At 68.3% G+C, this 85,224-nt stretch carries 82 protein-coding genes, 1 tRNA gene, 1 rRNA gene and 3 pseudogenes (1 of these 87 only partly in view); 45 read left to right on the top strand and 42 right to left on the bottom strand.

Features of this window, described 5'->3' with window-relative positions; all coding sequences use genetic code 11:
- From ABZX12_RS17785 to ABZX12_RS17775, 3 genes are all read right to left on the bottom strand, one after another.
- Positions 1-173: ribosomal RNA gene (locus tag ABZX12_RS17785) — 16S ribosomal RNA — on the bottom strand; the annotation flags it as partial.
- A gap of 1,140 nt (positions 174-1,313) precedes the next feature.
- Positions 1,314-4,166: a M36 family metallopeptidase gene (locus ABZX12_RS17780; RefSeq protein WP_355694279.1), complete on the bottom strand. Its 2,853-nt coding sequence runs from the start codon at positions 4,164-4,166 to the stop codon at positions 1,314-1,316.
- A 272-nt stretch (positions 4,167-4,438) separates the two neighbouring features.
- The gene (locus ABZX12_RS17775) at positions 4,439-5,617 is read right to left on the bottom strand and encodes a hypothetical protein (protein WP_355694277.1); all 1,179 of its coding nucleotides are present in this window, start codon (positions 5,615-5,617) and stop codon (positions 4,439-4,441) included.
- 339 nt (positions 5,618-5,956) lie between these two features.
- Between ABZX12_RS17775 and ABZX12_RS17770 the strand changes: the two genes are divergently transcribed.
- The 6 genes from ABZX12_RS17770 (at position 5,957) to ABZX12_RS17745 (ending at position 12,511) form a co-directional block, all read left to right on the top strand.
- A complete protein-coding gene (locus ABZX12_RS17770; protein ID WP_355694275.1) occupies positions 5,957-7,255 on the top strand; it encodes an extracellular solute-binding protein in 1,299 nt (432 codons plus the stop codon).
- A gap of 74 nt (positions 7,256-7,329) precedes the next feature.
- Positions 7,330-8,130 carry a sugar ABC transporter permease gene (locus tag ABZX12_RS17765; RefSeq protein ID WP_355694273.1) on the top strand — a complete coding sequence of 267 codons (801 nt, stop codon included), beginning with the start codon at positions 7,330-7,332 and terminating at the stop codon, positions 8,128-8,130.
- The gene (locus ABZX12_RS17760) at positions 8,127-8,939 is read left to right on the top strand and encodes a carbohydrate ABC transporter permease (protein WP_355694271.1); all 813 of its coding nucleotides are present in this window, start codon (positions 8,127-8,129) and stop codon (positions 8,937-8,939) included. Before ABZX12_RS17765 ends, ABZX12_RS17760 begins: the two co-directional genes overlap by 4 nt.
- On the top strand, positions 8,936-9,565 hold the full coding sequence (locus ABZX12_RS17755; protein WP_355694269.1) for a hypothetical protein: 630 nt from the start codon (positions 8,936-8,938) through the stop codon (positions 9,563-9,565). The genes ABZX12_RS17760 and ABZX12_RS17755 overlap by 4 nt, the downstream gene beginning before the upstream one ends.
- The gene (locus tag ABZX12_RS17750) at positions 9,549-12,008 is read left to right on the top strand and encodes a GH116 family glycosyl-hydrolase (protein WP_355694267.1); all 2,460 of its coding nucleotides are present in this window, start codon (positions 9,549-9,551) and stop codon (positions 12,006-12,008) included. Before ABZX12_RS17755 ends, ABZX12_RS17750 begins: the two co-directional genes overlap by 17 nt.
- Before the next feature lie 17 nt (positions 12,009-12,025).
- Positions 12,026-12,511 carry a hypothetical protein gene (locus ABZX12_RS17745; protein WP_355694265.1) on the top strand — a complete coding sequence of 162 codons (486 nt, stop codon included), beginning with the start codon at positions 12,026-12,028 and terminating at the stop codon, positions 12,509-12,511.
- A 46-nt stretch (positions 12,512-12,557) separates the two neighbouring features.
- On the opposite strand, the gene ABZX12_RS17740 is transcribed toward ABZX12_RS17745, so the two are convergent.
- Positions 12,558-12,935: a DUF779 domain-containing protein gene (locus ABZX12_RS17740; protein ID WP_355694263.1), complete on the bottom strand. Its 378-nt coding sequence runs from the start codon at positions 12,933-12,935 to the stop codon at positions 12,558-12,560.
- A 4-nt stretch (positions 12,936-12,939) separates the two neighbouring features.
- A complete protein-coding gene (gene adh / locus ABZX12_RS17735; protein ID WP_355694261.1) occupies positions 12,940-14,463 on the bottom strand; it encodes an aldehyde dehydrogenase in 1,524 nt (507 codons plus the stop codon).
- Positions 14,464-14,545: 82 nt separating this feature from the next.
- On the opposite strand from adh, the gene ABZX12_RS17730 reads away from it, so the two are divergent.
- On the top strand, positions 14,546-15,997 hold the full coding sequence (locus ABZX12_RS17730; RefSeq protein ID WP_355694259.1) for a GAF domain-containing protein: 1,452 nt from the start codon (positions 14,546-14,548) through the stop codon (positions 15,995-15,997).
- Between the two features lie 106 nt (positions 15,998-16,103).
- On the opposite strand, the gene ABZX12_RS17725 is transcribed toward ABZX12_RS17730, so the two are convergent.
- Entirely contained in the window at positions 16,104-16,619 is a 516-nt protein-coding gene (locus ABZX12_RS17725) for a hypothetical protein (protein ID WP_355694258.1), read from the bottom strand.
- 189 nt (positions 16,620-16,808) lie between these two features.
- On the opposite strand from ABZX12_RS17725, the gene ABZX12_RS17720 reads away from it, so the two are divergent.
- The 5 genes from ABZX12_RS17720 (at position 16,809) to ABZX12_RS17700 (ending at position 22,655) form a co-directional block, all read left to right on the top strand.
- Positions 16,809-18,962, top strand: coding sequence for a (Fe-S)-binding protein (locus ABZX12_RS17720; RefSeq protein ID WP_355694256.1), 2,154 nt, complete (start codon positions 16,809-16,811; stop codon positions 18,960-18,962).
- 87 nt (positions 18,963-19,049) lie between these two features.
- Complete coding sequence (locus ABZX12_RS17715; RefSeq protein WP_355694254.1) at positions 19,050-19,847, top strand: hypothetical protein; 798 nt, start codon at positions 19,050-19,052, stop codon at positions 19,845-19,847.
- A gap of 99 nt (positions 19,848-19,946) precedes the next feature.
- On the top strand, positions 19,947-21,518 hold the full coding sequence (locus tag ABZX12_RS17710) for an alkaline phosphatase D family protein (protein WP_355694252.1): 1,572 nt from the start codon (positions 19,947-19,949) through the stop codon (positions 21,516-21,518).
- A complete protein-coding gene (locus ABZX12_RS17705) occupies positions 21,515-22,366 on the top strand; it encodes a hypothetical protein (RefSeq protein WP_355694251.1) in 852 nt (283 codons plus the stop codon). Before ABZX12_RS17710 ends, ABZX12_RS17705 begins: the two co-directional genes overlap by 4 nt.
- Before the next feature lie 13 nt (positions 22,367-22,379).
- Positions 22,380-22,655 (top strand): hypothetical protein, encoded by a 276-nt coding sequence (locus tag ABZX12_RS17700; RefSeq protein ID WP_355694249.1) that lies wholly within the window; start codon positions 22,380-22,382, stop codon positions 22,653-22,655.
- A 12-nt stretch (positions 22,656-22,667) separates the two neighbouring features.
- Here ABZX12_RS17700 and ABZX12_RS17695 read toward each other — a convergent pair whose 3' ends face one another.
- The 3 genes and pseudogenes from ABZX12_RS17695 to ABZX12_RS17685 all read right to left on the bottom strand — a co-directional run.
- Positions 22,668-23,225 (bottom strand): hypothetical protein, encoded by a 558-nt coding sequence (locus tag ABZX12_RS17695; RefSeq protein ID WP_355694247.1) that lies wholly within the window; start codon positions 23,223-23,225, stop codon positions 22,668-22,670.
- Positions 23,226-23,412: 187 nt separating this feature from the next.
- Positions 23,413-23,967, bottom strand: a complete 555-nt coding sequence (locus ABZX12_RS17690; RefSeq protein ID WP_355694309.1) for a GNAT family N-acetyltransferase — start codon at positions 23,965-23,967, stop codon at positions 23,413-23,415.
- Positions 23,968-24,136: 169 nt separating this feature from the next.
- Positions 24,137-25,069, bottom strand: a pseudogene (locus ABZX12_RS17685) (IS110 family transposase); the annotation flags it as partial.
- Positions 25,070-25,527: 458 nt separating this feature from the next.
- Between ABZX12_RS17685 and ABZX12_RS17680 the strand changes: the two are divergent.
- The 8 genes and pseudogenes from ABZX12_RS17680 to ABZX12_RS17645 all read left to right on the top strand — a co-directional run bounded on the left by ABZX12_RS17680 (position 25,528) and on the right by ABZX12_RS17645 (position 31,490).
- On the top strand, positions 25,528-26,562 hold the full coding sequence (locus ABZX12_RS17680) for a hypothetical protein (protein ID WP_355694246.1): 1,035 nt from the start codon (positions 25,528-25,530) through the stop codon (positions 26,560-26,562).
- 341 nt (positions 26,563-26,903) lie between these two features.
- Entirely contained in the window at positions 26,904-27,209 is a 306-nt protein-coding gene (locus ABZX12_RS17675) for a hypothetical protein (protein ID WP_355694245.1), read from the top strand.
- Positions 27,206-27,850: a GGDEF domain-containing protein gene (locus ABZX12_RS17670; protein ID WP_355694243.1), complete on the top strand. Its 645-nt coding sequence runs from the start codon at positions 27,206-27,208 to the stop codon at positions 27,848-27,850. Before ABZX12_RS17675 ends, ABZX12_RS17670 begins: the two co-directional genes overlap by 4 nt.
- Positions 27,847-29,570: pseudogene (locus ABZX12_RS17665) on the top strand (replication initiator). Before ABZX12_RS17670 ends, ABZX12_RS17665 begins: the two are co-directional and overlap by 4 nt.
- Positions 29,567-29,791 carry an excisionase family DNA-binding protein gene (locus tag ABZX12_RS17660; protein ID WP_355694242.1) on the top strand — a complete coding sequence of 75 codons (225 nt, stop codon included), beginning with the start codon at positions 29,567-29,569 and terminating at the stop codon, positions 29,789-29,791. Before ABZX12_RS17665 ends, ABZX12_RS17660 begins: the two are co-directional and overlap by 4 nt.
- A complete protein-coding gene (locus ABZX12_RS17655) occupies positions 29,791-30,783 on the top strand; it encodes a site-specific integrase (RefSeq protein ID WP_355694240.1) in 993 nt (330 codons plus the stop codon). The genes ABZX12_RS17660 and ABZX12_RS17655 overlap by 1 nt, the downstream gene beginning before the upstream one ends.
- On the top strand, positions 30,669-31,124 hold the full coding sequence (locus ABZX12_RS17650; protein WP_355694307.1) for a tyrosine-type recombinase/integrase: 456 nt from the start codon (positions 30,669-30,671) through the stop codon (positions 31,122-31,124). Before ABZX12_RS17655 ends, ABZX12_RS17650 begins: the two co-directional genes overlap by 115 nt.
- 204 nt (positions 31,125-31,328) lie before the next feature.
- On the top strand, positions 31,329-31,490 hold the full coding sequence (locus tag ABZX12_RS17645; RefSeq protein WP_355694238.1) for a hypothetical protein: 162 nt from the start codon (positions 31,329-31,331) through the stop codon (positions 31,488-31,490).
- A gap of 43 nt (positions 31,491-31,533) precedes the next feature.
- Here ABZX12_RS17645 and ABZX12_RS17640 read toward each other — a convergent pair whose 3' ends face one another.
- From ABZX12_RS17640 to ABZX12_RS17630, 3 genes are all read right to left on the bottom strand, one after another.
- Complete coding sequence (locus tag ABZX12_RS17640; protein WP_355694237.1) at positions 31,534-32,433, bottom strand: hypothetical protein; 900 nt, start codon at positions 32,431-32,433, stop codon at positions 31,534-31,536.
- A gap of 443 nt (positions 32,434-32,876) precedes the next feature.
- Positions 32,877-33,914, bottom strand: coding sequence for a DUF4238 domain-containing protein (locus ABZX12_RS17635; RefSeq protein WP_355694235.1), 1,038 nt, complete (start codon positions 33,912-33,914; stop codon positions 32,877-32,879).
- Positions 33,915-34,151: 237 nt separating this feature from the next.
- On the bottom strand, positions 34,152-34,364 hold the full coding sequence (locus tag ABZX12_RS17630; RefSeq protein ID WP_355694233.1) for a hypothetical protein: 213 nt from the start codon (positions 34,362-34,364) through the stop codon (positions 34,152-34,154).
- A 303-nt stretch (positions 34,365-34,667) separates the two neighbouring features.
- Here ABZX12_RS17630 and ABZX12_RS17625 point away from each other — a divergent pair.
- Positions 34,668-34,865 (top strand): annotated as a pseudogene (locus ABZX12_RS17625) (helix-turn-helix transcriptional regulator); the annotation flags it as partial.
- Positions 34,866-35,060: 195 nt separating this feature from the next.
- Positions 35,061-35,849, top strand: coding sequence for a hypothetical protein (locus ABZX12_RS17620; protein ID WP_355694310.1), 789 nt, complete (start codon positions 35,061-35,063; stop codon positions 35,847-35,849).
- Here ABZX12_RS17620 and cutA read toward each other — a convergent pair.
- Entirely contained in the window at positions 35,846-36,166 is a 321-nt protein-coding gene (cutA, locus tag ABZX12_RS17615) for a divalent cation tolerance protein CutA (RefSeq protein ID WP_355694231.1), read from the bottom strand. The two genes, ABZX12_RS17620 and cutA, sit on opposite strands and share 4 nt — an antisense overlap.
- Positions 36,167-36,320: 154 nt before the next feature.
- Here cutA and ABZX12_RS17610 point away from each other — a divergent pair, with 154 nt between their 5' ends.
- Complete coding sequence (locus ABZX12_RS17610; RefSeq protein ID WP_355694229.1) at positions 36,321-37,037, top strand: hypothetical protein; 717 nt, start codon at positions 36,321-36,323, stop codon at positions 37,035-37,037.
- A complete protein-coding gene (locus ABZX12_RS17605; RefSeq protein ID WP_355694227.1) occupies positions 37,034-38,473 on the top strand; it encodes a hypothetical protein in 1,440 nt (479 codons plus the stop codon). The genes ABZX12_RS17610 and ABZX12_RS17605 overlap by 4 nt, the downstream gene beginning before the upstream one ends.
- Here ABZX12_RS17605 and ABZX12_RS17600 read toward each other — a convergent pair.
- Complete coding sequence (locus ABZX12_RS17600) at positions 38,416-39,009, bottom strand: GNAT family N-acetyltransferase (RefSeq protein ID WP_355694225.1); 594 nt, start codon at positions 39,007-39,009, stop codon at positions 38,416-38,418. The genes ABZX12_RS17605 and ABZX12_RS17600 overlap by 58 nt on opposite strands.
- The gene (locus ABZX12_RS17595; protein WP_355694224.1) at positions 39,006-39,794 is read right to left on the bottom strand and encodes a GntR family transcriptional regulator; all 789 of its coding nucleotides are present in this window, start codon (positions 39,792-39,794) and stop codon (positions 39,006-39,008) included. The genes ABZX12_RS17600 and ABZX12_RS17595 overlap by 4 nt, the downstream gene beginning before the upstream one ends.
- A 132-nt stretch (positions 39,795-39,926) precedes the next feature.
- Here ABZX12_RS17595 and ABZX12_RS17590 point away from each other — a divergent pair, with 132 nt between their 5' ends.
- From ABZX12_RS17590 to ABZX12_RS17550, 9 genes are all read left to right on the top strand, one after another.
- Positions 39,927-40,376 (top strand): plasmid replication, integration and excision activator, encoded by a 450-nt coding sequence (locus ABZX12_RS17590; protein WP_355694222.1) that lies wholly within the window; start codon positions 39,927-39,929, stop codon positions 40,374-40,376.
- Positions 40,377-40,379: 3 nt separating this feature from the next.
- On the top strand, positions 40,380-40,649 hold the full coding sequence (locus ABZX12_RS17585) for a hypothetical protein (RefSeq protein ID WP_355694220.1): 270 nt from the start codon (positions 40,380-40,382) through the stop codon (positions 40,647-40,649).
- Positions 40,649-40,885: a hypothetical protein gene (locus tag ABZX12_RS17580; RefSeq protein WP_355694218.1), complete on the top strand. Its 237-nt coding sequence runs from the start codon at positions 40,649-40,651 to the stop codon at positions 40,883-40,885. The genes ABZX12_RS17585 and ABZX12_RS17580 overlap by 1 nt, the downstream gene beginning before the upstream one ends.
- A 5-nt stretch (positions 40,886-40,890) precedes the next feature.
- Positions 40,891-41,100 (top strand): hypothetical protein, encoded by a 210-nt coding sequence (locus ABZX12_RS17575; RefSeq protein ID WP_355694216.1) that lies wholly within the window; start codon positions 40,891-40,893, stop codon positions 41,098-41,100.
- Positions 41,101-41,535: 435 nt separating this feature from the next.
- The gene (locus tag ABZX12_RS17570; protein WP_355694214.1) at positions 41,536-42,447 is read left to right on the top strand and encodes an FtsK/SpoIIIE domain-containing protein; all 912 of its coding nucleotides are present in this window, start codon (positions 41,536-41,538) and stop codon (positions 42,445-42,447) included.
- On the top strand, positions 42,444-42,842 hold the full coding sequence (locus ABZX12_RS17565) for a WhiB family transcriptional regulator (protein WP_355694212.1): 399 nt from the start codon (positions 42,444-42,446) through the stop codon (positions 42,840-42,842). The genes ABZX12_RS17570 and ABZX12_RS17565 overlap by 4 nt, the downstream gene beginning before the upstream one ends.
- On the top strand, positions 42,839-44,497 hold the full coding sequence (locus tag ABZX12_RS17560; protein WP_355694211.1) for a replication initiator: 1,659 nt from the start codon (positions 42,839-42,841) through the stop codon (positions 44,495-44,497). The genes ABZX12_RS17565 and ABZX12_RS17560 overlap by 4 nt, the downstream gene beginning before the upstream one ends.
- A gap of 18 nt (positions 44,498-44,515) precedes the next feature.
- Complete coding sequence (locus ABZX12_RS17555; RefSeq protein ID WP_355694209.1) at positions 44,516-44,737, top strand: helix-turn-helix domain-containing protein; 222 nt, start codon at positions 44,516-44,518, stop codon at positions 44,735-44,737.
- A 1-nt stretch (position 44,738) separates the two neighbouring features.
- Positions 44,739-46,049 carry a tyrosine-type recombinase/integrase gene (locus ABZX12_RS17550; RefSeq protein ID WP_355694207.1) on the top strand — a complete coding sequence of 437 codons (1,311 nt, stop codon included), beginning with the start codon at positions 44,739-44,741 and terminating at the stop codon, positions 46,047-46,049.
- Between the two features lie 104 nt (positions 46,050-46,153).
- Here the strand turns inward: ABZX12_RS17550 and ABZX12_RS17545 are convergent.
- Positions 46,154-46,224, bottom strand: a tRNA-Gly gene (locus ABZX12_RS17545).
- A gap of 393 nt (positions 46,225-46,617) precedes the next feature.
- Between ABZX12_RS17545 and ABZX12_RS17540 the strand changes: the two genes are divergently transcribed.
- The gene (locus tag ABZX12_RS17540) at positions 46,618-47,058 is read left to right on the top strand and encodes a MarR family transcriptional regulator (protein WP_355485401.1); all 441 of its coding nucleotides are present in this window, start codon (positions 46,618-46,620) and stop codon (positions 47,056-47,058) included.
- Positions 47,059-47,205: 147 nt separating this feature from the next.
- Positions 47,206-47,781, top strand: coding sequence for a dCTP deaminase (gene dcd / locus ABZX12_RS17535; RefSeq protein ID WP_355485399.1), 576 nt, complete (start codon positions 47,206-47,208; stop codon positions 47,779-47,781).
- A gap of 48 nt (positions 47,782-47,829) precedes the next feature.
- Here dcd and ABZX12_RS17530 read toward each other — a convergent pair whose 3' ends face one another.
- The 4 genes from ABZX12_RS17530 to ABZX12_RS17515 all read right to left on the bottom strand — a co-directional run bounded on the left by ABZX12_RS17530 (position 47,830) and on the right by ABZX12_RS17515 (position 51,506).
- Positions 47,830-49,323: a hypothetical protein gene (locus ABZX12_RS17530; protein ID WP_355694206.1), complete on the bottom strand. Its 1,494-nt coding sequence runs from the start codon at positions 49,321-49,323 to the stop codon at positions 47,830-47,832.
- Positions 49,324-49,531: 208 nt separating this feature from the next.
- Positions 49,532-49,753, bottom strand: a complete 222-nt coding sequence (locus ABZX12_RS17525; protein WP_355694204.1) for a hypothetical protein — start codon at positions 49,751-49,753, stop codon at positions 49,532-49,534.
- Between the two features lie 143 nt (positions 49,754-49,896).
- Complete coding sequence (locus ABZX12_RS17520) at positions 49,897-50,733, bottom strand: DUF4097 family beta strand repeat-containing protein (protein WP_355694202.1); 837 nt, start codon at positions 50,731-50,733, stop codon at positions 49,897-49,899.
- A complete protein-coding gene (locus tag ABZX12_RS17515; protein ID WP_355694200.1) occupies positions 50,730-51,506 on the bottom strand; it encodes a hypothetical protein in 777 nt (258 codons plus the stop codon). The genes ABZX12_RS17520 and ABZX12_RS17515 overlap by 4 nt, the downstream gene beginning before the upstream one ends.
- A gap of 100 nt (positions 51,507-51,606) precedes the next feature.
- Between ABZX12_RS17515 and ABZX12_RS17510 the strand changes: the two genes are divergently transcribed.
- Positions 51,607-52,401 carry an SDR family oxidoreductase gene (locus ABZX12_RS17510; RefSeq protein ID WP_355694198.1) on the top strand — a complete coding sequence of 265 codons (795 nt, stop codon included), beginning with the start codon at positions 51,607-51,609 and terminating at the stop codon, positions 52,399-52,401.
- On the opposite strand, the gene ABZX12_RS17505 is transcribed toward ABZX12_RS17510, so the two are convergent.
- Positions 52,336-52,716: a CPBP family intramembrane glutamic endopeptidase gene (locus ABZX12_RS17505; RefSeq protein WP_355694305.1), complete on the bottom strand. Its 381-nt coding sequence runs from the start codon at positions 52,714-52,716 to the stop codon at positions 52,336-52,338. The genes ABZX12_RS17510 and ABZX12_RS17505 overlap by 66 nt on opposite strands.
- 128 nt (positions 52,717-52,844) lie before the next feature.
- The gene (locus tag ABZX12_RS17500) at positions 52,845-53,555 is read right to left on the bottom strand and encodes a helix-turn-helix domain-containing protein (protein WP_355694196.1); all 711 of its coding nucleotides are present in this window, start codon (positions 53,553-53,555) and stop codon (positions 52,845-52,847) included.
- A 171-nt stretch (positions 53,556-53,726) separates the two neighbouring features.
- On the opposite strand from ABZX12_RS17500, the gene ABZX12_RS17495 reads away from it, so the two are divergent.
- On the top strand, positions 53,727-55,964 hold the full coding sequence (locus tag ABZX12_RS17495; RefSeq protein WP_355694194.1) for a hypothetical protein: 2,238 nt from the start codon (positions 53,727-53,729) through the stop codon (positions 55,962-55,964).
- Here the strand turns inward: ABZX12_RS17495 and ABZX12_RS17490 are convergent.
- Positions 55,937-56,338, bottom strand: coding sequence for a hypothetical protein (locus ABZX12_RS17490; RefSeq protein ID WP_355694192.1), 402 nt, complete (start codon positions 56,336-56,338; stop codon positions 55,937-55,939). The genes ABZX12_RS17495 and ABZX12_RS17490 overlap by 28 nt on opposite strands.
- 119 nt (positions 56,339-56,457) lie before the next feature.
- Here ABZX12_RS17490 and ABZX12_RS17485 point away from each other — a divergent pair, with 119 nt between their 5' ends.
- A complete protein-coding gene (locus ABZX12_RS17485) occupies positions 56,458-58,962 on the top strand; it encodes a polysaccharide lyase family 8 super-sandwich domain-containing protein (RefSeq protein WP_355694190.1) in 2,505 nt (834 codons plus the stop codon).
- Here ABZX12_RS17485 and ABZX12_RS17480 read toward each other — a convergent pair.
- Both ABZX12_RS17480 and ABZX12_RS17475 read right to left on the bottom strand, forming a co-directional pair.
- Entirely contained in the window at positions 58,934-59,416 is a 483-nt protein-coding gene (locus ABZX12_RS17480; protein ID WP_355694188.1) for a MarR family transcriptional regulator, read from the bottom strand. The two genes, ABZX12_RS17485 and ABZX12_RS17480, sit on opposite strands and share 29 nt — an antisense overlap.
- A complete protein-coding gene (locus ABZX12_RS17475; RefSeq protein WP_355694187.1) occupies positions 59,413-60,012 on the bottom strand; it encodes a DJ-1/PfpI family protein in 600 nt (199 codons plus the stop codon). The genes ABZX12_RS17480 and ABZX12_RS17475 overlap by 4 nt, the downstream gene beginning before the upstream one ends.
- 26 nt (positions 60,013-60,038) lie before the next feature.
- On the opposite strand from ABZX12_RS17475, the gene ABZX12_RS17470 reads away from it, so the two are divergent.
- Positions 60,039-60,563 carry a GNAT family N-acetyltransferase gene (locus tag ABZX12_RS17470; protein ID WP_355694185.1) on the top strand — a complete coding sequence of 175 codons (525 nt, stop codon included), beginning with the start codon at positions 60,039-60,041 and terminating at the stop codon, positions 60,561-60,563.
- Here ABZX12_RS17470 and ABZX12_RS17465 read toward each other — a convergent pair.
- Genes ABZX12_RS17465 through ABZX12_RS17445 form a run of 5 tightly spaced genes read right to left on the bottom strand, consistent with a single transcriptional unit; the run spans position 60,530 to position 65,714 of the window.
- The gene (locus tag ABZX12_RS17465) at positions 60,530-61,705 is read right to left on the bottom strand and encodes an MFS transporter (protein ID WP_355694183.1); all 1,176 of its coding nucleotides are present in this window, start codon (positions 61,703-61,705) and stop codon (positions 60,530-60,532) included. The genes ABZX12_RS17470 and ABZX12_RS17465 overlap by 34 nt on opposite strands.
- On the bottom strand, positions 61,702-62,715 hold the full coding sequence (locus tag ABZX12_RS17460) for a MerR family transcriptional regulator (protein ID WP_355694181.1): 1,014 nt from the start codon (positions 62,713-62,715) through the stop codon (positions 61,702-61,704). Before ABZX12_RS17460 ends, ABZX12_RS17465 begins: the two co-directional genes overlap by 4 nt.
- Before the next feature lie 34 nt (positions 62,716-62,749).
- Positions 62,750-63,268: an AAA family ATPase gene (locus tag ABZX12_RS17455; protein WP_355694179.1), complete on the bottom strand. Its 519-nt coding sequence runs from the start codon at positions 63,266-63,268 to the stop codon at positions 62,750-62,752.
- 15 nt (positions 63,269-63,283) lie between these two features.
- A complete protein-coding gene (locus ABZX12_RS17450; RefSeq protein WP_355694177.1) occupies positions 63,284-64,435 on the bottom strand; it encodes an anhydro-N-acetylmuramic acid kinase in 1,152 nt (383 codons plus the stop codon).
- Between the two features lies 1 nt (position 64,436).
- Positions 64,437-65,714, bottom strand: coding sequence for an MFS transporter (locus ABZX12_RS17445; RefSeq protein WP_355694175.1), 1,278 nt, complete (start codon positions 65,712-65,714; stop codon positions 64,437-64,439).
- Between the two features lie 188 nt (positions 65,715-65,902).
- On the opposite strand from ABZX12_RS17445, the gene ABZX12_RS17440 reads away from it, so the two are divergent.
- Entirely contained in the window at positions 65,903-66,811 is a 909-nt protein-coding gene (locus ABZX12_RS17440; RefSeq protein ID WP_355694173.1) for an endo-beta-N-acetylglucosaminidase H, read from the top strand.
- Positions 66,812-67,053: 242 nt separating this feature from the next.
- Here the strand turns inward: ABZX12_RS17440 and ABZX12_RS17435 are convergent, their stop codons facing one another.
- Positions 67,054-67,569: a histidine phosphatase family protein gene (locus ABZX12_RS17435; RefSeq protein WP_355694171.1), complete on the bottom strand. Its 516-nt coding sequence runs from the start codon at positions 67,567-67,569 to the stop codon at positions 67,054-67,056.
- A gap of 164 nt (positions 67,570-67,733) precedes the next feature.
- Between ABZX12_RS17435 and ABZX12_RS17430 the strand changes: the two genes are divergently transcribed.
- The 5 genes from ABZX12_RS17430 (at position 67,734) to ABZX12_RS17410 (ending at position 73,905) form a co-directional block, all read left to right on the top strand.
- Positions 67,734-69,602: an acyl-CoA dehydrogenase gene (locus ABZX12_RS17430; protein ID WP_355694170.1), complete on the top strand. Its 1,869-nt coding sequence runs from the start codon at positions 67,734-67,736 to the stop codon at positions 69,600-69,602.
- A gap of 318 nt (positions 69,603-69,920) precedes the next feature.
- The gene (locus ABZX12_RS17425; RefSeq protein WP_355694168.1) at positions 69,921-71,141 is read left to right on the top strand and encodes a hypothetical protein; all 1,221 of its coding nucleotides are present in this window, start codon (positions 69,921-69,923) and stop codon (positions 71,139-71,141) included.
- Positions 71,138-71,785, top strand: coding sequence for a hypothetical protein (locus ABZX12_RS17420; protein ID WP_355694166.1), 648 nt, complete (start codon positions 71,138-71,140; stop codon positions 71,783-71,785). The genes ABZX12_RS17425 and ABZX12_RS17420 overlap by 4 nt, the downstream gene beginning before the upstream one ends.
- Positions 71,782-73,017 carry a hypothetical protein gene (locus ABZX12_RS17415; RefSeq protein WP_355694164.1) on the top strand — a complete coding sequence of 412 codons (1,236 nt, stop codon included), beginning with the start codon at positions 71,782-71,784 and terminating at the stop codon, positions 73,015-73,017. The genes ABZX12_RS17420 and ABZX12_RS17415 overlap by 4 nt, the downstream gene beginning before the upstream one ends.
- A gap of 117 nt (positions 73,018-73,134) precedes the next feature.
- Complete coding sequence (locus ABZX12_RS17410) at positions 73,135-73,905, top strand: DUF4097 family beta strand repeat-containing protein (protein ID WP_355694163.1); 771 nt, start codon at positions 73,135-73,137, stop codon at positions 73,903-73,905.
- A 661-nt stretch (positions 73,906-74,566) separates the two neighbouring features.
- On the opposite strand, the gene ABZX12_RS17405 is transcribed toward ABZX12_RS17410, so the two are convergent.
- The 11 genes from ABZX12_RS17405 to ABZX12_RS17355 form a co-directional block, all read right to left on the bottom strand.
- Positions 74,567-74,815, bottom strand: coding sequence for a DUF6458 family protein (locus tag ABZX12_RS17405; protein WP_355694161.1), 249 nt, complete (start codon positions 74,813-74,815; stop codon positions 74,567-74,569).
- A 61-nt stretch (positions 74,816-74,876) separates the two neighbouring features.
- Positions 74,877-76,658, bottom strand: coding sequence for an NHL domain-containing thioredoxin family protein (locus tag ABZX12_RS17400; RefSeq protein ID WP_355694159.1), 1,782 nt, complete (start codon positions 76,656-76,658; stop codon positions 74,877-74,879).
- Positions 76,659-76,700: 42 nt separating this feature from the next.
- A complete protein-coding gene (locus tag ABZX12_RS17395; protein WP_355694157.1) occupies positions 76,701-78,335 on the bottom strand; it encodes a hypothetical protein in 1,635 nt (544 codons plus the stop codon).
- 130 nt (positions 78,336-78,465) lie between these two features.
- Complete coding sequence (locus ABZX12_RS17390) at positions 78,466-79,359, bottom strand: carbohydrate ABC transporter permease (RefSeq protein ID WP_355694156.1); 894 nt, start codon at positions 79,357-79,359, stop codon at positions 78,466-78,468.
- On the bottom strand, positions 79,356-80,258 hold the full coding sequence (locus ABZX12_RS17385) for a sugar ABC transporter permease (RefSeq protein WP_355694154.1): 903 nt from the start codon (positions 80,256-80,258) through the stop codon (positions 79,356-79,358). The genes ABZX12_RS17390 and ABZX12_RS17385 overlap by 4 nt, the downstream gene beginning before the upstream one ends.
- 43 nt (positions 80,259-80,301) lie before the next feature.
- Positions 80,302-81,582 carry an ABC transporter substrate-binding protein gene (locus tag ABZX12_RS17380; RefSeq protein ID WP_355694152.1) on the bottom strand — a complete coding sequence of 427 codons (1,281 nt, stop codon included), beginning with the start codon at positions 81,580-81,582 and terminating at the stop codon, positions 80,302-80,304.
- 202 nt (positions 81,583-81,784) lie between these two features.
- Positions 81,785-82,816, bottom strand: coding sequence for a zinc-dependent alcohol dehydrogenase family protein (locus ABZX12_RS17375; RefSeq protein ID WP_355694150.1), 1,032 nt, complete (start codon positions 82,814-82,816; stop codon positions 81,785-81,787).
- 15 nt (positions 82,817-82,831) lie between these two features.
- Entirely contained in the window at positions 82,832-83,386 is a 555-nt protein-coding gene (locus ABZX12_RS17370) for a hypothetical protein (protein ID WP_355694148.1), read from the bottom strand.
- On the bottom strand, positions 83,383-83,946 hold the full coding sequence (locus tag ABZX12_RS17365; protein ID WP_355694146.1) for a WHG domain-containing protein: 564 nt from the start codon (positions 83,944-83,946) through the stop codon (positions 83,383-83,385). The genes ABZX12_RS17370 and ABZX12_RS17365 overlap by 4 nt, the downstream gene beginning before the upstream one ends.
- 42 nt (positions 83,947-83,988) lie before the next feature.
- Entirely contained in the window at positions 83,989-84,507 is a 519-nt protein-coding gene (locus ABZX12_RS17360) for a flavin reductase family protein (RefSeq protein WP_355694145.1), read from the bottom strand.
- On the bottom strand, positions 84,504-85,224 hold the 3' portion of the coding sequence (locus ABZX12_RS17355) for a serine hydrolase domain-containing protein (RefSeq protein ID WP_355694143.1). Its footprint extends 650 nt past the window's final position; 721 of the gene's 1,371 nt are visible here — the last part of the coding sequence; its start codon lies off the right edge, out of view — the gene reads right to left on this strand; its stop codon occupies positions 84,504-84,506. The genes ABZX12_RS17360 and ABZX12_RS17355 overlap by 4 nt, the downstream gene beginning before the upstream one ends.

The following is an 85,224-nucleotide window of genomic DNA, read 5'->3' as shown; positions in this document are numbered from 1 at the left end:
ATCCGGTATTAGACCCCGTTTCCGAGGCTTATCCCAAAGTTGAGGGTAGGTTGCTCACGTGTTACTCACCCGTTCGCCGCTCGTGTACCCCCGAAAGGGCCTTACCGCTCGACTTGCATGTGTTAAGCACGCCGCCAGCGTTCGTCCTGAGCCAGGATCAAACTCTCCGTTGAAATCTATATGTCAACCACGACGAACCGCGGAAAACAGACTACTTTGAGTAGATCCTTCGAATCAGAAACAAATCAAACTGACTTTGAATCATTGTTTCAAAGGAATCCGACACAGAACAACAGACAAACCCAACACCCAAAATCTCAGAAAGACCAGGGGCAGGAGAGTCATCCAATGCCTGTGTACGGGGTTAATGCATCTTTCGGCATTGACTTTCGGCGCGCTGTTGAGTTCTCAAGAATCGGACGCACACCGCGCTTCTCACTTTCGTTCGAAGCCCCGGGGCAACCCGCCAAACTTTACTGTTCCGCTTCGAGCCGGTCAAATCGGCCCTCCTCGAACCAGCCTCCCTACACGACCCAGCACCCGAAACCCGCCCAGGCGTGTTTCGGCTTCCGAGACCTTCAGGGAGTTTGTCGGAGGGCCGGCCGCTTCCGCGTCCCGCGCCTCGCTCCAACAAGAAGAACACTACTGGCATTCGCGGTTCAAATGCCAATCGGGGTCCCCGTTGCTCTGGTCACGCCGCTCCGCACGGCCGGAGCGCCAGTCCGCCGCCGGCTTCACGACGAAGGGCATCCCGTGCCCCGCAAGTACGCCAGCGACTGCAACTCCCCATCGGTCGGCAGATCAGGGTGCTTGACCTCAGCCGGGTACTCGGGAGCATCGGTACGCCGAGGCTGCCGCGAACGCGCGACGGCGAGTGGCCCCGCACAGTTGGGCGCCACTGGAAGTGACGGGCCGGCGGCCGGGTTGGGTAGGTGCACGCAGGATGCTGGATTCGGCCACGCCACCCAACGGTTGCCCGCCGAAAGCCGCTCGCCCAGCAGTCACTCGCGAGCGCCGACTCGCAGATCGCCGACGGCACTCCGGCGAGAGCCCGAAACTCTCCGGCGCCGGCCGGGAACAGCTGCACCGCACTAAGCAGAGGTGGGTTGGAGTGCGCCGAGCATGTGCGCTGAGTGCGGCGACGAAGACGGCGGCTGCGAAGCAGGCGCGCTGACAAGCGCAGCGATGATGCACGCGGCTCGGAGCACGCGTGGGCTGATCACCTGCAGCGTTCACCCCTCGCAACAGCCGGAAGGCCGGTCGAGCGGTTGCTCGGCCGGCCTTCGCGGGGATGCTGCGCGGTTACTGCGGGGTTACTTGGTACCGAAGACCTGGAGTTCGGTCATGTCGGTGAACTGGCAGCCGCCGAAGGCGCCTGCGGGGCAGTTGTTCTGGAAGTCCGGGACCTGCGGGCTGAGCATCCAGAAGCGGACGTACTGGACGCCGGTGGTGTTGCCGGTCGGCGTGACCAGGTTGTACTTGCCGCGGTTGGTGGCGTCGAACGTGCCCTCCGCCGCGGTCGCCCAGGTGGTGCCGTCGGCCGAGGTCTCGATCCGGTACTGACCGGTCGAGGCGCTGCCCGGGTCGCCACAGGTGTTGGACGGGTCGACGTTGAACGCGCTGACCGTGACCGATGCCGGCAGCTTGATGTCGACGAACTTCGGGATCATCTGGTTGGTCGGGGTGCCGTTGTCGTCACCGGTGGTGCTGCCCCAGCCGGTGCCCTGGGCGTTGTCGATTGCACCGCCCGGGCCGCAGTTGTAGGCGCTGAAGTCCGGTCCGTTGAACTTGACGACCGAGCCGCCGCCGGATGCGGCCGCCCAGTTGCGGCGCGGCGCGAAGTTCGCCTTCACACCCGCCATGACCTTGACCGACTGGACGATCAGCTCATAGCCCGGAGCCGACACGACGATCTTCGGGTAGGTGCCCGGAGCGACGTTGCTGATCGAGTAGTTGCCGTTGGCGTCGGTCGTGCCGGCGTAGTCACCCGCATAGCCCGAGGAGTGACCGCCGACGTAGACCAGCGCGCCGACCACCGGTGCGCCGGTGTCCTTGTCGGTCACCTTGCCGCTGAGCGTGGTGGTGGCGCCTGTCGGCGGCTTGTGGAAGTCCTCGGCCGGGAAGGCGTCGCCGCCGTCCACGACACCGGCGTACCAGCCCATGCCGCGGTTGGCGAAGACGGTCCAGATGACGTCGGCGTTCTTGCCGCCGCTGGCGACCAGGTCGGCCTGGACGATCGCGTTGCGCATGTCGAGCATCGTCGGGTCGTTCGGCGACAGCTCCATCGCGCGGGTGATGATGCTCATCGCGTAGCTACGGCCGAAACGCTCGCGCAGGTCCCACAGGGTCTGTGCCCAGACCTCGCCGGAGGCGTGGACCTCGGGCGTGCCGCCGATGGTCGGGAAGTCGGCGTAGGTGTAGCCGCCCTTCGAACCGTCGGGCTGGACGCAGTTCGGGCTGACCGCCTTCACCCGGCAGTCGATCGCCTGGGTGCGGAACAGCTCGCCGTGCGAGACGTACTTGCCCTCGAGGACCTCGCCCGCAGCGGTGGTGTCCTTCTCCAGGCCGTGCGAGACCAGGTAGTCCATCGCGTAGAAGTCGCTCCACGCCTCGCCCATCGAGCCGGCCTGGATGCTGTTCAGCGTGGAGTTCCCGGTGGCGTCCACCACAAGGCGGTTCGACAGACCGTGGGTGTACTCGTGGTACAGGATGCTGGCGTCGTTGGCGCCGCTGGCCGGGACCCACGGGTCCTGCTCGTCGGTCGCGCCCGGCTGGTGCCACAGGTACATCTGCATGGTCGGCGGGGTGCCGTCCGGCGGGGTCGACATGTTCGCGTTGTCGATGTGGTTGGCGTCGGGGCCGCCGTTCGCGGCGGTGGCCGCGCCGTCCAGCGCGTTCAGCAGCACCGGGTCGCCGCCCGCGGCGTCGAACGAACCGGCCGCCGGGGTGAAGCTGATCGGCGCCTTCGCCAGCCAGTCGTGGAAGTTGCTGGCCAGGTAGAACGCGTTGGTGACGTCCTGGTTCATGTTCGTCTTCCAGGAGTCCGGCTTCGCCGGGTCCCAGGTGCAGATGTACGACGTGGAGCAGAACGAGGACGCGCTCTGGAACGGGGTCAGCTTGTACTCGGCGCCGGTCTTGGTGCCGGGCACCTTGACCGTCTCGCCGCCGTTCGGCTGGTTGTCGTCGTTGACGTCCGCCCAGGCCGCGACCGACGTACCGTCGAGGAGGGTCTTCGCGTTCTTGGGCAGCCACTTGTTGTAGATCAGGTTCTCGACCCGCTGGGTGCCGCCCTTGGGCGCGCCCGGGTAGTTGTCCTGGACCAGCGCGTCGCCGTTGCCCTCGCTGACCAGGTCCTTGCGGTACAGGGTGGCGCCGGTCTGGGCATCGACGACGTGGCTGTAGATCTTGGTGCCGCCGGAGTTGGTGTAGGTCAGCCAGCCCTTGCGCAGACCGTCGGCGGTGTGGAACCACACCTGCTTCGCGGTGTCGCCGTTGCTGAACTTCGTGCTGACACCGGACGTGCTCGCGGTCGCGGACTTCGCGCTGCCGCCGACGTCCTTGACCGCGGCGCTGCGCGCGCCCTCGGCCGAGACCTTCGGCGTGGCCGCGGCGGACCGGGACTGCGCGGCGGTGGTCAGGCCGGAGACCGGCGAGCCCATCACAGAGATCAACTGGCCGTTCTTGGTGACGTTGGCCTTGAGGCCGTTGCCGAACACCTCGACGCCGTCCACGACCTGGGTCCAGAAGATGTGGTGAGTGCCGAGGTCGTCGACGTAGTCCTTGCGCAGCTTCAGCGTGCCGAGGTCGGCGTCGGAGAGCTTGAAGACCTCCGGGTGGGCCTTCACGTAGCCGAGGGCAACGTCCGTGGCCTTCTTGGCGCTCTTACCGGTGAGGAACCCGTTCAGCTTGGTGACCTGGGCCGGGGTGCCGGTGTTCGGGTCGACCTCGACGACACCCTGGGCGCCGAGCGAGTCGCGGAACTTCTTCGCGGCCGCGGTCTCCTTGCCCTCGACCTTGGCGGAACGGGCATAGGTGGTGCGGGCGTTCGGCGTCCGGGCGTCGTAGTTGCCCTTCCGCTCCTTGCCGGCGTCCTGCTTCTCGGTCTGCGCGGGCTGCTTGCCCTCGGCACCGGCCGTCTGTGCGGCGTCCGCCCCAGCGGCGGTCATCGCCAGCACAGTGGCGGCGGCGGAGACGGCGGAGACTGCCAGGAGCCCCCGCCCTCTGCGTGATGTTGTCACAGCAAATCTCCATGGAGTTCGTGTCTGCGGGTCGCCCTCCACGACCCGTCCCGGGGGCTGACCTTAATTCCGAGGGAGGTTCCGGGGAAGGGAAATCTCCGGATTGACGTGGAGTCGAGGGTTGTCCTTCGTGCTCGGAACAGTACCGTTAGTGATCGGGCCATTGCACGTAGCCACGGCCCGATCACCGACAGTGCTTGTCAGAAGGCTCCGGCGCCGTTCGGCGTACCGAGGCCGGTCGGGCCGTCCCAGCCGGTGCGGGCGTTGCACCACTGGGTCGTCGGGCACGAGCCGTTGCTGCCGCTGGTCACGTCGAACAGCGAGCCCGGGTTGGCGTACGGCAACGCGTTCGCGTACCCGGCCGTGTTGCCGGACAGCGCGTAGACCGCCGCGATGATCGGCGCCGCCTCACTCGTCCCGCCGAACTGCGCCCAGGTCGACGTCGTCTTGCTGGTCGGGTAGTAGATCGCCATCCCGCCCTTGGACGGGTCGGAGGCGGCGGACACATCGGCCATCGCGCGCTTCGAGCACCCGGTGTCGAACGACGCCGCGGCGCTCAAAGCCGTGTTGTACGACGAGCAGCCCGACCCTGCGCCGCTCCACACGGACTCGCTCCAGCCGCGAGAGTTGCTGGCGGCAACCAACGACGTACCGCCGACGGCCGTGGTGTACGACGAGGACGCCGGGTAGCTGCCGCCCTGGTAGCCGTTGTCACCCGTCGACGCGGTGACCGCGATGCCCGGGTGGTTGTAGTAGCTGCCGTACGTCGCGTCGGAGGCGTCGCCGCCGCCGTAGCTGTTGGAGATGGCAACGACACCCGGCTGCTTGGACGCGGTCACGACCGCGGTGCCGAGGTCGGCGAAGCTCGCGGACTTGGCCTGGACGACGACGATCTTCGCGTCCGGCGCCGCCGCGGACACCGCGTCGACGTCGAGCGCCTGCTCACCGGCCCAGCCGACGTTGAACCGCGGCAACGACGTACCGCCGTTCTGGTCGATGATCCGCAGGCAGCCGTTGGCCGTCGTACACGCCGACAGGCCGAACTGCGACCGGTAGACACCGAGGTCGCGCTCCAGGTTCGGGTAGCCGTACGCGTCGACGATGGCGACCGTCCGGCCGCCCGCGCTCAGGCCGTTCAGCTTGTACGCGTCCCGCAGGCCGCTCGGCGTCAGACCGGTCGACGGCGGTGTGGTGGACGCGGGCGCGACACCCTTGTCGTTCACCAGCTTGATCGCGTCGCAGACCGCGGTGTGCGCGGCCGTGGTCGCCGAGCAGACCTTCGCGGCGTGCTTCCCGGCGGTGTAGGGGGTGGGGGCCGCTGCGGCTCCCGATGCGGTCAGTCCGACGACGGCGAGTGCACCGGCGCTCAGGGCGGACACGAGAATCCCTTGCCTCAACTGGACTCCTCGAGTTACGGCAGGCCTCCGCGTCGCGGTCCCGTGCGGCCGGTGGGCGGAGGCCGGCGTGATTGGGGTGATCGCATCGTGCGCCCGCCGGACCCGCGGATGCCAGCGATCGGACCGCTGACAAATGTCATGGGCGGATCCATGACACCCGCCCCGGCCGACCCCGTTTTCGCGCTTGATCGCGGGCCCCGCGACCCTCCGCGCCGCAGTGAAGGTTTCCCCGTGAGTTTCCCGGCGCCCGACCCTTGACACCGTTTCGCCGGGCAGGACTATGCTCCGGAGAAATCGATTTCCCGCGAGAGAGGTCCGCTCATGGATCACCCCCCGCTCAGTCGGCGACGGTTCCTCCAAGCGACCGGAGGTACGGCGCTCGCCGCCTCGGTGGCCGCCTGCGGAGGTGGCGGCAGCGGGGGCGGCGGCTCGTCCACCAAGGAGCTGTCGTTCGTCTACATGGGCACGGCCGAGCAGCAGGCGACCTGGAACAAGCTGTTCGCGAAGTTCACCGAGCAGCACCCGGAGATCAAGCTCAAGGCCGAGGGCATCCCGCTGTCGAACTGGGGCGACTTCTTCAACAAGCTCTCCACCCGGATCGCCGGCGGCCAGGTGCCGGACGTCATCCAGATCGCCACCGAGGGCCAGCGGCTGTTCGCGTCCAAGGGCCTGCTCGCGCCGCTCGACGACTACATCAAGAAGGACCAGTCGACGATCGACGAGTACTACGGCGACATGGACCCGAACCTGATCGAGTGGGACAAGAAGTACGCGTCCACCGACGGCAAGACGTACTACCTGCCGGGCGAGTTCAACACGATGTGCATGTGGTACTCGAAGGAGCTGTTCGCGAAGGCCGGCGTACCGGAGCCGACCGCGCAGTGGACCTGGGACGACTTCCGGCACGCGTGCGAGCAGATCAAGTCGAAGACCGGCGCCTTCGGGTACGCCGCCGGGCCGGAGTACTTCGCGGCGATCATGCCGTGGCTGCTCACGAACGGGACCAGCAGCTTCAGCGAGGACTGGTCGACGCCGACGTACGACGACCCGAAGGTGATCGAGGCGGCGGAGTTCAACCGGAAGCTGGTGGCCGACAAGCTGTCGCCGGCGCCCGGCGGCACGTTCGACGCGACCACCGCGGCGGCCCAGGGCAAGCTGGCGATGTTCGGCGGCGGCCGTTGGCCGATCATCAGCATCCGGAACCTGAAAGCGACCGCGAAGATGGGCATCGTGCCGTGGCCCACGAAGGTCGGGCAGGGGTCGCCGGTCGGCTGGAACGGCTACCCGATCCTGAAGGCGTCGAAGAAGAAGGACGACGCCTGGACGTTCATCAAGTTCCTGATCTCCACGGAGGGCTCGTCGACGTTCGCCCAGCTCGGCGGCACCATCGTCCCGGCGCGCAAGTCGATCGCGAACAGCCAGTCGTTCCTCACCGACGCGCCGAAGGGCACCGAGTACCTGTACCAGGCGCTCAGCTACGCGACCCCGATCCCGTCGCCGGACAAGGGCGCCGCGATCCAGCGGGCGATCGAGGACGGCTGGAAGCAGGCCCTGACCGGCAACGCCGCGCCGGCCGACGCGCTCGGCAAGGCGCAGACCACGCTGGAGGGATTGGTCTGAAACCCCACCTGAAGCCGCAGCGTCGCGACTGGCTGCCGGGCTACCTGTTCATCAGCCCGGCAGTCCTCTTGTTCGTGGTCTTCGTCGCACTCCCCCTGGTAGCCGCGTTCGGCCTCAGCCTGTTCCACTGGGACCTACTGAGTACGCCGGAGTTCGCCGGCCTGGACAACTTCCGGCAACTGGTGTCGGACTCAGCGACCGTCCGCGCGATGCTCAACACGTTCGTCTTCGCACTCGCGTCCGTGGTCACGCACATCGGGTTCGGGATGCTGCTCGCGCTCGGCGTCCACCGGACGATGACGCGCGGGACCAAGTACTTCGTCCGAACGGCGTATTTCTTCCCGTTCCTGGTCTCGTGGGCGGCGGTCGCGCTGATCTGGAAGTACGTCCTGGACCCGGCCTTCGGGCCGGCGAACTACTACCTCTCGTCGACGACGAACTGGCTGGCGTCGCCGACCTGGGCGCTGCCGACGCTGATCGTGGTCGACTGGTGGCACACGATCGGGTACACGTTCATCATCCTGCTGGCCGGCCTGCAGACCGTGCCGGGGCAGCTGCTCGAGGCCGCCCGGGTGGACGGCGCGAACGCGTGGTGGCGGTTCTGGGGCGTGACGCTGCCGGTGATGTCGCCGACGATCTTCTTCGCAGCAGTGATCACCTTCATCGGCGCGTTCCAGATCTTCGACCCGATGGTGATCATGACCCAGGGCGGCCCGGACGGCGCGACCCGCAGCATCGTGCAGTACACCTACGAGAAGGGCTTCCAGTCCTTCGAGGTCGGATACGCCGCGGCGCTGTCGCTCGTGCTGTTCGTGGTGATCATGGTCGTCACCGGCCTGCAGTTCCGCCTGTCGCGCCGGTGGGTGCACCAGTGAAGGGGAAGCTGCTCGACCTCGTGCTGGTGCTCGGCAGCGTGGTGATGATCGCGCCGCTGCTGTGGCTGGTCGTGAACGCGCTGTCGGAGCCGATCGACGCGTTCCAGTTGCCGCCGCGGTGGATTCCGCGGCCGCCGACGCTGCAGAACTTCGAGCAGGTGCCGGACCTGATCCCGTTCGCACAGATGGCGTGGAACAGTCTGCAGATCGCGGTGCTCACGACAGCCGGTGCGTTGCTAACCAGCGCGCTGGCGGCGTACGCGTTCAACCGGCTGCGGTTCCCGGGGCGGGACCAGATCTTCTCGGTGCTGCTGGCCGCGCTGGTGGTGCCGGTCCAGCTCACCGTCGTACCGATCTTCATCATGATGCGCTGGCTGCATCTCGTGGACACGACGGTGGCGATCTGGTTGCCGGCGCTGGTGAACGTGTTCGGGATCTTCTTCCTGCGCCAGTACATCGCCTCGATCCCGCGCGAACTGGACGAGGCAGCCATCATGGACGGCGCCGGGCACTTCTGGATCCTGTTCCGCGTCATCCTGCCGCTGGCCCGCCCCGGCCTCACCGCGCTCGGCATCTTCGTGTTCGAGGCGTCGTGGAACAACTTCTTCTGGCCGTACATCTTCCTGTCGTCCCCGGAGAAGATGACCCTTCCGGTCGGCCTGGTCTCACTGCAGGGCGCGGTCGGCGGCGGGCCGGCCGTCGTACTGTTCGCCGCCATCACCCTGGTCGTCCTGCCGATCCTCGTGCTGTTCCTGATCTTCCAGCGGTCCTTCATCGCCTCGATCGCGTCGACGGGCCTGCGCGCATGACCTACCTGCCTCGGGCATTGAAGGCTTTGTGGCACGAGCTCCCGGTCCTGGTTTCCGCGGGAGTCCTGGTCTGCGTGAGCTCCGGCCTCGTCGTCCTCGTCAGCCCCGGCCTGTCCCCGATCAGCCTTCTGCTCGGCGCCGTGCTGATCGGACCGACGTGGGCAGCCGTGACCGCGACGACCGACTCGATCGTCCGGGACGATCGCGGGGGCGTCCTGCTCCTACTCCAGCACCTCAAGCGCCACGCCCTGGCCGGCGTCGAGGTCGCCTGCGTGCCAGCCGTCATCGCCGCGCTGGCGTTGCTGAACTGGCAGCTCAGTACCAGCGCGGTCTTCGCGATCCCGCTGGCTGTCAGCGGTTGCGCGAGTGTGCTCGCCCTGGTCGGCTCCTGTCACGCCTTCAGCCTGCGCGTGAGCATGGGCCTGCGCGGTAAGACGCTCTGGCTCACGGCGCTGCACCTGGCTGCACGAGCCCCGCTTGTGCCCCTCGGCGTACTCGCACTGGCCTTTGTCGCCTTGCTCCTCGGCACCTCCGTGACCGCATCCCTATTACTACTCGCCCCCGGCCCGGTGGCGTTGTTCGCCTCCGCCGGTACATGGACGGAGAAACATGCACTACACCGGTGACAACCTTCGGCACTTCGCCCTCCCGCTGGGAGGTCTCGGCACCGGCACCGTCGCGCTGGCCGGTAACGGTGCGCTGCGGCAGTGGCAGCTGCACAACATCGGCAATCACGAGGGCCACGTGCCGGACAGCTTCTTCGCGCTCCGCCTGTCCCGCGTGGAACCCCCACTGGATGCGATCCGCCTCCTCCAGGGTCCACCGTCCGAGCCCACGAACACCCCGCTCGTCACCGACGACGTAGTCCCGGCTGCGGAGCGCCGCCTGCAGGACGTCCTGCAGCCCATCGGCCCGACCAAGGTCACCGCGACGTATCCACAGGCACATGTGGACTACGAGACGGAGCTGCCGATCGAGCTCGGCCTGGACGTGTTCAACCCGCTGGTGCCGTCCGACGCCGCGGCCAGCTCGCAGCCCGTCGTCGGGTTTACGTTCACGCTGCACAACCCGGGCGAGATCGCCATCCACGGCAAACTGGCCGGCGCGCTGCAAAACTCGGTCGGCTGGGACGGCGTCACACCCATCGACGGGGTGGCGAACAGCGGGTACGGCGGTAACACGAACCGCGTCCGGCACGCAGGCAACTGGACCTACCTGGTGCTCGAGAACGCCACGCTGCCCGTCGACCACCTCGGATCGGGGCAACTGGTGCTTGCCGCTGACAGCCCGGGACTGGTGTGTGCGCAGTGGACTCGGCCTGAGGAGTTTGTTGCCTTTCTCAATGGGCCGGTGTCCCCGGTCAGCGGGGCGAGTGCACCTGGGAGCACCTGGAACGGTGGGCTTGCTGTCCCGTTCAATCTGGAGCCGGGTGAGACGACACAGGTCCGGTTCCTGATCGCGTGGCACTTCCCGAACCGATATGTCGACTTCAACCAGTTCGGCCCGCACCCGGAGTACGGTCACAGTCGCTTCTGGCTGGGCAACGCATACACCCGTCGTACGCCGGACGCCGTCGCCGCGGCTGACTCCTTCATCGCCAACTGGTCCGAGCTGCACGCGCAGACCACAGCGTGGACCGACGCGTTCGAGTCGAGCAGCCTGCCCGGCGAGACGGGCCCACGGCTCGCTGCGCTCGTGGCCGACGTACGGAGTCCAACTGTTTTCCAGACCGCGGCCGGCGACGTACTGGGCTTCGAAGGCGTGCTCGGGGCGTCCACGGCAATGTGGGGTGGCCGGTACGGCGGCTCCTGTCCACTCAACTGCACACATGTGTGGAACTACGAGCAGACGCTCTCCCGCCTCTTCCCGTCGCTCGAGCAGAACATGCGTGACACGGAGTACGACGTCATGCAGGCGCCTGAGGGGTACATCCCGCACCGGGTCCGCGCACCGCTCTATATGAAGCAGCTGTGGGACGTGGTGATCGGCGGCCCGGAAGAGCCCGCTCTGGACGGCATGCTCGGCGCCGTACTCAAGACGTACCGCGAGGTGCGCCAAGGAGCCGGTCTGGACTGGCTGCGCAGTCGCTGGCCCAATGTCGTACGCCTGCTCGATCACATCCACGGCAAGCGGCTGCAGGACGGCGTACTGCGTGGCATCCAGCCCAGCACGCACGACATCGACCTGTGTGGCGTCAACTCGTTCATGGGCACGCTGTGGCTGGCCGCGCTGCGTGCCGCGGAGGAGATGGCAGTGCTGCTCGGCGAGGACGCCGAGGAGTACCGCAGCCTGTTCGACGCGGGCAGCGCGTCGTACGACGAGCTGCTGTTCACCGGCGAGTACTACCGGCAGATCCTGGACGCGGAAGAGACGCGGGACTTCCAGTGGGGCGACGGCTGCCTGGCGGACCAGCTGATCGGGCAGTGGTGGGCACACCAGCTCGACCTCGGCTACCTGCTGCCGGAGGACCACGTCCGTACGGCGCTGCGCAATGTCGTCCGGCACAACCTGCGGACCGGGTTCCACGACTTCGAGCACCCGTACCGCGTCTTCGCCGACGGCGACGACACCGGCCTCCTGATGTGCACCTGGCCGCACGGCGGTCGCCCCGACGTACCCACGCGGTACTGCGACGAGGTCTGGACCGGCTCGGAGTACCAGGTCGCCGCGCACTGCCTCTACGAAGGCCTCGCCGACGAGGGCATGGCCATCCTGCAGGGCCTCTGGGCCAGGTACGACGGCTCCCGCCGCAACCCGTTCAACCCCATCGAATGCGGCGACCACTACATCCGCAACGCGGCCGGCTGGTCCGTCCTGGAAGCCCTCACCGGCTACCGCTTCAACGCGCTCACCAAGACAGTCACGTTCGCCCCGCAGGCCGCAGCCCGCTCCGGCGAACACTGGAAGGTCCCGTTCGTCACCAACACCGGCTGGGGAACCGCCAGCTCCACCTCAGACACCCTCACGCTGGACTGCCATGCAGGCCACCTGGATCTCCAAGCCGTCACAGTCGAAGGCACCACCTACCAGATCACGCCCGGAAACCCCGTGGTCATCACAACAACCTGACCCCTACCGTCAAAGGCATGTCCCTTGTCGAACGCGCCCAGGCGCTGCAAGCCGAGGCCCAGGCCCTGTACCACCGCCTGGACCTCGGCACAGCCTTCCCATGGCAGCCGGTCCTGATCGGCAGCGCCCTGTCCGGCCTGATGGTCGACCGGGACCTCGACGTCATGTTCGACGCCCCCGACGCGACCAACGCAACCATCCTGAAGGGCCTGGTCACCCTCGACCGCGTCATTGAGATGCGCAGTGTCGACTTCAGGGACGAGCGGGACGACAGGCGTCCGACCCCGGCCGTCACCGACGAGCGCTTCTACGTCGTACTGCATACCGACACTTGGAAGATCGACCTGACCTTCTGGCTACACGTGGTCGATCGGCCGCATGTAGCTGAGGCGCTACAACTGCAGGCGGCCACGGACGAGCAGCGACTGGAGATCCTGCGACGGAAGGCCGCGGACAGCGAGCGGGACAGCTCTGCGATCTACGCGGCCGTACTGAGCGAATGAGGGAGTGCCGGCCGTCCGGCAACGCCACCGGACGGTCGGCACTCGTTCAGAGGAGTCCCAGTTCTGCGGACTCTTGGTCGGTGAAGAGGCGGGGGCGGATCAGGAAGCGGATGCCTTCGGGGGCCTCCACCGAGAAGCCGCTGCCTCGGCCTTTCACCACGTCGACCGTGAGCTGGGTGTGCTTCCAGTACTCGTACTGGTTCGCGGACATCCAGAAGCCGATCGGCTTCTCCACGCCGTCGACGACCAGGTCACCAAGATGCACGTCCGCCGACCCCGTACGAAATTCCCCGTCCGGGTAGCACATCGGCGCGCTGCCGTCGCAGCAGCCACCGGACTGGTGGAACATCAGCGGACCGTGCATCCCGGTCAGGCGGCGCAACCACTGCGCCGCCTCGTCGGTGAGCAGCACCTTCGCCACCACGGGCTCAGAAGAACCCGAGCTTCGAAGGGCTGTAGCTGACCAGCAGGTTCTTGGTCTGCTGATAGTGGTCGAGCATCATCTTGTGGTTCTCGCGGCCGATGCCGGAGTTCTTGTACCCGCCGAACGCCGCGTGCGCCGGGTACGCGTGGTAGTTGTTCGTCCAGACCCGCCCGGCTTGGATCTCCCGGCCGGCCCGGTACGCCGTGTTGATGTCGCGCGACCAGACCCCCGCTCCGAGGCCGTACAGCGTGTCGTTGGCGATCTTCATCGCGTCGGCGTAGTCGTCGAACCTGGTCACCGCGACGACCGGGCCGAAGATCTCCTCCTGGAAGATCCGCATCTTGTTGTCGCCCTCGAAGACCGTCGGCTGGATGTAGTACCCACCGGCCAGGTCCCCGCCGAGCTCCGCGGGACCGCCGCCGGTGAGCACCCGGGCGCCCTCTTCCTTGCCGATCCCGATGTAGGCGAGGATCTTCTCGTACTGGTCGTTGCTCGCCTGGGCGCCCATCATCGTGTCGGTGTCGAGCGGGTTGCCGAGCTTGATCGCCTGGGTCCGGGCCACCGCGTGGCCCAGGAAGCCGTCGTAGATCGACGACTGGATCAGCGCCCGCGACGGGCAGGTGCAGACCTCGCCCTGGTTCAGCGCGAACATCGTGAAGCCCTCGAGCGCCTTGTCGTAGAAGTCGTCCCGGGTGGACGCGACGTCGGCGAAGAACACGTTCGGGCTCTTGCCGCCGAGCTCGAGCGTCACCGGGATGATGTTCTCGGACGCGTACTGCATGATCAGCCGCCCGGTCGTGGTCTCACCAGTGAACGCGACCTTGGCCACTCTGTTGCTCGAGGCAAGCGGTTTGCCGGCCTCGACGCCGAACCCGTTGACGATGTTCACCACGCCCGGCGGCAGCAGGTCGTGGATCAGCTCCATCAGCACGTGGATGGAGGCCGGGGTCTGCTCGGCCGGCTTCAGGACGACGGCGTTGCCGGCCGCCAGCGCGGGCGCCAGCTTCCAGACCGCCATCAGGATCGGGAAGTTCCACGGGATGATCTGCGCGACGACGCCGAGCGGCTCGTGGAAGTGGTAGGCGATCGTGTCGTCGTCGATCACCGACACCGAGCCCTCCTGGGCCCGCAGCGCGCCGGCGAAGTACCGGAAGTGGTCGATCGCCAGCGGCAGGTCGGCGGCCAGCGTCTCGCGGACGGCCTTGCCGTTGTCCCAGCTCTCGGCGACCGCGAGCAGTTCGAGGTTCGCCTCGATCCGGTCGGCGATCTTGTTCAGGATGTTCGCCCGCTCGGCCGGCGATGTCCGGCCCCAGCCCGGCGCGGCGCCGTGCGCGGCGTCCAGTGCGGCCTCGACGTCCTCCGCCGTACCGCGGGCGATCTCGGTGAAGGGCGCACCGGTGACGGGCGTCGGATTCTCGAAGTACCCGCCCTTGACCGGCGGCACCCATTCGCCGCCGATGTAGTGCTCGTAGCGCGATTTGTACGTGACCGGGCTGCCATCCTGCCCAGGAGCTGCGAAGATCGTCATGGGTCCTCCTTCGGAACCGACGTTGGACGGGACACTAGGCACCGGCACGTTGCACGGACGTTGCACCGCGGAGTGAGGCTGGATGGACGCACCGGAGCAGGCCCGCCGGCTGAGCGGGCTGTACGACGAGGTGCTCGGCGGCGGCCGGGCCGCGGCCGACCCGCGCCCACTGGTCGCCGCGTCCTGGGAACGCTCACTGGCCGCGGCCGTCGACCCCGAGCTCGACGCGCCGCCGATGATCCTCGACGAGGGCGCCGTCGCTGAGTTGCGCGCCGACCATCCGCTGCGCGCCGTGCTGCCGGTGCTGCGGCAGACGCTGACGACGATCGCCGACGAGGCGTCGCACATCATGATCGTCACCGACGCCCAGGGGATGATCCTGTGGCGCGAGGGCGCATCCGACGTCAAGCGGACGGCCGACCGGATCGCGCTGTCGGAGGGCGCGGTGTGGTCGGAGGACCAGATCGGCACCAACGGCATGGGGACGGCGCTCGCGGTCGGCGAGCCGGTCCAGATCCACTCGGCCGAACACCTGGTCCGCCGGATCCACGAATGGACGTGTGCGGCCGCGCCGGTCCATGACCCCGACACCGGCAGACTGCTCGGCGCGGTCGACGTCTCCGGTCCGCTGCGTACGGTGCACCCCGCGATGGTCGCGCTGGTGACCGCGGCCGCCCAGCTCGCCGAGGGCCAGTTGAGAGTCCGGATGGCCGCGGCCGACGAGATGCTGCGGGCTCGCAACATGCGGCACCTGATGGCGCTCGGCGACGCGCCCGGCGCATTGCTGACCCCGACCGGCCGCGTCCTCGCCGTCCAGCCGCTCGAATGGTTGCCCGACCGCCTCGTCGTACCGGAAGGCGCCGACCGGATCGACCTCGGCGACGGGCGCGAGGGCCTGGTCGAGCGACTCGACGAGGGCTACCTGCTGCGCATGCCCGGTACGCCGGTGCGCCGTGCGCGACCGTCCCTGCGGTTGAAGCTGCTCGGCTCGGGCCAGCCGATCGCGGTCGTCGGCGGCCGCGAGATCGCGCTGACGTTGCGGCGCGCCGAAGTCCTCGCACTGTTGTTACTGCAGCCGACCGGGCTGACCGCCGAGCAGCTGATGCTCCAGCTGTACGGCGACGAGGGCAACCCGACTACGGTCCGCGCCGAGATGCACCGGCTGCGGAACCTCCTCGGCGGCGGCGTCCTCGACACCAAGCCGTACCGCATCGTCGCGGACGTCAGCAGCGACGTCACCGAGGTCCAGAAGGCCCTGCGTCACGGTGACCTCGAGCAGGCGGTCGCGTCGTACGCCGGCCCACTGCTCGCCCGCTCCGAGGCCCCGGCACTGCGCGCCGAACGCGACGAGCTCGACGCCACCCTCCGCCGCGCCGTCCTCGACACCGGCGACCCCGAACTCCTCTGGAAGTTCGCCCAGACGCCGACGGGCGCCGAGGACCTCGAGGTGTTCGAGACCCTCGACACCGCACTGCCTGCGGACGACCCCCGCCGCCCGGCGGTCACGGCCCGACTGGCGCGTCTCGTCGATTGAGCGGACACCCACCGCTCACCAACCTCCGCCGACGGCCCTCGGTGATGTCCGGGTGAGCGTGAGCCTGCCCGGACACCGCCGGTTGGTGAGTGACTGGGGTCCGGGCTCACTCGCGGCCGACGAGGATCCACAGGTAGTCGCGGTTCTTGGTCGGGAACGTGGCCGTCCGGTTGCTGATCTCCTTGGTCTTCTTGCAGTCGCTGGTCGTGTACTTCCAGCGCACGACCTGCACCCGCCAGGACTGCTTGAGCTGGTGCAGCCGGCGGACCTTCCCGGCCGGCACCTCCGCCGTGTACGACCAGCTGTCGGTCACCGAGTGGGACTTGCCCACGGTCTTGGAGTACTTGTTCTGGATCTCCGCGATCACCAGCGGGATGCTCACCCCGAGATCGCCGGACCAGGACGAGTTCGACTCCGACGTCGCGGTCTTCTGGTAGGTGATCCGGCCCGGCCCCTCCATCCAGTCGCTGTACAGGTTCGTCCCGACGTACACCTCGTGACCGCCGCGGGTGTACCAGTTGACGGTGTTCGTGTCGCATGTGGCCGCGGCCGCCGTACCGGCAGGCACCACCAGACCGGTCGCGACCAGCACTCCAGCAGCGATTCCCCGACGAAGACGCATCGTTCTCTCCCACCGAAACCGATTGACAGGTACTGCGGTTGCAGTGGTTGGAAACTTACGAAGTGACCTATGATGACGGCAAGAAGTCTTCTGTAACGCTGTGTATCGGTTTGGTGACAGGCCAATTGGTGGCGTGACGAGCCCTACACAGACATGACTGACGAGTAACCAACCAATAACATCGCTGGTATGCAGATCCTCGCCATCGTCGTCTCGCTCGCGGTGACCCTGGTCGCCGTCGCGCTGTTCGGCAAGACGATCGGGCACATGGTGTCCGTCATCAAGCTCGGTCAGCCCGCCGGCCGGACCGACGAGCCGGGCAAACGGACCGTCACCCTGGCCAAGGAAACCCTCGGCCACACCCGGATGCTGCAGTGGAGTCACATCGGGGTGATGCACTGGTTCGTCGCGTTCGGGTTCATCGGGCTGTTCCTGACCCTGGTGACAGCGTTCGGCCAGCTCTTCGACCCGCATTGGGCCCTGCCGATCATCGGGCACTGGTTCGTGTTCGAGTGGGTCAGCGAGGCGCTCACCTGGACGGGTCTGGTGTCGATCGTCGGGCTGATCCTGATCCGCCTGCGGCACCTGCCGAAGGGTGCCGAGGGTCGCTACTCCCGGTTCTACGGTTCGACGTCGTGGCAGGCGTACTACGTCGAGTACACGATCCTCGGCGTGCTGGTCTGCATCCTGCTGCTCCGCGGCCTGGAGTACGAGCTGAGCGGCGCCTCGAAGTTCCACTTCCCGATGACGTACTTCATCGGCACCGGGCTGTTCGGCGGACTGAGCGAGCAGGGTCTGGAGAACGCGGTCTACCTGGTCGCGATGATCAAGATCCTGATCTCGTTCGCCTGGATGATCACGATCTCGCTGAACGCCACGATGGGTGTCGCCTGGCACCGGTTCACGGCCTGGCCGAACATCTGGTTCAAGCGCAAGCCCGACGGCGGTACGGCGCTGGGCGCGCTGCAGCCGATCATGGTCAACGGCGCCCCGATCGACTTCGAGAACATCGACGAGCTCGACGAGGACGCGGCGCTCGGCGTCGGCAAGGTCGAGGACTTCACCTGGAAGGGCCTGCTCGACTTCACCACCTGTACCGAGTGCGGGCGGTGCCAGTCGCAGTGCCCGGCCTGGAACACCGACAAGCCGCTGTCGCCGAAGCTCGTCATGATGAATTTGCGCGAGCACGCGTACGCCAAGGCGCCGTACCTGCTGGCGTCCTCGGACGAGGAGCGCAAGTCGCTGCCGGAGCTGGTGCTCGCCGAGCAGGACAAGCCGTTGGTCGGGCCCGCGGACGTCGCGGTCATCGACGAGGAGGCGCTGTGGGCCTGCACCTCGTGCGGTGCGTGCGTCCAGCAGTGCCCGGTCGACATCGAGCACGTCGACGCGATCATGGACATGCGCCGGTACCAGGTGCTGATCGAGTCGTCGTTCCCGTCCGAGCTCAACGGGCTGTTCAAGGGCCTGGAGAACAAGGGCAACCCGTGGAACATGAACCCGTCCGGCCGGATGGACTGGGCCAAGGACCTGCCGTTCGAGGTCAAGCAGGTCGGTGCCGACGTCGAGTCGCTGGACGAGGTCGACTACCTGTTCTGGGTCGGGTGCGCGGGTGCGTTCGAGGACCGTGCGAAGAAGACCACGCAGGCGGTCGCCGAGCTGCTGAACATCGCCGGCGTCTCGTTCGCCGTGCTGGGCGACGGCGAGACCTGCACCGGTGACCCGGCGCGGCGGTCCGGCAACGAGTTCGTCTTCCAGCAGCTGGCGATGCAGAACGCCGAGGTCTTCAAGGAGACCAAGGTCCGCAAGGTCGTCTCTACCTGTGCGCACTGCTTCAACACCTTGAAGAACGAGTACTCGCAGCTCGGCGTCGAGCTCGACGTCATCCACCACACGCAGCTGCTGAACCGACTGGTCCGCGACGGCAAGCTGACGCCGGTCGCGCCGACCGACAGCTCTCTCAACGGCCAGAAGATCACCTACCACGACCCGTGCTACCTCGGTCGCCACAACCAGGTGTACGACGCACCGCGCGAGCTGCTCGACATCATCCCGGGCGCGGAGTACGCCGAGATGCCGCGGAACCGGACGAAGTCGTTCTGCTGCGGCGCGGGCGGCGCGCGGATGTGGATGGAGGAGAAGCTCGGCACCCGCATCAACCTGAACCGCACGACCGAGGCGGTCGAGACCGGCGCCGACAAGATCGCCACCGGCTGCCCGTTCTGCCGGGTGATGCTGTCCGACGGCCTCACCGCGAAGCAGGCCGACGGCTCGGCCCGCGAGTCGGTCGAGGTCCAGGATGTCGCGCAGCTGCTGCTCGCCTCTGTAAAGCGTTCGGAAAGCTGATCTGCAACTAGCTGCAAACCCCTTCCTTCCCAGGTGGTCCAGACCATAAGATCCACCGTCTGCATCCCCTGGGGAGGAAAACGCATCATGAAGTTCCGTGCCGCCGTCGCCACCGCGGCCGCCGTACCGCTGGCTCTCGGCCTCGCCGCCTGCGGCAACGACCAGCCCGAGGCCACCGGCTACAAGCCGAGCACGCCGGCGTCCACGCCGACCGCCGGGAAGCCGGCTGCCGACAACACCGCCAAGCCCGCGACGGTCGCCCGTCTCAACCGCGTGACGTTCGTCCCGGCGATGACGAGGGCGATCGCCAAGCAGAAGTCGTGGCACACCACCGGCACGATGACCGTCAACGGCACGCCCGCGATGACGATGGACGGCTACCAGACGACGGACCCGGTCGCGATGTCCATGGAGATGAGCGGCGCGGCCCTCGAGGGCAAGACCGGCAAGGTCATCGTGGTCAAGGGCACCGCGTACGTGTCGATGCCCGGGCTGACGCCGGCCGGGAAGTTCGTGAAGTTCAAGTCCGGCCTGAACAGCCAGCTCTCCGAGCTGGTCGAAGGCGGCGACCCGACCAAGATCTACAAGTCCTTCAGCTCCAGCATGGTCAACGTCAAGTACGTCGGCGTCCAGACGGTGCTGGGACAGAAGCTCGACCGGTACGACGTGACCGTCAACACCGCGAAGGCACTCGCCGCGCAGGGCAAGAAGGTGCCCGAGGGCGTCCCGTCGACGCTGACCTACTCGATGTTCATGGACAAGGCGCACCTGATCCGCCGCATGAGCTTCGAGATGGGCCCGGTGGAGATGGTGATGGACATGACCAGCTACAACAAGCCGGTGGACATCACGGCGCCGCCGGCGAGCAAGATCGTTTCGCAGTAACGGCCGGAATCGGTCATTCTCCCACCCTAGTGTGTGAACTTCTCGTAATCTCCCGTTACGGATGTGATCACCTCGGGATGATCGGGTGGGTGGGTGCCGATGCCGACAACACGACGCAACTTCCTCACCGTCAGCGGAGCAGCGGCGGCGCTCGCGCTGGGCGGCAGTCTTCCGGAGATCCGGAGCGCTGTCGCGGGATGGACGGGCCGGCCGGACCGGCGGGATCCGTTCACGCTCGGTGTCGCGTCCGGCGATCCGTTGCCGGACGCGGTGGTGATCTGGACCCGGCTGGCCCCCGATCCACTCGCGCCGTTCGGCGGGATGGACCGGCGGCCGGTCGAAGTGCAGTGGCAGGTCGCGGCCGACGAGCAGTTCCACCGGATCGTCCGCGCGGGCACGGCCCGGACCGGACCCGAGTCGAGCCATTCGGTGCACGTCGACGTCCGCGGCCTGCAGCCGTGGCGCCACTACTGGTACCGCTTCCGCGTGAACGGGCAGCTCAGTCCGGTCGGCCGGACCAAGACGGCACCGGCGTACGACGCCGTCGTTCCTGAACTGTCGCTGGCCTTCGCGTCCTGCCAGGCTTGGTGGGAGGGCTGGTACACGGCGTACGCCGACATGGCCCGGCGCGACCACGACGTGGTGTTCTTCCTCGGCGACTACATCTACGAGTTCGGCATCGACCGCGGCATCCGGCCGCACTCGAACGAGCCGCACATCACCCAGCAGACCGTGACGCTGGACGAGTACCGGCAGCGGTACGCGGCGTACAAGCTGGATCCCGACCTGCAGAGCGCGCACGCGAAGGCGCCGTGGATCGTGACGCTCGACGACCACGAGGTGGTCGACAACTGGGCCGACGAGGCGCATCCGAGCGCGCCGCCCGCGCAGTTCCGGGTCCGCCGCGCCAACGCGTTCCGCGCGTACTGGGAACACATGCCGCTGCGGCTCGCGCAACTGCCCAAGGGTCCGGACATGCAGCTGTACCGGCGGTTCAGGTACGGGCGGCTCGCCGAGTTCAGCGTGCTCGACACCCGCCAGTACCGGTCCGACCAGGCGTACGGCGACGGCACGAAGGCGCCCGGTCCGGAGACGGAGGACCCGGCGCGCACGATCACCGGTGACGCGCAGGAGAAGTGGCTGCTCGACGGCTGGGCCGCGTCGCAGACCCGATGGAACGTGCTGGCGCATCAGACCGCCATCGCGCGGCTGGACACGAAGGACGGTCCCGACGTGCTGGTCCCGATGGACACCTGGGACGGGTACGAGGCATCCCGGAACCGGATCCTCGGCGGCGCGGTCGAGCGGAAGGTCCGCAACCTGGTCTCGATCGCCGGCGACCTGCACCGCAGCGTGGCGTCCGACCTGAAGCTCGACTTCGACGATCCGGGGTCGGCGACGGTCGGCGCCGAGTTCGTCGGTACGTCCATCACCTCCGGGATGGACGGTCAGGACCTCGATGCCGGTGGCGCGACGTTGCTGCGGGAGAACCCGCACCTGAAGTTCGGCAACTTCCAGCGCGGGTACGTCAGCTGCAGCGTCACACCGCAGCGGTGGATCTCCGACTACCGCGTCGTCGACAAGGTGTCCGTCCAGGGCGGCACCGTGAGCACACGCGCCGAACTCCTCGTCGAGGATGGCCGCCCCGGCATCGCGGAGGTGCAGCAATGAGGATCCCCCGACAGACCGTCGTCGCGGCCGGCACGCTGGTCGCCGCCGCCCTGCTCGGCTCCAGCTCGATGCCTTCGGCAACTTCCGACGTGGCGATCGGCGTCACGCCGGAGACACTGAACGTGGTCGGCCTGCCGTGCTTCCCGGGTCTGCTGAACCTGACGATGACCAACACCGGGACCCAGGACCGGTATGCCGACCTGACGCTCGAGCCGACCGGTCCGCTGCAGCTGTCCCGCACGCTGTTCTCGTCCTGGCTGCCCGCGGTCGACCCCGACCAGCCGGTGTCCGCGCCGGTCGAGGTCCGCGTCCCGCGGGACACCGCGCCCGGGAGCTACACGATCGACGTAGAGGTCGACCAGTCGCGGGTGAGCGTCCCGGTGACGGTCGACCCGCTGCCGCCGAAGGGCCCGGGCGACAACCTCGCGCTCGGCGAACAGGCGACCGCCTCGTCCACGCACGGCAACTTCACCCTCTGCGGCGCCGTCGACGGCGACAAGGACTCCGAACACTGGGACACGCTGACCGGCTGGAACGACGGCACCCGCGCCGCCTTCCCCGACACGTACGACGTGGCCCTGTCCGCGCCCGCGACCGTCAACCGGGTTGAGCTGTACACGCTCGACTCGGCGAAATACCCGGCCCGTCTGAACGGCCTGCGCGACTGGGACGTGCAGGCCCACGTTTCCGGCGCCTGGCAGACCGTGGCCCAGGTCCGCGGCAACACGGCCGGCCACGTCACGTCGACGTTCACCCCCGTCCAGGCCGACGCCGTCCGCATCCTGTGCCTCGACGGCAACGACCACACCTACTCCCGCATCGTCGAACTGGAGGTCTACGGCAGCTGACTACTGTTTCGGCATGAGCTGGACAGAGGATGAGTATGTCGAGTACCTCGCCGGCGAGCGCCGACGGTTCGCCTGGACGATGCACCGGTACGGCGAGCTGACACCCATCGAGGCGGAGAACGCCGCGCTGGAGCGCTACCCGTACGAGTCGCCGCACACGCCGTACCGCGGTCTGATCTTTCACGACGAGGCATGGCAGTGGGCATTGCTGGAGATTTACGGAGAGGACTACCCCCGCACGCATCCGGAATTGGTCACGCCACCGGCCGAGTACGGAGCACTCGACTGAGAGTATTGCCATTCAACCGTTTGATGCATTGGGCATCGATCCCAGCCCGAAGTGCCGAAGAATTCGCTCGGCCACCGCGTGCGGAGCGAGGGCGGTCGTGTCGATCGAACACTCGTCCAGGTCCGCGGCTTCGAGCCGTGCGGCGATCTCGTCCCAACGCTTCAGGTGCCAGTCCAGCGCCGGTTGCTGACTCGCGCTGTAGCGCCCGCGCAACCGCCGACGGGTCACGTGGGCATCGGCCGTGAGCCGAACTGGGCGAACCGGACACCCGACCGCCGCTTCGTAACGGTCGCGGGCAGCTTCGGTCGAGATCACTCCGCACATCACCAACTGCCGCGGACCCGCCGTCCGGTACCTCTTCCAGACCGCGGCGATGTTGTCCGCCTCGAGCAGAGCGTTGTCCTGCTCCGCAGGCGGCCAGGACCGGTGGAACCAGTCGACATCCATCAGGCTGAACGGCCTGCCCGCCTGCGCGAGCAGATCACCGACATGCTCCAGGGTGGCCGATTTGCCGACCCCGTATCCGCCGTTCAGAAAGATCGCGTATTCGGACCGCGCCACCTCGAACACTCCCTGCACCGTCCTGACGTGACAAACCCCGCAGGCCGGGTCCGGTCTGCGGGGTCTGGTGGAGCGGGTGACGGGAATCGAACCCGCACTGTCAGCTTGGGAATCGCACAAGATCGGCTGTGAATGGGCCTCTACGCCAGTTCGACGCGCTCTCGCGTAGCCTTGCTTGGCCCTGGGTGACACCACCTTATGGCCCGTGGGTGGCCCGGTCCCTCGCCAGCGGGGAATCGCGACCGGCGGCTGGACGCTTGATCTCGAACAGGAAGCTGTCACGGCCTGCCGCGTCAGGTCGGGTTCCCACGCGAACCGCACCGACTTTCTCAAGCGCTCGTTGAGAACGCCGGTTGTCTGGGCCGACGAGGAACACGACCCGCTCAACGAAGCGGAACGCGTGTTCCAGCATGAGGGCCTTGAGCTGCCTGTTGGCCTGTCCGCCCCAATACGACCTGGCAAGGAACGTCCACCCGATCTCGACCTCGCTGCGTCGCTGATCGTAACCGTGGAATCGGGACGACCCGATGATGTCGCCTCCAGCGGACGTGACCGCCAGGGCGCCGCCGGACGCGAGGGACTCCGCGAAGAACCGGGTGAAGAGGTTGCGCCGGTACCGGTCCCTGACGGGATGCTGCTCCCAGATGAGGGGGTCTCGAGCTACCTGATAGAGAGCGTCGAAATCCGTCGAACGCAGGGGCCTGACGCCGAGGAGATCCCCAAGGAGCACGGGCTGTAGATCGAACGGCATGATCGAGTGTAACGGCGGGCCTGCCAGCCTGGGGGATGCTCCTATGGATCGTCAAGTGGTGGTCAGGACGTAGTAGAGCTCGCGGGCGATGAGTCGTTTGAGGCAGCGGATGGTGTCTTTTTTTGGAGAGTCCTTCGGTGGTTCTGCGGTTCATGTAGGCGCGGGTTCTGGGGTCCCAGCGGAGTCGGCAGATGACGATGCGGTGGATGGCGGCGTTGGCTTGGCGGTCGCCGCCGCGGTTGAGGCGGTGGCGGTGGGTTCGCCCCGACGAGGCGGGGATGGGTGCGACGCCGCAGAGCATCGCGAAGGCTGCTTCGGAGCGGATGCGTTGGGGGTTTTGGCCGGCGGTGACCAGGAGTTGTCCGGCGACGTCGGTGCCGACTCCGTTGAGTTCGAGCAGGCGGGGGTTGATCGCCTCGACCAGCGGGGTGATGAGGGTGTCGAGTTCGGTGATCTGTTCGGTGAGTTGGTTGTGGTGGCGGGCCAGGCTGCGCAGCGCGGTTTTGGCTGCCTGGCATGGCTGGCCGATCCGGGCTGCGTCTGGGCGTAGCGCGGCGCAGGTGGCGATGAGTTCAGGTGTGGGCAGGTCGCGTAGTTGATCGCGGAGTGGTTCGGGTGCGGTGACGATGAGGGTTTTGATGCGGCGGACGCAGTCGGCGCGGTGGCTGATCGCGCAGCGGCGCGCGACGCGCAGGTTGCGGAGTGCTTCGACGTTACCGGTGCGGTTCTTGGGTGTTCCTGCACGTGTGCCGGAGGCCGCCGCGCGGGCGGCTGCTTCGGCGTCGATCGGGTCGGACTTGCCGGCTGAGCGGCGGGTTTTGCGGTCTGGGCGGTCGACATCGATCACGGTCATGCCTTGGCCGGTGAGGTAGCTGGTGAGGCCGTTCCCGTAGGCGCCGGTTCCCTCGACCCCGATCCGCTGGACCGTCCCGAACGCCTGCAGCCAGGCCAGCAGCTCCTGGTAGCCGGCCGCGGTGGCGGGAAAGGTTCGGTGGTCCAGGAGCCGGCCGACGGGATCGATCACCGCCGCGGTGTGGGTGTCACGGTGGGTGTCGACCCCGCCGAACACGCCGTACTGGAGACCGGTTCCTGTTCGTGTCATGGTGGACATTGCCGTCCTCTCGCTAGGGCTAGGGCGGCACGCACCAGCCGAGGCAAGCGGGACAGAACAGTGATGGGTGCCTGCTGGCACAGGCTCCTATGAAGTCACCAACAACCCTCTGGCCCGGTGAGTGCACGTGAGCCCCGCAAGCAGGCGACCGACGAATCCCGTTCAAGACCCTAAGTCAGTTAGGCGACGAGTCAGGACGACCGCTGCGGGGCTCACCCACATCATCCTCACTGTTAGAAGAAGATCGCGGATGGCTGGTCGGGTGATGTCTCCTCTGATCAGCCCGTCTGCCGATGTCGGGCAGCGTCGGCCTTAGCGGGCGGCGTTGGCTGTACGGATGGCTGTACCGGGTGGAGGGCGGAACTACAAGGTCGGTGATGCGCCGCATACTTTTACTGTCCTCCATATCGATCGGCCGTCAACGCCAGCGGAGGAGCAGGGGGTGAGCCGTGAAGTCAACACGCCGGTGGAGCCAGACTCCCGTCTGCCTCCTGTTGCTAACGGCGATAACGGCGTGCGACTGGCGGCAGTCCGGCGCCGCAAACGAGATACCCAGCCCGCCCGGTACTCGCCTGAACGCCCCGGACGGAGAGATCGCCGTCATCGTGTGGCTACCCGACGGGCACATCTACTTCCACGGGACGCCTAACCTCGATACCCCGTACCGCCTCATGCGCATCGCACCCGGCCAAGCCGCGGAACCTGTCGACCTGCCGCAGGTGCCCGGTTGCCGGCGCACCGACTACCTGCTACCGCACCGGCTGCCAGACGGTCGCCTCGGCCTGGCCCGCAAGTGCATCACCGACGACTCGGAATCCACCGGGTTCACCCTGATCGCGTACGACCCGGCCAGCGGACGCATCGAGGATCTGGCCCCCCTCGGCAAGCGCCTACCCACCGGTGTCAGTCGGCGCCGGGACCTGGACAGCGGCTACCTGTCCCACGGCTCTGGCATCTGCGACGGGTTCGCCCCGATCACGCGGCGTGGCATCGGCGACCTACCCGGCCCGGTCACCCTCGACGGGCACACCTGGCGGCTGGACGAAATCTTCCGCCAGAAGGGGTCGGACAGCTGCCGAGACCAGGGCCGCGCCGGCTGGGCGGTGCTCTCCCCAGACAACCGACAGCTCATCTTCGCAGCCGCCCCAGACGCCCAAGGCGACAGTGGACAGAGCCGAACCGACGCCCCGTCGCAGATCTATCGACAGGACCTGCCCAACGGCCCGCCCCGCAAGCTGGCCTCCGGCTTCACCGCGCTCCTTGGCATGGAGATTTCTCCCGATGGCCGAAGCTTGGCAGTTGCCGGCGGCCGCAGCCGCGAGCGGGGGGTCTGGCTGATCGACCTCAGCTCTGGGTCGATGCGCAAGGTCGCGGACGGGCCGCTGAAGTATCCCAGCTTCTCCCCGGACGGCGGCCGCCTCGCCCTTGTGTTCTCCCCTGACCTGGAAATGGCGCAACTGCGGGTGCTCGACGTCCCGAAGTAAGACGCCTCCTTCCAAAGCGGCACACAGCCTCATGGCTGCTTCGCCGGATGGCTGGTCAGAGGGCATCACCCCGGTCAGCGTGGCTGCCATTGTCGGGCAGCGGCGGCGCCAGCGGCGCGGCTCGCACCTGGGAGAAACCGCGGATCTCCTCGTCGGGCAGTCGTACACCAACCAGCCTGGTGCCCGGCGAGGTGATCCGCCCCGGCTGATCTCTGAGGAGGGCCGGGGTCGCGGAGTTCGCCCGGATCAACACCTACGCCGCCGCCGGCATCGGCGTCGCCGCACAGTCCGCCTACCACGCCCTTGCCGTGTGGTCGGCACAACCGGCCACCGGGCGCACCATGTGGCAACCGGTCCTCGCCGCCGTCGTCGGGGCGCTCCCGCCCGCCGTCGCCGGCCTGGCCGTGCACATGCGCGCCCTCATCCGCCGCGAATCACGCCCCACCAAGGCGACCCCGGCCACCCCGGCTCCGCTCACCGCCAACCCAACGCCCGCCCCCGTCGCCGCCGCCCCGACCCCCACCGACGTTCCGGCGGAAACCGCGCCGGCCCCGGCCACCTCGGTCGCGCCCGCCGTCGTGCCGGTCCCCGCTTCCGCGTTCGCCCGCCGCAACGGCACCCCGCTGACTCGGGAGGTGACTCGATGACCGACCACCTGCTATCCGGCCTGCTTTTCGCCGTTCGCCTCGGCCTGTTCGCCTGGGATCAGTACCGGCTCTACGTCGCCCGCTACGAGCTGGCCGCGCTGCAACGCGCCGCCCTCCGCGATCCGCTCACCGGGCTCGCCAACCGCGCCGGCCTCGCCGCCGGCTGGGACCAGCTCGCGCCGCTGCGGCCGTGGGTGGTGGTGGTCGACCTGGACGGCTTCAAGCCGGTCAACGACACCCACGGCCATGCCGCCGGGGACCTGGTGCTGACCGCTGTTGCTTCCCGGCTCCGCACCGTTCACGGCATCGCGGCCCGGCTCGGTGGGGATGAGTTCGCCGCCCTGCTGCTCGACCCGAACCCGGCCGCGGCTGCCCGCGAGCTCGCCGCCGCCATCGCCGCCCCCGTCCGCCTGCCCTCCGGCGTCTCGGTGTCGGTGACCGCGAGCATTGGGATCGCCCCCGCCAGTCCCGCTGGCCTCGCCGCCGCCCTGGCCGACGCCGACGCCGCGATGTACCGGGCCAAGACCACCAGGGCCGGCGTCGTCGCCTTCGACCCGCTGCGCGATGACCACGCCACCGCTGACCCCCGCCCCGCTCTCCGGGTCCGCGACCTGGCCCCGTCGCTGGGGGTGGGCCGATGACGACGACTCCGACGCTGCCCGGCCTCGCCCCCGCCCCTCTGGCGGGTCCGAGGCCGGGCTCCCGGGCCGCCCGGATGCTGATGCCTCGCTCCGTCGACGTCGTGGCCGACCTTGCGGCGGACTACGGCGTCTGCACCCGTCCCGTCTCGCTACGCCGCACGGACCTTGACTCGGGGCAGACCGAGGTGATCGACCTGCCGTGCGGCGCTACGCAGGAGGCCAAGTGCCCGGCCTGCGCCACCCGTGCTCGCCGGCTGCGGCAGCAGCAGATCCGCGAGGGTTGGCACCGCGACGACGAACCCGACCCCGGACCCCTGCCGGCCACCGACGCGCAGCGCGGCCTGATCGTCGCCCGCGCTCACCTGGAGTTCGCCCGCGATGAAGCCGCCCGGGCGTCGCAGTGGGATCAGGTCGGGGACCTGGACGACGCGATCGCGGAACTGGAAGAACAGGTCACCACGGAAGGGCTCCGGGGTCGGCCGGCTCCGCCGCATGCGAGTGAGGACCAGGAGGACGGTGACGGCAAGCGGCGGGTGCGCTCGACCAAGCGGCGGCAGGACGCCCCGGACCTTCCGCGTCTCCCGGTGGAGAACCGGACCGTGGGCCGCACGTTCGAGGGGCATGGCGGGCAGGCGTTTCGGCCGTCGATGTTCCTGACCCTCACGCTCGGCTCCTACGGCCGCGTCCACTCCGATGGGACGCCGGTCGACCCGGACGCCTACGACTACCGTCGCGCGGCCTGGGACGCGGTGCACTTCCCCCGGCTGCTCGACCGGTTCTGGCAGAACCTGCGCCGTGCCGTGGGTTGGAACGTCCAGTACGCCGGGGCGGTGGAACCGCAACGCCGGTTGGCTCCGCATGCGCACTTCGCGATCCGGGGCACCATCCCCCGGGCACTGATCCGGCAGGTCGCCGCCGCCACCTACCACCAGGTGTGGTGGCCCCCCGCCACCGAGCTGGTCTACGAACCGGGAAGGGCGCCGCAGTGGGACGCCGACGCGGGCGGCTACACCGACCCGGACACCGGCGAGCTGCTGCCGTCGTGGGATGACGCCCTGGACCTGGTCGACGCCGACCCCGACACCGAACCCGTGCATGTCGTCCGCTTCGGTGTCCAGGTCGACGCCAAGGGCGTCCTCGCCGGCACCAAGGACGCAGACCGGTGCGTCGGCTACATCACCAAGTACCTCACCAAGCAGGCCGCCGACTGCCACGACGTCACCACCGGCCGGCAACGCGCCCACCTGGAACGGCTCTGGCAGGAACTACGGCACACGCCGTGCTCGGAGCGGTGCGCCAACTGGCTGCTCTACGGCGTCCACCCAAGAAGGCCCGCCCGGGACTCAAGCCGGGCAACTGCAAGAACAAGGTCCACAAACGGGAAACCCTCGGCATCCGCGGCCGACGCGTCCTCATCTCCCGGCCGTGGTCCGGCAAGACACTGGCCGACCACCGCGCCGATCGGCGCGAGTGGGTCAAAGCACTGCTCGGCGTGACCACCGACGCCGACACCGCCCCGGCCGGCTCCGACACCGTCCGGCACGCGTGGGAACTCGCGAAGCCCACCGACCCCGACGTGCCACCCCTCGGTCACCGGGTCCTGCGGGCGATCTCTGAACGCATCCAATGGCGGGCACAGCTCGACGCCGCCAGACGGGCCGCCGACCCGCCCGATGTTTCGGCAACTGACTGCAAGCCCACACAGAACGGGGAGGCATGACGGTGGTGGACGAGGTCCTGACGGTAGAGGAAGCCGCGGGCCGGATGAAGATGAGCGTCCGCTACGTGCGCCGGCTGGTCGCGCAGCGACGCATCGCCTTCCACAAGGTCGGCCGCAGCGTGCGCCTCAAGGCTTCGGACGTGGACGCCCACGTCAACGCGGGCAGGGTGGAACCGCTCACCGCGTCCGAGGTGTGGTCTGGCCTGCGGAGCGTGGCCTGATGACGGCACGTCGACGGTTCGGCAGCATCCGGAAGCGGGAGTCGGGCCGATACCAGGTCCGCTATCCGGGACCGGATGGGCGCCAGCGGACCGCCCCGGACACCTTCGCCCGCAAGTCAGACGCGGACCGGTACCTGTCGATGGTCGAAGCGCAGATGACTCGCGGGGAGTGGATCGATCCTGAGCGGGCGCGGGTCACGCTGGGCGACTACGCCGAGCGGTGGATCGCGCAGCGCCCTGGCCTGCGTCCTCGGACAGTGGCCCTGTACCAGTGGCTACTCGGCAAGCACATCTCGCCGTACCTGGGCGGGGTGGAGCTGAGCCGGTTGGATACGCCGATGATCCGCGAGTGGCGGGCGAGACTGCTCGGCAACGGCGTCTCGGAGACGATGGCCGCCAAGGCGTACCGGCTGCTGCGGGCCGTGCTGATGACGGCGGTCAACGAGGACGAGTTGCTGCGAAAGAACCCGTGCCGGATTCTGGGTGCGGACCAGGAGAAGCCGGCGGAGCGACCGGTGCTCACGCTCGCCCAGGTGCTCAAGCTCGCCGAGCTGGTGGACGAGCGGTACCGCGCCCTGGTCCTGGTGACCACCTTCGCCTGCCTGCGGTGGGGCGAGGTGTCCGCGCTGCAACGGCAGGATGTCGACGCCGACGCCGGGGTGGTCCGCGTTCGTCAGACCTTCACGGAGGTGCGTGGGGTCGGGATGGTTCTCGGTCCGCCGAAGTCGCGGGCTGGTCGGCGGGCCGTTTCAGTGCCGGCGGCAATCCTGCCGGCGCTGCGCGAGCACTTGGCGGCGTTCGTCGATGACACCCGGAAGCGTTGGTGTTCACGACTCCGTCCGGCCGGCCGATCTGGCGCGGCAACCTCAACAAGGTCATCGGCTGGCCGGCGGCGGTCGGCAAGCTCAACGTGCCGGGTCTGCACTTTCACGACCTACGGCACACGGGCAACACGATCGCGGCGCGGACGGGCGCGAGCACTCGGGAACTGATGGCCCGGATGGGTCACGACTCGGCGCAAGCGGCCATGATCTACCAGCACGCCACCTCAGAGGCGGATCGGGCTATCGCCCAGGCGGTGAGCGACGCGGTGAAGGCCGAGCGCAAGAAGGCCAAGAAGCCGGCGGCGGCTGCCTCGGACAAGGGCAAGGCAAGAAGACGGGCAAGAGGCGTGGCTAGTGGCCCGTGGATGGCCCGCCGGCCGCTGCTGGCCGCAGCAACGCCGAAGGCCCTGGCCGGGACTCTCGTCCTGACCAGGGCCTTTCGCCTGGAGCGGGTGACGGGAATCGAACCCGCACTGTCAGCTTGGGAATCACTCCGCCTACCCGCCTGACGACGTGGCCAAGCCTGGCACAACCGGCCCGCTCCGGCCTGGACTACCCCCACCCGGCCCCCTGTAATGGCACGTGAATGGCACGAGACGCGTGCGCTGACGCCCTTGGCGTGCCGCAGCCGCTATGCCCAGAATCTGCGCGACACTGGGACCATGCCCCGCGAGGACCGCAGTAGCCGCCGCGGTAGGTCCGCTGCAGCCGCCATGCTGATCGCGGGCATCGCATCGCCGGCCAGCGGCTGGAGTGCGCCACCAAGCGCGGTTCAGGCCGGGTTGTTGCTCCTCACCTTCGCCGCGTTGCTCGGTTCGTCTGTGGCCCACGAGCGGCCCGCGCAGATTCAAAAAAAACGAACTGCGAGTTTCTGAAACCGGCCGACCGACTGTGAGAGTGTGAGGACGGTCAGCATTGCTAGTGGCTGCTCGGTCCCCTGCCAGTCGCCGGTTCATCGCCAAGGGACATCCAGGTCCACGGGCCGTCGAGCCCTTCCCGCAGATAGATACGATCCGGCTCATCCATTTCCGATGGGTAGCGCTGCATCACTGCCTCGACAAGGTTCTGGGCGTCGGTGGAGTGCGCAAGATCTGCGGCCATCGTCAGCACTTCAAAGTACGGACCGGGAAGGCCAGCGACGATCAACTGTCCGCGGTCCAGCAGGATGGATAGCGTCTGATCTCGTTCGGACAAGCGTCGCCGGTCGAGATGGGCTCCGCCCAGTTTGTTCGCGACGTAGTGGAGTAGGTCCTGTCGCTTGATCTTGTTCGACGCGATCTGGATGCACGTCGAGCGCTTGTAGGCAGTCAGCTTGTATGTTCGTCTGACGCTGTGCCGAATCCGAAGATCGTCCCAGGCAGTCGACCCGAAGGCTTCCCGTCCTTTGTGTTCTGCGGCCGGCACGATGACCATCGACAATCCCGCGTGACGTGCTCGACTCGGGCTCGAGCCGCCCGCGTATGCGTAGTGAATCCACATCGGGTCGGGTACGTCCCTGACCATTGGTTCCGGATCCATAGCGCGCAAGCTCGGTTCGCCCTCGTTGCCCATCAGCCTCCACGCCGTGCTGTAGTCGCCGTGCAGCAAGAGTCGCCTGAGGACCGTCGCGATGAGCCGCACGTCAGTCCGTGTCACCTGATCCTGAACCGGTCGCGCCAGGAACCTAAGGTCCTCTGCAACAACAGTCACGAGATCGATGTCGTGTTCCGTGAGCTCGGGTTGGCTGGATTGCTTGCCCATAGCGATGTAGTACACGACCTGGCTCGGCACGGCCAGCGGAATAGTGCGGCTCTCGCCCGAGTTCCATGTGGCCAACACTCAGCCTAAGTACCTCCGCCAGGAACGCGGGGAGGTACAAGGACGTACAGACCTTCGGACCGCGCCCACACCTGCCCCGTCCCCCTGATAGCCGCCAGCCCAGGGCAGGGCGTCGTGGGTCAAGAGTCGGCTTGCCGATCCCGCAGGGACGCCGCAGGCGCTCTTGACGCACGACGGTCTGCCCGGACAATCGAGCGACCAGGGGGACGGGGCCAACTCGCCGGCCTTAGCCGGAGTCGCACAGCTCGGGCCTGGATGATCGGAGGAACACTTCAGGATCGAATCGGACGCAGATGGTGCGTGCGGGTTGAGGGCGTCGGCCGGCAGGCCGTAAGCCCGGCCCGCGCTGCGCGCCGCTTGCGGCGCGCCTTGATTTCTAAGAGGTCAACTCGGCAGCAGCGACGACTGGCGGCGAACCTGCGTCGGCCGGACCGCAGCGAAGGTTACCGATCCTGTTGAGGCTCCCTCGCTGTCCTTGGCTGTGGCGGCTCGATGCCCGCGTCAAGTAGCACTCGGCGGTCGTCGTCCGCCATGAAGCGCCATGGGTCGCCCGACATGTGGACCTCCCCGGTACGTGGTGCCGGGAGATCGAGACCGACGAGCGGGGAGTCTTGCGGGTGATGGAACAGCATCCGCCTGGCGCTGTTGACAGTGCACGAGTTGCTGTACAGCGCGATGGCCGCGACGCCAGCCTGCCGCCTGTCTTGAGATTGCCCCGCCAGTTCGGGCGGAAGCTTCCCGCGTAGGTGCATTGAGAGCGCGTACCTGCGCGTGAGCGGTACGTGGATCGAATCAGCGTTCTCGATCCCGGTTCCCATGCCCATCGCGGTCAGGTCATCATTCGGCACGACGCACACAGGATGGTCGCATGTGGCCAAGCTCTTCCGCTCGAAGGTGGTGAGTATCCACCACCGATTCAGCAAGCTCTCTGTTACTCGCGGCAACATCTTGGCGAGGTGCTGGATGTGATGGTTCGGATGCGCTTCGACTTCGAGCGGATTCTCAAAAAGACCGATCCATTCGCGGGTCACCGACTCTTCATCGTGCGGTTCGCCGAGATCCCGGAGAGCCTCTCGGAGTCTTCGGCGGCCACCCACAATCAACTCCATCTGCAACATGTCAGTGCCGAGCTGACTCATGGAGGCGCGATTCCCGCTGCCGCGTAGAAGCTGAAGAGCGATCCATCCGGCGACGTGCTCACGAGCCTCGGGAGTGAGAGGCCACACTCCTTCCGACAGCTCACGCCAAGCCTCCGAGGCTACTGACTCGATGCCCCCGAACGCCGTCTCGGCCGCGTCGGTCGGCTGCCCGTCGTGTCCGATAGCCGTGTAGAACCGAGTCCGAACTGTCGCCCTTTCGATGCTCTGATTGAATCTCCGATCTCCGGGCAGCATCACGGTGGTGACCTGGTCGGCTTCGTCGGCGAAATAGCGCAAATAGAACTTCGACACGACATGATGTCTCTTCGCCTGGTCCGCCAAGGCTCCTCCTCTGCCCGCGCCACCTGCCATCAAGGCTAGAGGGTCCAGCCGAAAGCACGCCGTATTCGGTGCGTGCTTGCGCTCATCACTGGCCCCGATCCCCTGAACTGGAGCGCGGCGACCCCGGCTGTGAGGAGGTCAGCCGGGGTCGCTTGGTGGAGAGCGGGACGGGCGCGGATGCAGGGGTCAGCACGCCAGCCCCGCCGATTAGGTGGTGATTCTCTGCCGAGGCTCGATCTAACGCCGCTCCAGCTGGCGGTAGCTGCGGGTCGACATGCGCGGCGTGATCGGGCCGCGGGCTAAGTACGCCTCTACGCACCATGGAAATATCTGGCCGACGTGGCGCGGGTCGTACCCGTTGAGCCAGACACCGTTCCGCCGGTCGACGGCCGTGGCTTGCCAAGCCCACCGCCGCAACTGCCGGTCACGGACGTTCCGCCGCTTAGTCATCGAGCCACTCCGCCCCAATGTCGTCGCGGTGGTAGCCCTGGTGGTGGCCCAGCCGACACAGGCGCTTGGTCATCGGGTTCCGACCCTCGCACGGGTCCCGCGGCGAACTTCGCAGCTCCGGCCACCCGAGTTCACTCTGCTTGCCGGGCTTCTGGCTCTCCCCCGACCACTCGACGCCGTCACCTACCGCCGACTCGACCATCGCTGTGTCAGCCCCTTCTGCCACTGGTACCTTCGTTCTGTGGTGTTGACTCGCCGCACCGCCCAGATAACAACAAGTAATTCGGGCCGGGTGAGGCAGAAATGGGGCATCCAGTGAGGCAGGTGCGACGGCTATCCCTGGCTCAGCGCCGAAAGTCTGTCGGGCTGAGCCAAGACGGGCTCGCCCACGCGCTCGGCGTCGAGCGGTCGACCATCGTCCGCTGGGAAGCCGGCCGGACTGATCCACAGGCGTGGGTACGCCCAGAACTGGCGCGGGCGCTGAAGCTATCTGTGGAGCAGCTAGACGATCTGCTTCACGCGGACACCGGCAGCCCTGACGCGGTGGACCGGAGGGCCTTCGCAGGCCTGGCAACAGCCCTCGCTCTTGCGCCTCTTGCCCGGGCGCGAACGGGTAGTCAGATCGGCGCAACACAGATACGTCAGCTCCGGCAGCGGACGGCTCGTCTGCGTCGACTGGACGACCATCTCGGAGGCATGGACACCTACGAGATCTATACGTCCGAGATGGATGCAACGGCCAAGCTCATCAAGACGGCCAGCTATAGCAGCGCGACGGCCCGAGCGCTAACCGGCGTGTACGCCGAACAAGCTCAGATGGCCGGATGGGCCGCCTTCGATGCCGGCCGCTACGTTGAATCGCGTCGGCACTACAAGGCAGCCTTGTCCGCAGCGAAGGAATCTGGGGACTCCGGCTTGGAAGGCAACTCCCTGGCGTTCATGGCCTACGAGAAGGCCGACACCGAGACCGCCGCCCAGTCGACACGCGTCGCGGGCACTCGGACGACACCTCGGGTTCGCGCCCTGCTCCACGAGCGGCTTGCCTGGACTTACGCCGTCAGTGGGCAGGTATCGGCCACGGCACAGACACTCGATGCCGCCGTAGCGGCGGTCAACGAACCGTCACACTTCCCGGAGCCGGATTGGGTGTTCTGGGTTGATCCGCTGGAGATCGACATCATGGCAGGCCGCTGCTACACGGAACTCGGCCGGCCGGCCCGCGCAGTTCCGTTGCTGGACGACGCTCTGTCGCGGTACGACGACACGCACTCTCGCGACAAGGCGCTCTACAGCACCTGGCTTGCTCATGCGCTGATGGACGCCGACGATCCCGAGCGGGCCGCATACGTAACCGAGCACGCTATCGACCTCGCGTCAGGTGTCGGCTCGGTTCGTCCCGGCGAGCGATTGCGAGGCGTTCTCAGTCGCCTGTCCCGATACGGCGGACCTGAGGTCGCGGCGGTACTCGAACGCGCCCGCGGCTAGCCCTTCGTCGTCCGGTCAAGCCAGTCCAGGTAGCCTGCCGAGCCTGCGGTGATCGGCACCGCGCTCACTTCGGGATTGCCCCAAGAATGGCTCTCCAACAGGTGAGCCTCAAGCTCGGCGTACCGATGCTGAGTGGTCTTCAGTAAGACCTGCCACTCCTCACCTTCACCGTACTGACCCTCATGCCAGAAGACGGAGACGACTGGGCCCACAACCTGGGCTCCCGCCGCGAGGCCAGCGCCTACTGCCGTACCCGCGAGCTGGACCGCTTCGTCACGAGTCGCCGTCGCCGTCGAGACCTGCAAGTAGCCAGACATGCAGCAAAGTCTAGGTGGGATGACAAGCCGGCACCCTGGGCATCGTGTGCCAGGTCGTCGACGTGCCGTGATTGGGCCGAGCCAGCCGGTGGTGGCGCTGTTGTTGGTCGCCGGCAGCGGAGTCACTCGCCCTATCCTCCACAGGATCAAGGCTGTGACGCTGCCGCAGAAGGTGGCCCGAACATCATCGTTAGATTCTCTAAATCAATTGTTTCATTCACGGACGACCGCCGCCACAACGCGCTTCCCCAGTGACGTACCGGCATCGATCGCCTACTATGCGGGAATGCCCAGGGAGGGGACGCAGAAGGCGGGGTTCGACGGCACCGACTTCACGAAACGGTGGCTTGAAAGCACCACGTGGGTTGAGTTGCCATTCGACGCGTACGACAACGAAGTGTTTTGCACGCCCGAAATTCTTGACGGGACTGTTCAAGGATTCGATCTCTTCGGGTACATTCACACCAAACCCAAGAGAACTCCGCTCTATGTCGAGTCGAAGAACGTAAACACCACGGGCGGCAGTCAAGCCGCAGATTTCATTGAGTTCTTGGCCAATGCCTATAGCGTCACCGCTCAACACCTGCGGAAACACAAGGCCGATCCGCGATGCGAATTCATGTTCGTGACGCGACAACCCTTCAATATTGGCAACTGGTCCAGCCATCTTGAGCCATCGAGTATCAAGACTGCCCTGGGGAAGCATCCCGAGAAGCTCGGCGATCAAGAGATCGATGATGATCTGGTAAAGACCGTGTCAGACCGGCTCTGGCTGCTTGTCGTCCATGAGCGCCAGGAACGATTAATGCTTACGGGCAGTGAGATTAGCCTGATTGAGTCATTGTTGAAGCGGAAGGTTAAGGAGCAATGACGCTTGGGGTGGAGCAGGTTTCTGCAGAAATAGCCAATGCCTTGAGTCAGCCGGTACCGGATGACCTGGTCCGCGCTGTCAAGAGTGTGGTCAGGCGAGAACTGGAGGAACTCAGTCCGGATGCTAGCGTGACTCCCACTGAGTATTACAACCACTCCTATATTCCGGACATGGTCGTGGAATGGGGAGGCGGATCGGGGCCACGTCGAAAGCGTGAGATCTTCATCAGGCAATCTCTGCGTAGCTACTCGATTCAAAGAGACCTTGATGTGTTGTCGGATCGTGAGCCGGTTGTACTTGGCCTAGCGAATGCTCGCGATGAGGACGAGCGAGTTGACGCGACGGTCGTACGGGAAGCGATGCCGGAGCATGCCCGGACGCTCGTCACCGAAGTGAACACCATGGCCGCCATGACCGCGGAGCCTGCGCCCGTCGACAGCAGCTCCCCGGATATCGCAGCCCCCCTGATGCGCCTGATTCGCACGAACGTCATCGAGGGAGGTCGGGGGTTCCTGGGGAGCGATCAGGTACGAGTGCTGAACTCTGAGTTCAGAACGGCAGACGCAGAAGAGGTTCCGGGCGAAGATGCCCCCTCTTTTGAGCAGACCATATCCGAGCTGTTCGCGGAGGATTCCGCGACGCGGATCTACCGCACTGCCGATCTATTGCGGCGCGGACTACTCCAGACGACCGACCTGGACATTACGTCAGGCCGCTTCTCTCCAGCCGAGCTCCGCATCATTGTTCCTTTCCTATTGAAGCATCCACAGACCACATATGACGAACTATTCTGGCGTCAGGTCGGATCGATGATGACCTTTGAAGATCTCCTCAGCCTGAGCGAGGAATTGCACGAGGTCGATCTGACTCGACTAGTTCGCCCGAACGCGGTTGCCTGGGAAGCTCGTCGGATGCAGTTGTCGCTGGACGCGGAATACGAGGAAGAAGCTGAAGGAGGCTGGTGGGTTTCAAAGCAGCAACTTTTGCTTGGATTCACTTCAGGATATAGAGTGTCATTGTCCCATGACGCGAGAAAGCTGAAGGGACGAGACGGTGGGTCCGCCGCCAGATGGAACGACATCTCAAGCGTGGTCGACAGATACATCCTTGAGTCAATCAGACTGCAAGGCGTTTCACGGACAATCTCTGTCAGCGCAGAGAATTCCAATAACGTGAAACGTGATGTCGATCAAATTCAGCAAACAATTGACGATCAGTTTCATGTTACAGAATTGACGCTCAGGCCGCTTCGATCTCTGAATGAAGCGAGCACAATCGTGAATTTCATGGCCTGGACGGCCACATCCGAAGGCGGCGAGTCAGTCCAGAACCTAACCGATGTGGGACTGTCTCTCCTAGGACACCGCAGGCCGGTCGATCAAAGCGAACTCTTATTGCCGCGGCTCGATGCAGACGAGGGAGAGCCGGAGGCGTAACGCGCCGCCATCCTGACGCCTGAGGAAGCAGCCTGGATTGTCGACCGCTGGAACAGTGCCCCCGACGGATAATCGGCGAGGTCCAGCGTGCGGACATGCTTGAAGCCGTTGTGGAGGTAGTAGTTGTGGAGGCCGGTGTTGTCGGTCCACACATCGATGCGTAGCCAGTGGAGGCCGAGGCGGTGGGCTCGGTGGCAGGCCCAGTCCATGATTTCGGTGCCTAGGCCGGCGTGCTTGCGGCGGACGATGAGGCGGTGCATGTACATCGCCGGGTCGGCCTGCTCCTCCGGGGTCCAGAGACGCGGGTCCGAGAAGGTGTCGAGAGCAAGGGTGGCCATGGTGGCTTCGTTCTCGTCGCGGACCATCCAGGTTTCGCCGGCCTCGATGCTGCCGAGGATTCGGCGGTTCTGCTCCTCGGGGTTGGGCCACGCGACGGCCCATTGATCGATGCCACGTTGAGCGAGCCATTCGCTGGCCTCGGTGCGCAGGGCCAGAATGACGCCCAGGTCGTCAGCGTCGGCTCGCTCGATGATCATGCTTCGGCACCCTCTTGCGCCAGGTACGCGCGTACGTCGCCAAGTTCGTAGATGACCCGGTTTCGGTCGCTGGCAAAGGTCGTCAACGTCAGGCGAAGCGGGCGCTTGTCGCTATAGGTCGTACGCGCATAGACGATGACCGGCGTACCCGAGCCGAGCTGGAGCTTGCGCGCCTCGTCGGGCGTCGGCATCCGCGCGGTGATCTCGTCGCGGTAGCCGATCTCCTCGTGACCGACCTTGGCCATCGCTCGAATCGCACCACCGGCGATGTCGTTCGGCACGACTAGGCCGGCCTGCTGGGCGATGTCCATGGGGTAGTAGCTGACCTGGATGCTTAGAGGCTGGTTGTCGGCGTACCGGACGAAGCCGCGGGACACGAGCGCGTCACCTTCGGCGACCTGGAGCCGGTTGGAGAAGTCGGGGCCGGCCACTTCGAGACTCATCGCGAAGTCGCGATACTCGGCATGCCGGCCCTGCTCGGCCATCTCGGATTGGAAGGCGTCCGCCTGGTCGCTCGCGCGGCGATCGCGGGTCTCGGCCCAGGTGGCGTGATAGTCGGCCATGATCCGCTCGCGCACGATGGTGCCTCGCCCCGGCGTGCTGGTCACCATGCCCTCGTTCTGGAGCATGCCGAGCGCTAGCCGGACGGTGTTTCGCGACACGTCATGGGCGGCCATGAGGTCTTGCTCGGTCGGCACTCGCTCGCCGGCCTTGATCTTGCCCGTGCGGATCTGCTCGCGCAGCTCGGCTGCGATGCGCTGGTAGAGCGGTGCTGACTGTGCCATTCGAGGGAACCTCCTGGTTCGTACCAACCAATGGTCCCATCTTCCTTGACTTCGCGCCAACCCCAGGGTAAAGATTGGTCTCGTACCAAACGTTGGTACGAATCCAATGAAGGGATCAGAACCATCATGGGTATGCCGAGAAGGATCGTCATCGAGTTCGGCGACACGTTCCCCCACGGTCTGTTCGCGGTCTCCGAGGTGACTGCGGCTCGGGACTTCGAGAAGTCCACCAAGACCAACCCCGTTCAGACGATCGACGAGGACTCCGGCCTTCCGGTCTGGACCCTCGACGTGATGGACGGCGACCCGGAGGCCCGCAAGGCAGACCGGACGTTCACGATCCGAATCATCACCAAGGTTCAGCCGGTCCTCCCGCCGGCGCTGCCGGGCCTGCCGTTCACGGCGATCGAGCTGCAGGGCATGACCGCCGCCCCGTGGGTCGACACCCGAAGCTGCTCGGCTCCGGACGAGGGCCGTTCCCACCGCTGCCGGGCGCGGCAGGGCTGGAGCTTCCGGTGCATGGGCATCCGCGCGCCGAAGAACATGCCAGGCTCCGGCGCGACCGAGCAGAAGGCGGCCTGACCCATGAGCGTCGCGGAGAGCGTCGACTCCAGCCAGTTCCTGGCCTACCAGAACGGGCGCGCGGCCTTCCTGCTGAGCGAGCTGCTGACGGGCGAGCCGAGCAAGTTCGTTCGCTTCGAGGCGCGGACCTGGCTCAACCAGCATCAGGCCTGGCTGTCCGACTCGGACGAGGAGGGCGACGACTGGGAGGACAGCTACGAAGACGACGAGGCGGACGAGGCCCCTGCTGATCGGGAGGTCAACAGGGTCCTCTACTCGGAGGGGTGGTTGTGATGACCCCGTGGCGCGACGCCGAACCCGGGGAGGTCTGCACCTGTGGGCGGCAGGCGCGGGAGGTCTTCGTCCGCGCGGACGGCGACGAGATCGGCTACTGCGGCATCGCGGACGGCGGCGACAAGGACGGTCCATGTCCGTTCTGCGGCTTGCGCCGACACTCGCCGGGTCCGTGCCCGAGGTACACCCTGCGTCCGCCGGTGACCCGTGATGACTCGCGACCGAACGGCGGCTGATCGATATGGCGAGGATCAAGGGCAAGGAGGTCGGGACGGGTCCGGTGAACTTCCGGGCCCCCTCGGTCGCCATCCGGCTCAAGTGGGTGGTGATCTGGTACTGCCTGCGTGCGATGATCCGCGCGGCGGGCTGGCTGGTTCGGCACCCGCTGTTCGTCATCGTGCCGTTGCTCGGGCTCAAGGCGTATCAGCTCTGGACCGGCGGCGATGCCTAGTTGGTCATTGCGACTGCGGCTGTACCGGCTACCGGCCTGGCAGGTTGGCGGTGGCGGTGGCCCGACTCGTTCGCGCAGCGGATCGTTTGGCGGCTGCGTGGCTCACGGCGACGCTTCATGGAGTACCGAACCCGTTGGGACGCAACGATGCGGGCCCTCAACCTCACAGTCCGGATGGACGATCGGACGTACGTACCTCGGATCATCAAGGTTCGGTCGTCCGGCACGGTCGATCAGGTGACAGTCCGGCTGTTGCCGGGCCAGATCCTGACCGACTACGCCGAGCAGTCCGAGCGGTTGGCGCGCACCTTCGGCGCTGAGGACTGCCGCGTGCGTTCCGCGGCCTCGATGATCCCAGCGTGGTGGCCGGGCGGTGCTGAGGGCTGGATGGCTCGTCTGTTCGCGTGGGCGTTGCCTCGCCGGTCAGATCGACTGGTGCTGTGGTTCCTGACCAACGATCCGCTACGCGAGGTCGTCGCCCCGATCCCCGCGACTGATCCGCCGAACCTCCAGGCGCTCGACGTGGCGCGTCGTGAGGACGGCCTGATGTTCCGGCTTCGGCTGCTCTACACGCATCTGCTGGTGGCCGGCGCGACCGGTGCGGGCAAGGGCTCGGTGTTGTGGTCGATCATCGCCGCGCTCGCTCCGGGCATCCGTTCAGGGCTGGTGCAACTGTGGGTCCTCGACCCCAAGGGCGGCATGGAGCTCGCACTTGGCCGGCGGTTGTTCCACCGATTCTGCTACGGCTCCGATCCGGCGATGGACGGCGCTAGCGATGCGGAGTACGAGGAAGCATTCGCGACCCTGCTTGAAGACCTGGTGGCGATCATGCGTCGGCGGCAGGGCAAGCTCCGCGGCTTGTCTCGCCTCCTCAAGCCAAGTCGTGACGAGCCGTTCATCGTTCTGATCGCGGACGAGCTGGCGTCGCTGACGGCGTACGTCACTGACCCGGCCATGAAGAAGCGGATTGCCAAGGCCTTCTCGCTGCTGCTGTCGCAGGGCCGTGCAGTAGGCATCACCGTGGTTGGCGCTCTGCAGGACCCTCGCAAGGAAGTACTTCCGTTCCGGGACCTCTTCCCCACTCGGCTGGCGCTGCGGATGGCAGAGGCCGAGCAGGTTCGGCTGGTCCTCGCTGACGGTGCACGCGAACGGGGCGCGCGCTGCGACCAGATCCCCGAGACCCTGCCCGGCGTCGGATACGTCGCCGTCGACGGTGAGACCGAGCCCATTCGAGTCAGGTTCTCCCACATCACCGACGAGGACATTGCCGACCTCGTCAACACCTACGCGCCGGATCTGATCGGCGCCAGCGAACGCATCTCGACACCGGAAGGGGTAGCAGCATGACCGCACGACGGCAGGTCCCCGGTCAGCTCGTCCTCCCGTTGGTTCCCGGACTGTCCAAGAAGTCGCGAGCCTCGCTCGTTCAGCGGATTGACGTTCGCTGGCAGGACAAGGCGTACTGCGCGGGTTACCTCGACACGGACGACTTCTACCCCGAGGACGAGACTCGGCGCGGCGTTCGTCGTACGACGGACCCCAAGGAACTCTGCGCCTTCTGCCCGGTCGTCCGGTCCTGCCTGTCTGCTGCAATCGTCGCCGACGAACAGGGCGTGTGGGGCCGCACGACGGAGGCTGAGCGGGATGCCATCCGGGAAGAGCTTGCCTTTGGCACCGATGTTGATCGTGCGCTGAGTGTCGTCCTCGACGGCCCGGCCGCGCTCTGGAGGGCAGCGGCATGAACCTCACCGCACAGACCACCCTCGACCGGTTCCCACTGGACGTTGTCCGGGACCTGGCCGTGACCAACGGCGTCTGCGTACGACCGGTGCTCAACAGGGTGTTCGACACACAGACCGGCACCGACCGAGTGGTCGGGGTGTCGTGCGGTTCCACGCTGGTCAGCAAGTGCCCTCCCTGCGCCGAGGCGAACCGTCGTCTCCGTATGCAGCAGTGCCGCGAGGGCTGGCACCGCGACACCGAACCCGAAGCGCCGGCGGACTCGGATGACGTACCCGACGACGAACCCACTGCGGACGACGACGCGGAATCCACTCGCCGTGTCCGGTCGACCCGTCGACGCCAGGACGCCGCCGAGCTACCCAAGGTCGAGATGGACAAGCGCACGGTCGGCGCGACGTTCACGGCTCCGAACGGCAAGACCTACCGGCCGTCGATGTTCATCACGCTCACGCTTGGCTCGTACGGCGCGACGCACCGGCTACCGCACCATGTACCGGGCAAAGGCATGGTGCCGTGTGAGTGCGGTGTGGCCCACGGCCGGACCTCGCCGCTGCTCTCGACCCCGGTCGAGTCCGACACGTACAACTACCGCCGAGCGGCCCTGGACGCGTTGCACTTCCCGAAGCTGGTCGACCGCTTCATACAGAACCTTCGCCGGTGCGCGGGTTACAAGGCGCAGTACTTCGCGGTGGTCGAGCCGCAGAAGCGTCTAGCGCCACATCTGCACGCCGCCGTCCGGGGCACCGTCGCCCGTGACACAGTCCGCGCGGTCGCCAAAGCGACGTACCACCAAGTGTGGTGGCCGAGTCATCAGCGCCCCGCATACGGCTGTGCCTCGAACCCGGACATGCCCGTCTGGGACGAGATGGCCGGCGCATTCGTGGACCCGTCGACCGGTGCTCTGCTCCCGACCTGGGATCAGGCTTTGGATGACCTCGACGCGGACCCGGCTGCCCAGCCTGCGCACGTCGTACGTCTCGGCTCGCAGATCGATTACCAAGGCATCATTGCCGACTCCGACGCCAAGGTCGGCAAGGCTGTCGGCTATCTGACCAAGTACCTCGGCAAGGCGATCGGCGAGACCTACGGCGACGACCGGGACGACCTCCACCCGGCCCAGCTCGCTCACATGAACAAGCTGCACGCCCACGTCCGGATCCTGCCCTGCTCGCCCGAGTGCGCCAACTGGCTCCGGTACGGCGTCACCCCGAAAGACGCAGACGGCCACGTCGTACCCGGCGAATGCCCCTCCAAGGCGCACGACCGCGAACACCTCGGCCTCGGCGGTCGACGCGTCCTCGTCTCGCGCCAATGGACCGGCAAGACCCTCACCGAACACCGCGCCGACCGCTCCGAAGTCATCCGCCAAACCCTCGCGGCCGCCGGCGTCGAGATGGAAGACCAGAACGCACTAGCCACTCAAACCGACGACACCGAGGCACCTCGGTTCATCTGGCAACCCATCCGACCGGGCGAAGAACGCGGCCCGCGTCGCATCCCGACGCATAAGGAAGTACTCGCCGAGGCCATCGCCACGCGCATCCGGTGGCGCACGCAGTACGAGCAAGCGAAGCAACGCACCAGCCCACCCGGCGATCCGCCGGACCACAGCGGTTCGGCAACTGATGACGCATCCGCCGCAACCGCGGCCTAGGAATCTGGGGAGAGTCACATGGCATCGAACGATCTCTACACGGTCGAAGAGGCGGCCCAGCGAATGAGGCTGAGCGCTCGCCAGGTTCGCCGACTCGTCGCTGAGCGGCAGATCGGCTTTCACAAGCTGGGTCGGTCGGTTCGGCTCACGGACGAAGACGTGGTGACCTACATCGCGTCGAACCGGGTCGAGCCGATGACCGCGGCTGACGTGTGGGCTGGATTGCGGAAGGTGGCCTGAGATGGCGAACAAAGAAGGTCACCGGCGGTTCGGCAATGTTCGCAAGCTCAAGTCCGGCCGGTATCAGGCTCGGTACCCCGGACCTGACGGGAAGCTTCGGCCGGCACCGCGCACCTTTCCCGACGAGAAGTCGGCGGCGCGATACCTGGTCTTGGTCGAGGCCGAGATGCTCAAGGGCGAATGGACAGATCCGGAGCGGGCGAAGATCAAGCTCGGTGACTACGCAGACCGATGGATCGACCAGCGTCCGAACCTGCGGCCCCGGACTCTGCAGCTCTACCGCTGGACGCTCAAGAAGCACGTACGCCCGTACCTCGGCGACGTACCACTCGGCACCCTCAGCCCGCCCATCGTTCGTGAGTGGCGATCGAAGCTCCTGGCGGAGGGAGTGTCCGTTGGGATGGTCGCCAAGGCCTACCGTCTTCTCCGGGCGGTGCTGTGGACGGCTGTTCGCGAGGACGAGATTCTGAAGGCCAACCCGTGCCGCATTCCAGGAGCGGACAAAGAGAGTGCCCCCGAGCGACCGCATCTATCGCTCGCTCAGGTCAATCGCTTGATGCAAACCATGCCTGCGCGCTATCGCGTGATGATCTTGCTGGCGGCGATGGCAAGTCTGCGCTTCGGTGAGATCACCGCGTTGCAGCGAAGGGACATCGACCTCGACGCGGCGGAGGTTCGAGTCAGGCAGCAGTACCTCGAAGTTAGAGGAGAGGGCCTGACGCTCGGGCCGCCCAAGTCGAGAGCTGGCGTCCGCACCCTGTCGATCCCTGTTGCGCTCGTCGCGTTGCTCCGGGAGCACCTGGAGCTGTACTGCGGGTCGGCTGAGGATGCCCTCGTGTTCTCACTCGAATCCGGGCTGCCCATCCGCCGGAGTAGCTTCAACAAGCTGACTGCGTGGAAGAAGTCGACGACCAAGATCGGCATGCCTGACCTGCACTTTCATGACCTGCGGCACACGGGCAACATGCTGGCGGCGGCGAGCAAGGTCACGACCAAGGACCTGATGGCGCGGATGGGGCACGACTCGATGGAGGCAGCACTCATCTACCAGCACGCGAGCCGGGAAGCTGACAAGTCGATCGCTGCGCATCTGAATGCCCAGCTCGAAGGGCTGACCCCGGGCGGGAAGAAGAAGGCCAAGAAGAAGGGTGCCAAGGCAACCAAGCTGAAGGGCGTCCGGGCGATCGAGGGCAGGTCGACGGCGGATGATCAAACGATCGTTGGTCAGGAGCGCACTCAAGATCCAGCGGTCGGCCCGGAGGATCGAGAGGGAGATGACGGTGCCGCCGGCGTCCTGGTGGGAGTCGGCTAATGGCGCGTTAATGGCACGGCCACCCGGCCCGAGCTGGGGGCAAACGGAAGCCCAGGTCAGGGACTACCCCTCTGACCTGGGCTTTTGTCATGTCTTTACCTCGGAGCGGGTGACGGGAATCGAACCCGCACTGTCAGCTTGGGAAGCTGATGTTCTGCCATTGAACTACACCCGCGCGGCCAGTCTCCCGGCAGCGGAGACGAGCATAGCCGATCCGGGGGCCCGCAACCACGTGGGGTCCGCGCGCCGGGCCGTAGATCGGCCCCGGTCGGCGTCCCGCGGGCCGCTCGCCGGGCACCCCGCCGCCACTGCCGGCGGGTCCGGTTGCTGCGGTGTCAGCGGCCCGGGGCCGAACTTGGTGCCGGATGCATCGAAAAGGGGGTTACGGACGGTTTGCACCGGAGGTTCTTGGGGAGTTTTCCACAAAGGGCACGCTCAGGACTGGGCAGGGTCGTCATCTTCTGGCAGATTAGAACGCGTTGCCGGGGGCAACATTCAACGCAACGTGAGGATGCGGTCCTGGACCGGGCGACATGGTTGCGGGGCAACTGGAATGAAGGGGTGAACGGTGGCAACAGACACTACTGACGCGGTGGACAACCTGGAGAAGGAACTCGTCACGTTGGCACGGCGGCTGCGCGGTCTGCAGCGGACGCTGTCCAACGAGGCGCATCCGGACCTGGAGCCGGCGCAGTACGCGTTGCTGAACCACGTGGAGGAGCTGGCGCCGGTGCGGATGGCCGACCTGGTGGCAGCGCTCGAGGTGGACAAGGGACCGGTCAGCCGGGCGTGCGCGCGACTCGAGGAGGAGGGCCTGCTGAAGCGGGCCGCCGACAAGTCGGACGCGCGTGCGACTCTGCTGACCCTGACCGCGGCCGGAAAGCGCAAGCTGACGGCGGCCCGGAAGAAGCGGCACAAGGTGATCGAGGACCTGCTCAAGGACTGGTCCCCGGCGCAGGTCAAGACCTTCGCCACCCAGGTGTCGAAGTTCAACAAGCTGGCCAACTGACAATAGTTGCCTCAGGCCCACGGTCTGGTGGTGTGCTCCCGCCGGGGAGCTGAGGGCTCCGGACGACTCACCACCAGGCACGGGGAAGCACTGCGGCCGCGGCCTCCGGTGCTGCGCGGATGTGCGGCGCGCTGCTAACGTGCGACCGTGCTGCTCTCCGACCGTGACATCTTGGCCGAGCTCGACGCGAAGCGGGTCCAGCTGGACCCGTTCGAAGCTGCGATGGTGCAGCCGTCGAGCGTCGACGTACGGCTGGACCGGTTCTTCCGGGTCTTCGAGAACCACAAGTACCCGCATATCGACCCGTCCGAGGAACAGCCCGACCTGACCCGGCTCGTCGAGCCCGAGGGGGACGAGCCGTTCATCCTGCATCCCGGTGAGTTCGTCCTGGGATCGACGTACGAGCTCGTGACGCTCCCGGATGACGTCGCCGCCCGCCTCGAGGGCAAGTCGTCGCTCGGCCGACTCGGCCTGCTGACCCACTCCACGGCCGGCTTCATCGACCCCGGCTTCTCCGGCCACGTCACGCTCGAGCTCTCGAACGTCGCCACGCTGCCGATCAAGCTCTGGCCCGGGATGAAGATCGGCCAGCTGTGCTTCTTCCGGCTGTCCTCCCCCGCCGAGCACCCGTACGGCTCGGCCAAGTACGGCTCGCGCTACCAGGGCCAGCGCGGCCCGACTCCGTCCCGCTCCTTCAAAAACTTCCACCGCACCGACGTCTGACCAACGAAAAGGGCCCCGGAATCGGCGGGGCCCTTCGTTTCAGGTAGGTCAGGCGCTCGGCTTCAGGTAGACGAGGACCGCCCGCAAGTCGCTGGAGCCGAAGCCGCTGCCCTGCGGCAGCTGTGTATAAACGCCACCGTACGGCGACACCGCGCCCGGCGATCCCAGCTTGCCGTCGTAGAGGCTCATGTCACTCCCGCCGGCGGACTTCTGGTCAGACGGCGTGCCACTGGCCGTCGAGGAGTTGCCGTCCGAAGGGGAGTCGCTGCTCGAAGGAGTCTCGTCGGCCGACGGGCTGCCGCTCGGGGTGCCTGACGGGGACGCGCCCGGCAGGTCCTCGCCGGTCTTGGCGTCCATCAGTACCGCCTGCTTCTCGGTCTGCACGTACACGACGCCGTGGTACGCCGCGGTCACGCGGGGCACGACACGCTCTCCGGACTCGGTGGTCCAGCCCCAGGTCTTCTTGCCGGTGCTGTCGTCGAGTCCGAAGATCTCGTGCTGGCCGCTGGGCGCACTGTCCCTGCAGACGATCGAGCTCGCGTGGTCCCAGGTGCAGTCGTAGCCACCACCTTCCGGTAGCCCTGGCACCGACTTCACCACGGTGCCGGTCGACAGATCGACCGAGTAGAGCGAGCCGACATCCTTCATGGTGTTCCTCGAGTACAGCGTGCCGTAGAAGAACGCGTGCTTGGCGCCACCGGTGAGCGGCTCCACATCGCCCTGCTTCAGCGGGATCTGCTTCGTGACCTTGCCGCTCGCGCCGTCGACCAGCACGACGCCGGCGTCATTCGCGTTCTCCTTGCTCTCGGCCTTGGCACCCGCGAGCACGCCGCCGTGGACGGCGCCCGGCAGGACGCCTGGCACGACAGTGGATTTCTTCGTCGTGGGGTCCGCGTAGACCGTCGCGAAGCGCGTCTTCACGATCAGTCTGTCGCTGGCGCTCACGCCGATGGCGACCTGGCCGGTCTCCGGGTCGTACTGCACGTTCTTCAGCTCCGGATTGCCGAAGCTTCCGTCCACCGTGCTCACCGGCGTGGACACCTCCGCGAGCTTCTGGCCGGTCGCGACGTCGATCCACTGGACCAGCACCAAGCCCTGCGGCTTCTGGGTGCCATTGCCCTTGTCGGCTTCCGCGTAGGCCATCACCGCGACGTCCTTGCCGTCGACCTTCACCGCCATCGGCTTGGACGCGTCGTTGACCGTGGTGGTGTCGGCGGCGGTCGACTTGACCTCCCAGGCCGTGCTCGGGTCGACGACGTCGCGGCCGGTAACACCCCGGTAGTTGGCGACCAGGGCGACCTGGCCGACCATGCCGGGCATCGCCTCGTCGAACATGGCCCGTCCCTCCCAGTCGGGCACCGGGTACGCCGCGGAGGCAGTGAAGGCCATCGGCGGGTCGAACGTCGGGAAGGCCGGGGCGGACGGCGTGGGCGAGGAGGTGGAGGTGCCGCCGTTGTTCTCGGAGCCCGAGTCGGACTTCTTGTCGTCGCCGCCGCAGCCGGCCAGCAGGATCAGAGCAGCGGTGACAGCTGTGGTTGCCACCAGCGGACGCAACATCGTTGGTATCTCTCCCCATGTCGACCCAGAATGATCGACTGAACGCTAGCAGTGTTCACGGGTCGGCCCGGGGAGTTATCCACAGGCGTTGCACCAACCTGCAACCGCTAGGAGCGGCGTGGCGCTCCGACGAGGCCGAGGCGTTCCAGTACGGCGTAGACGGTACTGACCGCGCCGTTCAGCGGCACGCCGTTCATCGGACGATCGAGAGCCCGGTCCCGCGGTGGCGGGGCTGCGGCTCGGTCAGCGGCCGGGTGGCCGGCTCCAGCCGGTCGGCCAGGGTGTGCAGCATGGTCGCCAGCCGCGTCCGCGCGCTGACCCGGGGCTCGCCGTTGTACCGCAGGGCCCGTGCTTCGATCCTCCGGATCTGGTCCTCGACGCGGTAACGGGCAACTTCCTGCTGTTCGCTCAACATGATCGTGCTCCCTTCGCTCGGTCCCCGTGCTGTGGTTTCTGGCAATGCTTCGCCCAGGTCCCGCCCCCAGTGGCGGGACCTCGAACGACTTCATGAAGGCAACGAACCCGGCCGGGCCGATTCGACAGGACCGGCCGGGGCGGTCAGACCTTGACGACGGTGATGTCGCCGGAGACCGTGCGGGCGCGCAGCATCAGGGCGCGCTCTCCCTCGGCCGGCTTCTGGCCGGGCTCGAGGTCGCACCGGATCCGCCCGGTGACGGTCTTCAGGTCCAGGTACGTCGGGAGTCCGTCCGGGACCCCGATCTGGACGTCGCCGCGGGCCGTCTCGGCCTGGACGCTCGGTCCGTCGGCGATCTCGACCTTGACGTCGCCGGAACCGGAGGTGGCGACCGAGTGGTCGCGGATCCGCTCGATGGTGATGTCCCCCGAGCCGACCTTGACGGAGGTGGGACCGGCGGCGTCGCCGATCGTGACGTCGCCGGAGCCGGTGCTCAGGCCGAGCGCGTCGCCGGCCTCCTCGATGTCGATCGAGCCGGAGCCGGTGCCGGCGCGGACGGCGCCGACGGCGGTCCCGATCTTGACGTCACCGCTGCCGGTGTTGACGCCCAGCTCCTTCTCGACCCGGGTCAGCCGGACGTCGCCGGAACCGGTCGCGAGCCGTGCGGAGCCGAGCGGCACATCGGCGGTGATGTCGCCGGAGCCGGTCTTGACCCGGGCGTCGAGCACCGCGGAGGTGGCGATCCGGACCTGGATCTCGGGGCCCCGGCGGACGTTGCGCGGGCCTTCGACGATCAGTTCGCCGTCGACGACCTCGACGGTGACGTCCTCCTCCGGCCCGCTGTTGACGTCGACCGTCACCGCGGTGCCCTTGACGTCGGCATTGCCGGAGATCTCCACCAGGCCGGAGCCGATCTCGATCCGGATCCGCTCGATCCGGTCGTTCTCGTCGTCGGTGAGTTGCTGGCTGAAGCCGTTCATTCCGCCCATCCCGTCAGTCGCTGGCCCGGCCCGTGTCCGCCACGGCGGCGTTCCTTGTCCTCGCGTCGCCGGTCCTTGTCCTCCCGGCGGCGGTCCCGGTCGTCACGGCGCCGGTCGCGCTCCCAGCGGCCCCGGTCCGGGCCGAAGACGCCTTCCTCGCCGAACGGGCCGTTCGGGCCGAACACGCCGTTCGGTCCGAAGACACCGTCGGGGCCGAGCGGTCCGTTCGGACCCAGCGGGCCCTCCGGGCCGAACACCGGTCCGCGCGGCGGGCGCGGCGGCCGGGGCGGGCGCGGACCGCCGCGGCGACGCTCGCTGAGCTCGGTCATCACGGTGCGCATCAGCCACGCGTTCGAGGAGATGCCCTCGGCGTTGGCGGCCTCGTCCACCTTGTTCTTGATCGACATCGGCAGCCGCAGCGTGATCCGCGCGGTCGGCTCGTCGGCGTCGAACACGAACTGCTCGTCCGCCTCGGCGTCGGTCTCGTCGTCGATGTCTTCGTCGGTCTCGTCCGGACCGGTCAGCTGGCTGGGAGCCGGCGTGACCACGAACTCCGGGCGGCCGCCGGCCATCCGGAGCTCGACCGAGCCCGGGGACAGCTCGCGGCTGATCTCCCCGGCGGCGTCGGACAGGGCTGAGATGAGGGCCAGGCGGCCCGCGTCATCCAGCGTGGCCCCGAGGCGTTGGGCCACGGAGCGGGTTTGCTCGTCGGCCAGGGCGGTGGCGTTCTCGACGCTTCGCCGGACCGACTCGAGGTAGTGGTCAAGTTCCATGACAGCAAGCATGACGTCATGATGACGTCACAGTCAACCCCTACTGATGTCATGGTGGCGGCAAGGGCACAATGTGGTGCAGTCACCGACAGGAGGAAACGTGTCCAGAGGAGTACTGATCACCGGTGCGTCCAGGGGTGTCGGCGCGGCCGCCGCGCGGGCGTTCGCGGCGGCCGGCGACCGGGTCGTGCTGCACTGCCGGGGCGCGGTCGACCGCGCCGAGGAGCTTCGCGCCGGACTGCCCGGCGAGGGCCACGCGGTGATCGCCGCGGACCTCGGCGACGCGTCCGCAATCCCTTCACTGGTTGCGGATTCGGCCACCGCACTCGGTCGCGTCGACGTGCTGGTGAACAACGCCGCCATGTTCGTCGACGAGCCGGTCGCGGGCTCTCGGCGGGTCGGTCACCCGCTGGCGGACACGTCGTACGACGAGTGGGTCGCGACCTGGCGCCGTACCCTCGCCGTCAACCTCGAGGGCGCGGCGCACGTGACCTGGTGCGTGGCGCGGCAGATGCTCGACCAGGATCCCGCGGACGGCGTACGGCGGGGCGCGATCGTCAACGTCGGCTCCCGGGGCGCGTACCGCGGCGAGCCCGACGTGCCGGCGTACGGTGCCTCGAAGGCCGGACTGCACTCGCTCGGGCAGTCGTTGGCGGCATCGCTGGCGCCACATGACATCACCGTGACGTCAATCGCGCCCGGGTTCATCGCGACCGATATGACCGAGAGCTTCCTCGCGGGTCCCGGCGGGGACGCGATCCGGGCCCAGAGCCCGTTCAACCGGGTCGCGACCGCCGAGGAGGTCGGGAACGCGATCTACTGGCTCGCCTCAGCCGACGCGAACTGGGCCAGCGGCGCGGTCCTCGACTTCAACGGCGCGTCGTACCTGCACTGAGCTGACCACGACCGCGGCGACCGTCCAGACCGCGGCGAGAACGCCCATCGCGAAGACGTCGCCGTCCTCCTCCCCGAAAAGCAGGATCAGGGAGAGGTTGACGGCGGCGTGTCCGGCGGCGACGACGAGATTGGTACGGCGCGCCTCGCGCAGGACCGCACCGAGCACCACCGACAGCGCGGTCGCCATCACGACGAACAGCCCCATGTACACGAGCCCGTGCGCGAAGCCCCCGATGTGCCACAAGCCCCACAGCACTCCGACGACCAGCGAGGAACGCAGGACCGAGAACCGGGTCTGCAGGTAGGGCTGCAGAGCGCACTCCGCCCGGCCGCGACGGCCGCCGGCGTCAACCGCGCGTCGATCCTGGTGGTACGGCGGAACAGCAGGAACATCACGCCGACGCCGCCGAGTCCGGCGCGAACTGGACCAGCTGGATCAGCTCAGGACTCGGGCCGGCCGCTGTCTGCAGCGCGTTCAGGATCCCGCTGAAGACCATCGTGACCAGGTAGAAGACCAGGACGCGCAGAAACACCGTCACTCCTGAGATAAGGGCCGATCATCAGGTCGAGCTGCTCGGTCAGGAACTCGGTCAGCGAGCCCCAGCCGTTCACGGCCCAGACCTGGAGCGCGCCGTTGAAACAGACAAGCGTGTGCCGGGCCAGCGCCGGGACGTCGGTGTCCGCTCGGAGCTCACCGACCTCCACCGCTGCGGTGTAGAGCGTGTCGCAGCTGTCGACGATCGCGGCCGAGTGCGCCAGCGCGTGCTGCCGGAACTCCGGGTCGGCGACGTCGAGCTGGACGAAGCCGAGGCCGTTGCCGAGCTCCTCGCGGTGCTTGATGTGCGCGACGGCCGACAGCGCGAAGTCCCGCAGCGTGGCGAGTGGCGAGGCGTTCCGGCCGGCGGCCTCCTCGGCCGCGAGCTTGACCATCAGCGGCGATCGGGCGGCGGACGCGAGCAGCAGACCGCGCTTGGACCCGAAGCGCTGCATCAGTGTCGGCGGCGCCAGACCGACGCGGGCGCCGACGGCCGCGAGGGTCAGTTTCAGCGGCCCGAGCTCGGCCAGGACCTGGCGGGTGGCGTCCAGGATCGTGTCGTCGCTCACCAGCCGCGGCCGGGCCAAGTCACCGCCTCTGAGTTTGTGAACAGCCATTCGCTAATACACGAGATCGTAACAGTTCCTTGTTGGATCAGTTAGTCAGTGACAACGGGTGAGCTTCCGGACACCGCTTTTCGGCGCAGGACGAGGGGTCCGGACCCGCGATCCCGCCGTCCGGCCCATCCGTCCGTGGCCGGGCTCGTCGTACCAACGGGAGCCTCATTCATGCGCATCGCCCGCATCACCCTGGGTCTACTGCTGTCACTGTCCGGCCTGGTGGCCGCCGTCGCCGGAGCATTCGCGGCGTTCTGGCTGGTCGGCCCGGACAACACGATCTCCACGCCCGGCCGTGAGCTCACCAGCCGGGGCCTCGCGGTCGTCACCGCCCCGGCCCTCCTCGACCGGCACGGTCCGACGCTGCACGTGAGCGCGTCGGGCGACAAGCCGCTGTTCGTCGGCGTCGGGCGCGACCTGGACGTCCGCGACTACCTCTCGGGGGCCGCGCACACCCAGCTGGTCCGCTTCGACCCGCCGGGTACGTTCGGCACACAGGAGGTGCGCGGTGCATCCGCGAAGCTGACGCCGCCGGGCGAGCTCGACTGGTGGGTCGCGCAGTCCGCGGCCGGGTCGCAGTCGGTCAACTGGCCGATCCAGGACGGGCTGTACGACGTCGTCGTGATGAACGCGGACGGTACGCCGGCGGTCGGCGGGCAGATCACATTCGGGATCGAGGTGCACCGGCTGTTCGGGATCTGCCTGCTCGTGCTCGGCGCGGGTGTTCTGGTGCTGGCGCTCGGTCTGACGCTGATGCTGCGCCGCCGGCGGGTGGTGGTCGCGGACACGATCGAGATCCCCGTGATCAAGAGCGACCGGATCCCGGTGCTGGTGTCGACGGCTCCGGTCGCGCGGGAGAACACGCCCGCCTACCGCGTCTCCCCGTTCGCACCCGACCGCGTCAGCCCGTTCGCACCCTCCGCCGACGAGCCGACCCCGACCCCGGCGGAGCCGGCAGCGGTCAAGGCAGCCATCGAGTCAGCATCCCAGTCGGCCGCAACCGCAGCTGCCGAGGCGGGACTGGCCGGCGCGGCAACAGTCGGCGCAATGGTCGACGCGGCGACGGGTGCCGCGGCACCAGCCGCGTCGACGGCCGGTCCGGTGGCGGGGCGGGCTGCGGCTGGTCGGGGGGCGCCTGTTCGTCCGGTGGCTGCTCGGGCGGCTCAGGGGCGGCCGGCTGTGCCTGCGGCGCCGATGTTCATGTCCGCGGCGGCGGTTGCTCGGGCGAAGGCGCCGGTGCTGATCGGAGCCGGCGCCGCGCAGCAGTACGCGGAGCCCGCGCGCCCGACGTACAACGAACCGGCCGAGGAGCCCACTGCGCGCCCCGCGTACAAAGAAGCGGTTGAGGAGGCGGGTGACGAGGTTGCCTCGGAGCCTGTTCCGTTGGCGGTCTCGCCGGAGTTCGTGAAGAGCGACGAGGCGGTCCGGCGGACGGCGGCGCTGCTGGCCAGCGGGGCGCTGTTGCTGACGGCGACGAGTTGCAGCCTCGTCCCGCCGAAGAACACGCTGACCGCGGCGGACTCCCGTCCGGCCGTCACGCTCGCCGACGCGCAGGCCGTGGTCCAGCGGTACAACCAGCTCAACAACCAGGCGAACCGGACCCGCGACGCCAAGCTGGCCGCGACGATCGAGGGCAACCCGACCCTCGCGCAGACCCAGGCGGGTTTCCTGATCGGCCGGAAGCTCGACGCCGCGGGCAAGGAGGTGTCGAAGCCGTTCAGCTACACCGACCCGGAGATCGGCGCGCCGCAGTTCACGTCGTACCCGATGCGGTTCGTGGTCAGCTCGGGCGTCTCGGACGCGCCCGACAATCGTCAGCTCGGCGTCTGGCAGCGCGCGAGTGCCGGCAGCCCGTGGCTGCTGACGCACTCGGTCTACCCGCCGAAGGCGGTCGAGCTGCCGGCCGTCGACGGGCTGCGCACCCCACAGGGCGCCGACCTCGAGCAACTGCAGGGACAGCCCGAGGCGGTGGCGAAGGACCTCGCGGCGTACCTCAGCGGCGGCAAGAACGCGCCGCAGTCGAAGCTGTTCACGCCGTCGCCGGCCCTGACCCAGATGCTCGACCTGCGCGGGAAGTCGAAGGCCGCGGACACCGCGGAGCCGTACATCGCGAGCGTCACCGACACGTTCGCACCGTCAGGCAAGCCCCTCACCTTCATCACCGCGTCCGGCGACGCGCTGGTGTTCCTGTCGCTGACCGAGCAGTACCTACAGCGCGTAGAGCCGGGTTCGAACGCGTACTGGACCAGCGGCGAGGCCACCGCGTTCAGCAGCATGGTCAAGTACACGCAGACGCTGCACCAGGACTATCTGCACCAGGTCGCGCTCGTGATCCCGGTCAAGTCGAGCGGCGACGCCGTACAGGTCCTGTCGATCGACCCTCAGCTGGTCGGGGCCGGCGGCGCGTGAGGCGAGAGCAGCCACCGCCACCGTGGCTGCTCCGTCACCGCACACGCAGCCGCGAGCAGGCTGACGACGATCGCGACGACCGTCGGCCAAGCGAACCACGCAGCCACCACGGCAGCGACCAGTTGCAGCAGGACCAGCAGAACTGTGACGGCACCGGGAACCGGTACGACGACGTGCGGCTTGTCACCAGGTGTCTGAAAGATCGTCGGCAAGCCGATCAGCAGCACGACCGAGCCGATCGCCAGCGGGACGGAGTGCGGGGCGAGCGCCCAGGGCGCGGCGACCCAGGCGATCAACTCAGTGGTGAAGCGGAGGACCGAGGCCACCCGGCTGTCGGGCGCACTCGGGCCGGCGGATGGCGGGGCTGGGGTCACGAGGGAACGATCGCACGGCAGACCCGGTTCCTGACAACTCAGCGGTAAGCGGTTGCTGAAGAATAGTTCCGGCTGGTTGACTGCGGTGGTTAGGTTTTCCCATCCGCCCGGGAGTACCAGTGGATCTCACCCGCCGCCGCCTGCTGTCCTTCGTCCCCGCGACCGCCCTGCTGACCGCGGTCAACCCGGCCCCGGCCGCCCACGCCACCCGGGGCGCGACGACCGCCGACCCCGGCCAGCTGCTGGCCAACGCGATCGCGATCTACGCCGGGACGTCCGCGTCGAACGCGCGTCCCGAGGTGGCCGCGAAGCTGACCGCGATGGACAACACCGCCCGGACCTGGCTGTCCGCGCTCGACCGCGCCGGCACCGGCGAGCTGTTCGCCGGCCTCCCGCTCGGCACCAGCGACCCGAACCTGAGCGCGTCGTACCAGCACCTGTACGAGATGGCCCTCGCGTACCGGCGCCCCGGACCCACCTCGGACCTGCAGGGCAACGAGCAGCTCCGGGCGCGGATCGCCGAGAAGCTGGTCTGGCTGCACGACAGCTACTACGGCGACCAGTCGAAGGGGTACTACGGCAACTGGTTCACCTGGGAGATCGGCATCTCGACGTACGTGTCGAAAACGCTCGCGCTGATCAGCGCCCCGGCGGACCTGGTCACCCGGTACGTCACCTCGATGGACGCGTACCTGCGCAACGGCAAGGACGGCGACGTCGACCTCGACTCGCGCTTCCACACCGGCGCCAACCTCGTCGACATCACCGCGAACCGCGTCCTCCAGGGCGCCCTGCTGAACGACGACGCGCGGATCCGGAAGGCGCTGCAGGACCAGTTCACGGTGTTCGCGACCGTCGACCCGTACAACCTGCAGCACGGCGTCACCGACGGGTACTACGCCGACGGCTCGTTCATCCAGCACGCGTCGGTCGCCTATACGGGCTCGTACGGAAAAGGCCTGCTCAGCAGGGTGGTGCAGACCATCAAGGTGCTGGCCGGCACGGAGTACGCGCAGAGCGACGACCTGGTCGGCGTGGTGCAGGGCTGGGTCGAGCACGGGTTCGCGCCGCTGATCTTCGAGGGCTGGATGATGGAGATCGTCAAGGGCCGCGCCGTCTCCCGGACCGGGACCGGGTACGACGACGTCGCGGTGATCGTGGAGGCCATCGTCGACCTCGCCGACTACGCGACCGCGGCGGATTCCGCCCGGCTGAAGGCGTTCGCCAAGTTCACCGCGCGGCCGACGATCAACGTGAACAGCTTCGCGTCGCCGGTCAGCATCGCGCGGTTCGCGGACCTCAAGGCGGACGCGTCGATCGCGCCGGCGGATCTCAACCCGGCGGAGCTGAGTACGGCGTTCAACGCGATGGACCGTACCGTGCACCGGCGGCCGGGGTACGCGTTCGCGCTGGCGCGAAACTCGTCGCGGATCAGCAAGTACGAGTACATGAGCGGCGAGAACCTGATGCCCTGGTTCCAGGGCGACGGCGCGCACTACCTGTACCTCGCCGGTCAGGACCAGACGCAGGCCTTCGGCATCGACTACTTCACCACCGTGTCGCCGTACGCGCTGGGCGGCGTGACGGCGCCGGTCGAGACGCGGAAGTCGATCCCGGAGTTGTACGGGACGGCGTACTACGACAACGCCGCGGCGGGCTTCACGGCCTCGTCGGAGTCGCAGAACACCTACGTCTACTTCCCGGTCGGGACCAACGCGTACTCCGGCGGCGCGACGCTCGACGCGTACGGCGCGGCCGGATGGGTGCAGTCCGACGATTTCGCGTATGCGTCGCGCGAGACGCTGCCGGACGACTTCGTCACGTACCGGAACGCGTCGGCCACCAAGTCGTGGTTCCTGCTCGACGACGAGATCGTCGTCCTCGCGGCCGGTGTCGGCGACGAGACCCGCCCGGTCACCACGACCCTCGACACCCGCATCGCCGCGCCCACCGCGCCGGTGACGATCACCGGCACACGCCATGACGGCACGCCGTGGACAGGCACCGGCGCCGTCACGCCCCGCTGGCTCCGCTACACCAACGGCTCAGCCTCAGTGGGCTACCACTTCCTGCAGCCGGCCGAACTCTCGGTGGATCTGCAGGCAGTCACGCGGAGCCGCCGGGTGGTACGGACGTCCAACCCGGACAGCGCTGTCAGCAAACAGGTCTTCGCCCTCACCGCGGCCCAACCAGCGGACTCCAAGCGCACCCTCGCCTACGCATTGGTGCCCAACGCAACAGAATCGGCGATGAAGTCCTACCAGCACGGCCGCCTGACCCTGCTCGCCAACACCCCCAGGCTCCAGGCGGTCCACCACCTGGGCCTGCAACTCACCGCCGCCAACGCCTTCGGCCCGGGCATCCACAACCTTCCCGGGCTCAGCATCGACGGTCCGGCCTCGCTGCTCGTTCGCCGTCAGGCGTCAGGCGTGGAGGTTGCCGTGTCCGATCCGACGACGGAGCGCGACACGATCACGATCAACCTGCGTGCGCAGTATCTGAAGCCCGCAGCCGCCGTCGACGGCGTTCAGGTGACGCGCACGATCACCGGGACGAGGCTGACCTTCAGCACGCGGCACACGTTCGGACGCAGTCTCACGATCCGGCTTCTTCCAGCCTGGTGATCAGGGTTCGCAAGGTGCTGAGCGTCGTCCGGAGCTCGTCGAGGTCGACGGACGTCGCGAGCTCGGAGGTCCACGGATGCTGGGCGACCGCGATCTGGCGGATCGCCCAGTAGCCGGCCTCGGTGCAGGCGAGGAGTTTGGCGCGCCGGTGCGCCGGATTCGGGCGGTACTCCGCGAGACCGCGCTCGACCAGCAGGTCCGCGATCCGCTGCACGCCCTGGCGGCTGACGCCCATGATCCGGCCGACGTCGGCGACCGACCGCGGTTCGTCCAGGACGCCGCCGAGCACCTGCCACCACGCTGCCGTCAGGCCGCCGTGCGCGGCCAGTCCCTGCGCGGCCTCCATCAGCCGGGCGTTCAGCCGGAAGGTGGCCAGCACGACATCGGTCAGGACCGCACCACCCTCCGACTGCGGCCCGGGCTTCGGCCATTCCTCCCGCGGTGGAACAGTCATCCCACCAGGGTGGCGTACGCGGCGGGGTCGGCGCGGTGGAACACGCCTTCGTACGCCTCCCGCTTGCGCTCGTCGGCGAGCCCGAGCTGCTCCAGCACGGCCCGCGTGAACTGCACCGGCGAGTCCGGCCCCGCCGTGATCACGTTGCCGTCGGCGACCGCCCGCGCGTCGACGTACCGCTCGGTGCCCTGGTAGCCGGTCGCCTGCAAGTACTCCTTGGCCGCGCTGGTGTGCTTCCGCTCGTCGAGCAGCCCCGCCCGGGCGAGCCCGGCCGTCGCGCCGCAGATCGCCGCAACCGGTACGCCGGCGTCGAGGAACTGCCCCGCGAGCTTCGTGAACGCCTCGCCGCCACCGACATCCCACTGCCCCGACCCCGCGAGCACCAGCAGATCGCCCGCGTCCGGCACCACGTCCGCGATCGTCACATCCGGCACGACCCGCAGCCCACCCATCGTCACCACCGGCTCGAGCGACTCTCCCACCGTCACCACAGTCCAAGGCACCCCGGTGAACCGCCCGGTCCGCAACTCCACGACCAGGTGCCCGATCTCCCAGTCCGCCAACGTCTCGTACACCGCTACATACGCCGTCTTCATAGACAACATACTGTCATCACGACAGCATGTTGTCAACGGTCACATCGTCAGGCTGGGGCGTCGACCGCCAGGCCGGCCGTCCGCGCCGCATCCGCCAGGCGTTTGTCGTAGGTGACGTGCGCGAGCTGGGGACGGACGACTGGGTCGGGTTGTGGCCGTTGGTGCGGGGTTTCGGGACGGAGTTCGACGAACAGACGAGTCGGGGGTACTTCGAGGAGCTGGTGGGTGATCCGCGCTGGGTGGCCTTGGGGTACGACGACGGCGGGCTGATCGGGTACGCCGTCGTGCAGGACTACGGCACGCACCTGCGGGCGGGACGGCGGCACCACGGGCGGTTGCACGACTTGTACGTCCTGCCGGAGCGGCGGCGGACTGGAGTCGGGCGAGCCTTGCTGGACGCGGTGGCGCAGTGGGCGTCGACCCGGGTGCGGCATCTGGAGTGGCAGGCGCATCACGAGCGTGCGGCACCGTTCTACGAGCGGCTGGGACACCGCGGGCAACCGTGCCCGCAGCCGGACTACCCGACCTTCGAGATCGAGTTCACGCGGTAGCCGCGCAGGAGGCCCACGCCGGCGAGGGTGGTCGTAGCAGCGGCGAGCGCCAGCGCGTGACGAACTGGGAGCGTCGCGAGGAGGTTTGTGGAGCCGATCAGGGGCACGGTCTGGGCCAGGGAGAGCAGGGACTGCAGTCGGGTCAGGTGCGACGCCGGTGTGCTGCGGACGAAGAGCGGGGCGAGGTGTGACGTGAAGAGGCCGATGCCTACGCCTTGGATGAGGGCCGCGCCGACCGCGACCGGGACGGAAGACGCGAGGGCGAGATCTGCGATCCCGAGCGCGGCGAGCAGGCAACCGAGGCCGCCGGTCAGCTCGGCGCGCTCGAAGGTCCCGAAGCGCCCGACCAGGATCGTCACGAGCAATCCACCTGCGACGTTCGCCGCCACGACGAGACCCGCCTGACCGGCCGCCCACCCGTGCGAACGGGCGAGCAGCGGGACACACAAGGACGTGACCGGGAGAACGAAGGCCGCGACCAGGGCGACGACCGCGAGGATCGTCCGCAGCACGGGATCGCCGACGGCCACCCGGAGTCCGTCGACGGCATCGCGGACCACCGATGGCCGATCGCGCCGCGGCGTCACGTCGTACGGCGGCCTGAGCGCCAGCAGTACGGCGAACTGGACGGCGAAGGTCAGCCCGTCGAGCAGCAACGCCCCGACCAGCCCGATCGTCGCGACGAGCAGGCCGCTGAGCGGTCCGCCGGCGAGCGTGACGAGCTGCGTGGCCGACGTTCGCAAAGCCATTGCCCGAGGCAACTGATCGTCGGCGACGAAGAGCCGCGGCAGAACGCCGGCCGCCGGTAACGCGAACGCGTCCACGGTGCCGACCACGACCGCCGTCGTCACCAGCAGCCCGGCCGACATCCCGCGCAGCTCGACCAAGACAGCGAGCAGAACGCAGCACGTGCCGACGATCGCGGTGCAGGCGAGCAGGAGCCGGCGCGGGCCGATCCGGTCGCCGAGGACACCGCCGAGCAGCAGAAACACGGCGCGCGGCAGGGTGAATCCGGTCAACACCAGGGCGGCGACGTGCGCGCCGATCCCCGTCGCGGCCCATCCGAGCGCGAAGAACAGCGCCGCGTCACCGAGGACCGAGAGAGTGGAGCCTGCCAGCCAGCCGTAGTACGGCCGGTTCACCCGTCGAGCCGGACGGGCATGACGAGGGTGGTGAACGTGCCTTGGTCGGCCGATCGTACGACGACCGGTCGGGCCGGCTCGCAGATCTCGAGCAGGACGTCCGGCCCGACACTCGCCTCGAGGGCAGCCGCCAGCAGGCTCGCGGTGAACCCCACCCGCACCGCCCCGGACCCGATCGCGTCGAGCTTCACCTCGTCACCGATCCGCAGGCTCTCCTGGTCGAGGTCGACGGTGACGACATGCCGCCCGGCGAGCGCCGCCAGCAGCGCGGCCCGATCCACCACGACGCGGCACACCGGCGGCGTCAGCCCGTCCAGGATCTGCTCGTACGCCGGATACTCCGCCTCCACCGCGGTCAACGAGCGCGACTCGTCGCCCCGGACGAGCACCAGCCCGCCGTTCACCTCCACCCGCACCGCGTCCCCCGCCGCGGCCCACCGACTCACCGCGGCCAGCTCGTCCGCCCGCACGAGCACCCGAGCCGTCGTCCCGCCGAACTCCAGGGGCCGTGCGGTCCGCACCGCCAGCCGGTACCGGTCCGTCGCCACGAACGTGACTTCCTCGGGCGCGAGCTGGATCTGCACACAGTCCAGCCCGGCGTGCTCGTCCGTGGTGGCCGCCGCGGACACCACCTGCCGGATCGCGCTGGCCAGCTCGGGACCACCCAGTACGGCGGTCGTCCGCTCTGCCAGGAGCTGAGTGAGGAGGCGTGTGCCGGCTTCGCGGGTCGCGGTGGACCTCGCCTCCAGCGTGCGGAGGTGGGCGCGCACCAGCTCGGCGACGTCCGCCGCCGCGGCGTCCAGGGCGAGCCGGACATCGGGGAGCGGCAGGTCGATCTCGCGGAGGTCGCGGAGCAGGCGGGCACGGTCCGCCTGCGACCTGTCGTAGTACCGGTAGCCGTTCGTCGCGTCGACCTCGGCGGGTGGGAGCAGACCGCAGTCGTCGTAGAACCGCAGCGCACTCGGCGCCAGTCCTACGAGCCGCGCGAACTCACTGATCGTCAGCCTCATGGGCCCGACCCTCACCCCTGCACCAACTCGAAGGTCAACTCCGGAGCCGGCCCCAGAGGCTGAGCGTCTTGCCGAAGCGCTCGCCACGGATCCAGTCGTAGATGCCCCGGGCGACCCGTTCGGGCGAGACGTCGCCGCGCACGGAGCGCGGCACCCGGATGCGGAGCTCGGCGGCGTCGGCGAGGGCGTCGGCGATCTGGTCCTCGGCCCAGCCGCGCAGCGCGAGGCGTTTGCGGCGGATGGCGTCCGGGCAGTCGAGGTGCAGCCAGCGCCCCTCGGGCAGCTCCGTCGGCAGCGCCGGCGTCAGCAGCAGCACGGGAATCCCGGAGCGCCGGATCAACTCGGTGATCCGCAGCCACAGCCCGTTGTACGCAGGCCAGATCGGGGCCGCGGTCGGGCTCGCGATGTCGATCCCGAGCAGCCGGCCGTTGTCGTCCAGCAGCTCGTCCATGTCCATCACGACCAGGTTCCCCGGACTCAGCCGGACCAGCTCGGGCACGACCGTCGACTTCCCTGACCCGGGCGCCCCGGTCACCACGAACAACCTCGTCACAGACCTAGTGTGCGGTCATTCCACCAGCAAGCGCACGGGAGGTCGTGCCGCGGCCGAAATCACCGGCAGTCCGCCCGGCCCGGGAGTGACCGAGCCGAGGATGCTGGAGTGCCGGGCGCCGGTGCAGCTCGGGACCGTTCCGCCCAGGCCGTGCACGGTCAGGAACCCAAGTACGGCGAACGCGTACGCCTCCTTCGCCGCCGACGGCATGCCCAGCTCGTCGGTGGTCCGGACCGGAACGTCCAGCTCGTCGGCGAGCAGATGCATCAGCACCGGGTTCCGGATCCCGCCACCGGATGCGACCACCTCGGTCCCGCCGTACCGCCGGACCGCGTCGGCCACCGTCCGTGCCGTCAGCGTGGTGACCGTCGCGACGAGGTCCTCCGCCGGGATCACCGGCAGCCCTTCCATCGCCCGCGCCACGTACGCGAGGTTGAACAGCTCCTTGCCCGTCGACTTCGGCGCCGGCCGCGCGTAGTACGGATCGGCGAGCAACCGCGCGAGCAGCTCCTCGTGGACCTGCCCTCGCGCCGCCATCACCCCGTCCGCGTCGAACGGCTGCCCGGTCAGCTCGGTCACGACCGCGTCGATCAGCGCGTTCGCCGGGCCGGTGTCGAACGCGACCGGTTCGCCGTGCACGACAGTGATGTTGGCGATCCCGCCGAGATTCAGCGCCACCGGTACGCCGGGACGCCCGCGCAGCCACAGCACATCGATGATGCTCACCAGCGGCGCGCCCTGTCCGCCGGCCGCCACGTCCCGCGCGCGCAGGTCCGACACCACAGGGAGGCCGGTCGCCTCCGCGATCCACGCAGGCTGCCCGAGCTGCAACGTCCCGCGCACCGCACCGCTGTCGACCCAGTGGAACATCGTCTGCCCGTGCGACACGACCAGATCCGCGGATCCGCCGCACAGCTGCTCGACCGCCTGCCGCGCGACCGCCGCGAACGCCTGCCCGATCCCGGTGTCCAGCCGGCAGACGTCCGCCATCGAGGTCGGCGCCGGCGGCAGCGCGGCGGCGACCGCGGCGCGGAGCTCGTCCGGGTACGGCTGGCTGAGCATCCCCAGCGGCGTCAGGACCAGGTCGTCCCCCTTCAGCCGCAGGTCCGCGGCAGCGGCGTCGATCGCGTCGTACGACGTCCCCGACATCAGCCCGATCACTCGCATGTCAGTCCCGCAACTCCCGTCGGTGGTCGTCCCCGCGCAACGTGAGCAATGCGATCACACTCACCGCACAGGTGACCACCACGTACCAGGCCGGGATGTCCACGTTCTTGGTTCGCTTGATCAACTCGGTGATGATCAGGCCGGCCGAGCCCGAGAAGACCGCGTTCGACAGCGAGTACGCCAGTCCGAGCCCGGTGTAGCGCGCCCGGGTCGGGAACATCTCCGCCAGCATCGCCGGCCCCGGTCCCGCCATCAGGCCGACGACGAGGCCCGCCACGAACACCGCGATCCCCTTCGCGGCGTTGCCCGACCCCTTGTCCTGCAGCAGGTTCATCAACGGGAACGCCAGGACGACGACCAGCGCCGCGCCGGCCACCATCACCGGCCGCCGCCCGATCCGGTCGCTCAGCCACCCGGCCGGGATGATCGAGACCGCGAACCCGGTGTTCGCGAGCACCGTCGCGACCAGCGCTTGCTGGAACGTCGCGTTCAGCGTCGCCTGCAGGTACGACGGCATCACCACAAGGAACGTGTAGCCGGCCGCGGACCAGCCCATCAGCCGCCCGATGCCGAGCGCGATCGCCTTGGCCACCTCACCGGACGACGCCGGCCGCGGCTGCTCCTGGACGCGCTCGAAGCTCGGCGTCTCGTCGAGTTTGAGCCGCAACCACAACGCCACCAGACCGAGCGGCAGCGCCAGCAGGAACGGCACCCGCCAGCCCCAGTCCGACAACGCCTGCTTGCTCAACGTGGTGGCGAGGATCGCCGCGAGGCCGGCGCCCGCGAGCAGGCCGAGCGCGACGGTGAACGACTGCCAGGCGCCGTACAGGCCGCGCTTCGTCCGGGGCGCGAACTCGGTCATGATCGACACCGCGCCGCCGAACTCGCCACCCGCCGACAATCCCTGCAGGGCCCGTACGAGCGTCAGCAACCACGGTGCGGCCGCGCCGACGGTCGCGTAGGTCGGAAGCAGTCCGATCAGCGTGGTCGACAGCGTCATCAGCAGCAGGACGAGGATCAGCGTCGGACGCCGCCCGATCCGGTCGCCGACCCGGCCGAACACGGCGGCCCCGATCGGCCGGAAGAAGAACGCCAGCGCGAACGACGCGTACGTCTTGATCAGGCTCTCCGCGTCACTGGTCGCCGTACTGCTGAAGAAGTTCGCGGCGATCACGGTGGCGAAGAAGCCGTACGCCCCGAACTCGTACCACTCGACGAAGTTCCCGACCGTCCCGGCCACCAGCGACCGCCGGGTCCTGACCTCGGCAGCGACACTCATCGGATCCCTCTTTCGTAACTTTCTCCCACCCGCCGCCAACATCTTCGTCTATCACTGACCAACGCGCGACCCCGGGTGACAGACCCTTGACACAACGTCGGCGCGGGATCGATGATTTGGCATCCGCTAAACCGGTTTATCTCACCGGTTCAGCGCCCGCCCATCTGTGACGAGGAGTCGATCAGCTCATGAAGCGAAGGACCCTGTTGTCAGCCCTGGCCGCCGGGACCGCCGCGGCCGCCACCGGCGCCGCACTGCCCGCGGAGGCCACGGCGGCCGCCGCGCAGCGCCGCCCCCGGGCCAAGACCGGCCCGGTCACCGTCGCGTACATCGAGGTCAACGACCACAGCATGCTGAACGCCGGCAAGTACACGCTGGCCAACAGCGGCGCGCAGGTGATCGACGTCGCGGTGATCTTCGCCGCGAACATCAACTACGACGGCACCAGCGCGTACCTGCACTTCAACGACCAGGTGACGAACGTGCTGAATAACGTCGCCACGCAGGTCCGCCCGCTGCAGCAGAAGGGCATCAAGGTCCTGCTCTCGATCCTCGGCAACCACCAGGGCGCCGGGTTCGCGAACTTCCCCGACCAGGCCTCCGCCGACGCGTTCGCGCAACAGCTCGCCGACGCCGTCAACCAGTACGGCCTGGACGGCATCGACTTCGACGACGAGTACGCCGAGTACGGCAACAACGACACCGGCCAGCCGAACGACTTCTCGTTCGTCTACCTGGTCCAGGCGCTCCGCGCGAAGCTCCCGAACAAGCTCATCACGCTCTACGACATCGGCCCGGCGTCCGACCGCCTGACCTACAACGGCCAGAGCATCGCGAACACCTTCGACTACGCCTGGAACCCGTACTACGGCACCTGGTCGGTGCCGAGCGGCCCGACCGACAAGGCGCGGCTGTCTCCCGCGGCCGTTTCGTACACCGCGACCAGCTCGTCGACCGCCGCGAGCCTGGCTCAGCGGACCGTCAACGAGGGCTATGGCGTGTTCCTCACCTACAACCTGACCGAGGCGAACACCGCGTCGTACATGACCGCCTTCACCCAGAAGCTGTACGGCAGCGCGACGGTCTACAACCCGTAGCAGCAACGGGATGGCCGACCCTCACAGGTCGGCCATCCCGTTCCGTCACTTGCTGAGACCGCCGCCCTTGCCCTTGCGGTTGTCCGCGGCGGCCTGCACACGGCCCTCCAGCACCTCCGGCGAATCAGCCCGGCCCGCGCCCCTCGTGACACTGGCCGCGGCGGCCGTCTGGCCGTTCGTCCGGAGCCGGTCGATGACCTTCGCGGCGCGATCCTGATCCCTCAGCGCCTTGTCGCCTGGGTCTACACCTCGTACACCCAGCCCGGCTGCCAATTGACGCCGTCGGCAACCAATTGCTCCAGCGGCGCACGGCTCCCGAACAGGTGCTCGAGGGACCAGCGGTTCGCCGAGTGCGCGACCACGAGCACCACCCGGTCGTCGTACCAACGCTTGAGGTCGGCAACGAACGAACGGGTCAGCTCGAGCACGTCGCCATAGGACTGTCCGTCCGGAAACGGCGTCGCGACACGCTCGACCCTCGGCTCGAGTGCGTCCCGCGGAGCACCGTTCAGTGCGCCGTAGTTGCACTCCCGCAACCGCCAGTCCAGGAAGTGACGCACGCCGAGTCCGGCCAGTTCCACGGTTTCCACGGCCCGTCGCAGGTCCGAGCTGAACACCACGTCGACGTCCCGCCGCCGCTCACCGAGCTCCCGCGCCTGCTGCCGCCCGGCGGCGGACAATTCACCCGGCAGCCAGCCGGTAGCGATCCCGCTCTCGTTGTCGACCGTGGTCGCGTGCGTCTCGTAAATCAGCTTCATAGCTCACAGTCAATCTCTCTTGGAGCTCGTTACCGGCGGGTATATACTCAAGTTACTGACGAGTAAATCCAGTGGGGAGTCTCCGTGAGCGAGCGCAGCGAGCGAACAAATATGTACAGCAGCCCTGTGGCTTACGCCGGAGCCGAGCGGAGCGAGGTGGAGGCGTGAGCCACTACAAGTCGAATCTGCGGGACATCGAGTTCAACCTGCTCGAGGTCCTGGGCCGGGGCGACGTGCTCGGTCAGGGCCCGTACGCCGAGATGGACGTCGACACCGCCCGCGAGGTGCTCGCGGAGGTGGATCGGCTCGCCAAGCGCGAGCTGGCCGAGTCCTTCGCGGAGGCCGACCGGAATCCGCCGGTCTTCGACCCCGAGGCCCACGAGGTCCGGATGCCGGAGGCGTTCAAGAAGAGCTACCACGCCTATATGGACGCCGAGTGGTTCAAGCTCGAGCTGCCGGCCGAGCTGGGCGGCCAGCCGACCCCGCCGTCGCTGCGTTGGGCCGCCGCCGAGCTGGTGCTGGGCGCCAACCCGCCGGTCCACATGTATGCCGCCGGGCCGAACTTCGCACACGTGCTGTGGCGCAACGGCACCGAGCGGGACCAGAAGATCGCGCACCACATGATCGAGCGCGGCTGGGGCGCCACCATGGTGCTGACCGAGCCGGACGCCGGTTCCGACGTCGGCGCCGGCCGGACCAAGGCCACGCTGCAGGACGACGGTTCCTGGCACATCGAGGGCGTGAAGCGCTTCATCACCTCGGGCGAGCACGACATGACCGAGAACATCGTCCACTTGGTCCTCGCCCGTCCGCAGGGCATCGAGGGCGTCGGCGGCCCGGGCACGAAGGGCCTCAGCCTGTTCGTGGTCCCGAAGCACCACTTCGACCTCGAGACCGGTGAGCTGACCGGCGAGCGCAACGGCGCCTTCGTCACGAACGTCGAGAAGAAGATGGGCATCAAGGTGTCCACGACCTGCGAGGTCACCTTCGGCGACAGTAACCTCGGCGGCCCGGCCAAGGGCTGGCTGCTCGGCGAGGTGCACGACGGTATCGCGCAGATGTTCCAGGTGATCGAGTACGCGCGGATGATGGTCGGCACCAAGGCGATCGCGACGCTGTCCACCGGCTACCTGAACGCGCTGGAGTACGCGAAGGAGCGGGTGCAGGGCGCCGACCTGACGCACCCGGCCAAGGACGCGCCGCGGGTCACGATCACCCACCACCCCGACGTACGGCGTTCGCTGATGACGCAGAAGGCGTACGCCGAGGCGCTGCGGGCGCTCGTGCTGTTCACCGCGACGTACCAGGACCGGGCCGAGCAGGCGCGGTACGCCGGCGAGCACGACGACCTGGCCGAGCGCGTCAACGACCTGCTGCTGCCGCTGGTCAAGGGCTACGGCTCGGAGAAGTCCTGGACGCTGCTCGGCACCGAGTCGCTGCAGACGTTCGGCGGCTCCGGCTTCCTGCAGGACTACCCGATCGAGCAGTACGTGCGGGACGCGAAGATCGACACCCTCTACGAGGGCACGACCGCGATCCAGGGCCAGGACCTGTTCTTCCGCAAGATCATCAAGGACCAGGGCAAGGCGCTCGGCCACCTGGCCGAGCAGGTGCAGGCGTTCGTCGCCTCCGAGGCGGGCAACGGCAGGCTGAAGGAGGAGCGCGGACTGCTCGCGCAGGGTCTCGAGGACACCCAGAAGATCCTGGGCATCATGGGGCAGGCCCTGATGGCCGCCAACCCGCAGGCCGAGAACGGCGACCCGCGGAACGTCTACAAGGTCGGGCTGAACACCTCCCGGCTGCTGTTCGTCCTCGGCGACGTGGTCTGCTCGTGGCTGATGCTCCGTCAGGCCGAGGTCGCGCTGGAGAAGCTGGGCGGCGAGCTGTCCCCTGCCGACCAGGACTTCTACGCCGGCAAGCTGGCCGCGGCCCAGTGGTTCGTGCGGTCGACGATGCCGTCGGTGCGCGCCGAGCGGGTCAAGGCCGAGCTCACCGACCTCGACGTGATGGACCTGCCCGAGTCGGCGTTCTGAACCCAGAGGTCGCGCGGGACCTCTTGACTCCTCCGGCTCGGCCACTTGCGCGGGTCGAGCCGGAGGTTCGGGGCCGTCGGCAAACACCGCGGCGGAGCCGGGGCATGAAATCGGCTGATCTGCCCCAGGTTGCCCCACGATCTGCCCTGTTGCGGAGCGTGTGGGTGTAGCAACGTTTCTGCCCTGAAACACCGTGACCCTGGCTCGGTCTCCCCTGTCCGGGCCAGGGTCGCGCCAACTCCTCCGGGGTGGAACCAGCCGATGTCGCCTTGCGTCCGTGTGAATGTGTTCAGCCCCGGTCGTCGTACGCTGTCCGCGATGCCCGTCCGATTCCTCACCGCCCTGCTCGCGGCACTCGCGTTCCTCCCGGCCCTTCCCGCCGCTGCGGAGACGCCGGAGCCGCCCGACCGGATCGCCGCCGTGTGGCGCACCGATCACCTGGCCGTCGACGAGCGGCTGCGGGCGGCGATCCCCGCGACCGAGCTGGACCGGATCCGGTCCGCGATGCGCACCGCCGGGGTTCCCGTGTACGTCGCGATCGTGCCGCGGACGCCGTCACTGCAGAAGATCAGGTACGACCTGCCGACCCTGCTGCACGCGCGCGTCGGGGCCCCTGGGCTGTACGTGGTGGCGGTCGTGGACGGCGACTACTGGTCGACGAACGCGGAGCTGTACCGGCAGGCCGGGCTGCGCGGGCGGGATCTGACCAGCGTCCGCGGCGACGACAAGCAGCGCCTCGACATCGTCTCGGACCGTCCGGCGCCGCAGATCGTCCGTACCATCCAGCAGGCGTCGACCGCATTCGACGGCCGCGCCCTACCCGCGGTCCCGGCGGCCGATCTGGAGCCGGAGCGCCCGCACCGCGGCCTCTCGGTGACCGACAAGTCGGACCGGGCCGTGTACGTCGGGCTCGGCGTCGGCGGGCTGCTCGGGTTGGTGCTGACACTGGTGACCGGGCTGCGGCGCCGCGGTGGATCCAAGCCGACGCGCACGGCCCGGCCGGTCGACGCGCGCGAGGTGGAGCTGCGGGCGGACGGGAAGATCACGCAGGCCGAGCGAGCCCTCGCGCGGCTGGACCGGCGCCGCAACAAGACGACGCAGCAACTGGACCGGCGCGACGACGCGTACCGCCGGCTCGACGCGGCCCGGGCGCTGCGCGCGGACACGACCGACGACGTCCTGGCCGCGGCCGGTGCGCTCGTGCTGGCCCGGCAGGCCGAGCGGATCGCGTCCGGCGCGGCCCTCGAGCCGCCGTGCTTCTTCGACCCGACGCACGCCCCCGGCACGGCGAAGGTCGACTGGTCGGACGAGGTCGAGGTACCCGCGTGCCAGCCGTGTGCGAGCGCCGTACGGCGGGGGAAGACGCCGCGCGGCCTGCAGGTGCCGGCCAGGTCGGGACTGCTCGGGCACGACCGCAAGCAGGTGCCGCACTGGACGCTCGACCCGGAGGACAGCCCGATGGTCGCGACCGGCTTCGGCGCGTTGTCCGACGACCTGGCCGAGCGGATCACGGCCCGGAAGGAGGATGAGGTCCGATGAGGCGACTCCTCCTGTTGCTGGTGGCAACTGTCTGGCTGCTGACCGGGACCGCCTCGGCGGCCACGCCGGCGGACCCGCGGATCACCGCCGCGGTCGCGGCCTGGGCGACGCAACCGTTGTACGTCGACCCGGACTACGGCTCGGTCGCCGACCGCACCGAGACGCTGCAGGTGATCTCGGGCGCGAAGGTGCCGGTGTTCGTGGCCGTCGTACCGTTCGGCGAGTGGTTCCCGGAGCAAGGCGACATCCCGATGCTGGCCGGCCGGATGGCGGCCGCGAACGGCAAGCCGGGGCTGTACGTCGTCATGGACGGCGACCGGTCGTACGGCGCCGCGCACCAGCTCGGCGTGTATGCGCCGAGCTGGACCTACGCGGAGCGGGACGAGTCGCTGAGCAAACAGCTCTCGGAGTACCTCGACGGGGTGCGTGAGTCGAAGTACAGCACGCCCAAGCCGGCCCGGACGGCACCGCTGCCGCCCGAACCGGAACGGACGTACCCGAAAGAGAAGTTCACCGTCGGCAAGGCGATCGGCAACGGCCTCGGCGGCCTCGTCCTCGGCCTGATGGGCGGCGGCATCCTCGGTGGATTCGTACTGATCGTCGCGGCGCTCACCCGCCCGCGACGACGGGAAGGACGCGCGTGAGAACCCGGTTCCTGCTGACGATGGTGGCGGCGGCGCTGACCCTGCTGGTCGCGGCTCCGGCCGAGGCCGGCCCGACGGGGACCCCCGCGGAGCGGGCGCGGGAGATCGCGACCGCGCTGCGCAAGGACCCGCTGTACATCGACCCGGCGTACAAGACCGCGCTGCCCGCCAATCTGCAGGTGGACGTGCGGGCGAAGGCGAAGGCACTCGGGTACCCGGTGTACACGATGGTGCTGCCGCTGACGCCGAGCGACGAGTTCCAGGGCGAGGAGAGCACCGTGCTCACCCTCGTGATGGACGCGCTGCGGCAGCCGGGGCTGTACGTCGTGGTCGACGGCGGCAGCCGGTTCCCGTGGTACGAAGTGCGGGACGTGTCGCAGGTCAGCGAGGAGAAGCTGCAGGCGGCGCGGAAGCGCGCCCTCGACGACGAGGGGTACGACGCCGGGCCGACCGAGGTGCTGGCCCGGATGTACGAACTGCTCGCCCAGCCGGGGATCCCGAAGACCTCGCAGCGGCCGGGCAGCAGTACGCCGTCGCGCCGCGACTACGGCGAGCCGGGTGGCCACGGCTGGATCGTCGCGGTGTCGATCGTCGGCGGTCTCGTCGTCCTGATCGGGCTCGGTCTCGTGATCGGGCGGACCCGGGGTTCGGGGCCGGGGCGGCGGCAGAATACGTTCCAGATCCCGCCGCACGTGGCCGCGACGGTGGCGGCCGAGCGGCGTCGGCGACTCACCCGGGAAACGGACGCGGAGCTCACCGCGCTCGGTTCGGAGCTGGCAGCGCTGCCGACGACCGAAGGCGCCGGGCTGGCGCACCAGCAGGCCGCGCTCGACGGTCACGCCGCTGCTGCGCGGGTTCTCGACTCGTCGCCCGACCTCGTCGACCTCGTCGGTGCCATGGTGCTGCTCGACAAAGCGCGGCGGGAGTACGACGCTGCCGTCGCGGCCGCGGCCGGCCGGCGTGTGGACGCCGTACCGGACCTGTGTGCCTTCAACCCGCTGCACGGCCGGGCGTCCGGTCGGCCGACCAAGGTGGAGTCCGACGGGACGACGCTCACGCTGCCGCTGTGCGCCGAGTGCCGGCAGGCGTTGAAGCGCCACTCGGCGCCGGCGTCGCTGCCCGGTAAGGACGGGCCGTACTGGCACGACGACTCGCTCTGGGCCCGGACCTTCTTCGGCACCACCGGCGACGACCTGGCCGGGGCCGTGTCGCGCGGCGAGCTGCATCGGTGAGAGGGCTTCCCTGAGGGCGGTTCAGGGACGCGTCGGGGGATCTGCCGGATCCTGGGGCCGGACGCCGGAGCCTACTGTCGTTGCGACAACGTGGGTGGGCTCGAGAAGAGGCGGACGATGGCGGAGAACAAACAGCTCGGAGTGATCCTGCTGGTAGCGGCGGCCGGGCTGGCGTTCTGGCAGTTCGGGGACCGGGACTCCGACGACACGCACCGGATCGACGACAAGATCTCCACCGTCCAGCTGGCCGCCGGCAGCGCCGACGTCACGATCAACGTGTCCGACGACGACACGACGTCGGTGCAGGAGAAGCGCAAGTTCTGGTTCTTCAGGCACGGCGACGCGTACTCGGTGAAGGACGGCGTCCTGAAGCTCGACGGCGACTGCGGCTGGCAGTGCACCGCCGACTTCGAGGTGACCGTGCCGCGCGGCACCAAGGTCACCGGCGAGAACGGCAGCGGCGACATCCAGATCGCCGGCGTGGCCGGGGTCGACGCGAAATCCCGCTCCGGCAAGGTCGAGCTGAGCGACGTCCAGGGCGACGTCACCCTCGACGTGACGTCCGGCGACGTCTCGGTCCAGGACCTGACCGGCAAACTCGACGTCAAGGCCAACTCCGGCGACATCGAGGCGTCCGGCTTGAAGGGCGGCGCGGTGAACGTGGAAACCACGTCCGGCGACATCGAACTGGCCCTCACCGAGTCCGCCGACGTGCACGCCAAGGGCACCAGCGGCGACATCGAGATCAGCGCTCCGAGCGGCGACTACAAGGTCACCACCGAATCCAGGCACGGCGACGTCGAGAACAACCTGGGCAACAGCTCCACCGCCTCCCACACCCTCACCGCCACCACCACCTCAGGCGACATCGAACTCCGCGCCGGCTGAGCAGGCTCCCGCCTGCGCGCATCGGCTGAGCAAGCCCCACGCCTGCTTCGCCGGAACCTATTTCGTCGCTCCGCTCCTCAGCGCGCCGCTCCGCACGCTCCGACCCCGGCCTAGCACCGGAACACAAGCTCCCGGCTACCGCCGGGGGGTTCCGGCTAACGCCGGGTGCGTCCGGCTGGCGCCGGGGGAGCTGGCTGGCGCCGGGCTGCTACCGGCAACCCTCCATGTCAACCGGCAACCGGCGCGCCTGCTCACGGTGCGGGCCGAGCCGGCGCCGCGCGGCGCGACGGGAAGCCCCGGGACCTGAGACAAGCAACGGTGACCGGAGACAGGTAATACCAGGTCCCCACCCACCACGTCTTGTCTCACCCCCAGCAGCTTTGACAACACCCCGCCGCCCCTAACCGAACGGCGTTGGGGTTAACCCCTGGTGTTGGGGGTTCTCCCCTCGCAGAGCAACGGAGAACCCCCAACACGAGGGGATAACCGCTCGGATGCTGATGCGTACGCGGGCTCGTGCTTTCTTCCGCGCGCAAGTGACCTACCGCATGCGGATACCCACGACCCCTCACCGATACCTACGTGCACTCGTGCGTGCCTGCTGCCGCGTGGGCGGTTCCGCGACGGATCCACCGCTCGCGCCGTGCTTCGGCGACGGTGGTTACTCCGTGATGTCGCGGTGGTGTTCTTCGACGACGCGGTATTCCTCTTCCACCGCGGGGTCGATGGCGTTGGTTTCTACGCGGCGGCGGCGGTTGGTGATGTAGAAGGACAGCAGGATGCCTGCCAGGCCGGCGAGCAGCAGGATGTAGCCGACGACCTGCAGGTTCACGGCGTCCCAGGTGTCGCGGACGGCGAACGCCAACACGGCGCCGACCACCATCAAGAAGATCCCCACACCGATGCTCATCAGAGAGCCTCCCAGCGAGTAGCCCTTACTCCTTCGACGGTACCCGCTACCAAACGCAGTCTCACGCACTCGCGCCGGAAAGAACCAGTTCGATTCTGGTCGGGCCGTCGGGGGTGACGCGGATCGGCACTCCCCAGTCCTGCCGGTGCATGTGGCAGGCGGGGAACTCCACCTCGGCGGAGTCGTCGCAGGACGCCGCCTGGACAGCCACGTGGAGGACCCCGGACCCGGCGTGCGGGTCGATGACGAGGCGCCGTACGAGGTCGGTGGTGTCGCCGGCGCCCTCGCGCAGCAGGTTGTCAGGCGTGGAGGACACCAGCAGCCGCGTCGACGGGCCGTAGCGGTCGTCGAGCTTCTGGCCGGGCGGTGGGTTGAAGACGACCTCGAGTGTGACCTCTCCGGCGGCCACATCCATCGGCGGGCGCTGCGTCCGCGTGCTGAATTCGTCCGCAGTAGCCGAAGCGCCCAGCGGCACGCGTGTCAGGCGATGCGCCGCCGACTCGACGACCAGCAGTTCGTTGCCCACGACAACAGCACCGCTCGGCTCGGCGAGGCCTGTCGCCATGGTCTCGACGGTCTCGGTCCGCGGGTCATAGCGACGTACGGCGCCGTTGTACGTGTCCGCGATCGCCACCGACCCGTCCGGCAGCACGGTCACGCCGAGCGGATGCTGCAGCAGGGCCTCACTCGCCTTGCCGTCGCGCAGCCCGAAGTCGAACAGACCGGTGCCGACCGCGGTGTGGACCTCGGTGTCGATCCAGCGCAGCGCGGAGATCTCGGAATCGGCCAGCCACAGCCGATCGCCGTCCGCGGCGAGCCCGCTCGTCTGCGCGAACCACGCCTCCTCGAGCGGGCCGTCCTTCAGCCCTTCGTTCGTCGTGCCCGCCGCCACCGCGGTCGCCCCGGTGAACGGATCGAACGTCCACAGCTGATGCACGCCGGCCATCGCGATCCACACCTTGCCGCCCCACCAGGCGACGTCCCACGGCGAGCTCAGTACGTCGGTCCCGTCGCCGTCCATCCACTGCTTACCGGTGCCGACCAGCGTGCGCACCTGACCGTCGGCCAGCGACACCCCGCGCAGCGCGTGGTTGACCGTGTCCGCGACCACGACGTCGTACCCGACCTGACCGGCCACGTCCGCCGGAAGCACCACGAGCCCGTTCGGCTCGGAGAAGCTCGCCTCGCCGGCCGCGCCGTCCGCAAAGCCGCGGTGCCCCGTTCCGATCCGCCGTACGACGGTGGTGGCGTCGGCGGCGAGCTCGACGATGCTGTGGTTTCCGGCGTCCGCCACCAGGAACCCGTTGTCCAGCGCAACGGCCTTCGCCGGGAAGCGGAGGTCGGTCGGCTCGGGCGTCGGCGCGACGTACGGCGACTGGCCGCGGGTGAGCGTGCCGGCCTGCTCGTGCTCGACGACCAACTCGGCCAGCAGCGCGTCCAGGGCGTGCGCGTGCCCTTCACCGGAGTACTGCGCGACGATGTACCCGTTCGGGTCCACCAGCACCAGCGTCGGCCAGGCCCGCGCGGTGTAGTTCTGCCAAGTGATCAGCTCCGGGTCGTCCAGCACCGGGTGGCCGACCTCGTACCGCTCGACGGCGGCCCGGACCGCCGCCTCCTCACCCTCGTGCGCGAACTTCGGCGAATGCACACCCACGATCACCAGCGCGTCGCCGTACTTGTCCTCCAACGGCCGCAACTCGTCGAGGACGTGCAGGCAGTTGATACAGCAGAACGTCCAGAAGTCGAGCAACAAAAAGCGCCCTCGGAAGTCCGCGAGCGACAGCTCCCGCCCACCCGTGTTCAACCAGCCACGACCCCGCAACTCCGGCGCACGCACATGCATCTCCCCATTGTCCGTCGCGGCTCAACCGGCCCGACCGGCGGGTCAGCGCGGCAGGATCAGGGTGTCGGTGAGGAGTTTGGCGGTCTTTCGGAGGGTTGCCGGGGAGGACGACAGGTCGGTGGCGAGGGTGTACGGGGTGAGGGTCTCGCCGGGGCCGACCAGGCGGTGGCGGTGGGCGAGGAGCCAGACGATGGCGCGGGGCCAGGTGGAGAGGCGGGCCTTGGCCAGCAAGTCGGGGGCGTCGCGGACCAGGCGCTCGGCGATGTCGAAAGCGTCCGGCGCATACGACGTGCCGAGGGTTTCGCCGGCCATCAGCCAGGCGTGCGGCGCCAGGACCGAGAGGGTTGCGGCCTGGTGGTTGTCCAGGCCGCGGAGGTCGGGCTGGGGCGGGGAGCCCAGGCCGGCCAGGGCTCGGTAAGCGTCTTCCAGGTCGTTGGTCGCGTCGTCGAGGAAGACCCGCTCGCCCGGCTTCGAGCCGACCGGGTCGATCAGCGCGGCAGCCTCGAGAGCGGGCTGCCAGACGTCGACGGCGTCGACCGCCTCGTCGACCGCGTCGAGGGGCAGGTGGGTCCGGTCGCCGGCGAACTCGAGCCAGGCCTTCACCACCACCGGTACCGCGTCGAAGTAGGTGCTGTCGGCAAGCACCTTGCGCGGCAGCCAGTGCGCGAGGAAGAGCTCGACCAGGACGGCGCTGACCCGCAGCGGGCCGCCGACGGTGCTGTCGACCGCGTGGTCGATCCACAGCCGGGCGATGTCGCCGGCGTCGTCCGGCAGCTCCACGGCGAACCGCGAGTCGAGGAAGTCCTCGACCAGCTGGTCACGCTGCCGCGGCGTCAGCAGCGGGCGCACTGGCGGCCGGACCGGGCGCTCCGGGATCTGCGTCAAGCGGTTGACCAGCAGGCCGGTGAAGAACTCGAAGTCCTCACTGACCGGCGGGTCGTCGAAGTCGCGGGTCTCGCCGAGCGCCTGCAGGATGATGCCGGCCGCGATCGGCGCGCGGACGGTCCGGATCGTCACCCGGCCGCCGCGCTCGTAGGCCTCCAGGACGCGGTCGACCGGCGGGCCGACGAAGACGTCCTTGATGATCGCGCCGAGATTGTTGTCGATGAACACCACCACGGTGTGCGGATGCTGCTCGTCGTCGTAGTCGAGCACGACGCTCAGCCCGTCACCGGTGATGTCCTCGGACACGATCGCGCTGGTCAGTCGGAAGCCGGCGATCCGGGTCACCCACTCGGGCACCTCGTCCTGGGTCCGCAGCCGGGAGACGTGGGCTCGTTGCAGCGGCAGCCGCCCGGCCGGGCCGACCGTCCGCGCGAGGCTGGTGAGCAGGACGAACGACTCGAGGTCACGGCGCTCGCCGAGCACCCGGGCCGCGTCGGCCCAGAAGAACCGCTCCACCTCGCCGATCTCGTCCGGGCGCCCGGCCGGCCACAGCTGGTCGGCCAGCATCGCCGCCGAACGCGCCACCGACGCCTCGGCGATCACCGGGTGCAGCGCGCTCGGCGCCGCTGCGAGGTCGAGGGTCAGCGTTTCCAGCAGCGTCTCCAGCACGGCGACGCTCGGCGTGGTGTCGACGTCGACACCCGCCGGGGGCACGTGCGGCTCGCCGGGGTCGGAGCCGACGAGCCGCAGATGGCTGCGCCGTCCGTCCCGTCCGCTCGGAGACTTGGTCACCTCCGTGAGATTACCGCCCGGTCCCGCTCCCCCGCAGTCCCGTCCGCGCGCCCTGTGGATAACCGCCTGCCGACACGACGGAGGGGTTGCGCACCGAACGTTCCGGTGCGCAACCCCTCAGGTCGGTGTGTCAGCCCTTCAGGGCACCGGCCATCAGACCGCCGATGAACCAGCGGCCCAGCACGATGTAAACGAGCAGCGTCGGGAACGACGTGATCAGGGCGCCGGCCATGCTGGCCGCGTAGTCGACCTTCTGCCCGCCGGCCAGGGCGGCCAGGCCCAGCGTCACCGGGCCGTTCTGCTGGGTGGTGAGGAACAGCGCGAACAGGAAGTCGTTCCAGACCGAGGTGAACTGCCAGATCAGCGTCACCACGAACCCGGAGATCGAGATCGGCAGGATGATCCGGGCGTAGGTCTGGAGCAACCCGGCGCCGTCCACCCGGGCCGACTCGATGATCTCGTTCGGTACGACGGTGGCGTAGTAGTTCCGGAAGATCAGCGTGCAGATCGGGATGCCGTAGATGCAGTGCGCGATGATCAGCGTCGGGATACCCCGGGTGACGTCCAGTTCGGTGAACGTCGTCCGCAGCGGCAGCATCACCGCCTGGTAGGGGATGAACATCCCGAACAGGATGAACGCGAACACGATGTTCGCGCCCGGGAACCGCCAGCGGGCCAGCACGAACCCGTTCACGGACCCGATCATCGACGAGATGATCGCGGCCGGGATCGCCAGCGACAGCGACCGGACCATGTACGGCTGCAGCACGTCCCAGGACTTGCGCCACGGCTCCAGCGTCCAGATCTCCGGCAGGTTCCACTGCGCGGCGGCCGTGGTGTCGGCGGACGTCTTGAAGCTGCCGACCACCACGACGTACACCGGGATCAGCACGAAGAGCAGGAACAGCAGCAGGATGACGTACTTGATCGTCCGGCTCAGCCGGGTCGTCCCGTCGGAGCCGGCCCGTGGCTTGTGGCGGATCGCGCTCGCGGTGGTGCCGGTGGCGGCCTCGACGGCGGTCATTCGTTGCTCTCCTGCCGGACGGTGTACGCGACGTACGGGATGACGAGGACGGCGACGACCGCGAGCATCACGATCGCGATCGCGGCCGCCTTGGCCTGGTCGCCGCGCAGGAGGGTGTTCCACATCAGGATCGAGGGCACCTCGGTACGGAACTGGTTCGGCCCGGTGATCGCGTAGATCAGGTCGAACAGCTTCAGCGACATGTGCCCGAGGATGATCAGCGCCGACAAGGCGATCGGCGACAGCTGCGGGAACAGCACGTGCCGGTACAGCTTGAACTCCGAGGCGCCGTCGACCCGGGCTGCCTCGCGCAGCTCCGGCGGGATCCCCCGGAAACCGGCCAGGAACAGCGCCATGATGTACCCGGACAGCTGCCAGACCGCCGGGAGGGCGATGGCCGCCATCGTCGTCCACCTGCTACCGGCGGTCCACCACGAATTCTCCAGGAAATTGAGTTGGAGGATATGGAACAGCCGGTTCAGTCCGCGCGCGTCGTCACCCTGGGACGGGTTCAGCAACCAGCCCCAGACCACACCCGAGGCGATCATCGAGATCGCCATCGGGAACAGGAAGATCGACCGGAACACTCCCTCGCCGGTGACGCCCTTCTCCAGCAGGAGCGCCCAGATCAGGCCGAAGACCAGCGTGCCCACGATGAACAGCACCGTGAGCACGCCGAGGTTCTTCAGCGAGTTGAGGAACCGGTCCTCGTGGAACAGGTTCGTGTAGTTCTCGAACCCGACGTAGTCGACCGTGCCGCCTCTACGCGCGGTGTGCCGATCGGTCAACGAGGTGTTGAACGTCCACGCGATCAGCCCGTACACGAAGTACCCGAGCAGCAGCACCGTCGGCAGTAGCACGAGGGCTCCGGGACCCCACGTGCGAATTCTTCCGTGCATGCTCAGCTCACCGCCCGAGAACCGGTCCGCAACTCGTTGCGCATCAGCTCGTCTTCATCGCGTTGCCGAGCGCCGTCTGCAGCTTTGCGACATCCGGGCTGCCGCTGAACTGGCTGAGCGCGGACAGGATGTCGTTGTTCTGTCCCGCCGTGCAGGCCGCACCGTGGGCACAGGACGGCACGATCTTGTCCTGCTTCCAGTCGGCCATCGCGCTCTGCTGGTACTTCGGGTAGTCCGCCGGGTTGGCGTCCGAGCGGGCCGGGATCGAGCCCTTCTTGGTGTTGAACGCCTTCTGGCCCTCGGCCGAGCCGGTGACCTTCAGCCAGCACTTCGCGCCGTCCGGGTTCTGTCCGTTGGTCGGCAGGGTGAAGGAGTCGGCGAGGAACTGGAAGTTGCCGGCGGTGCCCGGTGCCGGCCAGTAGGTGTACGCCGTGTCCGGGACCTTGTCGGCGAGCTGCTGCGCGGCGACCCAGTCACCCATCAGCGTGTAGCCGGCCTGACCCTTGTTCACGTAGCCCAGCGCGTCCGCCCAGTCGATCGCCTCGCGGTCGCTGTTGCTGAAGGTGAGCAGCGTCTTGTACTTGTTCAGCGCCGCGGTCACGTCGCCACCGGCCCAGTCGGTCTTGCCGTCCCACAGGCCCTTGAACTTGTCCGGGCCGAGCTCGGCGAGCAGCACGGCCTCGACCAGCATCTCCTGGGCGAAACCCTTCGAGAGGCCCAGCGGCGCCTTCACGCCGGCGGCCTTCAGCTTGTTCAGGTCGGCGATCCACGCGTCCACGGAGGCCGGGGCCTTGGTGGCGTCGATGTTCGCCTTCTTCAGCACCGTCGGGTTGGCCCAGACCACGTTCGCCCGGTGGATGTTCGCCGGGATCGAGTAGATCTTGCCGTCCACGGTCAGGTTGTCGAGCAGGTTCTGCGGGAACGCCTTGTCGAGCCCGAAGTCCTTGTACAACTGGCTGACGTCGTCGACCTGGCCGGCGTTGATGTAGTCCTTCAGCTCCGCACCGGCGTGCGCCTGGAACGTCGACGGCGGCTTGCCTGCCTGCAGATCGTTCGCCAGCACCTGCTTCGCGTTCGCACCGGCGCCGCCGGCCACCGCCGAGTTCACGAACTTGTAGTCCTTGCAGTCGGTGTTGAACACCGAGACCAGGCCGTCCAGACCGGCCTTCTCACCACCGTCGGCCCACCAGGTGAAGACGGTGACGTCCTTGTTCGCCGACGAGTTGCCGTCACCGCTGCTGTTGTCGCTGTTCCCGCAGGCGCTCACCGCGAGAAGACCCGCCGCGCCCACCAGCGCCAGGGTCTTGCTCAGACCACCACGCATGATTCACTCTCCGATCAGTTGATGGAGCCGCCTGTGACAACGATGCCCCCTTGACGGCCCAACTGTGGTCACGCGGCAGCCCGGGTGTCAACGTTCCGCGCAGGCGCGTTGCGCAGCCGTGACCCCGTGCACCTTGACAGTGTGAGAGCGCGCACATTGCTGCCCCGCGTGGGTACTGCGCGCAGCCGCGTTGCGCAAAAGGTCAGGGTCGGAGCAGCACCTTGATCGCGCGCCGTTCGTGCATCGCGGCGTACCCGTCGACGACGTCGCTCAGCGGGATCTGGGAGTCGAACACCTTGCCGGGGTCGATCTCCCCGGCGAGTACGTCGGCCATCAGGTCCGGCAGGTACGCCCGGCACGGCGCGGCGCCGCCGTTCAGGCCGACGTTGCGACTGAACATCGTCCCGATCGGCACCTCGACGCCGTGCGGGACGCCGACGAACCCGACCGTGGCCCCGGCTCGCGCGACGTCGAAGGCGGTCGTCATCGACTGCTTCGTGCCGACACACTCCAGGACGGCGTCGGCGCCGACCCCCTTGGTCAGCTCGAGGACGGCGTCCCGGGCCGCGTCGCCGCGCTCGGAAATGATGTCCGTGGCACCGAATTCCTTCGCCAAGTTCTGGCGCGGCTCATGCCGCGACAGGGCAACGACCCGCTCCGCGCCCATCCGCGCGGCCGCGAGCACCCCGCAGAGCCCGACCGCGCCGTCGCCCACGACGACGACCGTGTCGCCGGCCTTCACCCGCGCCGAGCGGGCCGCGTGCCATCCGGTGCCCATGACATCGGACAGCGTCAGCAGCGACGGAACCAGTGAGTCGTCGGGCATCTCGGGCGTCGCGACCAGCGTGCCGTCGGCGTACGGGAGCTTCACGTACTCGCCCTGGCCGCCGTCGGCCTTGGCGCTGCCGTAGCCCACCAGGTTCTGGCAGGCGGTCTGGTAGCCGGCCAGGCAGTGCGGACAGGTGCCGTCGCTGACCACGAACGGAGCCACCACGAAGTCGCCCGGCTTGACCGTGCGGACCTCGGACCCGACCTCCTCGACGATGCCGACGAACTCGTGCCCGATCGGCCGCGGCTGCTTGACCGGATTCTCGCCCCGGTAGGGCCACAGGTCGGACCCGCAGATGCACGAGGCAACGACCTTGACGACGGCATCGCCCGGCCCGTCGATCGTCGGATCCGGGCGATCTTCCAGCCGTACGTCGAATGCTCCGTGAATCACCGTGGCTCGCATGGAGCCCACAGTAGATCAGGCCGGAACGGGGACCTTCTCGACCCGCTTGGCACTCCAGGCCAGCCACACGCAGGCGGCGGCGAGCAGCACACCGTGACCGATCCGCAGGGCGGGCGGTCCGAAGAACTGCGGCAGGAACAGCCCGAATCCGACCGCGAACAGGATCGCCGGCACCGTCTTCAGACGCACCGCCAGCACGATCGCGCCCGCCGCCATGGTCAGCAGTCCGGCGCCGAACATCGTCATGGCAACCGGGTTGTAGCGCACGGACTCGGCCAGGTCGAGGATGTTCGGCTGGTTGGCCATTGCGTGCAGGCCGAAGTTCTCCGCCCCGTAATACGGCAGTGTGAGACCGGCGCCGATCCAGAACACGATCGCCGCCGTGCGGTCGAGCTGCAGCAACGCGACCGCGACCAGGATGAACCCGATCATCGCGCACAGGTGCGCGACGACCCAGGCGGTGGAGCCCATCGCGGCCGCGGCGCCGGACGTGGTCGTCTCGTCCTCCCACGGGCGAAGGGCGGGGTAGAGCAGGAACAGCACACCTGCGACGGAGAGCGGAATCCTCATGAGTCTTTCCTCAGGCTGGCGAGATACATCTGGACGATTTGGTCGTAGGTCTCGTCGAGGTCCTCGGGCAGACCGAAGCCACCCGCGGACTCGACGGACGCGAAGCCGTGCACGAGCACCCGCAGCCGCCGGGTCGCATGCACCGCCGCCGGGCCCTCCAGCCCGTAACCGCGCAGCGTGGCGTACATGACGCCGACCAGTTTCTTGCCCGCGGCCTCCTGCACCGGATCGTGCAGCGGGTCCATCGGCATCGCGGCGTACCGCTTCGGATGCGCGGCGACGTAGCCGCGATAGGCGTGCATCAGCGCGGTGACGGCCTCGTCACCGCCCATGCCCAGGACGGCGGCGGTGAACTGCTCGGTCATGTCCTCCAGCACCCGGACCCCGACGAGTGCCTTCAGTTCGCCGAGGTTCGTCACGTGCTTGTACAGCGACGGCGTGGCGACCCCGCAGCCCTGTGCGACGGCGGCGAGCGTGAGGCCCTCCGGCCCGTGCTCGTCGACGATGCCCAGGGCCACCTCGACCACGGCAGCAGGCGTCAGCGACCGTTTAATGACCATAGCCCATAGGCTAATGCCATTAGCCAACCGTCGTCAACAGGGTCAGATCGTCACGTACCGTCCACGGCGGTGGACCAGGGCCGGCACGTCGTCCGCGGCGAACTCCACGTGGGCGATCTCGAGCTGCACCTGCAGGCCCCAGCCCACCTCCGGCGGGTCCTGGTTCACCAGCGTGCAGCCGGCCCAGGTGGTGACGCCGACCGGCGCGGGCCCCCAGGCGGTGTCCGTCCAGTCGGCCAGCCGGAACGGCCCGCCCGGTGCGGGGGCCACGAACCCGAAGGCGTCGGCCAACTGGCGGTGCGGTTCGCCGAGCAGCGACACCACCGCGGTTCTTGCCTCGCGCAACGTTTCCCACAGGTCGGAGTCCGGGTCGAGCAGTCCGATCACGTACCCGGGCTCGCCGTCCGCGACCAGCATCGACGACACGGTGAGCCCGGCGCGCTTCCCGTCGTACGCCGTCGTCCACAGGCCGACCGGCGACGCCAGCCGCCCCCGCAACCGCCGTACCGGACTCCGCTCCGACTCGGGCGGCAGGAACGGGTGGTCACCGTGGATCGTCACGGAGCCACGGTAACGCGTTCTCCGAGGCCGAACCGGTCGATCGGGTGCAGGGTAAGGCCGCTGGAGCCGAGGACTGTTCGGACCGCGCCGTTGTCGTCGAACTCGAAGCGGTAGGACTCGCCGTACGAGCCGTAGCCGGTGCCGCCGGTGACGCGGAGGGCGTCGCCGTCCGCCTCGAGCGGCTGCGGATCGTCGGCCGGGTTCGCCCCGGACGGGTCGGTCGCGTAGAGCCGGCCGCCGATCAGCACGAAGTCGGTGACGCCCCAGAGGTTCGCGAAGCGGCCGGTGAAGCGCTGCAGGTCGGCGGCGTCGCCGCGGTCCTTGGAGTCGGCGAGGTCGAGGAGCCGGAAGAGGCCTTCCGCCAGCTGCGCCGCGGGCCCGTCGATCGCGTTCGTCAGCACCGACACGACGATCCGCTGCTCGGGGTCGACGAGGGTCCTGGTGATGTGGCCCGGATACCCGCCGCCGTGACCGAACACGTCCCGCTCGCCGACCTTCGTCACCGACAGACCGAGGCCGTACCGCGCCTTCTCGTCGGACCCGGTCGTCCACAGCGGGTGCTGCATCTCGCGCTTCGACTTGTCCGACAGCAGCCGGTCGTCGCCGGGCAGGTGCGCGGAGAAGTAGGTCACCAGGTCCCGCGCGTTGCCGAAGAACCCCGTCGCCGAGGCCAGCGCCCGGGTGTCGACATGCTCGATCGGAACGCGCTGGTCGGCG

Origin of the sequence: Kribbella sp. NPDC003505 (genome assembly GCF_040610875.1) — a bacterium.
GTDB lineage: Bacteria > Actinomycetota > Actinomycetes > Propionibacteriales > Kribbellaceae > Kribbella.
The sequence above is the reverse complement of the archived record's forward strand: the minus strand, read 5'-3'. Positions and strand labels throughout refer to the sequence as shown.

Coding starts and splice junctions, on each gene's coding strand:
- ABZX12_RS17580 (WP_355694218.1), top strand. CDS start 40,649: ATGACCCCGTGGCGCGACGCCGAACCCGGGGAGGTCTGCACCTGTGGG.
- ABZX12_RS17715 (WP_355694254.1), top strand. CDS start 19,050: ATGAAGTTCCGTGCCGCCGTCGCCACCGCGGCCGCCGTACCGCTGGCT.
- ABZX12_RS17440 (WP_355694173.1), top strand. CDS start 65,903: ATGAAGCGAAGGACCCTGTTGTCAGCCCTGGCCGCCGGGACCGCCGCG.
- ABZX12_RS17655 (WP_355694240.1), top strand. CDS start 29,791: ATGACGGCACGTCGACGGTTCGGCAGCATCCGGAAGCGGGAGTCGGGC.
- ABZX12_RS17555 (WP_355694209.1), top strand. CDS start 44,516: ATGGCATCGAACGATCTCTACACGGTCGAAGAGGCGGCCCAGCGAATG.
- ABZX12_RS17420 (WP_355694166.1), top strand. CDS start 71,138: ATGAGGCGACTCCTCCTGTTGCTGGTGGCAACTGTCTGGCTGCTGACC.
- ABZX12_RS17585 (WP_355694220.1), top strand. CDS start 40,380: ATGAGCGTCGCGGAGAGCGTCGACTCCAGCCAGTTCCTGGCCTACCAG.
- ABZX12_RS17435 (WP_355694171.1), bottom strand. CDS start 67,569: ATGAAGCTGATTTACGAGACGCACGCGACCACGGTCGACAACGAGAGC.
- adh (WP_355694261.1), bottom strand. CDS start 14,463: ATGACGATCTTCGCAGCTCCTGGGCAGGATGGCAGCCCGGTCACGTAC.
- ABZX12_RS17725 (WP_355694258.1), bottom strand. CDS start 16,619: ATGCGTCTTCGTCGGGGAATCGCTGCTGGAGTGCTGGTCGCGACCGGT.
- ABZX12_RS17480 (WP_355694188.1), bottom strand. CDS start 59,416: ATGACTGTTCCACCGCGGGAGGAATGGCCGAAGCCCGGGCCGCAGTCG.
- ABZX12_RS17560 (WP_355694211.1), top strand. CDS start 42,839: ATGAACCTCACCGCACAGACCACCCTCGACCGGTTCCCACTGGACGTT.
- ABZX12_RS17645 (WP_355694238.1), top strand. CDS start 31,329: ATGCTGATCGCGGGCATCGCATCGCCGGCCAGCGGCTGGAGTGCGCCA.
- ABZX12_RS17365 (WP_355694146.1), bottom strand. CDS start 83,946: ATGGTCATTAAACGGTCGCTGACGCCTGCTGCCGTGGTCGAGGTGGCC.
- ABZX12_RS17410 (WP_355694163.1), top strand. CDS start 73,135: ATGGCGGAGAACAAACAGCTCGGAGTGATCCTGCTGGTAGCGGCGGCC.
- ABZX12_RS17690 (WP_355694309.1), bottom strand. CDS start 23,967: ATGCCGTTCGATCTACAGCCCGTGCTCCTTGGGGATCTCCTCGGCGTC.
- ABZX12_RS17675 (WP_355694245.1), top strand. CDS start 26,904: ATGTGGCAACCGGTCCTCGCCGCCGTCGTCGGGGCGCTCCCGCCCGCC.
- ABZX12_RS17380 (WP_355694152.1), bottom strand. CDS start 81,582: ATGCGTGGTGGTCTGAGCAAGACCCTGGCGCTGGTGGGCGCGGCGGGT.
- ABZX12_RS17670 (WP_355694243.1), top strand. CDS start 27,206: ATGACCGACCACCTGCTATCCGGCCTGCTTTTCGCCGTTCGCCTCGGC.
- ABZX12_RS17450 (WP_355694177.1), bottom strand. CDS start 64,435: ATGCGAGTGATCGGGCTGATGTCGGGGACGTCGTACGACGCGATCGAC.
- ABZX12_RS17375 (WP_355694150.1), bottom strand. CDS start 82,816: ATGCGAGCCACGGTGATTCACGGAGCATTCGACGTACGGCTGGAAGAT.
- ABZX12_RS17520 (WP_355694202.1), bottom strand. CDS start 50,733: ATGAACGGCTTCAGCCAGCAACTCACCGACGACGAGAACGACCGGATC.
- ABZX12_RS17700 (WP_355694249.1), top strand. CDS start 22,380: ATGAGCTGGACAGAGGATGAGTATGTCGAGTACCTCGCCGGCGAGCGC.
- ABZX12_RS17590 (WP_355694222.1), top strand. CDS start 39,927: ATGCCGAGAAGGATCGTCATCGAGTTCGGCGACACGTTCCCCCACGGT.
- ABZX12_RS17575 (WP_355694216.1), top strand. CDS start 40,891: ATGGCGAGGATCAAGGGCAAGGAGGTCGGGACGGGTCCGGTGAACTTC.
- ABZX12_RS17460 (WP_355694181.1), bottom strand. CDS start 62,715: ATGAGGCTGACGATCAGTGAGTTCGCGCGGCTCGTAGGACTGGCGCCG.
- ABZX12_RS17720 (WP_355694256.1), top strand. CDS start 16,809: ATGCAGATCCTCGCCATCGTCGTCTCGCTCGCGGTGACCCTGGTCGCC.
- ABZX12_RS17620 (WP_355694310.1), top strand. CDS start 35,061: ATGGACACCTACGAGATCTATACGTCCGAGATGGATGCAACGGCCAAG.
- ABZX12_RS17500 (WP_355694196.1), bottom strand. CDS start 53,555: ATGGCTGTTCACAAACTCAGAGGCGGTGACTTGGCCCGGCCGCGGCTG.
- ABZX12_RS17445 (WP_355694175.1), bottom strand. CDS start 65,714: ATGAGTGTCGCTGCCGAGGTCAGGACCCGGCGGTCGCTGGTGGCCGGG.
- ABZX12_RS17780 (WP_355694279.1), bottom strand. CDS start 4,166: ATGACCGCCGCTGGGGCGGACGCCGCACAGACGGCCGGTGCCGAGGGC.
- ABZX12_RS17705 (WP_355694251.1), top strand. CDS start 21,515: ATGAGGATCCCCCGACAGACCGTCGTCGCGGCCGGCACGCTGGTCGCC.
- ABZX12_RS17550 (WP_355694207.1), top strand. CDS start 44,739: ATGGCGAACAAAGAAGGTCACCGGCGGTTCGGCAATGTTCGCAAGCTC.
- ABZX12_RS17405 (WP_355694161.1), bottom strand. CDS start 74,815: ATGAGCATCGGTGTGGGGATCTTCTTGATGGTGGTCGGCGCCGTGTTG.
- ABZX12_RS17755 (WP_355694269.1), top strand. CDS start 8,936: ATGACCTACCTGCCTCGGGCATTGAAGGCTTTGTGGCACGAGCTCCCG.
- ABZX12_RS17605 (WP_355694227.1), top strand. CDS start 37,034: ATGACGCTTGGGGTGGAGCAGGTTTCTGCAGAAATAGCCAATGCCTTG.
- ABZX12_RS17630 (WP_355694233.1), bottom strand. CDS start 34,364: ATGACTAAGCGGCGGAACGTCCGTGACCGGCAGTTGCGGCGGTGGGCT.
- ABZX12_RS17710 (WP_355694252.1), top strand. CDS start 19,947: ATGCCGACAACACGACGCAACTTCCTCACCGTCAGCGGAGCAGCGGCG.
- ABZX12_RS17730 (WP_355694259.1), top strand. CDS start 14,546: ATGGACGCACCGGAGCAGGCCCGCCGGCTGAGCGGGCTGTACGACGAG.
- ABZX12_RS17400 (WP_355694159.1), bottom strand. CDS start 76,658: ATGCATGTGCGTGCGCCGGAGTTGCGGGGTCGTGGCTGGTTGAACACG.
- ABZX12_RS17470 (WP_355694185.1), top strand. CDS start 60,039: ATGTTGTCAACGGTCACATCGTCAGGCTGGGGCGTCGACCGCCAGGCC.
- ABZX12_RS17425 (WP_355694168.1), top strand. CDS start 69,921: ATGCCCGTCCGATTCCTCACCGCCCTGCTCGCGGCACTCGCGTTCCTC.
- ABZX12_RS17565 (WP_355694212.1), top strand. CDS start 42,444: ATGACCGCACGACGGCAGGTCCCCGGTCAGCTCGTCCTCCCGTTGGTT.
- ABZX12_RS17515 (WP_355694200.1), bottom strand. CDS start 51,506: ATGGAACTTGACCACTACCTCGAGTCGGTCCGGCGAAGCGTCGAGAAC.
- ABZX12_RS17660 (WP_355694242.1), top strand. CDS start 29,567: ATGACGGTGGTGGACGAGGTCCTGACGGTAGAGGAAGCCGCGGGCCGG.
- ABZX12_RS17385 (WP_355694154.1), bottom strand. CDS start 80,258: ATGCACGGAAGAATTCGCACGTGGGGTCCCGGAGCCCTCGTGCTACTG.
- ABZX12_RS17770 (WP_355694275.1), top strand. CDS start 5,957: ATGGATCACCCCCCGCTCAGTCGGCGACGGTTCCTCCAAGCGACCGGA.
- ABZX12_RS17595 (WP_355694224.1), bottom strand. CDS start 39,794: ATGGCACAGTCAGCACCGCTCTACCAGCGCATCGCAGCCGAGCTGCGC.
- ABZX12_RS17475 (WP_355694187.1), bottom strand. CDS start 60,012: ATGAAGACGGCGTATGTAGCGGTGTACGAGACGTTGGCGGACTGGGAG.
- cutA (WP_355694231.1), bottom strand. CDS start 36,166: ATGTCTGGCTACTTGCAGGTCTCGACGGCGACGGCGACTCGTGACGAA.
- ABZX12_RS17600 (WP_355694225.1), bottom strand. CDS start 39,009: ATGATCATCGAGCGAGCCGACGCTGACGACCTGGGCGTCATTCTGGCC.
- ABZX12_RS17745 (WP_355694265.1), top strand. CDS start 12,026: ATGTCCCTTGTCGAACGCGCCCAGGCGCTGCAAGCCGAGGCCCAGGCC.
- ABZX12_RS17390 (WP_355694156.1), bottom strand. CDS start 79,359: ATGACCGCCGTCGAGGCCGCCACCGGCACCACCGCGAGCGCGATCCGC.
- ABZX12_RS17370 (WP_355694148.1), bottom strand. CDS start 83,386: ATGAGGATTCCGCTCTCCGTCGCAGGTGTGCTGTTCCTGCTCTACCCC.
- ABZX12_RS17525 (WP_355694204.1), bottom strand. CDS start 49,753: ATGTTGAGCGAACAGCAGGAAGTTGCCCGTTACCGCGTCGAGGACCAG.
- ABZX12_RS17750 (WP_355694267.1), top strand. CDS start 9,549: ATGCACTACACCGGTGACAACCTTCGGCACTTCGCCCTCCCGCTGGGA.
- ABZX12_RS17495 (WP_355694194.1), top strand. CDS start 53,727: ATGCGCATCGCCCGCATCACCCTGGGTCTACTGCTGTCACTGTCCGGC.